This is a genomic window from Rhizobium sp. 05N49 (genome assembly GCF_056396805.1).
On record NZ_JBFTME010000021.1, the window covers coordinates 1 to 99,818 of the forward strand.

103 protein-coding genes, 6 tRNA genes and 1 pseudogene are annotated in these 99,818 nt (G+C 59.2%); 43 read left to right on the forward strand and 67 right to left on the reverse strand.

Going from position 1 to position 99,818, the window contains the following annotated elements; translation table 11 throughout:
* A partial coding sequence (gene gltA, locus AC1DF8_RS29370) for a citrate synthase (RefSeq protein WP_478156067.1) occupies window positions 1-973 on the forward strand: 973 nt, incomplete at its 5' end.
* Between the two features lie 30 nt (window positions 974-1,003).
* On the opposite strand, the gene lpxB is transcribed toward gltA, so the two are convergent.
* The 18 genes from lpxB to AC1DF8_RS29460 all read right to left on the reverse strand — a co-directional run bounded on the left by lpxB (window position 1,004) and on the right by AC1DF8_RS29460 (window position 19,761).
* The gene (lpxB, locus tag AC1DF8_RS29375) at window positions 1,004-2,173 is read right to left on the reverse strand and encodes a lipid-A-disaccharide synthase (RefSeq protein WP_478156069.1); all 1,170 of its coding nucleotides are present in this window, start codon (window positions 2,171-2,173) and stop codon (window positions 1,004-1,006) included.
* A complete protein-coding gene (locus AC1DF8_RS29380) occupies window positions 2,170-3,051 on the reverse strand; it encodes an LpxI family protein (RefSeq protein ID WP_478156071.1) in 882 nt (293 codons plus the stop codon). The genes lpxB and AC1DF8_RS29380 overlap by 4 nt, the downstream gene beginning before the upstream one ends.
* Window positions 3,052-3,054: 3 nt before the next feature.
* Window positions 3,055-3,873 (reverse strand): acyl-ACP--UDP-N-acetylglucosamine O-acyltransferase, encoded by an 819-nt coding sequence (lpxA, locus tag AC1DF8_RS29385; protein WP_478156072.1) that lies wholly within the window; start codon window positions 3,871-3,873, stop codon window positions 3,055-3,057.
* Window positions 3,870-4,337: a 3-hydroxyacyl-ACP dehydratase FabZ gene (fabZ, locus tag AC1DF8_RS29390; RefSeq protein WP_112547831.1), complete on the reverse strand. Its 468-nt coding sequence runs from the start codon at window positions 4,335-4,337 to the stop codon at window positions 3,870-3,872. The genes lpxA and fabZ overlap by 4 nt, the downstream gene beginning before the upstream one ends.
* A complete protein-coding gene (gene lpxD / locus AC1DF8_RS29395) occupies window positions 4,330-5,391 on the reverse strand; it encodes a UDP-3-O-(3-hydroxymyristoyl)glucosamine N-acyltransferase (protein WP_113013614.1) in 1,062 nt (353 codons plus the stop codon). The genes fabZ and lpxD overlap by 8 nt, the downstream gene beginning before the upstream one ends.
* 50 nt (window positions 5,392-5,441) lie before the next feature.
* On the reverse strand, window positions 5,442-7,781 hold the full coding sequence (gene bamA, locus AC1DF8_RS29400) for an outer membrane protein assembly factor BamA (protein WP_112547851.1): 2,340 nt from the start codon (window positions 7,779-7,781) through the stop codon (window positions 5,442-5,444).
* Window positions 7,782-7,979: 198 nt separating this feature from the next.
* Window positions 7,980-9,113: an RIP metalloprotease RseP gene (gene rseP / locus AC1DF8_RS29405; RefSeq protein WP_112968462.1), complete on the reverse strand. Its 1,134-nt coding sequence runs from the start codon at window positions 9,111-9,113 to the stop codon at window positions 7,980-7,982.
* A 29-nt stretch (window positions 9,114-9,142) separates the two neighbouring features.
* Window positions 9,143-9,973 (reverse strand): phosphatidate cytidylyltransferase, encoded by an 831-nt coding sequence (locus AC1DF8_RS29410; protein WP_478156075.1) that lies wholly within the window; start codon window positions 9,971-9,973, stop codon window positions 9,143-9,145.
* Between the two features lie 2 nt (window positions 9,974-9,975).
* A complete protein-coding gene (locus tag AC1DF8_RS29415) occupies window positions 9,976-10,719 on the reverse strand; it encodes an isoprenyl transferase (RefSeq protein ID WP_029869054.1) in 744 nt (247 codons plus the stop codon).
* Window positions 10,720-10,756: 37 nt separating this feature from the next.
* Window positions 10,757-11,317, reverse strand: a complete 561-nt coding sequence (gene frr, locus AC1DF8_RS29420; protein ID WP_029869055.1) for a ribosome recycling factor — start codon at window positions 11,315-11,317, stop codon at window positions 10,757-10,759.
* A 51-nt stretch (window positions 11,318-11,368) separates the two neighbouring features.
* A complete protein-coding gene (gene pyrH, locus AC1DF8_RS29425) occupies window positions 11,369-12,091 on the reverse strand; it encodes a UMP kinase (RefSeq protein ID WP_029869056.1) in 723 nt (240 codons plus the stop codon).
* A 95-nt stretch (window positions 12,092-12,186) separates the two neighbouring features.
* Window positions 12,187-13,113 carry a translation elongation factor Ts gene (gene tsf, locus AC1DF8_RS29430; protein ID WP_029869057.1) on the reverse strand — a complete coding sequence of 309 codons (927 nt, stop codon included), beginning with the start codon at window positions 13,111-13,113 and terminating at the stop codon, window positions 12,187-12,189.
* Window positions 13,114-13,352: 239 nt separating this feature from the next.
* Complete coding sequence (gene rpsB, locus AC1DF8_RS29435; protein WP_029869058.1) at window positions 13,353-14,120, reverse strand: 30S ribosomal protein S2; 768 nt, start codon at window positions 14,118-14,120, stop codon at window positions 13,353-13,355.
* Between the two features lie 208 nt (window positions 14,121-14,328).
* On the reverse strand, window positions 14,329-15,432 hold the full coding sequence (locus AC1DF8_RS29440) for a hypothetical protein (RefSeq protein WP_478156079.1): 1,104 nt from the start codon (window positions 15,430-15,432) through the stop codon (window positions 14,329-14,331).
* Window positions 15,432-16,049 carry a 5-bromo-4-chloroindolyl phosphate hydrolysis family protein gene (locus AC1DF8_RS29445; RefSeq protein WP_478156081.1) on the reverse strand — a complete coding sequence of 206 codons (618 nt, stop codon included), beginning with the start codon at window positions 16,047-16,049 and terminating at the stop codon, window positions 15,432-15,434. Before AC1DF8_RS29445 ends, AC1DF8_RS29440 begins: the two co-directional genes overlap by 1 nt.
* Window positions 16,050-16,056: 7 nt before the next feature.
* Window positions 16,057-17,625: a substrate-binding domain-containing protein gene (locus AC1DF8_RS29450; protein ID WP_478156164.1), complete on the reverse strand. Its 1,569-nt coding sequence runs from the start codon at window positions 17,623-17,625 to the stop codon at window positions 16,057-16,059.
* A 14-nt stretch (window positions 17,626-17,639) separates the two neighbouring features.
* Window positions 17,640-18,716, reverse strand: a complete 1,077-nt coding sequence (locus tag AC1DF8_RS29455; RefSeq protein WP_478156083.1) for a toxic anion resistance protein — start codon at window positions 18,714-18,716, stop codon at window positions 17,640-17,642.
* 205 nt (window positions 18,717-18,921) lie between these two features.
* Window positions 18,922-19,761 carry a cell envelope integrity EipB family protein gene (locus AC1DF8_RS29460; protein ID WP_029868876.1) on the reverse strand — a complete coding sequence of 280 codons (840 nt, stop codon included), beginning with the start codon at window positions 19,759-19,761 and terminating at the stop codon, window positions 18,922-18,924.
* A gap of 150 nt (window positions 19,762-19,911) precedes the next feature.
* On the opposite strand from AC1DF8_RS29460, the gene AC1DF8_RS29465 reads away from it, so the two are divergent.
* The 5 genes from AC1DF8_RS29465 to AC1DF8_RS29485 all read left to right on the forward strand — a co-directional run bounded on the left by AC1DF8_RS29465 (window position 19,912) and on the right by AC1DF8_RS29485 (window position 23,209).
* Window positions 19,912-20,379: a RidA family protein gene (locus AC1DF8_RS29465; RefSeq protein WP_029868877.1), complete on the forward strand. Its 468-nt coding sequence runs from the start codon at window positions 19,912-19,914 to the stop codon at window positions 20,377-20,379.
* Complete coding sequence (locus tag AC1DF8_RS29470) at window positions 20,379-21,098, forward strand: glycerophosphodiester phosphodiesterase (protein WP_478156085.1); 720 nt, start codon at window positions 20,379-20,381, stop codon at window positions 21,096-21,098. The genes AC1DF8_RS29465 and AC1DF8_RS29470 overlap by 1 nt, the downstream gene beginning before the upstream one ends.
* A 78-nt stretch (window positions 21,099-21,176) precedes the next feature.
* Window positions 21,177-22,379, forward strand: coding sequence for a GNAT family N-acetyltransferase (locus AC1DF8_RS29475; RefSeq protein WP_478156087.1), 1,203 nt, complete (start codon window positions 21,177-21,179; stop codon window positions 22,377-22,379).
* Between the two features lie 51 nt (window positions 22,380-22,430).
* Entirely contained in the window at window positions 22,431-22,859 is a 429-nt protein-coding gene (locus tag AC1DF8_RS29480) for an HIT family protein (protein ID WP_037106265.1), read from the forward strand.
* A 59-nt stretch (window positions 22,860-22,918) separates the two neighbouring features.
* Window positions 22,919-23,209 carry a Dabb family protein gene (locus tag AC1DF8_RS29485; protein WP_112547841.1) on the forward strand — a complete coding sequence of 97 codons (291 nt, stop codon included), beginning with the start codon at window positions 22,919-22,921 and terminating at the stop codon, window positions 23,207-23,209.
* A 64-nt stretch (window positions 23,210-23,273) separates the two neighbouring features.
* Here the strand turns inward: AC1DF8_RS29485 and clpA are convergent, their stop codons facing one another.
* The 6 genes from clpA to AC1DF8_RS29515 form a co-directional block, all read right to left on the reverse strand.
* The gene (clpA, locus tag AC1DF8_RS29490; RefSeq protein ID WP_478156088.1) at window positions 23,274-25,766 is read right to left on the reverse strand and encodes an ATP-dependent Clp protease ATP-binding subunit ClpA; all 2,493 of its coding nucleotides are present in this window, start codon (window positions 25,764-25,766) and stop codon (window positions 23,274-23,276) included.
* 10 nt (window positions 25,767-25,776) lie between these two features.
* The gene (gene clpS / locus AC1DF8_RS29495; RefSeq protein ID WP_112547853.1) at window positions 25,777-26,127 is read right to left on the reverse strand and encodes an ATP-dependent Clp protease adapter ClpS; all 351 of its coding nucleotides are present in this window, start codon (window positions 26,125-26,127) and stop codon (window positions 25,777-25,779) included.
* A gap of 263 nt (window positions 26,128-26,390) precedes the next feature.
* Window positions 26,391-26,759 (reverse strand): phasin family protein, encoded by a 369-nt coding sequence (locus AC1DF8_RS29500; RefSeq protein ID WP_113013608.1) that lies wholly within the window; start codon window positions 26,757-26,759, stop codon window positions 26,391-26,393.
* Window positions 26,760-27,045: 286 nt separating this feature from the next.
* Window positions 27,046-27,249: a DUF3126 family protein gene (locus AC1DF8_RS29505; RefSeq protein WP_007827403.1), complete on the reverse strand. Its 204-nt coding sequence runs from the start codon at window positions 27,247-27,249 to the stop codon at window positions 27,046-27,048.
* 137 nt (window positions 27,250-27,386) lie between these two features.
* On the reverse strand, window positions 27,387-28,220 hold the full coding sequence (cysE, locus tag AC1DF8_RS29510; protein WP_113117129.1) for a serine O-acetyltransferase: 834 nt from the start codon (window positions 28,218-28,220) through the stop codon (window positions 27,387-27,389).
* Window positions 28,221-28,351: 131 nt separating this feature from the next.
* Complete coding sequence (locus AC1DF8_RS29515; RefSeq protein WP_113212730.1) at window positions 28,352-29,137, reverse strand: alpha/beta hydrolase; 786 nt, start codon at window positions 29,135-29,137, stop codon at window positions 28,352-28,354.
* Window positions 29,138-29,283: 146 nt separating this feature from the next.
* Here AC1DF8_RS29515 and AC1DF8_RS29520 point away from each other — a divergent pair, with 146 nt between their 5' ends.
* Window positions 29,284-29,529, forward strand: coding sequence for a zinc-finger domain-containing protein (locus AC1DF8_RS29520; protein ID WP_478156089.1), 246 nt, complete (start codon window positions 29,284-29,286; stop codon window positions 29,527-29,529).
* Between the two features lie 28 nt (window positions 29,530-29,557).
* Window positions 29,558-30,706 carry an FAD-dependent monooxygenase gene (locus AC1DF8_RS29525; protein WP_478156091.1) on the forward strand — a complete coding sequence of 383 codons (1,149 nt, stop codon included), beginning with the start codon at window positions 29,558-29,560 and terminating at the stop codon, window positions 30,704-30,706.
* Between the two features lie 15 nt (window positions 30,707-30,721).
* Here AC1DF8_RS29525 and AC1DF8_RS29530 read toward each other — a convergent pair whose 3' ends face one another.
* Window positions 30,722-31,912: a cystathionine beta-lyase gene (locus AC1DF8_RS29530; protein ID WP_478156093.1), complete on the reverse strand. Its 1,191-nt coding sequence runs from the start codon at window positions 31,910-31,912 to the stop codon at window positions 30,722-30,724.
* A gap of 380 nt (window positions 31,913-32,292) precedes the next feature.
* Here AC1DF8_RS29530 and AC1DF8_RS29535 point away from each other — a divergent pair, with 380 nt between their 5' ends.
* From AC1DF8_RS29535 to AC1DF8_RS29550, 4 genes are all read left to right on the forward strand, one after another.
* Window positions 32,293-33,318: an amino acid ABC transporter substrate-binding protein gene (locus AC1DF8_RS29535; RefSeq protein ID WP_478156095.1), complete on the forward strand. Its 1,026-nt coding sequence runs from the start codon at window positions 32,293-32,295 to the stop codon at window positions 33,316-33,318.
* Between the two features lie 104 nt (window positions 33,319-33,422).
* Window positions 33,423-34,625, forward strand: a complete 1,203-nt coding sequence (locus AC1DF8_RS29540; protein ID WP_478156097.1) for an amino acid ABC transporter permease — start codon at window positions 33,423-33,425, stop codon at window positions 34,623-34,625.
* Window position 34,626: 1 nt separating this feature from the next.
* The gene (locus AC1DF8_RS29545) at window positions 34,627-35,772 is read left to right on the forward strand and encodes an amino acid ABC transporter permease (protein ID WP_478156099.1); all 1,146 of its coding nucleotides are present in this window, start codon (window positions 34,627-34,629) and stop codon (window positions 35,770-35,772) included.
* Between the two features lie 15 nt (window positions 35,773-35,787).
* Entirely contained in the window at window positions 35,788-36,561 is a 774-nt protein-coding gene (locus AC1DF8_RS29550) for an amino acid ABC transporter ATP-binding protein (protein ID WP_112968471.1), read from the forward strand.
* 63 nt (window positions 36,562-36,624) lie between these two features.
* Here AC1DF8_RS29550 and AC1DF8_RS29555 read toward each other — a convergent pair whose 3' ends face one another.
* Together AC1DF8_RS29555 and AC1DF8_RS29560 are read right to left on the reverse strand one after the other, a co-directional pair.
* Entirely contained in the window at window positions 36,625-37,344 is a 720-nt protein-coding gene (locus tag AC1DF8_RS29555; RefSeq protein ID WP_478156101.1) for a hypothetical protein, read from the reverse strand.
* Window positions 37,345-37,618: 274 nt separating this feature from the next.
* A complete protein-coding gene (locus tag AC1DF8_RS29560) occupies window positions 37,619-37,792 on the reverse strand; it encodes a hypothetical protein (protein WP_478156103.1) in 174 nt (57 codons plus the stop codon).
* Between the two features lie 188 nt (window positions 37,793-37,980).
* On the opposite strand from AC1DF8_RS29560, the gene AC1DF8_RS29565 reads away from it, so the two are divergent.
* The gene (locus AC1DF8_RS29565; protein ID WP_112545716.1) at window positions 37,981-38,505 is read left to right on the forward strand and encodes a DUF992 domain-containing protein; all 525 of its coding nucleotides are present in this window, start codon (window positions 37,981-37,983) and stop codon (window positions 38,503-38,505) included.
* 353 nt (window positions 38,506-38,858) lie between these two features.
* Here the strand turns inward: AC1DF8_RS29565 and AC1DF8_RS29570 are convergent, their stop codons facing one another.
* A complete protein-coding gene (locus AC1DF8_RS29570; protein WP_478156105.1) occupies window positions 38,859-39,389 on the reverse strand; it encodes a DUF4231 domain-containing protein in 531 nt (176 codons plus the stop codon).
* A 159-nt stretch (window positions 39,390-39,548) separates the two neighbouring features.
* Between AC1DF8_RS29570 and AC1DF8_RS29575 the strand changes: the two genes are divergently transcribed.
* Entirely contained in the window at window positions 39,549-39,674 is a 126-nt protein-coding gene (locus AC1DF8_RS29575; protein WP_478156107.1) for a hypothetical protein, read from the forward strand.
* 879 nt (window positions 39,675-40,553) lie between these two features.
* On the opposite strand, the gene AC1DF8_RS29580 is transcribed toward AC1DF8_RS29575, so the two are convergent.
* The 5 genes from AC1DF8_RS29580 to AC1DF8_RS29600 all read right to left on the reverse strand — a co-directional run bounded on the left by AC1DF8_RS29580 (window position 40,554) and on the right by AC1DF8_RS29600 (window position 42,849).
* Window positions 40,554-40,630, reverse strand: a tRNA-Arg gene (locus AC1DF8_RS29580).
* 54 nt (window positions 40,631-40,684) lie between these two features.
* Window positions 40,685-40,990 (reverse strand): ETC complex I subunit, encoded by a 306-nt coding sequence (locus AC1DF8_RS29585; RefSeq protein WP_112545719.1) that lies wholly within the window; start codon window positions 40,988-40,990, stop codon window positions 40,685-40,687.
* Window positions 40,991-41,622: 632 nt separating this feature from the next.
* A tRNA-Pro gene (locus AC1DF8_RS29590) sits at window positions 41,623-41,699 on the reverse strand.
* Window positions 41,700-41,782: 83 nt separating this feature from the next.
* Window positions 41,783-42,271, reverse strand: coding sequence for a DUF192 domain-containing protein (locus tag AC1DF8_RS29595; RefSeq protein WP_113013603.1), 489 nt, complete (start codon window positions 42,269-42,271; stop codon window positions 41,783-41,785).
* Window positions 42,271-42,849, reverse strand: a complete 579-nt coding sequence (locus AC1DF8_RS29600; protein WP_112545721.1) for a cold-shock protein — start codon at window positions 42,847-42,849, stop codon at window positions 42,271-42,273. The genes AC1DF8_RS29595 and AC1DF8_RS29600 overlap by 1 nt, the downstream gene beginning before the upstream one ends.
* 194 nt (window positions 42,850-43,043) lie before the next feature.
* On the opposite strand from AC1DF8_RS29600, the gene gloA reads away from it, so the two are divergent.
* From gloA to AC1DF8_RS29630, 6 genes are all read left to right on the forward strand, one after another.
* A complete protein-coding gene (gene gloA / locus AC1DF8_RS29605) occupies window positions 43,044-43,484 on the forward strand; it encodes a lactoylglutathione lyase (RefSeq protein WP_112545722.1) in 441 nt (146 codons plus the stop codon).
* 101 nt (window positions 43,485-43,585) lie between these two features.
* The gene (locus AC1DF8_RS29610; RefSeq protein WP_478156110.1) at window positions 43,586-44,683 is read left to right on the forward strand and encodes a YcbK family protein; all 1,098 of its coding nucleotides are present in this window, start codon (window positions 43,586-43,588) and stop codon (window positions 44,681-44,683) included.
* A 194-nt stretch (window positions 44,684-44,877) separates the two neighbouring features.
* Window positions 44,878-44,952, forward strand: a tRNA-Glu gene (locus AC1DF8_RS29615).
* Window positions 44,953-45,026: 74 nt separating this feature from the next.
* Window positions 45,027-45,101: transfer RNA gene (locus AC1DF8_RS29620), tRNA-Glu, on the forward strand.
* Between the two features lie 338 nt (window positions 45,102-45,439).
* Window positions 45,440-45,514 (forward strand) — tRNA-Glu (locus tag AC1DF8_RS29625).
* Between the two features lie 304 nt (window positions 45,515-45,818).
* Window positions 45,819-46,988, forward strand: a complete 1,170-nt coding sequence (locus AC1DF8_RS29630; RefSeq protein ID WP_478156112.1) for a TMEM43 family protein — start codon at window positions 45,819-45,821, stop codon at window positions 46,986-46,988.
* A gap of 15 nt (window positions 46,989-47,003) precedes the next feature.
* Here the strand turns inward: AC1DF8_RS29630 and recJ are convergent, their stop codons facing one another.
* From recJ to AC1DF8_RS29650, 4 genes are all read right to left on the reverse strand, one after another.
* Window positions 47,004-48,806 (reverse strand): single-stranded-DNA-specific exonuclease RecJ, encoded by a 1,803-nt coding sequence (gene recJ / locus AC1DF8_RS29635; protein WP_478156114.1) that lies wholly within the window; start codon window positions 48,804-48,806, stop codon window positions 47,004-47,006.
* 433 nt (window positions 48,807-49,239) lie between these two features.
* A complete protein-coding gene (locus tag AC1DF8_RS29640; RefSeq protein ID WP_112545725.1) occupies window positions 49,240-50,565 on the reverse strand; it encodes a homoserine dehydrogenase in 1,326 nt (441 codons plus the stop codon).
* A gap of 65 nt (window positions 50,566-50,630) precedes the next feature.
* Entirely contained in the window at window positions 50,631-51,848 is a 1,218-nt protein-coding gene (locus tag AC1DF8_RS29645) for an LL-diaminopimelate aminotransferase (protein ID WP_112545726.1), read from the reverse strand.
* A gap of 224 nt (window positions 51,849-52,072) precedes the next feature.
* Window positions 52,073-52,495, reverse strand: coding sequence for a hypothetical protein (locus AC1DF8_RS29650; RefSeq protein ID WP_112545727.1), 423 nt, complete (start codon window positions 52,493-52,495; stop codon window positions 52,073-52,075).
* Window positions 52,496-52,643: 148 nt separating this feature from the next.
* On the opposite strand from AC1DF8_RS29650, the gene phaC reads away from it, so the two are divergent.
* Both phaC and AC1DF8_RS29660 read left to right on the forward strand, forming a co-directional pair.
* Window positions 52,644-54,473: a class I poly(R)-hydroxyalkanoic acid synthase gene (gene phaC / locus AC1DF8_RS29655; protein ID WP_478156117.1), complete on the forward strand. Its 1,830-nt coding sequence runs from the start codon at window positions 52,644-52,646 to the stop codon at window positions 54,471-54,473.
* A gap of 291 nt (window positions 54,474-54,764) precedes the next feature.
* Window positions 54,765-56,108, forward strand: coding sequence for a DUF2778 domain-containing protein (locus AC1DF8_RS29660; protein ID WP_478156119.1), 1,344 nt, complete (start codon window positions 54,765-54,767; stop codon window positions 56,106-56,108).
* On the opposite strand, the gene AC1DF8_RS29665 is transcribed toward AC1DF8_RS29660, so the two are convergent.
* The gene (locus AC1DF8_RS29665) at window positions 56,105-56,956 is read right to left on the reverse strand and encodes a LysR substrate-binding domain-containing protein (RefSeq protein ID WP_113147975.1); all 852 of its coding nucleotides are present in this window, start codon (window positions 56,954-56,956) and stop codon (window positions 56,105-56,107) included. The genes AC1DF8_RS29660 and AC1DF8_RS29665 overlap by 4 nt on opposite strands.
* A gap of 87 nt (window positions 56,957-57,043) precedes the next feature.
* Between AC1DF8_RS29665 and AC1DF8_RS29670 the strand changes: the two genes are divergently transcribed.
* A complete protein-coding gene (locus AC1DF8_RS29670; RefSeq protein ID WP_478156121.1) occupies window positions 57,044-57,745 on the forward strand; it encodes a haloacid dehalogenase type II in 702 nt (233 codons plus the stop codon).
* Between the two features lie 22 nt (window positions 57,746-57,767).
* A complete protein-coding gene (locus AC1DF8_RS29675) occupies window positions 57,768-58,559 on the forward strand; it encodes an aldolase (protein ID WP_478156123.1) in 792 nt (263 codons plus the stop codon).
* A gap of 6 nt (window positions 58,560-58,565) precedes the next feature.
* Here AC1DF8_RS29675 and AC1DF8_RS29680 read toward each other — a convergent pair whose 3' ends face one another.
* Window positions 58,566-59,723: a pyridoxal phosphate-dependent aminotransferase gene (locus tag AC1DF8_RS29680; RefSeq protein ID WP_478156125.1), complete on the reverse strand. Its 1,158-nt coding sequence runs from the start codon at window positions 59,721-59,723 to the stop codon at window positions 58,566-58,568.
* Window positions 59,724-59,929: 206 nt separating this feature from the next.
* Here AC1DF8_RS29680 and AC1DF8_RS29685 point away from each other — a divergent pair, with 206 nt between their 5' ends.
* The 6 genes from AC1DF8_RS29685 (at window position 59,930) to AC1DF8_RS29710 (ending at window position 64,857) form a co-directional block, all read left to right on the forward strand.
* Window positions 59,930-60,688 carry a DsbA family protein gene (locus AC1DF8_RS29685; RefSeq protein WP_112545733.1) on the forward strand — a complete coding sequence of 253 codons (759 nt, stop codon included), beginning with the start codon at window positions 59,930-59,932 and terminating at the stop codon, window positions 60,686-60,688.
* A 242-nt stretch (window positions 60,689-60,930) separates the two neighbouring features.
* Window positions 60,931-61,368 (forward strand): type II 3-dehydroquinate dehydratase, encoded by a 438-nt coding sequence (gene aroQ / locus AC1DF8_RS29690; RefSeq protein ID WP_113013595.1) that lies wholly within the window; start codon window positions 60,931-60,933, stop codon window positions 61,366-61,368.
* Window positions 61,369-61,389: 21 nt separating this feature from the next.
* Window positions 61,390-61,866, forward strand: coding sequence for an acetyl-CoA carboxylase biotin carboxyl carrier protein (gene accB / locus AC1DF8_RS29695; protein WP_112545735.1), 477 nt, complete (start codon window positions 61,390-61,392; stop codon window positions 61,864-61,866).
* 10 nt (window positions 61,867-61,876) lie between these two features.
* Window positions 61,877-63,229, forward strand: coding sequence for an acetyl-CoA carboxylase biotin carboxylase subunit (accC, locus tag AC1DF8_RS29700; protein WP_112545736.1), 1,353 nt, complete (start codon window positions 61,877-61,879; stop codon window positions 63,227-63,229).
* A gap of 6 nt (window positions 63,230-63,235) precedes the next feature.
* Complete coding sequence (gene aat, locus AC1DF8_RS29705; protein ID WP_478156128.1) at window positions 63,236-63,853, forward strand: leucyl/phenylalanyl-tRNA--protein transferase; 618 nt, start codon at window positions 63,236-63,238, stop codon at window positions 63,851-63,853.
* Between the two features lie 74 nt (window positions 63,854-63,927).
* Window positions 63,928-64,857 (forward strand): DUF2167 domain-containing protein, encoded by a 930-nt coding sequence (locus AC1DF8_RS29710; RefSeq protein WP_478156130.1) that lies wholly within the window; start codon window positions 63,928-63,930, stop codon window positions 64,855-64,857.
* A gap of 122 nt (window positions 64,858-64,979) precedes the next feature.
* Here AC1DF8_RS29710 and AC1DF8_RS29715 read toward each other — a convergent pair whose 3' ends face one another.
* The 6 genes from AC1DF8_RS29715 to AC1DF8_RS29740 form a co-directional block, all read right to left on the reverse strand.
* Complete coding sequence (locus AC1DF8_RS29715; protein WP_112545739.1) at window positions 64,980-65,420, reverse strand: DUF2155 domain-containing protein; 441 nt, start codon at window positions 65,418-65,420, stop codon at window positions 64,980-64,982.
* Between the two features lie 115 nt (window positions 65,421-65,535).
* Complete coding sequence (locus tag AC1DF8_RS29720) at window positions 65,536-65,931, reverse strand: NADH:ubiquinone oxidoreductase subunit NDUFA12 (RefSeq protein WP_112545740.1); 396 nt, start codon at window positions 65,929-65,931, stop codon at window positions 65,536-65,538.
* Window positions 65,932-66,033: 102 nt separating this feature from the next.
* On the reverse strand, window positions 66,034-66,501 hold the full coding sequence (locus tag AC1DF8_RS29725; protein ID WP_478156133.1) for an N-acetyltransferase family protein: 468 nt from the start codon (window positions 66,499-66,501) through the stop codon (window positions 66,034-66,036).
* Window positions 66,501-67,007: a GNAT family N-acetyltransferase gene (locus tag AC1DF8_RS29730; RefSeq protein ID WP_113206874.1), complete on the reverse strand. Its 507-nt coding sequence runs from the start codon at window positions 67,005-67,007 to the stop codon at window positions 66,501-66,503. The genes AC1DF8_RS29725 and AC1DF8_RS29730 overlap by 1 nt, the downstream gene beginning before the upstream one ends.
* A 167-nt stretch (window positions 67,008-67,174) precedes the next feature.
* Window positions 67,175-68,680 carry an Asp-tRNA(Asn)/Glu-tRNA(Gln) amidotransferase subunit GatB gene (gene gatB, locus AC1DF8_RS29735; protein WP_113013590.1) on the reverse strand — a complete coding sequence of 502 codons (1,506 nt, stop codon included), beginning with the start codon at window positions 68,678-68,680 and terminating at the stop codon, window positions 67,175-67,177.
* 88 nt (window positions 68,681-68,768) lie between these two features.
* On the reverse strand, window positions 68,769-69,278 hold the full coding sequence (locus tag AC1DF8_RS29740) for a GNAT family N-acetyltransferase (RefSeq protein WP_112968491.1): 510 nt from the start codon (window positions 69,276-69,278) through the stop codon (window positions 68,769-68,771).
* 416 nt (window positions 69,279-69,694) lie between these two features.
* On the opposite strand from AC1DF8_RS29740, the gene AC1DF8_RS29745 reads away from it, so the two are divergent.
* Window positions 69,695-69,952, forward strand: a complete 258-nt coding sequence (locus AC1DF8_RS29745; protein WP_112545745.1) for a YjhX family toxin — start codon at window positions 69,695-69,697, stop codon at window positions 69,950-69,952.
* Between the two features lie 52 nt (window positions 69,953-70,004).
* On the opposite strand, the gene AC1DF8_RS29750 is transcribed toward AC1DF8_RS29745, so the two are convergent.
* From AC1DF8_RS29750 to AC1DF8_RS29770, 5 genes are all read right to left on the reverse strand, one after another.
* Entirely contained in the window at window positions 70,005-70,280 is a 276-nt protein-coding gene (locus AC1DF8_RS29750; protein ID WP_112968492.1) for a hypothetical protein, read from the reverse strand.
* A gap of 72 nt (window positions 70,281-70,352) precedes the next feature.
* Window positions 70,353-70,487: a hypothetical protein gene (locus tag AC1DF8_RS29755; RefSeq protein WP_478156136.1), complete on the reverse strand. Its 135-nt coding sequence runs from the start codon at window positions 70,485-70,487 to the stop codon at window positions 70,353-70,355.
* A gap of 103 nt (window positions 70,488-70,590) precedes the next feature.
* Window positions 70,591-72,072 carry an Asp-tRNA(Asn)/Glu-tRNA(Gln) amidotransferase subunit GatA gene (gene gatA, locus AC1DF8_RS29760; protein ID WP_112545747.1) on the reverse strand — a complete coding sequence of 494 codons (1,482 nt, stop codon included), beginning with the start codon at window positions 72,070-72,072 and terminating at the stop codon, window positions 70,591-70,593.
* Between the two features lie 60 nt (window positions 72,073-72,132).
* Window positions 72,133-72,420 carry an Asp-tRNA(Asn)/Glu-tRNA(Gln) amidotransferase subunit GatC gene (gatC, locus tag AC1DF8_RS29765; RefSeq protein WP_112545748.1) on the reverse strand — a complete coding sequence of 96 codons (288 nt, stop codon included), beginning with the start codon at window positions 72,418-72,420 and terminating at the stop codon, window positions 72,133-72,135.
* A gap of 125 nt (window positions 72,421-72,545) precedes the next feature.
* A complete protein-coding gene (locus tag AC1DF8_RS29770) occupies window positions 72,546-73,250 on the reverse strand; it encodes a metal-dependent hydrolase (RefSeq protein WP_112545749.1) in 705 nt (234 codons plus the stop codon).
* Between the two features lie 178 nt (window positions 73,251-73,428).
* Between AC1DF8_RS29770 and ruvX the strand changes: the two genes are divergently transcribed.
* Window positions 73,429-73,920 carry a Holliday junction resolvase RuvX gene (gene ruvX / locus AC1DF8_RS29775; RefSeq protein ID WP_478156139.1) on the forward strand — a complete coding sequence of 164 codons (492 nt, stop codon included), beginning with the start codon at window positions 73,429-73,431 and terminating at the stop codon, window positions 73,918-73,920.
* Here the strand turns inward: ruvX and AC1DF8_RS29780 are convergent.
* The 3 genes from AC1DF8_RS29780 to AC1DF8_RS29790 form a co-directional block, all read right to left on the reverse strand.
* Window positions 73,860-74,189 carry a DUF6105 family protein gene (locus AC1DF8_RS29780; protein ID WP_113147967.1) on the reverse strand — a complete coding sequence of 110 codons (330 nt, stop codon included), beginning with the start codon at window positions 74,187-74,189 and terminating at the stop codon, window positions 73,860-73,862. The genes ruvX and AC1DF8_RS29780 overlap by 61 nt on opposite strands.
* The gene (locus tag AC1DF8_RS29785) at window positions 74,186-74,359 is read right to left on the reverse strand and encodes a hypothetical protein (protein WP_183879087.1); all 174 of its coding nucleotides are present in this window, start codon (window positions 74,357-74,359) and stop codon (window positions 74,186-74,188) included. The genes AC1DF8_RS29780 and AC1DF8_RS29785 overlap by 4 nt, the downstream gene beginning before the upstream one ends.
* Before the next feature lie 120 nt (window positions 74,360-74,479).
* Window positions 74,480-75,139, reverse strand: coding sequence for a TetR/AcrR family transcriptional regulator (locus tag AC1DF8_RS29790; RefSeq protein WP_112545752.1), 660 nt, complete (start codon window positions 75,137-75,139; stop codon window positions 74,480-74,482).
* Window positions 75,140-75,385: 246 nt separating this feature from the next.
* Here AC1DF8_RS29790 and map point away from each other — a divergent pair, with 246 nt between their 5' ends.
* The 5 genes from map (at window position 75,386) to AC1DF8_RS29815 (ending at window position 81,306) form a co-directional block, all read left to right on the forward strand.
* The gene (map, locus tag AC1DF8_RS29795; RefSeq protein ID WP_113202954.1) at window positions 75,386-76,222 is read left to right on the forward strand and encodes a type I methionyl aminopeptidase; all 837 of its coding nucleotides are present in this window, start codon (window positions 75,386-75,388) and stop codon (window positions 76,220-76,222) included.
* Window positions 76,223-76,230: 8 nt separating this feature from the next.
* Window positions 76,231-77,046: a RadC family protein gene (gene radC, locus AC1DF8_RS29800; protein WP_478156142.1), complete on the forward strand. Its 816-nt coding sequence runs from the start codon at window positions 76,231-76,233 to the stop codon at window positions 77,044-77,046.
* Between the two features lie 71 nt (window positions 77,047-77,117).
* A complete protein-coding gene (locus tag AC1DF8_RS29805) occupies window positions 77,118-77,708 on the forward strand; it encodes a dual specificity protein phosphatase family protein (RefSeq protein ID WP_113117150.1) in 591 nt (196 codons plus the stop codon).
* Between the two features lie 99 nt (window positions 77,709-77,807).
* Entirely contained in the window at window positions 77,808-79,214 is a 1,407-nt protein-coding gene (sthA, locus tag AC1DF8_RS29810) for a Si-specific NAD(P)(+) transhydrogenase (protein WP_113206869.1), read from the forward strand.
* Window positions 79,215-79,524: 310 nt separating this feature from the next.
* Window positions 79,525-81,306: a B12-binding domain-containing radical SAM protein gene (locus AC1DF8_RS29815; RefSeq protein ID WP_478156145.1), complete on the forward strand. Its 1,782-nt coding sequence runs from the start codon at window positions 79,525-79,527 to the stop codon at window positions 81,304-81,306.
* A 562-nt stretch (window positions 81,307-81,868) separates the two neighbouring features.
* Here AC1DF8_RS29815 and tig read toward each other — a convergent pair.
* The 4 genes from tig to AC1DF8_RS29835 all read right to left on the reverse strand — a co-directional run bounded on the left by tig (window position 81,869) and on the right by AC1DF8_RS29835 (window position 85,494).
* A complete protein-coding gene (tig, locus tag AC1DF8_RS29820) occupies window positions 81,869-83,362 on the reverse strand; it encodes a trigger factor (protein ID WP_112545758.1) in 1,494 nt (497 codons plus the stop codon).
* A 187-nt stretch (window positions 83,363-83,549) separates the two neighbouring features.
* Window positions 83,550-83,634 (reverse strand) — tRNA-Leu (locus AC1DF8_RS29825).
* Window positions 83,635-83,788: 154 nt separating this feature from the next.
* The gene (locus AC1DF8_RS29830; RefSeq protein ID WP_478156147.1) at window positions 83,789-84,379 is read right to left on the reverse strand and encodes a GDYXXLXY domain-containing protein; all 591 of its coding nucleotides are present in this window, start codon (window positions 84,377-84,379) and stop codon (window positions 83,789-83,791) included.
* Window positions 84,376-85,494, reverse strand: coding sequence for a DUF2157 domain-containing protein (locus tag AC1DF8_RS29835; RefSeq protein WP_478156149.1), 1,119 nt, complete (start codon window positions 85,492-85,494; stop codon window positions 84,376-84,378). The genes AC1DF8_RS29830 and AC1DF8_RS29835 overlap by 4 nt, the downstream gene beginning before the upstream one ends.
* Window positions 85,495-86,349: 855 nt before the next feature.
* Between AC1DF8_RS29835 and AC1DF8_RS29840 the strand changes: the two genes are divergently transcribed.
* From AC1DF8_RS29840 to trmFO, 5 genes are all read left to right on the forward strand, one after another.
* The gene (locus tag AC1DF8_RS29840; RefSeq protein ID WP_112568189.1) at window positions 86,350-86,496 is read left to right on the forward strand and encodes a DUF1127 domain-containing protein; all 147 of its coding nucleotides are present in this window, start codon (window positions 86,350-86,352) and stop codon (window positions 86,494-86,496) included.
* Between the two features lie 294 nt (window positions 86,497-86,790).
* Entirely contained in the window at window positions 86,791-86,934 is a 144-nt protein-coding gene (locus AC1DF8_RS29845; protein ID WP_112545790.1) for a DUF1127 domain-containing protein, read from the forward strand.
* A 124-nt stretch (window positions 86,935-87,058) separates the two neighbouring features.
* On the forward strand, window positions 87,059-87,298 hold the full coding sequence (locus AC1DF8_RS29850; RefSeq protein WP_112545761.1) for a hypothetical protein: 240 nt from the start codon (window positions 87,059-87,061) through the stop codon (window positions 87,296-87,298).
* Window positions 87,299-87,302: 4 nt separating this feature from the next.
* A complete protein-coding gene (locus AC1DF8_RS29855; protein ID WP_478156152.1) occupies window positions 87,303-87,617 on the forward strand; it encodes a hypothetical protein in 315 nt (104 codons plus the stop codon).
* Window positions 87,618-87,693: 76 nt separating this feature from the next.
* The gene (gene trmFO / locus AC1DF8_RS29860) at window positions 87,694-89,127 is read left to right on the forward strand and encodes a methylenetetrahydrofolate--tRNA-(uracil(54)-C(5))-methyltransferase (FADH(2)-oxidizing) TrmFO (protein WP_478156154.1); all 1,434 of its coding nucleotides are present in this window, start codon (window positions 87,694-87,696) and stop codon (window positions 89,125-89,127) included.
* A gap of 11 nt (window positions 89,128-89,138) precedes the next feature.
* Here the strand turns inward: trmFO and AC1DF8_RS29865 are convergent, their stop codons facing one another.
* The 5 genes from AC1DF8_RS29865 to yajC form a co-directional block, all read right to left on the reverse strand.
* Window positions 89,139-89,606, reverse strand: coding sequence for a hypothetical protein (locus AC1DF8_RS29865; RefSeq protein ID WP_113013583.1), 468 nt, complete (start codon window positions 89,604-89,606; stop codon window positions 89,139-89,141).
* A gap of 70 nt (window positions 89,607-89,676) precedes the next feature.
* Window positions 89,677-90,531 (reverse strand): phytoene/squalene synthase family protein, encoded by an 855-nt coding sequence (locus tag AC1DF8_RS29870; protein WP_409564370.1) that lies wholly within the window; start codon window positions 90,529-90,531, stop codon window positions 89,677-89,679.
* Window positions 90,528-90,914: an Mth938-like domain-containing protein gene (locus AC1DF8_RS29875; protein ID WP_112545766.1), complete on the reverse strand. Its 387-nt coding sequence runs from the start codon at window positions 90,912-90,914 to the stop codon at window positions 90,528-90,530. Before AC1DF8_RS29875 ends, AC1DF8_RS29870 begins: the two co-directional genes overlap by 4 nt.
* A gap of 4 nt (window positions 90,915-90,918) precedes the next feature.
* Complete coding sequence (secDF, locus tag AC1DF8_RS29880; protein ID WP_478156157.1) at window positions 90,919-93,438, reverse strand: protein translocase subunit SecDF; 2,520 nt, start codon at window positions 93,436-93,438, stop codon at window positions 90,919-90,921.
* A 43-nt stretch (window positions 93,439-93,481) separates the two neighbouring features.
* Window positions 93,482-93,829, reverse strand: a complete 348-nt coding sequence (gene yajC, locus AC1DF8_RS29885; RefSeq protein WP_112545768.1) for a preprotein translocase subunit YajC — start codon at window positions 93,827-93,829, stop codon at window positions 93,482-93,484.
* 209 nt (window positions 93,830-94,038) lie between these two features.
* Here yajC and AC1DF8_RS29890 point away from each other — a divergent pair, with 209 nt between their 5' ends.
* On the forward strand, window positions 94,039-94,911 hold the full coding sequence (locus tag AC1DF8_RS29890) for an ATP-binding protein (protein WP_478156159.1): 873 nt from the start codon (window positions 94,039-94,041) through the stop codon (window positions 94,909-94,911).
* Window positions 94,912-95,009: 98 nt separating this feature from the next.
* On the opposite strand, the gene AC1DF8_RS29895 is transcribed toward AC1DF8_RS29890, so the two are convergent.
* The 5 genes and pseudogenes from AC1DF8_RS29895 to AC1DF8_RS29915 form a co-directional block, all read right to left on the reverse strand.
* Window positions 95,010-96,617, reverse strand: a complete 1,608-nt coding sequence (locus AC1DF8_RS29895) for a peptidoglycan DD-metalloendopeptidase family protein (RefSeq protein ID WP_478156161.1) — start codon at window positions 96,615-96,617, stop codon at window positions 95,010-95,012.
* Window positions 96,618-96,878: 261 nt separating this feature from the next.
* Window positions 96,879-97,532, reverse strand: a complete 654-nt coding sequence (locus tag AC1DF8_RS29900; RefSeq protein WP_113147959.1) for a protein-L-isoaspartate(D-aspartate) O-methyltransferase — start codon at window positions 97,530-97,532, stop codon at window positions 96,879-96,881.
* Window positions 97,529-98,302 carry a 5'/3'-nucleotidase SurE gene (surE, locus tag AC1DF8_RS29905; protein WP_113147958.1) on the reverse strand — a complete coding sequence of 258 codons (774 nt, stop codon included), beginning with the start codon at window positions 98,300-98,302 and terminating at the stop codon, window positions 97,529-97,531. Before surE ends, AC1DF8_RS29900 begins: the two co-directional genes overlap by 4 nt.
* 4 nt (window positions 98,303-98,306) lie before the next feature.
* The gene (serS, locus tag AC1DF8_RS29910; protein ID WP_113013576.1) at window positions 98,307-99,590 is read right to left on the reverse strand and encodes a serine--tRNA ligase; all 1,284 of its coding nucleotides are present in this window, start codon (window positions 99,588-99,590) and stop codon (window positions 98,307-98,309) included.
* A 94-nt stretch (window positions 99,591-99,684) separates the two neighbouring features.
* Window positions 99,685-99,818, reverse strand: a pseudogene (locus AC1DF8_RS29915) (twin-arginine translocase subunit TatC); the annotation flags it as partial.

A 99,818-nucleotide genomic window follows, 5' to 3' on the forward strand; every position in this document is an offset into this window, starting at 1 on the left:
CCGCGTCACGCACCACACCATGGTGCATGAGCAGATGAGCCGCTTCTTCACCGGCTTCCGCCGCGACGCCCACCCGATGGCCGTCATGTGCGGCTGCGTCGGCGCGCTTTCGGCCTTCTATCATGACTCTACCGACATCACCGATCCGCACCAGCGCATGGTCGCCAGCCTGCGCATGATCGCGAAGATGCCGACGCTTGCCGCCATGGCCTACAAGTACCATATCGGCCAGCCCTTCGTTTACCCGAAGAACGACCTGGACTACGCGTCCAACTTCCTGCGCATGTGCTTTGCCGTTCCGTGCGAAGAATATGTCGTCAATCCGGTGCTTGCACGCGCCATGGACCGTATCTTCATCCTGCATGCCGATCACGAGCAGAACGCGTCGACCTCGACGGTCCGTCTCGCCGGCTCTTCGGGCGCCAACCCGTTCGCCTGTATCGCTGCCGGCATCGCCTGCCTCTGGGGCCCAGCTCACGGCGGTGCTAACGAAGCAGCTCTCAACATGCTGACGGAAATTGGCACGGTTGACCGCATTCCGGAATATGTCGCTCGCGCCAAGGACAAGAACGATCCGTTCCGCCTGATGGGCTTTGGTCACCGCGTCTACAAGAACTACGATCCGCGCGCCAAGATCATGCAGAAGACCACGCATGAAGTCCTCGGCGAACTCGGCATCAAGGACGATCCGCTTCTCGAAGTTGCTATGGAACTCGAGCGTATCGCTCTGACCGACTCCTATTTCATCGAGAAGAAGCTCTATCCGAACATCGACTTCTATTCGGGTATCACGCTGAAGGCTCTGGGCTTCCCCACGACGATGTTCACCGTGCTCTTCGCTCTCGCTCGCACCGTCGGCTGGATCGCACAGTGGAACGAAATGATCGAAGATCCGGAACAGCGCATTGGTCGTCCGCGCCAGCTCTATATCGGCGAGCCCAAGCGCGATTACGTGCCGGTTTCCAAGCGCTAAGCGCTGACCTTTAGACAAAAAAGAACCCGGTCAGGAATGACCGGTTTTTTTGTTGGCGAGAACATCGAGCAATATCTGCGCCGCGTGCTCTCCGGGTGGACTCTTCGTCCGCATGCGCTGCCAGATGAGCTCGTAACCCTCCTTCATCGCCTTGAGCTGGTAGGTGTCGGCCGCCAGCCTTTCCATCCAGCGTGCGAGGCTGGCACCACGAACAATGTCGTTCAGATATTCCGGCACGACGGCGTAGTCGGCGATCAGATTGGGCAATGCGCCGGTCCAGGTCTTGATGCCCGATGTCAGCATGCGCATGATCCAGTCGACCTTGTAGGCGGAAACGACGGGAACATCGGCAAGCGCCAGTTCAAGGATCACGGTTCCGGATGCCGCCATGGCCGCATCGGCTTCAGCGAAGGCTTTCCACTTCGCCTCGGCACCGACGACGATGTCAAGCTTGGCCGACCATCCCGCCGTCAGTTCGCGTACGAGTGCCTCCTTGTGCGCTACCGTTGGCAGAATGAAGCGCATCGCGCCATTGCGGGCAACGAGCTCATGAGCGGCAGCCTCGAAATAAGGCAGAAGCTTCCTGATCTCTGACGAACGCGAGCCGGGAAGAAGCAGGATCGTGCCATTGCCCGGCCTCCGACCGTCGCGCAGGCGGCGGGTTTCCAGAAGCGCGGGATCCGCGACCAGACGATGCCCGACGTAAGTGGTGGTCGGGCCATTGAGGCGCTGCATCGCTTCGGGCTCAAAAGGCAGAACGGCCAGCACATGATCGACGTAGGCGAGCATGCGCTGCGCGCGGTATTCCTTCCAAGCCCAGACACTCGGGCAGACATAGTTGACGACAGGCAGATCCGGTAGCGCCGTGCGCACGCGTTTTGCGACGCGATGGGTGAAATCCGGGCTATCGATGATGAGCAGAATATCGGGTTTCGCGGCAATGATCGACGCCGTCGTCTGCCGGATGAGGGACCAGAGCTTCGGCAGCTTTGCCAGCACCTGGGTGATGCCCATGATGGAAAGCTCGGAGAAATCGAACAGCGATTTCAGGCCCTGGCCCTGCAGCCCCTCACCGCCGACGCCGACAAGCTCGATAGGTCCGGAATAGATCTTCTTGAGCCCGGCGATGAGATCTGCACCCAAGAGATCGCCGGAGACTTCGCCGGCTATGACGGCAATCTTCAGCGGTCTTTCGCTCATTGAAGCCCCCATCCCGGCAACCCCTTGTCGATACCGCAGACAAAAAGGCCGTTCTCGCCTGCTGCCTTGATAAGCGCGTCACGATCCAGCACCAGAGATCGTCCAGCCTCGATCGCGACTCCCGCAAGGCCAGCGGCCTTGGCATTGAGAATAGTGGAAACGCCAATCGCAGGCAGATCGGCGCGGATATCCTGCTGCGGCTTGCAGAGCTTGACGAGCACACCGCGGCGACGCGGCGAAATACGGCCTGCGGCCCTGAGCGCTGCCACGCGCTCCAGCATGCCGTCTGTGCCCTCCAGCCCCTCCATCGCGACAACACGACCGCCGATCGACACAGCGCCCTGGCCGATGTCCAAACGGCCAAGTGCCTCCGCCGCCTCGCCAGCACGAGCGATATCGCGCCGATCGTCATCGCCAGGCACAATAGCGCCGAGAGGGCCGACAGTTGCCAGAAGATCGGGCGCGATCTCGTGCGCACCGACCACGCGCAATCCCTCGCCTTCGATCAGCTTGATGACCATCTGCAGAACCGTGTCGTCTCCACCGGACAAGAGCGTGCGGATGGCCGAGGGAACCTTGCGCAGTATGCGCAGTGTCGGCCGCACCTCACGCCATTCCGGCCGGCGGCGCACGCTGCCCGACATGACGACGCGGTCAATGCGATATTTCTTGAAGAGCCTATCCAGGGCAGCGAAATCACCGATACCGATCGTGGCATGGTCGAAACCGTCCCAGCGACGGTCGCCCTCATCCTTCAGGACCACGATGACAGGGTTTTCGCCGGCAGAACGTGCAGCCTCGGCGACATAGGACGGCAGAAGGCCGCCGCCGGCAATAATCGCCAGTCGGCCTTCAGCGGTGTCACCAGCAGAAGCCACCGATCAGCCCTTCTGTCCCCGGCTCGGCGAAGACAGCGCGCGATCACTCTCGGCCGCGATGAAATCGAGGATCTCGACCACTTGCTCGCAATTGGCATATTCGTCACGAATTTGGGCGGCATTCTCGCGGATCGAGCCGGGACCCTCGAAGATCGCCTTGTAGGCACGGCGAACGGTATGAATGACAGCGCGATCAACGCCGGCGCGTGTCATGCCGACGACGTTGAGGCCGCTCAGGATGCCCGGATTGCCATTCAGCATACCGTAGGGAATGACATCGTAACTCACGGCGGACAGACCGCCGACAAAGGCGTATTTGCCGACACGGGTGAACTGGTGCACAGCCGCGCCACCGCTGATGATTGCGTGATCGCCGATCGCAACGTGGCCAGCCAGCATGACATTGTTGGACATGATGACATGGTTGCCGACCCGGCAATCATGCGCGACATGCGAATAGGCGAGAAAAAGGCTGTTGTCGCCGATGATAGTCGAACCGCCATGCTCGACGGTGCCGGTGTTCATCGTGACGCCTTCGCGAATGGTGCAGTTGCGGCCGATGATCAAGGTCGTATCAACGTGACTGTGACGGGCACTCTGGGAGTCTCCGCCGATGACGGCCGAAGGAAATATACGCGTACCGGCACCAACGGTCGTCAGACCGAGTACAACCACATGGCTGATCAGTTCAACATTGTCTTGAAGCGTGACCTTGGGGCCAACATGGCAAAAAGGGCCGACCACCACGCCTTCACCGACCGTGGCACCGTCCTCGACAACGGCCATGGGATGAATTCTGGCGCTTTCGGCAATCATGCTCATGCATTGTCCTTACGTACGATCATCGCGCCGATATCGGCCTCGGCGACGAGCGCGCCCTCGACCTTTGCGTCGCAATGGAATTTCCAGATATTGCCGCGCTGCTTGATTTTTTGCACGTGATATTCAACGCGGTCGCCCGGCACGACCGGCTTGCGGAAGCGGGCATTGTCGATCGTCATGAAGTAGACGAGGTTGCCGGTCTGGCCTTCTTTCTTGGCGCAGATCGCGCCGGCCGTCTGCGCCATGCCTTCGACAAGCAGTACGCCTGGCATGATCGGTGCTTCAGGGAAGTGACCGGTGAAATGAGGCTCATTGACCGTGACATTCTTGATGCCTACGGCTGCATTGTCGCCGTCGATATTGATGATCTTGTCGACCATCAAAAACGGATAGCGGTGCGGCAACAGCTTCATGATTTCCATGATGTCTGCCGAAGAAAGCGTGCTGGCTGTTTCCTCAGTCATTCTTGGCTCCCTTTTTTCCGCGCACTCCAGATTTTGCCATGATCTGGGCAACGTCTTTCAGATAATCATTTAGAGGACGCGCCGGTATTCCGCCATAGCGGCCGCCCGCAGCAAGGTCGGTCATCACACCGCTCTTTGCAGCGATCTGTACGCCGTCTCCAATGGTGATATGCCCCTTCAGGCCGACCTGTCCACCGATCTGCACGCCATCGCCGACAATCGTGCTGCCGGCAAGGCCGACCTGCGAAACGATGGCGCAATGACGGCCGATGCGAACATTGTGGCCGATCTGGACCTGGTTATCGACTTTGGTTCCCTCGCCGATGACGGTATCGTCCATGGCGCCCCGGTCGATCGTGGTATTGGCGCCGATCTCGACATTGTCCTGGATGATCACCCGGCCAATCTGCACGATCTTGATCATGCCACGCGGGCCAGGTGCGTAACCAAAGCCGTCCTGACCGATGCGCACGCCGTTATGGATGATGACACCATTGCCGATAAGCGCACAGAGAATGCTCACGCCCGTCGCAATCGAGCCGTTTCGGCCAATCTTGACGTTCGGACCGATGATCGATTGCGCGCCGATGCGCGTTCCTTCACCGATTTCCGCTCCGGGGCCGATGATCGCCATCGGTTCGACGATCACGCCCTTCTCGAGGCGTGCGGTCGGATCGATGATCGCGCTTGGCGCAATCTCCGTCTCGCCGGAGGAAAACGTCACCGGCTTCAGCGCTGCGGGATAAAGATATCCGCCGGCCATAGCAAAGGCTGCATGTGGATTGGATGAGATCACGACCGGGATATTCGACGGCACGAGCCCGACCATCGCCTTGTCGCAAATCACCGCCGATGCCGAACAGGTCGAGAACTCGTCAAGATTACGGCGCGAGAGGATATAACAGATATCGCCCGCTTGCGCTCTCGCGATCGGCGAGACCGAACGGACGATGACATCACCATGAGCGGAATTGGCAAGTTCCGCCCCAAGAAATTGCGCCAACTCAACGAGCTTCACGCCTTCATGGGGCAGAAAAAAAGTATTTTGCTCCATCGGCAAAACTCCAGAACGGAATTGAAATTTACAGTTCCGGACTGCCGATATCAGAATTGGTTGTTAATGCCAAACTTGAAGCGCTGAGTCTTGTCGAAGTCTTCCTTCAAGACCGGGATCGCATAGTCGACACGCAACGCGCCAAAGGGCGACTGCCAGATCACACCAACACCAACCGAAGCGCGCAGGGACGAACCATCACCTTCTTCGGTATCAGCGCCGAGAAGCTCGACATCGTTGCCGAACAGCGTACCGGCATCCGCAAAGACTGCGCCGCGCAGGTTGAAGTCACGCGGGAAGCCCGGCATCGGGAACGTCGCTTCGGCAGAAGCGGTGAAGTAGGTCGTACCACCGAGCGGATCGTCCGGGCTGGTGATGCGCGGGCCGATGCCCTTGTTCTCGAAGCCGCGGATATCGGAATTGGTCAGCGTGAACTGGTCGAAGACGTTCAGGTGATCACCGAAGCCAACGACATAACCAGCTGAAGCCGAGACCGAGCCGATGATGTCGGCATCGTCAGCGAGCAGGTGGTAGTAACGGGCCTTACCGTAGATCTTGTAGTACTGGGAGTCGCCGCCCAGGCCTGCAATTTCCTGCGTCGCAGTGGCATAGATACCTTCACGCGGCAGGACGGTATCGTCCAGCGTATTGTAGGTCAGCGTCTGCGATATGGAAGACCGAGTCCACGGGCTTTCGTTGACCAGGTTTTGATAGGTAGCGGACAAATCGTCCAGACTGCTTCCGCTGGAATCGTACTTCATCTGCTTGTAGTTATAGCGGAACGTCGTTGCCAGATCTTCGGTGATCGGCGCCGTTACGCGCAGGACACCGCTGGTTTCTTCGTAATCGTAGTTGTCGTTGCTCGACGTCTCGCTGTGATTGACATCGAAACCGGCAGCAAGGCGATAACCGAGGAAGTAGGGCTCGGTGAAGTTAATACCGTAGGAGCGCGAGCCTTCCTCACCGCCACCGGCCGAAACGCGGATGTACTGACCGCGGCCGAGGAAGTTCTTTTCTTCGATCGAAGCTTCGAGCAGCAGGCCGTCGCCGCCGGCCGCATAACCGGCGCCGATACCGAACGAACCGGTCGACTGATCCTGGACATCGACAACAATGACAACACGGTCGGGCGAGCTGCCCGGCTGGGTCGAGATGTTGACCGAGGAGAAGTAGCCGAGCGCCTCAAGACGGCGCTTTGCGCGGGTAATCATCTGCTGATTGAAGGCATCGCCTTCGCTGAGATCGAACTCGCGGCGGATAACGTAATCGCGCGTGCGGCTGTTGCCACGGATTTCGATACGCTCGACATAGGCGCGCTCGCCCTGGTCGACGAGGTATTCGACGCCGATCGTGTTGTTGTTCAGGTCGCGATTGCCGCGCGGCGTGACGCGTGCGAAGGGATAACCGGCCGAAGCAACCTGATCCGAAATCGCCTCGATGGATTTCTGGACTTCCTTGGCGCTGTAGACCTGGCCTTCCCGCGTATCGACGAGCGACTGAAGCTGCTGGGCATCGACACCCTCAACGGTCGACTGGACGCTGACCGGACCGAAGTCATAACGCGGGCCCTCTTCGATGTTGAAGGTCAGCGTGTACTTGTTCGTGGATTCGTCGAACGCGGCATCAGAAGAAACGATGCGCATGTCGGCATAACCGCGGTTGTAGTAGAACTGGCGCAGCGCGTCTTCATCAGCGTGGAGCTTGTCTTCGTTGTAAACGTCCTTGCGGGTCAGGAACGAGAGAAAGTTCGAACGCTTGGTCTGAATGACAGCGGCAAGACGACCGGCACTATAGGCCTGGTTGCCGACGAAATTGATGGCGGCGATCTTGGTGCGGTCGCCTTCGTTGATGACGAAAGCGAGGTTGACGCGGCCTTCGCCGAGCGGCACGACCTGCGTCGTCACTTCGACTTCACTGCGGCCGGTCGCCGCATAGGCTTCCTTGATCGCGGCGATGTCGGACTGGATCTGCGCATCGCTGTACGGGCCAGCGGCATGCGTCTTGACGACGGCGGCGAGCTTGTCGTCCTTGACCTTGCGGTTGCCGTTAAAGACGACCTGGTTGACGAGCTGGGCTTCCTGAACGTTGACGACGAGCGTGCTGCCGGAAACCGAAATCTTGACGTCAGAGAAATAGCCGGTGCCGTAAAGCTGCTTTACGGAGTCGTCGATATCCGTGTTGGAGAAGCTCTTGCCGGGGGTAATGGTGAGGTTCGACCGAACGGCTTCGGCACCGACACGGCTCGCACCGCGCACGTCGATCCGCTGAATGACGGCAGCTTGCGCAGCCGTAGCCGAAACGAAAGTCAAAGCACCTGCGCCAGAAGCAACAACACTAGCAGACAGCGCAATCGCCGATACTGCGTTCAAAAACCTTGAACCAGCCTTCATTTCACCCATTACCTTTTTCCCTCGTCTCCGGCCCCGGGAGAGACCCGATTCCGGCCACGTGTGTCGTTTTACCCGCTTTTGACATACAAGCAAGGGAGCTCGTTAATTTCTGTTTACTTCATTTCGAACCGTGACCCATTCGCCACTACAGCTTTGAAACATCGTAAATAAACAGTAATTTTCCTTCACTCATACGCACTACCCAATGAGCGCGCTAATGTCATTCCAGGTCGCAAAAACCATTAATGTAAGCACCATGGCCAGGCCAATGCGAAACGCAATTTCCTGAGCCGAAGAACCGAGCGGCCTTCCCCTGACCGCTTCCACCGCATAGAACATCAGGTGGCCGCCATCAAGTACCGGAACCGGCATCAAATTCAGCAATCCAATCGAAACTGACAAAACCGCAGCGAGCTGCAGCAGCGCGCCTATTCCAAGCGTAGCCATCTGGCCCGAAGCTTGCGCCACGCGGATTGGCCCACCCAATTGATCGGCTTTCATTGCTCCGGTGAGCAGGTTGCCGATATATTTGAAGGTGCCGGTCACGATATGCCAGGTCTGGATCACGCCTTCATGCAGCGCTTGCAGCGGCGTGAAGGTCTGCAGTCGGAAGTGGCCGACCTCTTCGTTGGTGACGATCCCGATCAGACCGACCTCGATCTTGTTGCCGAACTGGTCGGTGATGTCGGTGCGCTGCGGCACCATCGGCAGATCCATCTTCTCGCCGTTACGCTCGACCGTGACGACGATATTCTGGTTCGGACGAATGCTGACATAGCGGCGCACATCGTCAAAAGTCTGGACCTTGGTCCCGTCGATGGAGACGAGCAGGTCGCCCGGCAACACGCCGGCCGCCGCAGCAGCGCTGTCCGGCTTCACTTCGGCGACGACAGGATCGGACACAGTGCGGCCATAGACCGCGAAAAGAACCGTGAAGATGGCAATAGCCAGGATGAAATTGGCGATCGGGCCGGCTGCGACGGTTGCAGCACGCTTCCACAGCTTTGCCCCGGCGAAGGAACGCTCGCGCTCCTCGTCCGTCATCACTGCCAGCTTGTCGGTATCCGGCTTGCTGGACGCATCCTCGTCCCCGAAAAAGCGAACATAGCCGCCGAGCGGGATCGCCGAGATCTTCCAGCGCGTTCCGTGACGATCGGTAAAACCAACAATCTCCGGGCCAAAGCCCACGGAAAAGGCGAGGATACGGATACCGCTCCAGCGCCCGACGAGATAGTGGCCCATTTCATGCACGAAAACGAGCAGCGACAGCACGATGACGAAGGGGACGATATAGCCCGTCAAAAAACCGAATATTCCGGTCACCGCTTCCATGAGTTCCTTCTTCTATCTGGCCGCAACGATCAAAGGCCGAACAATGCCGCACCGAGCGAGGTCGTCCCGGTGCCCTTTATCAGCGAAAAAAGGCCAGCAAGCAAGAACGCTGAAAAACAGGCGAAAATCAGTCCATCGACACGGTCCATCACCCCGCCATGTCCCGGAATGAGACGGCTGGAGTCCTTCACGCCGAATTTTCGCTTGATGAAACTTTCGAAAAGATCGCCTGACTGGCTGAAGACGGACAGAATGAGCGCGATCACTGCGGCGCGATCCACGGCTTCCGGAACAAGAAAATGAACAATGACGGCTCCGGCAATGACAGCCGAAATGGCACCACCTACGGCCCCGGACCAGGTCTTCCCAGGCGAGATGCGCGGAGCAAGCTTTGGACCGCCAATCGCGCGTCCGACGAAATAGGCGAGAATATCGGTTGCCCAGACCACCGCGAAGATGAAAAGCATCGCATAGAGGCCAAGCGTTTCATCGCCGCGGATCGCGGCAAGCGCCAGTCCAGTACCCCCTGCATATAAAAGGCCCGGAGCGAACCAGCGGCTGGCGCGATGCAGAAAGATCATGGCGATGCCGAGAGCGGTCAAGGCGATCAACATTCCCAAGGCATATTCGAATGCGCCTGCCAAAACGAGCAGGGCAACCACCACCTCGCCCACCCAGCCGAGCACGTTTGTGACCCGGTCGCGGGCGATGCCTGTAATCGTCGACCATTCATAATAGATCAGGAGCGCGATCGCCGCCGCCACAATGCGGAAGATAGAGCCGCCATACCAGGTGGCGGCAAGAATGATGATCGCGAGAATCAGGCCTGAAACGATACGGAGCTTCAGTTCCTGCTTCATCGTCAGGTGTTCACTGCTGCGGCCTGAGCGGAAAGACCACCGAAGCGGCGATCGCGCGAGGCAAACTTCTCAAGCGCCGATAGGAAGAGTTCGCGGCTGAAGTCGGGCCAATATTCCGGCAGGAAGACGAATTCCGAGTAGGCAGCCTGCCATAACAGGAAATTGGAGAGCCGCTCTTCGCCACTGGTGCGAATGATGAGATCAGGGTCGGGAATGCCGGCCGTATCCAGCCGGGCATCGATCAGCGCGGGCGTGATGTCCTGCGACCTGAGACGCCCCTCCTCCACATCCTTGGCGAGGCTCATCATAGCGCGGGCGATCTCGTCGCGAGACCCGTAGTTGAAGGCGATGACGAGTGTCAGCGCCGTATTGGCCTTGGTCGTTTCCTCGGCTTCCAGCAGGAGCTTGAGAATGTCGCTGCGCAGGTTGACACGGTCACCGATCACCCTGATGCGCACATTCTGCCGGTGAAGCTCTGCGAGATCGCTGCGGATGAACGCCTTCAGGAGGCCGAGAAGATCAGTGACCTCGGCTTCCGGGCGACGCCAGTTCTCTGAGGAAAAGGCAAAGAGCGTCAGATATTTGATGCCAAGATCGCCGGCAGTGCGCACGGTCTGGCGAACGGTCTCGACCGCTCTGCGGTGTCCCATCGTCCGCGGCAGGCCGCGCTGCTTTGCCCAACGACCGTTGCCATCCATGATGATGGCAACATGTTCTGGCGCAGTCAAAAATGAGGTTTCCGACATTTTCTGTCCGGTCTTTCTTGGCGGGGACGCAAGTATACTAGACTTGCATGATTTCCTTTTCTTTCTCGCCAAGCAAGCGGTCGATTTCCAAAATCGTATCGTCCGTCATTTTCTGAACACGTTCCGACTGTGCCCGGCTTTCGTCCTGGCCGATTACGCCATCCTTTTCGGCTTTCTTAAGGCCGTCCATGCCGTCGCGTCGTACGTGGCGAATCGCAACCTTGCTCTTTTCGGCATAGTCATGGGCGACCTTGACGAGTGACTTGCGGCGCTCTTCGTTGAGCTCCGGCAGCGGGATGCGAAGGTTCTGGCCGTCGACGATCGGGTTCAGGCCGAGATTCGATTCGCGAATCGAACGGTCTACTGCGCCCACCATGCTCTTGTCCCAGACGGATACCGTCAGCATGCGTGGCTCCGGCACCGTGATGTTGGCGACCTGGTTCAGCGGCATACGCGAACCATAGGCTTCTACCGTCACCGGATCGAGAATGTTGGCCGAAGCGCGGCCCGTGCGCAGCGATGCGATGTCGCTCTTGAACGCGGAAACCGCGCCATCCATACGGCGCTTCAGTTCCTTGATGTCGATACCTTCACTCATACCTATTCTCCTGTCTCAGAAGATTTGCGCCGGTAACGGCACAGCTCCCTATCAGTTGTCGGACACGATGGTCTTGAGACCACCACCCGTCAAGATTTCAGCGAAACGTCCCTTCTCGTGAATCGAGAAAACAACGATCGGAATGGAATTCTCGCGCGCGAGTGCAACAGCGGCCACATCCATGACCGCAAGGCCCCGGTCGAGAACCTCCTTGTGCGTCAGATGGTCGAAACGCGTCGCTTCCGGATCCTTCTTCGGATCGGCGGTGTATATGCCGTCGACCTGCGTGCCCTTGAAGATTGCCTCGGCGCCCATTTCGGCGGCGCGCAGCGCTGCAGCAGAATCAGTGGTGAAGAAAGGATTGCCCGTGCCGCCGGCGAAAATAACCACCCTGCCGAGCGACAGGTGATACAACGTGGCGCGCTGCGAGAAGCTTTCGCAGATTTCCGGCATGGAGATTGCCGACAGAACCACCGTATCGATATTCAGCTTGCGCAGCGAGGTCGCCAGCGCAAGCGCGTTGATGACCGTGCCGAGCATGCCCATGTGGTCACCGGTGACGCGGTCGCCACCCTTGGACGCAACCGCGACGCCACGGAAGATGTTACCGCCGCCGATGACGACGCCGACTTCGACACCCATCTGCCGCGCATCGGCAATGTCGGACGCGATGCGGTCTGCCACCGCAACGTCGATACCGAAGCCCTGGGAACCCATCATAGCTTCCCCAGAAGCCTTGAGTAGAACACGTTTGTAGATTGGTTCCGACGTCATGTTGGCTCCTCGTATATTGCCGCAATTGCCCGATACACGAAGGGCACCGCGTTGTCACGCGATGCCCTTCGGTTTTCCCAAATATGGCTGAAAGATCAGCCCTTGGCGACAGCAGCGACTTCGGCTGCGAAGTCGGTCTCTTCCTTCTCGACGCCTTCGCCGAGGAGCAGACGGGCCATGCCGACGACTTCGATCGCAGCGCCGGCTTCCTTTTCGGCTGCCTTGACCGCAGCACCGACCGTCAGTTCCGGGTTGATGACGAAAGACTGCGAGAGAAGGGCTACTTCTTCGAAGAACTTGCGCATGCGGCCTTCGACCATCTTTTCGATGATGGCTTCCGGCTTGCCGGATTCGCGGGACTGCTCGATGAAGACGTTGCGTTCGCGTTCGGCGACTGCGGCATCGACTTCTTCGGCACGGATCGCCAGCGGGTTGGTCGCGGCAATGTGCATAGCAACCTGGCGGCCGATCGAGGACAGGACGGCCTTGTCGCCCACCGACTTCAGCGCGACGAGAACGCCGAGCTTGCCGATACCGTCGCCGGCAGCGTTATGGATGTAAGTCGCGACGACGCCGTGCTCGACTTCCAGCTTGGCTGCACGACGAAGCGTCATGTTCTCGCCGATGGTTGCGATCGCTTCCTTGATGGTGTCGGCGACCGGCTTGCCGGATGCCGGATAGGTCGCAGCCGAAATGGCTTCGACGGTGCCGTCGGTGGAAAGCGCAACTTCAGCGATGCCGCGTGCGAGATCCTGGAAGGCATCGTTACGGGCAACGAAGTCGGTTTCGGAATTGAGCTCGATGACGACAGCCTTGTGACCGGCGCCGGCGATGGCGACCAGGCCTTCAGCTGCGGCGCGGCCGGACTTCTTGTCGGCCTTGGAGATGCCCTTGGCGCGCAGCCAGTCGATCGCGGCTTCGATGTCGCCGTTGGTCTCGGTCAGCGCCTTCTTGCAGTCCATCATGCCTGCGCCGGACTTTTCGCGCAGTTCCTTCACCAGTGCAGCCGTAATCTCGGTCATAAGCTTCCTCTTGTCGGTTTATTCGGTGGCCCGCAGAACGCGGTGCGGCACCGGATTGAGGCACGAAATGTACCTGTATGTATGACAGCGTTATGAAGACGCGCCATACAGAATTCATGGAGGCAAAAGCAATCACAGCTTCCGCCTGAAACGGGCAAGGCCGCCGAACTTCTGAGAGTCGCGAGCGGCCTTTCCCAATCCTTGCAAGCTTGGGCGGAGCTTTGCTCCACCCGCTTTTATCAGGCTTCGCTCGCCTCATCGAGCGCCGGCTCGAACGGAACTTCGGTCGAAGCGCCGAGGTCGCGGCCCGATCCGCTCTGCTGACGGGCGATACCGTCGATCGCAGCGCGGGCGATCAGGTCGCAGTACAGAGCGATGGCGCGCGAGGCGTCGTCGTTGCCCGGGATCGGATAGTCGATCAGGTCCGGATCGCAGTTCGAGTCGATGATGGCGACGACCGGGATGCCGAGGCGCTTGGCTTCGTCGATCGCGATCTTTTCCTTGTTGGTGTCAATGATGAACATCAGGTCCGGCGTGCCGCCCATGTCCTTGATACCGCCGAGGGCCTTGTCGAGCTTTTCGCGCTCGCGCTCGAGGTTCAGGCGCTCCTTCTTGGAGTAGCCGGACTGCTCGGAGCTCAGGATTTCGTCGAGCTTGCGCAGGCGCTGGATCGAGTTGGAGATCGTCTTCCAGTTCGTCATCATGCCGCCGAGCCAACGCGAGTTGACGTAGTACTGGGCAGAACGCTTGGCCGAGTCAGCGATCAGCTCGGAAGCCTGACGCTTGGTGCCAACGAAGAGAACGCGGCCGCCACGAGCAACGGTGTCGGACACGACCTGCAGGGCGCGCGACAGCATCGGAACGGTCTGAGCCAGGTCGATGATGTGGATGTTGTTACGATCGCCGAAAATGTAGGGCTTCATCTTCGGGTTCCAGCGGTGCGTCTGGTGACCGAAGTGGACGCCTGCTTCGAGAAGCTGGCGCATAGAAAAATCAGGCAATGCCATGCCTTTTACTCCTTTGCCGGTTGAACCTCCGCAAGGCGAACAGCATCCTCTTTGAAGATGCCACCGGGCGGAAAAGCCGGATTTCTCCCGGACGATCCCATGCCTTACGTGTGGAATGCGCGTGCCCTTACATTCGATTTTCCGCAAAAGCAAGGCTTGTGCCAAAAAATCTGCCTTGGACAGCGCTCGATATATAGACCCGAACGGTTCAGTTTGCCAGCATGTTGAGCAACGCCAGCATGACACCGGCATCCGGGATCGGCAGCACCGCATCGATCTCGGATGGCAGAAGGCCGGCAATCGTCCCCTGCGTATCGCCGGTCGCCGTGCCGAGCGGTCCGCGGAAACCATGTTTGGTCCAGGCAAGCTCCTGCAGCCTTGCGCTCGTCAGTGCCTCGATCAGTCGTTCGGCCGTTTGGTCGACGACGATCAGCGGGTGGGCCGAGTAGACGGTCGGGCGCGGATAGAGGACGACAGGCTTGGCGCCCTGCCCCGACTGGATGCGGCTCCACCTGTCGGGATCGGCAAGCGCCCATTCGACCAGCTGATTCTCGTAGCCGATGATCATCGGCTCGCCGCCGAGGCCGCCTGCGAGATACTGATCGAACAGCTTGCCTGAAGACGGCGATTTGAAACCCATGTTGCGGAAGATCGACTGCACCTTGCCGCCAAACCGGGTGAGATCATCTGGTGTTGCGACATTGCCGCTGAAGAGGCTGAGCGCAAGGCCCGAGAAGATGAAGCCGGAATTCGAGCGGTTCGGATCGGTGGAGACGATGCGCGCCCGGCCGTAGAGTGTGGCGACGCCGAGTTTCGACCAGTCGGTGCCGGCAAGAATGGCATCGAGCAAGGCCTTAAGGTCAAGCTGATGATGACCGTCGACTACGGTCACGAGACCCGATTTGATCAGTCCATCCACGACAGGCTGCCATGTGTAGACGACGACAGGCGTGTTCAGCATGACCCTGTCATCGCGGATCTTCACGCCGCTCTGGCGGGCGATATCCACCATGATGGACGACGACGGCCAGAGAAATTGCGGGTTCTGCGACAGCAAGGCTTGCTCGCGAACCATCTCGACCGAGCCGGCGACGCGACTGTCGATCGATAGGCCGTAGTCCTTGACGGCGTCGACGACGTCGGGATCGGCAAGGAAAGCCTCCTTCTCGCCACCGACGAAGCCGAACAGCTTTGTACGCGTCCCCAGCAGGCCCTGCAGCTCCGGCCGGTCGCGAACGGCGAAATAACCGCCCGTGCCGGCGATACCGGTGGCAAGCAATCCAACTCCAAAGGCGCGGCGGGAGAGAGCCATCAGCGTCCGAGATCCTCTTTGAGCGATGCCTGGATAAGGCGCAGGTCGGTGTCGAGCGTGCCAAGCGCATCATCGACAAGGCTGTCGGCATAGTGAACGAAGGCATCCTCCAGCTTTACCAGTACAGCGCGGACGTCCTCCAACTGCTTGATGTCGGGCGCGCGTTTCGCCTCGATTGCCGCAAAGCCCTCTGCAACCTCGGCCGCACGCGGCAGATAGTAGCTGAGGAAACGGCGCACGGCATTGGCGCTCTCCGGCTTTGCCTCCACCGTGCGGAAGACATCGGCGGCTATTTCAGCCAGGTGACGCACGCGCGCTGCGGTCTGCCTATCGGTGATATCGTCGGCTGCCGCCTCCAGCCTTTGCGCGGACGGCACCGCCGCTTCCAGCAATTCCCTTGCGAAGGCGAGACGACCGCGGCCGATCACCTTGATATCGAGACCTTCGAAAAGCCTGCGCGGCGCCAGAAGGAAAACGAGGCCGGCAAAAACCAGAAGGCCAATGACGGCGGCAATCCAGAACGGCATGCCGGTGGCAAACGTCAGGACGGGGACGAGAATGGCGGTCACCAATCCCGCCATGATCCAGTTGCCGTCATTGCCGAGCCAGTTGCGCATGCCGGTCCTAGTTGTAGCCGCGGGCGGTGCGGAATGCCGTCGCAAGGTCCGACCGGCCATCGAAGACACGTGCCGCGGTCGCTGCCGCCAGACTGTCGAGCTGGGTCTTGTCCGCATCGCCGAAGGTGATCCCGAAGATCGGCACGCGTGGTTCCATCGCATTCCAGTCGCTCATGAAGGCTGCACTCTGGTCATCCGATCTGCCGTCAGTCATGATGATGATCGCCGGCAGATAATTGCCGAGGTCCCCGGTCTTCGTCATCTGCTGAAGTGCGCGTTCGGCGCAGGCATACATATTGGTGCCGCCGCCTGCATGCTGTCCGGAAACGGCGTTGAGAAGCCCCTGCTGTTCCATCGTGTCGCCCGAGGCCGAGAAGATATCGCGGACATTGGCATCGAACGGAATGATGAAGATGCGGTCGGCCGGCGACCATTGCACCAGAACCTTGCTTGCCTCCTCGGGCGTGAAGAGGAAGCGCATCGCCTGCTGCAGACTGTTCTCGCCATCTCCCTGCATCGAGCCGGAGAAATCGAGGCAGAGTACCGTCAATGACGGTTTGCGCAGTGCCGCCTGATAGAGCGTGAGCGCCTGGCGGATCACGGCCGTTTCCGGCATGCGGATCGCGGTCACCAGTTTGGCAGGATCGAAATTCCAGCTCGGCTCAGCTTCGGCGGTGACGCTGCCGAGCGGCAGGCGGCGGCCGGTTTCGGCAATCCTCTTCTGCACATCGGGCGAACGCAGATAGGTGAGCAGATCCTTGAAAAAGGCCTGGACCTCGGGACCCCGGCCATGATCGACAAAGCCGATCGGCGAATCCGCCATCGCCACGCCATCGGCGGGATAAATGGCATAGAGCGGCTCCTTGCCCATGCCTGACAGCTTGTCGTTGGTTTCCTTTATGACAGCCTCATAATTCCACATCGCATCATAGACCGTGCCCTTGCCGGCCGAGTCCGTATAGAGGTCGGCAAGCCAGCCCGACGAGCCAGAGGAGCGCACGACGCCGGCAAGCAGGCTTCGAACGGTGTCCTGCACAGTCTTGTTGTCGAGATCGCCCGGCTCGATGACAGGCTTGTTGCCGAGCGCGCTTGAAAGCATGGCGAGATAGGCGCTGGCACCGGAATTCGACTGGGTGGCCGATGTCATCAGGAATTTCAGCGATCCGCTGTTCACCGCTGTCAGGATATCCTTCATGAAGACATCCTTGCCGACCCAACCGAGCTGCTCGGCCTTCGACTTGCGCACGCCGAGGATGACGGGTGTCTGCGCCACCGATGTCAGGTCCTTGACCCTGCGTTTGGCATCGAACATGTCGACCCAGACGCTGGAGGCCGGCCACACGGCATCCTGCTCCACGCCTTGATCGCTTTGCAGCGCAAGGCCAATATCGAGCGTGCCCTCATATTTGAAGGAGCAGGTCGCGTGTTTCTCCTTGCAGAATTCCTCGACGATCGGCTGCAGGATGGTGTTTTCCGAGCCGGAAACGATGGAAAAATTCGGGCCGCGGGTGAAAGCATCGCAGCCTGCCAGTGCCACCAGGCCGGACAGGGTGAGCGCGGACACGAGTGATCGGATAATGATTTTGCCGCTCACGCCTGGGTCATCGCCTTCTTGAGGTCGATTGTCAGCTGTTCCATCTGCTGCTCGGCCTGTGTACGCTTCTTGCGCCCCTCTTCCTGCACGCGCAGCACGCCGGTGACGGTATCGATCAGATCCTGATTGGCCTTGGCAAGTGTTTCCATATCGACAATGCCGCGCTGCGACTGCTGCTCGATGGCGATCGCCTGATCCTTCATCATTTCGGAAGCCTGGCGGATCATGTCATTGGTGGCGTCGGTCACAGTCTTCTGCAGGTCCAGGGCCGATTTCTGCCGTGTGAGCCCCAGAAGGATCACCATCTTCTGCTTCCAGGCGGGAACCGTCAGCGCCGAGGTCGCCTGCAGGTTCTCGATCAGCGTCTCGTCGCCGGCCTGGACGATGCGGATCTGCGGAAGCTGCTGAATGCCGAGCTGGCGCGCCTGCTGCAGATAGAAGATGCGCTTTTCAAGCCGGTCGAGCGCCTGGACACTGTCCTGATAGGTCTGGGCTTCCAGCATGCCGCCACCGGGGCTGGAGGATGCGGCATCGGCCGTGCTCTTCAACTTCGGCAGCTCGATCGAACGAAACTGCTCGGCGAAATTCTTGCCTGCCTGGACATAGGCATCGAGCTTCACGATCGACTGCTTCGTCTCTTCATGCAGGTCGTCGAGAAGGGCGATGTCGCGACGCAGCGTATCCTTGTGGCGGTCGAGCTCCAGGCCGATGCGGTCTATCTGGCCGGCGACATCCTCGAACTCCTCCTTGAAGCGCTCGAGACGCGCCTTCGCGGAGAGGAACACGCGGCTCAGGAAACCCCTGTCCTTGATCGAGGCGGGGTCAAGGCTCTTCGATTTCAGGATGATGTCGGTCAAAAGCTTTCCGACCTCGCCAAGATCCTTATTGCGCACCTCGCGCAGGATCCTGTCGGCATAGTCACTGACGGCTTGCTGCGCGCGGTCGCCGTAAACGGAGATGCCGGCACGGTCTGCAATACTGATAGTGTCCGTAATGCGGGCGACTTCCTTGGGATCGGCGGCGATCGCCGGCAGGGGAGCATTCTGGACAGTCGCGAGATCGGTATCGGCCATTCGGGTCGTCTTTCTCGGCTTGTGGCGCAATTGGTGTTACGAATTGCGACCCCATAATCGGAGCAAATGGGTCAAACGCCACGCAGGACCGGAAAGGCAGAATTCCGCAAAGACCGGCCCGCGACGACTCATCTGCGGGACGACAGTTTAGCTGTACTAGAAATACTGTTTTATGACAGGCGCTTACGTCGGTGCAAAAGCCGTCTTACTGGCAGGCAGGCGCAGCCTTCTTGTCGAGCAGCTCGAGCTTGGCGAGCTTGCCGGTCAGGACGAAGTCTCCATAATCCATCGTCAGATCCCGGGTGATGCCGTTCTCGTAGAGCTTGAACGACATACGGTAGACCGGCAGCGTGTCGGATTTGGCATTCTCGTTAAAATAGGAGATGGTCACCGGCCAGAACGAAGACTTGGCAAACTCGCCGGCATTGTCGGCATCGGCCTCGTCCGCAGCCGGAGTTTCCTGCTTGCCCACGATCGTCGTCGTTACCAGGGATTTGTCGCCGTCGTCAGAGCCGTCGAAAACGCGCGCCTCGAAGAAACGCTTGCCGTCCTTGGCGTTCTGGATGACGTCGAGCATGTGCTCGGTCGGAAAACGGCTTTCCGCGAGCTGCAGTTCACGGCTTGCCGGCTGCTTGAGATCGACCTTCACACCCTCCGGCTTGTCTTCGGCCGCACCGTTGACTTCCTTGTCGAGCTGATCGTCGGTGAAGGACTTGGTGTCGAAAGTGAACTTGCCGTCCTTCAGGCTTTCAAAGGTTTTGGTCTGCTGATCGCTGACGCGCACGTTGTCGCCGGTATCAATCTGGGTGACGAAGCGGAAGTTGGTGGTGAAGCCTTCGCAGTAATTGCCGTCGAACTCATAGACCATGCGGCCATACATGGAAGCGATGCCCGAGCGTTCCGAAGCATCCTTCAGTTCCAGATCGTAGACGGCGCGGTGAGCGACAAGCCCGGTCGCGATCGCAGCGCTCGTCGCCGGCGCGGCCGCCGAAACATTGGCGGAGACGCTCGCGAGAAGAAGAGCGGCAAGTGACGATCGGAACATTCATTAACTCCTGTTGGACTCGTCCGCGATGTTATAAGAACCGTTTCGGCCAAATCGAGGCGGCCAAGTCGAGGCTCGAAACTGTCACATTAAAGATTCTAGTCTTGATGCATAATTTTTGAAGAATTGACAACAAAAGCGGAGACGAAAATGTCCGATCAAATCGCAACGCGTCTCTCGGAAATGGGGATAACCCTGCCCGAAGCTGCCGCACCCGCCGCCAATTATGTCCCCTATGTCATCAGCGGCAATCTGCTCACCATCTCCGGCCAGCTGCCGCTTGAAGGCGGCAAGGTCGCCGTGTCGGGCCATCTCGGCAAGAATGTCGATGTCGCCACCGGCCAGCGCGCGGCAGAGCTTTGCGCCATCAATATTCTCGCTCAGGCAAAGGCGGCTCTCGGCGGCGATCTCGGCCGTATCCGCCGCGTCATCAAGCTCAACGGCTTCGTTGCCTCGACGCCTGATTTCATCGAACAGCACCTTGTCATCAACGGCGCTTCGAACCTGATTGCCAACGTACTCGGCGAAGCCGGCAAACATGCCCGCGCTGCCGTCGGCATGGCAGCCCTGCCCCTTGGGGCCGCAGTCGAAATCGATGCTATCATGGAAATCGCATAATGACGAATGCCGCCTGGATCAAAGAGCTGCCGGTTGCGCACCGCGGCTATCACGACCTCAACAATACCGTCTGGGAAAACACGCTCTCGGCTTTTTCACGAGCCGTCGAAGCAGGCTTTGCCATCGAATGCGACCTGCATTACGCATCCGATGGCGTGCCAATCATCTTTCATGACGAGGATCTGGAACGTCTCTGCAACCTGAAGGGCGACGTGCGCGAGCGGACCTCCGGGGAGCTCGGGCTGATCGCCATCGGCGGCACAAAGGACAAGGTGCCGACACTGAAGCAGCTTCTCAACCTCGTGCAGGGCAAGGTGCCGCTGGTGTTGGAACTCAAGGGCCGCGAGGCCGATGACGAAGGCTTTGCCGAAAGCGTTCTCGAAGTCCTCGAGGGCTATGAAGGCAAGGTCGCTCTGATGAGTTTCGACCATTGGCTGCTGAAGGACCTGAAGGACCTCGGCGCCCCCTACCCGGTCGGGCTGACGGCCAACGGCAACACGGCGGAAGAATATGCGACGCATGAGAAGGCAATGGAGCTCGGCCTCGATTTCATCTCCTATTATTATGCTGACCTGCCGAACTCTTTCATCTCGCGCCAGCGCGACAAAGGCATTCCTGTCATAACCTGGACAGTCCGTGACGAAGATGCCCGCAAGCGCACTTTCGACAATGCCGACCAAATGACTTTCGAGGGCTTCGATCCGCGCGCGGCGGTTTGACGCTCGCTTTTTCGACAAGATCATGCGCAGACTGGGAGGGAGCCCGCTCCCTCCTCCCAACGGCTTCGCATTTGCTTCATGACCGACGAATCGTCAGACGAACTTTCCATTCGCATCGAGCGATCATTCACCGCGATTTCCCCCGAGCGCTGGTCCAGGCTTTCGGGAGCATCGAGGACGTGCGACACCGTCGCCTATAATCCCTTCGTCTCGCATGCCTTTCTCTCGTCACTGGAAGAATCCGGCTCGGCCACCGCGCAGACCGGCTGGCTCGGCCACCACATGCTTCTGGAGACGGACAAGGGTGAGCTCGTCGGCGCCCTGACCGGCTATCTCAAGAACCACAGCCAGGGCGAATATGTCTTCGACCATGGCTGGGCCGACGCTTTTGAACGGGCCGGCGGCAGCTATTATCCGAAGCTGCAATGCTCGATCCCCTTCACGCCCGCGACCGGTCCGCGTCTGCTGGTGGCCGACGGATTTGCAAGACTGCCAATACAGAATGCCATGGCGGAAAGCCTCAAGGAGGTGGTGCGCCGCCTCGATATTTCCTCGGCGCATATTACTTTCGTGCCCGAGGACGAGATGTCGGTCTTCGACACCGACGGCTATCTCCATCGCACTGACAAGCAGTTCCATTTCATCAATGAAGGTTATGCCAACCACGATGAATTCCTGGAAACGCTCGCCTCCCGCAAGCGCAAGGCACTCCGCAGGGAGCGTCGAACGGCGGTGGAGAACGGCATTTCCATCGACTGGCTGACGGGACGGGATCTGACCGAAAAGATCTGGGACCAGTTCTTTGCCTTCTACATGGATACTGGCGGCCGCAAATGGGGGCGGCCCTATCTGACGCGCAAATTCTATTCGCTGATCGGCGAGCGGATGGCTGACGACATCCTGCTCGTCATCGCAAAACGCGATGGCCGCTATGTTGCAGGCGCCATAAACTTCATCGGCGGCGATACGCTCTACGGGCGGCACTGGGGCTGCATCGAGGACCATCCCTTCCTGCATTTCGAGGTCTGCTACCATCAGGCCATCGATTTCGCACTGGAAAAGGGCCTCAAGAAAGTGGAGGCAGGCGCGCAGGGCGAACATAAGCTTGCCCGCGGCTACCTGCCGGTGACAACGCATTCCGCCCATTATATCGCCCACGCGGGATTGCGGCGTGCGGTTTCCGACTATCTCGAGCGCGAGCGAGAGGATGTCGAATACATGAATGAGATGCTTGCCGAGCATACGCCCTTCCGCAAGGGCGAACGGCTGCAGGAGGATTGACGCGCTTGGCTCCGCCGCGCTACGCGATGGGAAACACGAGGAGATTTCGCCATGACCAGCGCCGCCTATGACGACAACAATATCTTCGCCAAGATCCTGCGCGGTGAAATCCCGTCACATCGCGTCTACGAGGACGACAAGACCGTTGTCTTCATGGATGTGATGCCGCAAGCGCCGGGCCATGTTCTGGTCCTGCCGAAGGCACCTTCCCGCAATATCTTCGATGCCGACCCCGCTTCCCTTTCCCATACGATCACCGTCGTCCAGAAAGTCGCCAATGCGGTCAAGGAAGCCTTCGACGCTGATGGTGTGTTCATCGCCCAGTTCAACGAGCCGGCGGCAGGTCAGACCGTTTTCCACCTGCATTTTCACGTCATCCCTAGGCACGAGGGCGTGGCACTCAAGCCGCATTCCGGCAAGATGGAGGACGGCGCCGTGCTTGCCGCCAATGCAGAGAAGATCAAGGCGGAACTCGCGTAACGGAAACGCCAGCCCATTTTTCGAAACGCCAAATTGCTTCATTGATTTAGGAGAAAATCATGATCCGCCACACTGTTGCGTTCCGCCTCAAACACCCTGCCGGATCCGCTGAAGAGAAGGCTTTCCTGGGAGAGGCGCTGACGCTCAGGCAGATCCCGAGTGTCAGAAATTTCGAGCAACTGCGCCAGACAAGCCCGAAGAACGATTTCACCTTCGGCTTTTCGATGGAGTTCGACGATCAGGCTGGCTACGACGCCTATAACGTCCACCCGCTGCATGTGGCCTTCGTGCGCGATCGCTGGGTGCCTGAGGTCGCGGATTTCCTCGAGATCGACTACGCGAAGCTCTGAAGATTCCGCTAAAAACAACAAAGGCCGCTTCTCAGCGGCCTTTGTTTGTTATCAGTCCCGAAGCTTACTTCTTGCGCGGAACCTTCGGAACCGTCGAGCCCTTCTTGGGAGCGTCGCGGACTTCAGGCTCAGGCTGCGGCACGGTCTTCGCCTTCGTCTTCTTGACTGGCTTGGTCTTCAGCTCGCCATCATCCTCGTCGGTCGCTTCCGGATGAACCAGTTCGGCTTCCGGCTTCGGCTTGATGGGGGCCGTTTCCGGAATGGCTTCCAGAATGAGGCCGGGCTTGCCGTCTTCCTTCGTGCCGACGGTGACGTTGACGACGCCGCCCTTCTTCAGCTTGCCGAAGAGGATTTCGTTCGCCAGCGGCTTCTTGATGGCATCCTGGATGACGCGGGCAAGCGGGCGGGCGCCCATCTTCTCGTCGTAGCCCTTTTCCGACAGCCAGGCGATCGCATCCTCGTGCAGGTCGAAGGTGACGTTGCGTTCGGAGAGCTGAGCTTCCAGCTGCATGATGAACTTCTGCACGACCTTGTGAATGACGGCCGTCGGCAGCGGCGCGAACGGGATGATCGCGTCGAGACGGTTGCGGAATTCCGGCGTGAACAGGCGGGTCAGCGCCTCTTCGTCTTCACCGCTACGCTTGGACGAACCGAAGCCGATCGCGGCCTTGGCCATTTCCGAAGCGCCCGCGTTGGTCGTCATGATCAGAACGACGTTGCGGAAGTCGATCTTCTTGCCGTTATGGTCGGTCAGCGTGCCGTGGTCCATGACCTGCAAGAGGATATTGTAGATATCCGGATGGGCCTTTTCGATTTCGTCGAGCAGGACCACGCAATGCGGATGCTGGTCGACGCCATCGGTCAGAAGGCCGCCCTGATCAAAACCGACATAGCCGGGAGGTGCACCGAGCAGACGGGAAACCGTATGCCGCTCCATATATTCCGACATGTCGAAGCGCAGCATCTCGACGCCGAGCGAGGCGGCAAGCTGCTTGGCGACTTCCGTCTTGCCGACACCTGTAGGGCCGGAGAAGACGTAAGCACCGATCGGCTTGTTCGGCTCGCGCAGGCCGGCACGCGCCAGTTTGATCGAGGTGGACAGGGCTTCGATCGCCGTATCCTGACCATAGACCACCGAGCGCAATTCCTGCTCGAGATTGGCAAGAACGGCTTCGTCGTCCTTCGAGACGGTCTTCGCCGGAATGCGGGCCATCGTCGCAATCGTCGCTTCGATCTCCTTTTCGGTGATCAGCTTGCGGCGCTTTGACGGCGGCAGCAGCATCTGGGCTGCACCGGTCTCATCGATGACGTCGATCGCCTTATCCGGCAGCTTGCGGTCCGAGATGTAACGGGCCGACAGTTCGACAGCCGTCTTGATCGCCTCGTTCGAGTAGCGCAGGTGGTGGTATTCTTCGAAATAGGGCTTCAGACCCTTCATGATCTCGATCGCATCATCGATCGACGGCTCATTGACGTCGATCTTCTGGAAGCGACGGACCAGAGCCCGATCCTTCTCGAAGAACTGGCGATATTCCTTGTAGGTGGTCGAACCTATGCAGCGGATCGCTCCTGAAGACAGAGCGGGCTTCAAGAGGTTCGAGGCATCCATGGCACCGCCCGACGTTGCACCCGCACCGATGACGGTGTGGATTTCGTCGATGAAGAGCACAGCGCCCGGATATTCTTCCAGTTCCTTGACGACCTGCTTCAGGCGCTCTTCGAAGTCGCCGCGATACCGTGTACCGGCAAGCAGCGTGCCCATGTCGAGCGAGAAGATGGTGGCGTCAGCCAGTGCTTCCGGCACTTTGCCTTCGACGATGCGCTTGGCGAGGCCTTCAGCAATGGCAGTCTTGCCGACGCCGGGATCCCCGACATAGAGCGGGTTGTTCTTGGAGCGGCGGCACAGGATCTGGATGGTCCGGTTCACCTCGGCGTGACGGCCGATCAGCGGGTCGATCTTGCCGCCCTTGGCCTTCTCGTTGAGGTTCACGCAGTAAGCCTTCAGGGCGTCCTGCTGCTTCTTCGGCCCGCCTTCTTCCTCATTGCCGCCGCGTGCGGTCGGCTTGGATTCAGACTCATCCTCAGCGCCGCGCGGCGGCCGGTTCTCGGATGCGCCTGGGCGCTTGCCGATGCCATGGGAGATGTAGTTGACGGCGTCGTAGCGGGTCATTTCCTGCTCCTGCAGGAAATAGGCAGCATGGCTTTCGCGCTCGGCGAAGATCGCAACCAGCACGTTGGCGCCGGTTACTTCCTCGCGACCCGAAGACTGGACATGGATCACCGCACGCTGAATGACGCGCTGGAAGCCGGAGGTCGGCTTGGAGTCCTCGTCATAACCGGTGACCAGGTTGGAGAGTTCGTTATCGACATATTCCAGGAGCGTTTTACGGAGCGCGTCGAGGTCGACATTGCAGGCACCCATGACCGCAGCCGCATCGGCATCGTCGATCAGGGCGAGCAGCAGATGCTCGAGCGTCGCATATTCATGATGCCGCTCGTTGGCAAAGGTCAGTGCCTGATGGAGCGCCTTCTCAAGACTAGGCGAAAATGTTGGCACGTTCAGTTCCTCACTTCTTTTCCATGACGCATTGCAGCGGATGCTGATGCTGCCGGGCAAAGTCCATCACCTGGCTCACCTTGGTCTCCGCTACCTCGTATGTGAATATTCCGCATTCGCCGACGCCATGGTTATGGACATGCAACATGATGCGGGTGGCACTTTCCCGATCCTTTTGAAAAAAACGCTCCAGGATATGGATGACGAATTCCATTGGGGTGTAGTCGTCATTCAAAAGCAGTACGCGATAAACGTTAGGCTTTTTGGTCTTCGGCTTGGTGCGCGTGATGACCGAGGTTCGATTTCCGTTGTCCCCGTTCCTTTCGCTGTCGTTCTGCATCCGGATCGGTTTGGCGATCATTTTCATTCATTCCTCAATCAATCCGGCGAGCAGCATGGGAGGGGTGCTTTCCCGCCGAATATCTGAAACACTAAGGTAGTTCATAATAGAGCGATTTTAAGCCCCTTGTTTCCGACTGCAATCACAATTCCGCAGGACTTGACGCAAAGGCCAAAAAAGTCTGCGTAAAAACCGGAGCATGCTTCGGGAAACAAAAAAGACCGGCCGCAAATGCGGTGCCGGTCTTTGATTTTCAATAGGTGGGGCGCGATGCGCCACCAGATTTATGCGGCGGCAGGGGTTACCGGAGAGGCTTTCGAGACCTTGGCGGCAGCGGCAGCCATCGGCGTCTCGTAGGGCTTATAAGCATTTTTGGCGAGGTCGGCGTACATTTCGCCGAGCCTGGTCGCCTCAGTGATGAAAGCCTCATAGGAAGACTTCGCATAACTGGTCTGCAATTCGAAGGCCGCCTCGAAGCTCTTTACGCCCGACAGCGTCTCGAAATGGGTGACGGCATCCTGAAAGGACTTCTTGGAATATTCGGCCGCCTCAGAGGCGATCGCCTGAAAACCCTTGGCAGTATCGGAATAGCTCTTGAGCACCGAGTCCACGGTTTCCTTGCTCTTCCGGTTCGCATCGTCGAAATTGAACATGACCATCCTCCAATTGGCTGTTGCAGGCAGAGGGTAGCTGCAACGCACAAAGAGTCAAGTAGTCTTGTGCATTGCAAAACATCCAGTGGTTGCAGTCAGTATTCACACCAAAGACCGAATTTTTGGGCACGTCCGTCTTTTATTGATTTTGCTAAAATATATCAGCCGCATGCAACCGCAGGGTTAGCAGAAATTTTGGCGAATACGCCCATTTGGCGGCGGCCGTCCAACAAAAAAGCCGCGCATCGCCCGGCGATGCGCGGCTTTTGATCACCGTGACGTTCGATCAGAGATCTACGTCGAGAATTGCCATCGAGAAATTGTAGGAACGGTCGCCGTCCTCGTCGTCGATGTAGATGACGCCCAGAAATTCTTCGCCAATATAGACTTCCGCGGAGTCGTTCTTGCGCGGGCGCGCCTTCACCACGATCTGCGGGTTCAGCGTGCGTTTGAAATAGGCGTCGAGCTTCTTGATTTCTTCTGGCTTCACTCTCTCATCTCCGTAAGCGATCTCGGTTGGCCGCTTCTTGCACAGGTAAAGCAGCGCTGTAAAGGTCGCGAGATCCTGTTAGCAATGACTGTCCCTGCCAGGATCTAGGCGCTTTTCCGCATTTTTCCAATGAAGGTTCAGATATCTGCGCCGATAACCTGATCCATGACGCGTGCGGGCTCCGAGCAGCCGGCCTCGCCGACGACCTTGGCGGGCACACCGGCCACTGTCGTCTTGGGTGGTACCGGCTTCAGCACGACCGACCCGGCGGCAACACGCGAACAGAAGCCAATCTCGATATTGCCGAGAATCTTGGCACCCGCGCCGATCATCACGCCCGTTCCGATCTTCGGGTGACGGTCGGCGCCCTCCTTGCCGGTGCCGCCGAGTGTGACGCCGTGCAGAATGGAGACGTTGTCGCCGATGACAGCCGTTTCGCCGACCACGAGGCCGGTCGCATGGTCGAGGAAGATACCCTTGCCGATGCGGGCGGCCGGATTGATGTCCGTCTGGAAGACGCTGGAGGAGCGGCTCTGCAGATAAAGCGCGAAATCGCGACGGCCGCGGTTCAGCAGCCAATGCGCCAGCCGGTGCGTCTGCAGGGCGTGGAAGCCCTTGAAGTAGAGGACGGCTTCCATGAAACGCAGGCAGGCGGGGTCGCGATCATAGACTGCCTGAATATCCACGCGCAGGATCGAGCTCCATTCCGGCCAGTCGTCGAGCATTTCCTCAAAAGTCTGGCGCAGCAGGTTTGCCTGCATGTCGGGATGGTCGAGGCGCTCGCAGATGCGATGGATGACACATTCTTCAAGCGAGCGATGGTTGATGGCCGTCGAATAGAGGAAAGCCGCCAGCACCGGATCGCTTTCCGCCGCAAGGCGCGCTTCTTCTCGCAGACTGTCCCAGATAGGATCCATCACTTTCAGCGGATGGGCTGCGTCCAGCGTGCGGATATCCGTCTTAGCGACCATTTCCGGCCTCCTCATTTCCCGTTGGGATGCGATTATATAGAGGAAAACGCCGATAACATAAATGGGTGCCGAGGGCACACCGATTCAACGCTTTTTCCTGGAGATCACGATTATGTCACCCGCTGGCGACATCAGCCAGCGGCAACCTTTGCGTAGAATTCCAGCACGGCTTTTTTGAACACCCGGTCACCCACGGCGAGCATGTGGTCGCGACCGGGGATATCCAGCGCTTCGGCGTCAGGCATCAGCGCCGCGAGCTCCTGGGGGGAACCAGCAATATCGTCTTTGGTTCCGACCCCGATCAGGGTAGGCACGTCGATCTTGCCCATGTCAGCGCGGGCGACGAGATCGCGAGAACCCTTGATGCAGGCGGCAAGTGCCTCGCGGTCACTCTTCGTCTGGTCGGCAAAAGCACGGAACATCTGGCCACGTGGATGGGTGACATCGGCCAGAGAAGGAGCAAGCAGAGCATCGGCGATCGGATCCCAGTCGCCCACTCCGTCCGTCATGCCGATACCGAGGCCGCCAAGCACCAGCGAGCGGACGCGGTTCGGATGGGCAAGTGCGGCAAAGACGGAGATGCGGGCGCCCATGGAGTAGCCCATCAGATTGGCCTCGGGGATACCGAGATGATCAAGCAGAGCGATCGCATCGCCCGCCATGAACCACGGCCTGTAAGCTTCGGCATCGCGCGGCTTGTCGCTGTCGCCATGACCTCGGTTGTCGATGGCGATGACACGGTAGCCAGCATCACCCAGCGTCTTCAGCCAGCCCGGATGAACCCAATTGACGTTGGCTGACGAGGCAAAGCCATGAATCAGCAGCACCGGCGGGCCGGAAGGATCGCCCTCGTCGAAGAAAGCGAGTTTCAATCCATCATGCGTGAAGCTTGAAAATGCAGGCGTATTCAGGTTCATCGGGCCGTCCTTATTTGGCGCGACCATAGTCGAGCGCCCCCCAAGCGTGAAGCCAAAAACTCGCAGGGGAGCCATGCTTTGGCACTACACTTTTGTTTCGAAGGCCTATAAGGTCCGCGCAGAATTCAAAGCATTCGGAGACAGACATGGCCGGCCACAGCATTCCCCACTTCCAGAACGACGGCGGTCACCGCGTTATCGAAGTCGGCGTCAAGGAATTCATGTGCACCGGCGCATCCGTTCCCTTCGATCACCCGCACATCTTCATCGATATGGGCGACGACAATGCGAAGGTCTGCTCCTACTGCTCGACCCTCTATCGTTACAACGCCTCGCTGAAGTCCAACCAGACCAACCCGCCCGGCTGCGTCTTCCACGTCAAGGCGGCGTAATTTCCCTCTTCTATAGATCGGATATCCCATGCCGGTCGAACACGCCGCCATCATCGGCGCCGGAATTGCGGGGTTAACAGCCGCTCTGGCGCTTGCGCGACGCGGCATCAGCTCGGATATTTTCGAACAGGCGACCCAACTTGCAGAGGTGGGTGCCGGCCTGCAAATCTCTCCCAATGCATCGCGCGTGCTTGCCGAGCTCGGTGTTCTCGACGAACTGACCGACGTCTGGCTCGAGCCGCAATCCATCCGGTTGATTTCGGGTAGTTCGCTGCGCGAACTCGCTGCGGTTCCTGCCGGGAGCTTCGCCAGGAATCGCTGGGGAGCACCATACGGCGTCCTGCACCGCAAGACGCTTCAGAAGGCGCTTCTGGATGCTGTTGGCATCAATCCGCTCTGTACGCTCCATTTGGGAATGCGCTTCGAGTCGGATCTGCCGCAGGGCCAGCGTCCGGCAGATGTCGTCATCGGCGCTGATGGCGTCTGGTCGCGGTTGAGGCAGGCAATACCAGGCGCCCCTGCCCCGCAATTCTCGGGAAATGTCGCCTTCCGCTTTACCATCGCAGAAGGAGAGGCACCGGGGTTTCTCGATCCTACCAGTGTCTCGGCCTTGCTCGGCTCGTCGGCGCATATGGTCTGCTATCCGCTGAAGGAAATCGGCGGCTTCAACATGGTGGCGATCACCGCCGGCTATATTTTACCGCAGGCTTGGCAAGGCGAACCGACACAGGCTCAGATGGAGCTTCTCCGGTCACGCTTCCGCCGCTGGCATCCGTCTGTTACCGGCTTGCTCGGACGGCACAGCGACATCACTTTCTGGCCACTGTTCGAAGCAACCCCGGGCAAATGGCAGGACGGGAACAAGACCGTGCTGATCGGCGATGCCGCGCATGCCATGATGCCCTTTGCGGCCCAAGGCGCAGCAATGGCGATAGAGGATGCATTCGAGCTCGCAGCCTTCCTCGCCACCCGCCCGGTTTCCGAAGCCATCCCGCTCTTCGAACGGCATCGAACGCCCCGCATCGCCAAGCTGCGTCAGCGCGGCGCCTTCAACCGTTTTGCCTATCATGCAAGCGGACCGATCCGGCTCGGCCGGGATATCGTCCTGTCGCTGAAACCGCCGCAAAGCCTCGCGGCGGATCTCGACTGGATTTACGGCTACCGCCCTGTCGGCTGATCCGACAGCGGTTGATCAGACGGCGTTTGCCGCCGCAAAACCGCGCTCGATGTCGGCCTTGAGATCGACGATATCCTCGAGACCGATCTGCAGGCGAATGACGGGGCCTTCGACCGGTGCCTTGGCGATCTTGCGGTCGGAGAGATTGACCAGCACGGCGAGACTTTCATAGCCGCCCCAGGAATAGCCGAGCCCAAAATAGGAGAGTGCATCGAGGAAGGCATGCGCCTTCGGCTTTGCCTTCTGCGGATCATTGACATCAAGCACGAAGGAGAAGATGCCACTGGCACCCTTGAAGTCACGTTTCCAGATATGGTGCGACGGGAAGCTCGGCAGAGCCGGGTGCAGGACGCGGGCAACCTCCTCGCGGTTTTCGAGCCACGTGGCGATCGAAAGTGCGCTTTCGTAGTGGCGCTCCAGCCGGATGCCCATCGTGCGCAGGCCGCGCAGGATCTGATAGGAATCGTCGGGCGCGCCGCAAAGGCCGAGCGTGCCATGCGTCTCGATCAGCCTCGGCCAGTGCTCGGCATTGGCTGAAATCGTTCCCATCAGGATGTCGGAATGGCCCGACGGATATTTGGTAGAGGCATGGATGGACACATCGACGCCGAAGTCCAGCGGCCGGAAGTACAGAGGCGTGGCCCAGGTGTTATCCATCAGGACCACGGCGCGGTGCTTGTGCGCCACAGCCGCAATGGCCGGGATATCCTGCATCTCGAAGGTATTGGAACCGGGGGCTTCGGTCAGCACGACCGTGGTGTTCGGCTTGAAGAGCGCTTCGATGCCGGCCTCGATCGCCGGGTCGAAGTAGTCGACTGCGACACCCATGCGCTTCAAGACAGTATCGCAGAAATGGCGAGTGGGACCGTAGACGGAGTCGACAATAAGGACGTGATCGCCTGCCGCTACATAGGCGAGGATAGCGACCGTGACGGCAGCGAGGCCGGAAGGCACAAGCACAGTCCCGGCCGAGCCTTCGAGCGCATTGATTGCCTCGGCAAGGGCGTCGGTCGTCGGCGTGCCGCGGGTGCCGTAAGTGTATTTTTTGTTGCGCGTCTCCATGGACTTGGCATCGGGAAAGAGCACGGTGGATGCACGCACCACAGGCGGGTTGACGAAGCCGTGATAGTCGCTGGGATCATAGCCGATATGGGAAAGACGGGTATTGATGCCGGCGCCCGGCAGGAGACTGTCTAGATCTTTCATTTGGGAAATGGCCTTCTGGCGAGGGTATGCGAAGCCCGAACTTTTGAACCCCGTCGCCATCAGGGTCAACCCCTACAACTTGACGTGATCGTCTCGCCTGGCGAAGCCGCCGACGTCTGACTTCGCGATTTTAGCGCCATTTTTCCTCACCTTGGCGCCCAATTTCTAGCCAAATGCCCATGCGTACAGCGTAATCTGTCAAAATGCTGAAATTTGCCGCAATTATTGGCCGCGACACTTGACCATAGTGACATTTGCGACTGTGATAGACCCACTCGCGCCGGGAGGGTTGCGGGAAACGGGGAGGCACACGGGCAATTTCAATTCGGCCGCTCCCCAATATGATAAAATATAAGACAACGGAAAAAAGGTTGGGAAAAATGAAGTACAAGCTCCTGTCCGCAGCTGTCGGCGCAGCAGTTTTCGCTCTTGGCGCTTCGGCCGCTTCGGCCACAACTCTCGGAGACGTAAAGGCAAAAGGCTTTGTTCAGTGCGGCGTCAACACTGGTCTTGCCGGCTTTGCTGCTCCTGACGCGTCCGGCAACTGGTCGGGCTTCGACGTCGACTTCTGCCGCGCGGTTTCCGCTGCGGTCTTCGGTGATCCCAACAAGGTGAAGTTCACCCCCCTCAGCGCCGCCAACCGCTTCCCTGCCCTGCAGTCCGGCGAAGTCGACGTGCTCGCCCGCAACACGACCTGGACGATCAACCGCGATACCGCGCTCGGCCTGAACTTCCGCTTCGTCAACTATTATGACGGCCAGGGCTTCATGGTTCGCAAGAGCCTGAACGTGAAGTCGGCGCTCGAACTTTCCGGTGCATCGGTTTGCGTTCAGTCGGGCACCACGACCGAGCTCAACCTCGCCGACTATTTCAAGGCCAACAACCTGCAGTACAATCCGGTGGTCTTCGAGAAGCTTGACGAAGTCAACGCTGCCTATGACTCCGGCCGTTGCGACGTCTACACGACTGACCAGTCGGGTCTCTACTCACTGCGTCTGACGCTGAAGAACCCTGACGAGCACATGATCCTGCCGGAAATCATCTCCAAGGAGCCGCTTGCTCCGGCCGCTCGCCAGGGTGACGATCAGTGGTTCGATATCATCAGCTGGGTCGGCTACGCGATGGTCAATGCCGAAGAATTCGGCATCACGCAGGCCAATGTCGACGAGATGAAGAACTCGCCGAACCCGGATATCAAGCGCTTCCTCGGCGTGGAAGCCGATACAAAGATCGGTACCGACCTCGGCCTGACCAATGACTGGGCCTACAACGTCGTCAAGAACGTCGGCAACTATGGCGAAGTTTTCGAAAAGAACATCGGCCAGGGCAGCCCGCTGAAGATCGCACGCGGCCTTAACGCTCTCTGGAACAAGGGCGGCATTCAGTACGCTCCGCCGGTTCGCTAATCGGCCTCAGGCATGAATAGCCGGAAAGGCGGGAAACCGCCTTTCCTTATCCTCCTATAAAAAAGCTCCGAAAAGGGGCGCATAACGTGGGGAATTGGCCAGGCATGACGCATCAGGTTGCGGATTCATCGTCTTTGACTAGGAGCGGCTGGAGCTTCCAGTCTGCCCTCTATGACCCGACAATTCGGGGCATCTTCTTCCAAGCTCTTACCATTATCTTGCTGGTCGCATTGATCTGGTCGATTGCTCACAATACGGCAGTCAATCTGGCGCGCGCCAACATCGCATCGGGTTTCGGATTTCTGAACGGCCGCGCCGGCTTCGAAGTCGGCCAGTCGCTGATCCCATATTCCAGTGACTCGACCTATGGCCGTGCGCTGCTTGTCGGCTTTCTGAATACTATCCTGATCGCCGTTACCGGCATCATCACTGCAACGATCATCGGTTTCATCATCGGTATCGGCCGCCTGTCGCGGAACTGGCTGATTGCAAAGCTCTGCACGGTCTATGTGGAAGTGTTCCGCAACATTCCGCCGTTGCTGGTGATCTTCTTCTGGTATTCGGGCGTTCTGGCGATTCTGCCCAATGCCCGTGACTCGCTGCATCTGCCGCTCGGATCATATCTGAACAACCGCGGCCTCGCCTTCCCCAAGCCGATCTTCGGCGACGGTTTCTGGCTGGTCGGCATTGCATTCCTGGTCGCGATCATCGCCACCATCGTCACCGCCCGGTGGGCGCATCGCCGGCAGGCGACGACAGGCCAGCCGTTCCACACGATCTGGGTCTCGGTCGGCCTCATCGTCGGCCTGCCGCTCCTTGCCTTCCTTATCGCAGGTGCACCGCTTTCCTTCGATTTCCCGGTCGCCGGCAAATTCAATTTGACTGGCGGTTCCGTGGTCGGCCCGGAATTCATGTCGCTTTTCCTGGCGCTTTCCTTCTATACGGCTGCCTTCATCGCCGAGATCGTGCGCGCGGGCATTCGTGGCGTGCCGAAAGGGCAGACGGAAGCGGCAGCGGCACTCGGCCTGCATCCCTCCGCAATCACGCGGCTGGTGGTCATTCCGCAGGCTTTCCGCATCATCATTCCGCCGCTGAGCAGTCAGTATCTGAACCTCACCAAGAACTCGTCGCTGGCGATTGCCATCGGTTTTGCCGATCTCGTCGCCGTCGGCAGCACGACCCTCAACCAGACCGGTCAATCGGTCGAGGTGATCCTGATCTGGATGGTCGTCTACCTTGCCATCAGCATCGTAACGTCGCTGCTCATGAACTGGTTTAACGCCAAGATGGCACTTGTGGAGAGATGAGATGAGCAACAGTTTCATCAGAACCACCATGCTGGCTCAAGAGCCACCGCCGCCTGGGGAAAAGGGTGCCGTCGCCTGGGTCCGCCGCAACCTGATTGCGACGCCCAAGGACATTGTCCTCACGTTACTGGCAGTAACCTTCCTCGCCTGGGCTCTGCCACATGCCTTCAGCTGGCTGTTCGTGCAGGCGGTCTGGACCGGGTCAGACCGCACCTTCTGTGCGACGACCGTTCAGGGCGGTATCCAGCCAGATGGTTGGAGCGGTGCATGCTGGGCCTTCATCGGCGCGAAGTTCGACCAGATCATCTACGGGGGCTACACGCTCGACCAGCGCTGGCGGCCCACGCTGGTTGGCATTCTCTTCATACTCTTGCTAGTGCCCATGCTTATCCCGTCGATACCACGCAAGGGCCTCAATGCTGTCCTGCTCTTCATCGTGCTGCCGATAGTCTCCTTCGTTCTGCTTTACGGTGGATTTGGCCTCGAAATCGTCGAGACACCGCGCTGGGGTGGGTTGATGGTGACGCTGGTGCTCTCCTTCGTCGGCATCGCGGTCTCTTTCCCGCTCGGCATTCTCCTGGCCCTCGGCAGGCGCTCGAACATGCCGGTTATTCGCATGGTCAGCACGATTTTCATTGAGGTCGTGCGTGGTGTGCCGTTGATCACGGTGCTCTTCATGGCGAGTGTCATGCTACCACTCTTCCTGCCTGCGGGCTGGACGGTGGACAAGCTTGTGCGCGCGATTGTCGGCGTATCGCTTTTCGCCTCCGCCTATATGGCCGAAGTCATTCGTGGCGGCCTGCAAGCCATTCCGAAGGGTCAATTCGAGGGCGCCGACTCGCTCGGTCTCGGCTATTGGCAGAAGATGAGGCTGATCATCCTGCCGCAAGCGATCAAGCTGGTAATCCCTGGTATCGTCAACACCTGTATCGGCATGTTCAAGGATACATCGCTGGTGTCGATCATCAGCATGTACGACCTGTTGGGCATCGTTCGTTTTTTCTTCACCGACGCAAACTGGGCAACAGCCGTAACGCCGCTGTCCGGGCTGATTTTCGCCGGCTTCACCTTCTGGCTTTTCTGCTTCGGCATGTCACGCTATTCAGCATTCATGGAACGTCATCTCGACACCGGCCACAAACGATAAAAAGAGGAACAAGCAATGGCAGAAGCCCAATCAAAAAAGATGACCGTGTCGGCGACCGACGTTGCCGTCGAGATCATCAATATGAACAAGTGGTACGGTGACTTCCACGTTCTTCGCGATATCAACCTCAAGGTCATGCGCGGCGAGCGCATCGTCATCGCCGGCCCTTCCGGTTCCGGCAAGTCGACGATGATCCGCTGTATCAACCGTCTGGAAGAACACCAAAAGGGTCAGATCATCGTCGATGGGACCGAGCTGACCAACGACCTCAAGAAGATCGACGAAGTGCGCCGCGAAGTGGGCATGGTGTTCCAGCACTTCAACCTCTTCCCGCATCTGACGATCCTGGAAAATTGCACACTGGCGCCGATCTGGGTGCGCAAGATGCCGAAGAAGCAGGCCGAAGAAATCGCCATGCACTTCCTGAGGCGCGTCAAGATCCCCGAGCAGGCCAACAAATATCCGGGTCAGCTTTCGGGCGGCCAGCAGCAGCGCGTGGCGATTGCCCGCTCGCTCTGCATGAACCCGAAGATCATGCTGTTCGACGAGCCGACCTCGGCCCTCGATCCGGAAATGATCAAGGAAGTGCTGGATACGATGGTGGGCCTTGCCGAAGAAGGCATGACCATGCTCTGCGTCACCCACGAAATGGGTTTTGCGCGTCAGGTTGCGAACCGCGTGATCTTCATGGACCAGGGCCAGATCGTCGAGCAGAATTCACCGGCCGAATTCTTCGACAATCCGCAGCACGAGCGGACCAAACTGTTCCTCAGCCAGATCCTGCATTAACAGGACCGATCTGAAATTACACGAAACCCGCCGGTTGACGTGCCGGCGGGTTTTTCGTGCATTCTAGCGGGAGGCCGTGGAGCGCAGCAGGCCGCAAAGCCCTGCAAGGCCGGAATCATAGCCGCTGGAGACAGATATATCCCGGCAACGGATCAGCAGCTTACGCTGGTCATTGACCGGCATTTCACGAAAGCGCTGAACGATAGCCGACTGGGTGCTGCCGCTCCCTGCGCCTGTGCCACTGCCATTACCGGCGCCTGAGGCTGCACCAGCACCGCCGAGTCCAAGACCGAGATTCAACCCGTTCGGGCCGAAAAGCGTAGATCCTGTTTCACCTCCACCGCCGAGTCGGGCATTGACGTTTGCACCCGTCCCCGAGCGCCCGAGCGCGCGGGCTTTGACGTCAGCGTTCAGTCCATTGCTTCCGCCGGCACCGAGATTGACATTGGCGTCGATGCCATCTCGACCACCGACGTCCGCATCCACGTGGGCGGCAACCCCGCGGCTGCCACCGACTGTCGCGTCTACGTCAGCGTTGGCAACGCTGCTACCGCCGAGGGAGGCGTTGGCATCCGCATTGACGCCGTTGGCGCCGCCGGCGGAGGCGCTCGCGTTGGCATCCAGCCCACGCGAACTCGTTGACGCGCCGACATCAGCACTGATTCCTCCAACATTTGCGGAAACACCGAGATCGAGCGCTCGCGCAGCAGCGGCAGGCAGTGACAGGGCAATGCAGGCCGAGGCGAAAAGCGCAAGCGACCGTCTTTGAGAAATGCACTTCATGACTTCCTCCGTTCTTTGAGCCGGATAGTTCCGGCGATAAACCGAGGAACGCGCGTACCTTCGATCGAGCGAGCCAGCCGTAAGTGACGTAACCCGTTCGAATTAAACGCCGTAAGGTTGTGAATGTTTCAGGCAAGCATCTGGAAAGGCGGAATAGTTAGGGACCTCTAAAATTAATCTCATAGCCTGTTTCACAATGAGACACATACACCTTTCGGATGAGGGGCGACCGGCCTTTCCAGCCGGCCGCAATGCTCGCAGTTGTCCCTTTATGTCAGTTGCTACCGTCATTCGGGCGGGACTTGCGCGCTTCTGTGCTGGTGGAAGAAGCCGTTTTGCCATCAGGCTGCTGGCCGAAATAAGTTCCGCCAAGATGTCCTCCGGCACTGGTATTTTCTACCTGCCGCTCTGTTCGCTTGCGGATATCGTCTGCATTGGTCTTACTCATCCTAATCTCCATCGCTTGAAAAATGGACATCTGGACAACCGATGCGGGCCAATAGGGTTCCCTAAAAGACGACCGCGACAGCTTGGCATAGTCAGCTCCTGGAACCAAAATAACAGCAAAGACTTTCCTGCCTTGGTTATGACAAAGCCGACGCTATATCCTTCCTGCGATATCCATAGGAGATTGAGATGAAAAAGATACTCGCAACCACAATCGCTACAGCCGCACTGCTTCAGACCTTCGCCATGGGCGCCAGCGCCGCGGACATGGTACGGGCAAGCCCGGCTGTCGAACCGGATGTCAGCGGGGGCGTAAAGATCGGCTACCTCAGCTGCGATATCGGCGGCGGCGTCGGCTACCTGCTCGGCTCCTCCAAACAGATCGATTGCGTCTTCCAGCCGACAAGCAATGCCGAAGCGCCGGAGCACTATAGCGGCGCATTGCGCAAATTCGGCGTCGACCTTGGTTTCACGACGCGCGGCCGCCTCCTTTGGGCTGTCTTCGCCCCGACCGCCGGCTACCATCGCGGCTCGTTGGCCGGCCTCTACCAGGGCGCAACCGCTGAAGCGACGCTGGTTGGCGGCATCGGCACCAACGTTCTCTTCGGCGGTACGTCCGGCTCGATCCATCTTCAGGTCATCAGCGTCACCGGCCAGCTCGGCATCAATGTGGCTGCAACCGGCACTTCCATGACGTTGACGCCTGGCAGCTGAGACGGCGAAAAGGCTTAAAAACAAGGCCGGCCGCGCATTCGACTGAGGTCGCGCGGCCGGCCTTGTTGTACCGGGCGATCAGCTTCAGGTATGGCGCGGACTTCTTGAGCGGCTTCTTCGGATCGAATTCGCCGTTCTCGACGCTCTCTTCGACGTCATCGATCATACGTACTTCCTTAGCGCGCTCAAGACGCGGTCCGATAGCGATTTTCGAATAGTGAAGCTCAAGCCGATCGGCGAGCCACTGGCGGTTTTCGAAACCGCGCTTGAAGCAGACACGGCGGATCATCCGTTCCAGATCTCGCGGATATGCACGCGGCAAACATTGCCCGGCCCCAGTGATAAGCAATCCTCTATTTGTCGGGTTGCTGCAAAGTCCTGAAAAAATCCTGCGTCTGCGCGTTTGAAGCGCTCTCGTAAGCCGCCCGAAGCGAATGGTAGTTTTGCTTCCAAGCATCATCACCTGGCACGAGACCAATTCGATTGAACTTGTACTCATCACGCGCTCGCCTGATAGCCAACTTCGCGGTGTAGGCCGACGACCACTGATCCCCAAATTTATAGATCTGCTTCACGCCCTCTATAATTGCAATTACGAGCGTTATCAGCACACCGACTACTCCGAGCGCTGCGCCCGGGATTTTTAGCGCATCCGCCGCCGCGGACCCTGCAACGAAAACCGGCGCTAAAAGAGACAGAACCATCGTGGAAACGGTCAGTCTACGATGCCACTTTCCTGCTTTTTCGATTTGCTTGCGGTAGTAATCGAGAGATTCAGAGATGATCCGCAGAAGCCGGTCTTCTTGCTCATCGTAACCAATCTGATCTGGCGTTAGTTTCGACGCCGGCACGGCAATCGGTGATAAGATTTGCGGTTCGCTCATATTGGCCCCTCTCGTTCAATTGGCGTTCCCCTGGCTCAATAAGGAAGCGCACAATCTGAGATTTGCCAATAGAAATGACACACTTCTTCTATCGCGCGGATTGCTGCTTATCCGCGCCATCGCCCGGAACCTTTTTCGTACCAAGCTTGTTGCTAGTGCATGATCAACACAGAGCAAAAAGCCAGCAAGGGCATGATGAAGTTCGTGCTGACGATTTTCGTCGTCGCGATCATTGTCGCAGTGACGTATCTGGTGCTTTTCACGCCGGGTCAGCCCGTTCCGTAGCACGGGGGTGGCCTATAGTGGTGCAAAACGGCTCGAACAGGATTACGCCCCAGCCAGCCACACGACCGCATGACCTTCACATCTTGTATTGACTCACAACTTAGGCGACCTTCTCATAGCCTGATTTTTTCGCGGCTAACCCGGAGGTTGATTATGAGTATCAAGTCTCTTGTTGGATCTTCGCTTCTCTCATGTACGCTTGCTCTGGCTTCCTTTGTCTCACCGGTCGCGGTTCCCCGAGGAGCGAGCGCTCAGGTTATCGTCGGCTCGGGCACCAGCCTAAACCACGGACGAGGTATATCCTGCCCTCAAGGTGCGCGGCTGCTTCGGACGCGAGGCTTTCGCGGCGTCCGTCAGGTTAATTGCCGCGGCAGGTACTTTACCTATCGCGGAGTCCGCCGCGGGGTGAGCTACGAGATCAGCATACGTCAAAGAGATGGTCGTATCGTCGACCAGCGGCGCACGAGCCAACCGCGGTAACGCTTTCATGCCGGCCACCACCAATCGCGGCTACGACGAAGCCCGCCTCGGTAGGTCTGCCTGTCATGGTCCTGCCTTCTGATCGGCTGAAAATTTTCGCGTGATGTGACCCAGGGCGCACGACATCTGCAGCAAGCAATGCAATTTTTGATTGCATTTCTGGGTGGAGGATTCGGGATGGGTGACAATTCGGCGGTGCCCCTGGCTTCAGGTGCAACGGCGCGGCGCGCTGGAAGAGCCTCTTCATCTCAGCGCGAGATGACGGTCTGCCTTTTGTCTCCTGCCATACCCTGAAGCCTTCGATGGCTCTGGCGTCGAGATTGCAAAAGCATTGCTTGCTGCCGCTGTTACCCCAAAGCGAACAGTCAAGAAAAGTGGTCTGCTAAGCTATTGAAAAGATGGCGACCCCTGCAGGACTCGAACCTGCGACCTGCTGCTTAGAAGGCAGCTGCTCTATCCAGTTGAGCTAAGGGGCCTCTGGATGCCGCCATGAACGACACCAGCATTTCTGTTACTGAACCTCGGACGGATCAGTGCGTCCAGGGCTGCGTGCGGGTATAGCGGAAATTATCCGGGTAAGCGACCACCTGGCGAACAGGATCCTTCGGCGGGATGACGCGGTATTCGACGCCGTTGCGCTTGGCGTAGGCTTCGGCGAGTTCCTGCGTTTCGAAGGTCAGCTTCACCTGCTGGCGCATGTCGCCTGAAGATGTGTAGCCCATAATCGGGTCGATCTTGCGCGGCTGCTCCTGATCGAATTCCAGCACCCAGAGGTGGGTCTTGGCCTTTCCGGACTGCATTGCGGTCTTGGCCGGACGATAGATCTTAGCAGACATGACTGCGGCGCCTCCGATATGCGGGCATTTCCCGCCTTTCATAACTCGGCCAAGGGACAGGCCGCTTCCACACCGAAGATGGCAGGAAGAAGTGAATTTTGACTATCCGCGAATCCCCGTTTTTTCAAGGGAAAAGCGCCTTTGCCACAGCACTGACTGAGCAACGAAACCGAATGTCTCGTGGCGCGTTTATTGGATAGAGCGCTTGAGCGCAGCCCTTGTTCGCAGCCGGGTGTGGATAAGCGGGCAATCTTGTCACACGATCCGATATGTTTCGGATTGTTGCATGTTTTGATCGCTTTCTAATTGTTATGACCGGCGGAGGCGACTAGGGTGCCTACCAACCGTTGTGACACGGGTGCGAGCTATGAGAACCTCTGCAGAATTTCATGCCATCATGATCGGAGCTACTATCACTGCGTTTTTTTATGCAGTGATCAGCTATGCTCAGTATGTCGGCCTGCTTGCTCAGGGCTGAATCACGGCACGCCTGAATAGGCGTGCTTCGCGACATCGATGACATCGTCACCATCTTCCCAACTGCGAACTCGCGAGCAATATCGGGCCTGTCCCCATCAGGCATCGGTCAGATGCGAGACTGCCTCAAATTGCGGAAAATATTGGGAGAATAATGGTCGGAGTGGAGAGATTCGAACTCCCGACCCTCTGGTCCCAAACCAGATGCGCTACCAGACTGCGCTACACTCCGAGCCGTTGATGGCAGCGGGAATACACGCTTCCCCCTGCCCTAGCAACCCCATAAATCCACCGCACCCGGCAGATTTCACAGGCTTACTTCGCCTTTTTCGTTATCGTGGCACTGACGAGGCGATCTCCGGGGCGGATATTGAGCTTGCGGGCGACGCCGGCATTCACCTCGACCACATAGCGGACCTCCCCCATCGAATCGATGATGTCGCGGGAATAGGGCGTAGCGTCTTCCTTGATATGGGTGATCACGCCCCTGTCGTCTGCAAACAGCATGTCGAGGGGCAGGACGGTATTTTCCATCCACATGGTCACACGCCGCGATACGCCGAAATCGAAGATCATGCCGGCGTTTTCGGCCATCGATTTGCGGAACATCAGGCCGTAGGCGCGCTGCTCGCCGGTGGCGGCGATCTCCACGGTGAAGTGCAGCATCTTGCCGGCGGCCGTCTGGATAATCAGCGGTTCTTTATCGAAGCGCATGTCCTGCTGCGCGAATGCCGGCAGGGCGGCGATGAAAAAAAGCGCCATGAAGGCGCTTCTCATCATCTCAACAGAAAACAGGCTGCGCATCAGTGAGACCGGCCAACCGGGCTCGGAACGTCAGGATGGATCTCGGCGGCCATCAGGCCCTTCTCGCCGTCGCCGAAGCGCACGAGCACCACCTGGCCGGGGCGCAGTTCGGTCAGGCCGAAGCGGCGCAGCGTTTCCATATGCACGAAGATGTCTTCCGTACCCTCGCCGCGGGTCAGGAAACCGAAGCCCTTGGTGCGGTTGAACCACTTCACCAGAGCGCGCTCGAGGCCGCTCGTTGCCGTGACCTGCACGTGGGTGCGAACCGGCGGCAGCTGCGACGGATGGACCGCAGTCGACTGATCCATGGAAAGGATCTTGAAAGCCTGGTAGCCACGTTCGCGACGCTGGATGAGCGCGACGATGCGGGTGCCCTCAAGGATGGTCTGGTAGCCATCGCGGCGCAGGCAGGTCACGTGCAGCAGTACATCCTGCATGCCATTGTCTGGTACGATGAAGCCAAAGCCCTTGGCCACGTCGAACCATTTCACCACGCCGGTGATTTCAACGAGGTCAACCGGTTCCGCCGACAATTCTTCAATGTCGGTGAAGCCATTCGATGAAATCCTGTCAGCCATGTCGCCAGCCCCTCAATACGCGTCACACTGTTACGGTTAACTGATTCTTGAAATCAAGATTAACATCTTGGTAACGGATAAGCGCAAGTCCTAGTTTTCGGTTATTCCCAACTGTACATTTTATCGAGATGACTTGCCCGAAGCTGGTGTCTGTTACTCCAGATGGGCTAGCCTAAATAGAGAGAGGAAACACAATGCGTTATCTCCACACCATGGTTCGCGTCAAAGACCTCGACGCTTCCCTCCATTTTTACACTACACTCTTCGGACTCGAGGAAATCCGCCGCCATGAGAACGAGAAGGGCCGCTTCACGCTCGTTTTCCTGGCCGCTCGCGATGATCTCGACCGCGCCCGCAGCGAGAAAGCCCCCTGTCTGGAGCTCACTTATAACTGGGACACGGAAGATTATACCGGAGGACGCAATTTCGGTCACCTCGCCTATGAGGTGGATGACATCTACGCGATCTGCCAGAAGTTGATGGATAATGGTATTACGATTAACCGCCCCCCGCGCGACGGCAACATGGCCTTCGTACGCTCGCCCGACGGCATCTCGATAGAGATCCTGCAGAAGGGCGAAAAACTGGCCCCGGCCGAACCCTGGCTGTCCATGGGCAATACCGGCGCCTGGTAAGCCGAGCCAAGCTGCGGGCAAGCTTCACGAGGCACTCTCCGGCCCAATCGTAACGGAAGCGCGCTTTCGAGCGCCTTCCGCATTCACCGGAGATTTCTCGGTTGACCAGAAACAACAAGATTGCCCCTCCGAGCCGGCAGGCTATCGGAGCTTTGTTGATCGCCGGCTCTATCCTGGCGCTTTCCGGATGCGTCTCCGACAAGAAGGCGCTTGATTCGGCCGCCGTCGCCACACCGGCTGCGGAGGGACAGCCGGCACCACGGCTTGCAGCGGCAATGCCTGCCGCATCGTCCCCCGCGCCGAAACAGCTCTATCGCGATCCGATGCTGACCAATGTTTCCGGCGTCAATCCGCAGGCAGCAGTGCAGGATCCGAATGCGGCAACGGCTGCGGCACCCGTCGATCCGTCAATGCAACAGCAGCAGCAACCGGCCAATATCGGTGGTCTGGTCATGCAGTCGACGCGAATCAACGCGCAGGCAATGAGCATCTTCTCCGATCGCCAGCCGCCGCCGCAGAACAATTCGACCTCGACGATCATCCAGCCGCAGGGTGGGAACGCCTATGCGCCACTGAACGCCGGCCCAAGATCGAGCGTGTTCAGCGCGCCGCCCGAGCCGCAACAGGGCGAGATGCTGCCACAGCAATCATCGCAGAATACCAGCACGAAGATCGCGCCCGTGCAGACCGCCTCGCTTGCCGGCGGAAACATTCCGGGATCGACCATGAATGCGCTCTACAGCGCGCCGAAGCAGAACCTGCTCAGCAGCCTTTCCGGGCTTTTGCAGAAGGCATCGCTGCCTGGGATGACGCGCGTCGCGCCAAACGGCCTGCATGTGCAGAACGACAGCGTCCAGGTCGGCTGTTTCAAGCCTGATCTCATGCGGGTCATCAAGACAGTCGAGACTCATTTCGGCAAGCCAGTCGTCGTCACATCCGGTTACCGCGACCCTCAGCACAATCGTGAAGTCGGGGGCGCCGAAGAATCGATGCACAAGGCCTGCGAAGCAGCCGACATCCAAATCGACGGCATCAGCAAATGGGATATCGCCCAATATATCCGGTCACTCCCGAACCGCGGCGGCGTCGGCACCTATTGCCATACGGATTCGGTCCACCTGGACACGGGCAATGCCCGCGACTGGAACTGGGGTTGCGGCCGCAAGAGCGCGCCGATCGCTTCGGCAAGAGCGATCTGACCTTCAACCTCTGAAAGCCTGACGTTGAGTGAAGCGGCCGGAACCCGATTCCGGCTCCCGCCGCAGCTCTTTGATTCGGCTGCAATAATCTACATTTTCCACATGCGGATACGGCCTGTCATTTTTTTGAAAAATTTCGAATTTGCCGCTTGCGGGATCGAAAGTGCCTGACTATAAGGGCGCCACCACAGCACGCGCCCTTCGTCTATCGGTTAGGACGACAGATTTTCATTCTGTAAAGAGGGGTTCGACTCCCCTAGGGCGTGCCATTTCTTCTTCCAATCCGATGTCCTATCTACCGCTTGTGGAAAGCCTTGCGCCTTCCTATTTGAGCTGAGTGCCTGCGCCCTTCGTCTATCGGTTAGGACGACAGATTCTCATTCTGTAAAGAGGGGTTCGACTCCCCTAGGGCGTACCAGAATTTCTGAGAATCACCTGGCTGTTATCAAGTCGACCAGATGAGTCGAAGCTCTCGAGCGGCTGATGCTTCGTCTTACACGTTCCCATTCCAGCATCGGCCCGAAATTCGGAATCGATTCTCGGAAGGCCTGATGGGCGGATCGAATAGATGGAGTGTCCTGCAGGCGGGCGTAAGGCGATCGGGCATTTCCAGCGCCTCCGCACGGGACTGCGGGGCCGTGTGGTTCCCACTTTTCCACAAGCCCGGAAAAAATCTGCATAATCCGGTAAAAAATTCTCATTTTGCCGCTTGCGGCGCAGAAAGGTGCTGACTATAAGGGCGCCACCACAGAGCACGCGCCCTTCGTCTATCGGTTAGGACGACAGATTTTCATTCTGTAAAGAGGGGTTCGACTCCCCTAGGGCGTGCCACTGTCTCCTTGTTATTTCCCCGTATTTTCATAGTGTTGCCTTTGCGGGCGCAGTTACGCCTATCATGCGAATTGATGAGGCAAATGGGGTGACATTACCTCCATCCGGCATTGCTTTCTGTGACGCAAAGTTCGGTTTCTGGCTCCTCTCGACCATCTTGCCGAAAGGTCATTGTTTTCAATGGCATGACCAGCCACGAATCATTTTCGGCATTTACCGGGGATTAGCCGTCGTCGCTTAATTTACTGAAATATTTTTGCAGACCGCCAATCCAGCGGGCTCTCGGCGACAGGTGATTTCGTACATGAGCTGTACGGACACGACCTATACTTCGTGGTTTGCGCGCATCAAAAACGCGCTGACCGGTGCACTGGTCGGCCTTGTGCTGCTTATAGGATGTATCTGGCTGCTGGTATGGAACGAAGGGCGTGCGATCCAGACCTATCGCGCCCTTTCCGAAGGTGCGTCACAGGTGATTTCGGTCGATGGTGTGGCTGTCGATCCGGCCAATGAAGGCAAGCTGGTCCATATCAGCGGGGTGGTGAAATCCGATCAGCTCCCGCAGGACAGTCAATTCGGCATCACCGCCGATGGCGCTGTGGGTCTCTCCCGCGAAGTCGAGATGTATCAGTGGGTGGAAAAGAGCGAGAGCCAGACCAAAAAGACACTGGGCGGCGGCGAGGAGACGACGACCACCTATTCCTACACGAGGGAATGGAGCCCGGATGTGGTCGATTCGAGCCGCTTCAAGCAACCGGATGATCATCAAAATCCAACCGGCATGCCTGACGGCGCTACCTTCACCACAAAAACGGCCCATGTCGGCGTCTTCTCCGTGCCTGGCAAGGACATGGCAGGCATCGGCTACTCTTCACGCCTCGCGCTCGCTGACAACGACGTGCAGCGCATAGGAGCAGAGATTGGCGCTGGCCGGCCGGCAAAGCGAAATGCAGAGGGTGCCTATATCGGCCTGAACGAAAACCTGCCTGGCATCGGCGACCTGAGGATCAGCTATCATCGGATCGACGTGGAAACGGCAAGCGTTGTCGGCAAGCAGAATCACAGCGCACTCGTTCCCTACGAAACGACGAACCACCGCGATATCTTCCTGACCGCTGCCGGCAATGTGGATGCCAGCCGGATGTTCAAATCGGCCGAGAGTGAAAACAATATCATCACCTGGCTTGTGCGCGTCGCCGGTCTCATCGGCTTGTTCATCAGCTTCAAGCTGATGTTTGGGCTCCTGCCCATTCTTGGCGACCTGATTCCATTTATCGGCACGGTCATTGGCTTCGGTACGAGCATCGCGGCCTTCGTGCTGACACTGCTGATCGGCCCTGTTGTCATCGCCATTGCCTGGTTCGCCTACAGGCCGCTGCTTGCCATCGGCATCATCGCGGGCGGTATATTGCTTGCCCTGGCCGTGAGCCGCCTTCGCAGAAAGGCGCCGTTGTCTCAGCCGCAGCCGACCTGATGGCCCTTGGGGCGGTCACTTGGCCGGCGCGCCATCGCTGATGCGCAGCTGGATCCTGCGCGAGCCCTGATAATGTTCGGCACCGAGAGAGCCTGCGACATGCAGGTTAGCGCCGCGTGAGTTGAGGAGCAGGTTGCCGAGCGGAGTCTCCGCAGCCCTGAAGGCGATGCCGTCAAGGCGCGCGCCATCCATGGCTTCCAATGTCACTTTCACGTGCCGTTCGCCGACCAGACGGGAATCACGCACACGATGCGCCGGCACGGCAAAGACCGGCTGGGAATGTCCCGAGCCATAGGGGCCTGCGGTTTCCAGACGATCAATGAGCTCAATGGTCGCACCGCTTGCAGCGATGGCACCATCGATCTTCAGCGTTTCGTTGGCGACAAGGGCCGAGACCGTCTTCTGTGCCTTCTCGGTGAAGAAGGCGCGCAAGAGACCGAGCTTGCTGCGCTCGACAGTCAGACCTGCCGCCATCGCGTGACCGCCGCCCTTGACGAGCAGTCCCTCATCGACCGCGGCGCGCACCATCCTGCCCATGTCGAAGCCATTAATCGAGCGGCCCGAGCCGGTACCCCTGCCGGATGGATCGAAGGCGATGGCGAAGGCAGGTCGCTTGAACCTTTCCTTCAGGCGCGCGGCAATAAGGCCGACAATACCGGGATGCCATTTCTCATGGGCGGTAACGATGACGGAAGCGCCCTCGCCGTCTCCGTATTCGGCAAGTGATTCGGCTTCGGCCTCCTGCAGCATGATGGCTTCCATGGCCTGACGCTCGCGGTTGAGCTCATCCAGCCGCTGGGCGATAGCTTCGGCCTCTACGGCATCATCCAGCGTCAGCAGACGGCTTCCAAGCGCTGCATCGCCGATTCGCCCGCCGGCATTGATGCGCGGGCCGATCAGGAAGCCGAAATGATAGGGCGTAACCGGGCCAGCAAGGCCCGCCTTGCGGAATAGCGCCGCGAGGCCGGCATTGCTCTGGTGGCGCGCGGCGACCAGTCCCTTAACCACATAGGCACGGTTGAGGCCCTTGAGGGGCACGACATCGCAGACGGTTGCAAGTGCCACGATATCCAGCCACTGCAGGAGATCTATCGCGAGGATGCGCTTGTCGCCTGCCTCGCGCAGCAGGCGCAGCGTTGCGACAAGCACCATGAAGACGACGCCGGCCGCGCAAAGGTGGCCCAGACCGGAAAGATCGTCTTCGCGGTTTGGATTGACGAGGGAATGGCAAGGCGGCAACTCATGTGTCACCTGATGGTGATCGATGACGACGACATCGATGTTGCGATCCGCGGCAGCAGCCAGCGCCTCATGGCTAGTGGAGCCGCAATCGACCGTGACGATCAGGTTCGCGCCATTGTCGATCAGCTGATTGATGGCTGTTGGATTGGGGCCGTAACCTTCGAAGATGCGATCGGGAATGTAGATATGCGCCTTGACGCCGAAATGGGTCAGGAAACGATACATGAGTGCGGAGGATGCCGCGCCATCGACATCATAGTCGCCGAAGATCGCGACCGGCTCGCCATCACGGATCGCAGCCGCAATACGCTTGGCCGCCCTCTCGCAATCCGTCAGCTTGTAGGGATCGGGCATGAGGCTGCGGATCGTCGGATCCAGAAATTCGACGGCCTCGTCGACGGTCACACCGCGTCCGGCAAGCACGCGTGCGATCAGATCCGGTAAACCATGCATCTGCGACATGGCGAGCGCGCGGTTCTGCCCGGCCTGATCAAGGCGCGAAACCCAGCGATTGTCGAGAACCGATTTTTCGACGCCAAGGAAGGCGCGCGGTACCGGATCGACCTGATCTGCCATGCCAAACTCCGCTTTCATCATCTGCCCTTTTTACAGATGCGGGACGGATAGCAAAGCGGTTGATTTCAGGCCCTGTGGATTACCGGAAAATTGTCCAGATAACCAATCCGATAACAAACAGCTGGACGAAAACGATCGACAGCAGAATCAGCAGCGTGGCCCAATTTCGTCCCTGAGGCGGCCCGCATTCAAGGGCGGCTCCAAGCGCTGTCGGATCAAATTTCGGTGAACCCGCCCGAGGGCTCTCGGGCTCGATGCGTATGTCATGCGTCTGCTTGATCTTCCTCACCCGCGACTCCAACGGCTCCCGGGATGATTATATCTATATCCGCATATCTGTTAATATAAATTTTTGTGAAGTACTTTGATTAATAACAGAAAACCCGTCCGAGTGATCCCGGACGGGCTGATCTGCTCCAATCTGGAATAAATGTCAGGATTCTTCCTTAGGACGCTCGATGCGGATCACCTGCGGCTCCCCGACGAGGTAGCCCTCTTCCTTGATCGCAGCAACTGCCTTGCGCACTGAGTCTTCCATCGTCGCGTGGGTGACGAGGATGATCGTCTGGTGGTGCGAGGGCGCCAGATGCTGCTTGGAACGCTGGACGATCGATTCCAAAGAAATCTGGTTTTCCGCCATGCGCGTGGCGACGCTGGCAAAAACGCCGGTGCGGTCGAGAACGGTCAGCCGGATGAAATAGCCGCCCTCATGGCTCTGGATCTGCGCCTTGCGGTAAGTCTCAAGCGACTTGGCGGGATGGCCGAGAACGGGAACGCGCTGTGCGCCCGGCTGGCTCTTGGCGATGTCGGCGATATCGCCAAGCACCGAGGACGCCGTGGCATTGCCGCCGGCACCCGGGCCGACCATCAGCAGCTCACCGAGGATATCGGATTCGATCGCGACGGCGTTTGTGACACCATCGACCTGAGCGATGACGGAATCGACGGGCACCATGGTCGGATGCACGCGCTGTTCGATGCCGGTCTCCGTACGCTGAGCGACGCCGAGCAGCTTGATGCGGTAGCCGAGGTCGGCGGCGGCACGGATATCCTCGATCGAGATATTGGTGATGCCTTCGAGATAAATATCATCGGCCGCGATCCTGTTGCCGAAGGCGAGCGTGGTCAGGATCGAGAGCTTATGGGCGGTGTCGTTGCCTTCGATGTCGAAGGCCGGATCGGCTTCGGCATAACCGAGGCGCTGGGCTTCCTTCAGGCAATCGGCAAAGGACAGGCCTTCCTTCTCCATCTTGGTGAGGATGTAGTTGCAGGTGCCGTTCATGATGCCATAGACGCGCGAGATCGTGTTGCCCGTCAGCGATTCACGCAGCGCCTTGATAACCGGGATGCCACCCGCAACGGCTGCTTCGAAATTGAGGAGCGAGCCCTTTTCCTCGGCAATCGTTGCAAGCTCGACGCCGTGATAGGCAAGCAGCGCCTTGTTGGCAGTCACCACATGGAGACCACGGGAGAGAGCGGCGCGAACAGCGACGTTGGCCGCGCCTTCAGCGCCGCCGATCAGTTCAACGAAAACGTCGATATCGGCCTTCTCGGCAAGATCTTCAGGACGGTCGAACCAGGTGATGCCGGTCAGATCGATCCCACGGTCCTTCGAACGGTCACGAGCCGAAACTGCCGTAATCGTAATCGGGCGGCCGCAGGTAACTGCAAGTTCATTGCTCTTCTGCTTGATGATGCGAACAAGCGAGGCACCAACGGTACCCAAGCCCGCAATGCCGATTTTGAGGGCGTCTGCCATGGATCGATCCTGAAATGTCTGGTGAGAGACAGCCGCAAATATGCGGCTGTCTTTCTAGGTTGGAATTAACGGTGGGCGTTGAGCGAGATGACGTTGTGCATCGTCTCGTCTGCCGTCGACATGAACTTCTTGATGTTGCGTGCAGCCTGGCGGATGCGGTGTTCGTTCTCGACGAGTGCCAGACGAACGTAATCATCACCCTGCTCGCCGAAGCCGATGCCCGGGGCAACGGCAACGTCAGCCTTCTCGACCAGAAGCTTGGAAAACTCCAGCGATCCGAGATGACGGAACTTTTCCGGAATCTTCGCCCAGGCAAACATGGTGGCTGCTGGCGGCGGCACGTCGAAGCCGGCCTTGCCAAAGCTTTCGACCATGACGTCGCGGCGGCGCTTGTAGACATTGCGGACTTCGGCAATGTCGGAGCCATCGCCGTTCAGGGCATGGGTTGCGGCAACCTGGATCGGCGTGAAGGCGCCATAATCGAGGTAGGACTTCACACGCGTCAGCGCTGCAATCAGTCGCTCGTTACCGACCGCAAAGCCCATGCGCCAGCCGGGCATGGAGAAGGTCTTGGACATGGAGGTGAACTCGACGGTCACATCCATTGCTCCCGGAACCTGCAGGACCGACGGTGGAGGCTCGCCATCGAAATAGATTTCCGAATAGGCAAGATCCGACAGCACGATGATGTCGTGCTTCTTTGCGAAGGCAATGACGTCCTTGTAGAAGTCGAGGGTCGCCACGAGAGCCGTCGGGTTCGACGGATAGTTCAGGATCAGCGCCAGCGGCTTCGGGATCGAATGGCGCACGGCGCGCTCGAGCGGCGGAAAGAAGCTTTCGTCCGGCTCGACCGACATGGAACGGATCACGCCGCCGGCCATCAGGAAGCCGAAAGCATGGATTGGATAGGTCGGGTTCGGGCAGAGGATGACGTCACCCGGCGCGGTGATCGCCTGCGCCATGTTGGCAAAGCCTTCCTTGGAGCCGAGGGTCGCGACCACCTGCGTGTCGGGATTCAGCTTCACGCCGAATCGGCGCGCATAGTAGGCAGCCTGGGCGCGGCGCAGACCGGGAATGCCCTTGGAGGACGAATAACGGTGGGTGCGCGGGTCCTGGACGACTTCGCAGAGCTTGTCGACGATCGCCTGGGGTGTCGGAAGGTCGGGGTTTCCCATGCCGAGATCGATGATATCGGCCCCGCCCGCTCGCGCGCTCGCTTTCAAACGGTTGACCTGTTCGAAAACGTAAGGCGGCAAACGCCGGACTTTGTGAAACTCTTCCATCTCTTTCCCCATGGAAATGCGGCCAACGTGACCGCTGTCGAAGCTCGTTCCGTCTCCCGGCAGCTGCGATACGAGCTTCAGACTCGCAGCGCCGTATTCCTCTTCAACTTAACTGCGCGGCAATTCTTTGACGGAGAAGCCGCGCACGAAGCGCATTATCGGGAAAATTGTGTCTTCCGATCCATCCGGAAGGCTTTGCGTCCAAATCGCCTGAAAGGCAAGGCTTATTTGGTGATTTCGGAGAGCGTTTCGGCCCCGTGGTCGGCGGCCAGCTTCCGCATCTCGGCAACGCGGCGCTGATACTCCGCCTCCGAGATTGTGCCTGCCTGGCGCTTGGCACCAAGGGCGCTCAGCTGATGCTGCAACTCGGCCGCCTGTTCGTCGTTCATCTGAACGTTGGCGGCCGTCAGCGGCGCACCGAACGACGGGTAGCCGTCGGGGCTCTTGGTCAGGCCACCTTCAACGGGTTCGCCCTTGGAAGCGGGCATCACGACTGCAGTCGGTGCCGCCATGCGCTGGGCGAAGGCCTTTTTCTCCTCGGCGGTCTTGTTGCATCCGGCAAGCGCAAAGGCCATGGCCGCGGCCGCGGCGCAGATTGCTGCGGTGCGGGTGAAGGTCACGAAATGCCCAATGCCTGTCGTCGTCATGCCTGATGATCCAATCCTGCCTGCTTCGACTGTTAAATTCGTCGCAGCGACAAAGCAATAGCATGAGAGCGGGCGGGCGGAACTTGTTTTCTTCAACGCAGCAGATGTACAACGGACAAACAATGGATGCTGCCGCCGGAGGAAGTGCGTGACCGACAGCAAGCGGGAGAATGGTGCCAAGCTGGATTTCGACGCCAAGGATCTCGATCCCTATATGCTGAAGGATCCCGAGGCCATGGCGCTCAATTTCGCCCGTGCGCTCGAAAACCTCGGCAAGGCAGCTTCGGCATGGCTCGGCCCACGCGAGCGCGGCGAAATCTCTGACACGGCCGTCGAACCCGTCACCGATATGGTGAAAACGCTCTCCAGGGTGACGGAATACTGGATCGCCGATCCACGCCGCACTTTCGAGGCGCAGACACAGCTGATGACCTCCTTCTTCGGCATCTGGATGCGCTCGATGCAGCGCATGCAGGGCGAGACGGTCGAACAGGAGGTCGAGCGCAAAGACAAACGCTTCGCCGACGAGGACTGGCAGAAGAACCCCTTCTTCGAATTCTTGAAACAGGTCTATTTCGTCACTGCCGACTGGGCCGAAAAGCTGGTTGCCGAGACCGAGGGGCTCGACGAGCACACCAAGCACAAGGCCGGCTTCTACGTGAAGCAGATTACGGCGGCGCTCTCGCCCACAAATTTCGTGGTCACCAATCCCCAGGTCTACCGTGAGACGATCGCAACCAGCGGTGAAAACCTCGTCCGCGGCATGAAGATGCTGACCGAGGATATTATCGCCGGTCGCGGCGAACTGCGGCTGCGCCAGACCGACATGACCAAATTTGCCGTCGGCCGCGATATGGCGCTGACGCCGGGCAAGGTGATCGCCCAGAACGAGATTTGCCAGATCATCCAGTACGAGCCATCGACGGAGACCGTGCTGAAGCGGCCGCTGCTGATTTGCCCGCCATGGATCAACAAGTTCTATATTCTCGACCTCAACCCGCAGAAATCCTTCATCAAATGGTGCGTGGACCAGGGACATACGGTTTTCGTGATCTCCTGGGTCAATCCGGATAGTCGCCATGCACTGAAGGATTGGACCGCTTATGCCCGGGAGGGGGTCGATTTCGCGCTGGAAACGATCGAAAAGGCGACCGGCGAAAAGGAGGTCAACGCCATCGGCTATTGCGTCGGGGGCACGCTCCTTGCCGCAACCCTCGCCCTGCACGCCAGGGAGACGAACAAGCGCATCAAGAGCGCAACGCTCTTCACCACCCAGGTCGATTTCACCCATGCCGGCGACCTGAAGGTTTTCGTCGACGAGGAGCAACTTCAGGCGCTGGAAACGCACATGCAGGAGCTCGGCTATCTCGATGGTTCGCGCATGTCGACCGCCTTCAACATGCTCAGGGCAGGCGAGCTCATCTGGCCCTATTTCGTCAACAACTACCTGAAGGGCCAGGAGCCCCTCCCCTTCGACCTCTTGTTCTGGAATGCCGATTCGACTCGCATGGCGGCGGCGAACCATGCCTTCTACCTGCGCAACTGCTATTTGCGGAATGCGCTGACCAAGGACGAGATGATCCTTGACGGCAAGACCTTATCGCTGAAGGACGTCAAGATCCCGATCTATAATCTTGCGACGCGCGAGGATCACATCGCGCCGGCAAAGTCTGTCTTCGTCGGCAGCCAGTACTTCGGCGGCAAGGTGCAGTTCGTCGTCGCAGGCTCCGGTCATATTGCCGGCGTCGTCAACCCGCCAGACAAGCACAAGTATCAGTTCTGGACCGGCGGCCCGGCCAAAGGCGATTATGACGCATGGCTCACCAAGGCGAAGGAGACGGCAGGCTCCTGGTGGCCGCACTGGCACGGATGGATCGAATCGCAAGCCGGCGAGCATGTGGCTGCCCGCAAGGTCGGAGGAGCAGCGCTCAATGCGATCGAGGAAGCTCCCGGAAGCTATGTGATGGCGCGCAGCTGAACGCGAAAAAATTCCCGGCGCCGGCTTGCCTTCATCGGGCTACGGCAGGCGGGCTGCGGCAAGTCTTTGAAAAATAGCTTTTTCTAAAATATTGCGTCTGTTTTCGCGACAATCGAAGCAGAGAGCTTCGCCTGTAAACCAATTGGAAACCATAGTTCGTCATCCTTAAGAAACGGTCGCATGTCGCGAACAGGCCCAAATTCGGCCTTTTTGGGCAGTTAGCGGCTCCGGCAAAAATCAGTAAGCCAGTGCTGCCGGCCTGCGTAGCGCGTTTTGGAAGACGAGTAGAGTATGGCGTTTGCGGTAGGGACGTTCAATAACGTCGCCCCTTTTAGCGGATCCCCTGTTCGTTCAGGCAGATCTCGCGGTTTTCTAACCGGCATCGCAATCGCCGGATTTTTGACCTCCACGTGGCTTATCGGCACTGTCGCGACGATGCAATCGGTGTCGATGCCGTTCTCCACACAAAAGGAGATTTCCCCGGTTGCCGCCGCGTTAAGGGCGACACGGGTTGCCGTCACGCATGAGCGTCTCATCCATGTGAACAAGGCTTCACGGCTTGCGGCATTCGACGCAAAGCCGGTAGTGCCTCTGACGGCGCAGTTGATCCAGTCGCATGCGCAAAGCACATCGGCTGCCTCGAATGCAAAGCTGGCGCTGGCCAAAACCAATGGCGTTGCCGTTGCCGTCGCGGAACTTCAGCCGGTAGCCGCCTCCGGCAATTCGCGCTTCAGCAAGGACGATACAATCAAGACGCCCGATGCGACCGTGGAAACCGCTTCATTGGCGGCTGGCGAAGGTGATGCCGACCGGATCATCATTCCGTCGAAGGAAGCCGTGGCTGCGGCCGAAATGCCCGCCATGGTCGCCCTTGCCGATGCGGGTCCGCGTGTCATGCCTGTTCCGGTTGATCCGCAGCAGCTTAGCCGCGCAGTTGCTCCTGCCGCCGACAAGCCGGCGGAAATCGAAGTTGCCGAAGCGGACGGTGCACCGCCTTTCGATCTGGTTCTTGCCCCCGATGAGGATTCTGTCCCGCTGCCGATGGCGCGGCCCGACGGTCTTGTCGGCAAGCCGGCTCCTGCTTCCAAGGGCTCTCAGCGCTCTGCCGAGCCCGTGCTTGCCTATGCCAAGCCGAACTCACCAATCGAAGATGACGATGACGATGCGGTGCCGCGCTATGACAAGCCGGTCTTTACGCCGCGCGTGCGTGCCGGTGTCGCGATCTACGACATCGAAAACGCGACTGTCTACCTTCCGAACGGCGAGCGGCTGGAGGCCCATTCCGGTCTGGGCAAGATGCGCGACAACCCGCGCTACACTAATCAGAAAATGCGCGGACCGACGCCGCCACATACCTATAATCTGACGATGCGCGAATCCCTGTTCCATGGCGTGGCCGCCATTCGCCTGACGCCGGTGCAGGGTTCGGACGCAATCTTCAACCGCGTCGGCCTTCTGGCCCACACCTACATGCTCGGCAAGAACGGCGATTCCAACGGCTGCGTTTCCTTCAAGGATTACAAGCGCTTCCTGGCCGCCTACAGGCGCGGTGACATCCGGCAGCTCGTCGTCGTGCCACGGATGAACAACAAGCCGGCTTCGACACTCGCGTCGCTCTTCTCTTCGCGGACCTAAAGCTTAGCCGCGAGGAAATCCGCCAGGGAACGGCTCTCCGCAGACAGACGGAGCCGTCCTTTGACCAGGGCGAGTTCGGACGCCGGCTGCGGATCGAAGCCATCCGCGGCTCCAAGCTCACGATGCTCCGGCAGGACTGCATCCGACGGCAGCAGGCTGATGCCGAGGCCGGAAGCCACAGCAGCCTGCACACCCATCAACCCCTGGCTCGTATAGGCGATACGCCAGCGCCGCCCGCTGCGCTCGATGAAACGGATTGCTCTTTCGCGGTAGATGCAGCCGACGGGAAAGACGGCAAGCGGTACCGTCTCGTCCCGCACCGGCCGATGCATGCTTTCAACCCAGACCAATTCCTCCGTCCAGCTTGCCAGGGCGCTACCATCGCCCGGTTCACGCTTGATGAGCGCAAGATCGATTTCACCTGCTTCCAGAAGACGGCGAAGCTCGACGCTCCAGCCGCTCACCGTATCGAGCCTTATATGCGGAGAAGCCGCTGAAAAGCCCGAGAGGAGATCGATGAGCCTGCGGCCGGCAAAATCTTCGGGAACGCCGAGCCTGACGGTCTTGGGTGCGGCGGGCTTGCGCATAAGCTCCATCGCCTCTTCGGCTGTCGCCAGCAGGCGTCGAGCATAACTCAAGAGAAGCTCCCCTTCTTCGGTCGTCTGAATTCCACCCGTCGACTTGTCGCGCAGAAGAAGGGTGTGGCCGATATTGGCCTCCAGCTTCCGGACCTGCTGGCTGACGGTGGACTGAGTGAGATGAATGCGCTCGGCCGCCCGTGTGAAGCCACCGGCGTCGACGACAGCCGCAAAAGTTCGGAGAAGATCGAGATCGAAGGGGAAGCTCATTCGATTTTCCACTGCCGTTTATTAGGACATTTAATTTCTCAATGAGCTGCTTTCTTGTCAATATGAGGAAAAGCACGGAGACCCCCGATGACACTTCCCGGAAACCGGCCGAGCTGGCTAACCTTCGATTGCTACGGCACGCTGATTCAATGGGATGAAGGCCTGCTTGCCGCCATGAATGAAATCCTGTCGGCAAAGGGCGGCAATATCGACCAGCCAGCCTTTATCGCCGTCTATGACCGTTACGAACATGAACTCGAAGAGCAAAGGCCGCACCGATCCTTCAAACAGGTCACCGCGCTCGCGCTCGAACTGGCGATGAAGGAATTCGGCCTGCCCTTCGATGGCGCCGATGCCGACCTGCTGACTTCGTCGATCGGCCGGATGCCGCCTTTCCCCGAAGTCGTTGCGACGCTCGGCAAGCTGAAAGCTGCCGGCTTCAGGCTTGCCATTATCTCCAATACCGACGACGCGATCATCGCCGGCAATGTCGCGCAGCTTGGCGGTTTCATCGACCGGGTGATCACTGCCGAGCAGGCGGAAGCCTACAAGCCGTCGCCGCAAATCTTCCGGCATGCATGGAAAACGCTCGGCATCGATATGAATGATCTCGTGCATATCTGCGCAAGCCCGCATCTTGACCTTGTCGCGGCGCGCGAACTCGGTTTTCGTGCAATCTGGGTGGATCGCGGCACCGGGCGCAAACCCCTCAGCGACTACCGCCCCAGCGAGATCGTGCCGACGCTCGACAAGGTGCCTGCCATCTTTGCAGCGAAGGGCTGGATGTAATTGACGCGACTGGAGACGAGACATGGCTCATGAATTGAACCTCGCGAAAGGGCAGCCGGCAATATTGCGCAACCTGCCGCTCGATACTGACGAGATCTGGCAGGCGCGCGTTGATCTGGCGGCGTGCCTCAGAATGGCGGCTCGGCTTGGGCTCGAGGAAGGCATTTGCAACCATTTCTCGGCCGTCGTACCCGGTCATCCCGATCTTTTCCTCGTCAACAGGCTCGGCTGGGCCTTTCAGGAAGCGACCGCCTCGTCACTGCTGATCTGCGATTTCGAAGGCAACGTCGTTGTCGGCGATGGCGTGCCCGAGGCAACCGCCTTTTTCATCCATGCCCGGCTGCACAGGATGTCGCCGCGCGTCGGAGCCGCCTTCCACACGCATATGCCGAATGCAACCGCACTCAGCATGGTCGAGGGCGATCCTTTCGTCTGGGCCGGTCAGACGGCACTGAAATTTTACGGCCGCGTTGCCGTCGACGAGAATTATAACGGGCTGGCCCTGGACGAACGCGAGGGTGAGAGGATTGCCGCCGTGCTCGGCGACAAGGACATTCTATTCATGAAGAACCATGGCGTGATGGTCTGCGCGCCCAATATCGCCGAAGCCTGGGACGATCTCTATTATCTGGAGCGGGCAGCCGAGGTTCAGCTCAAGGCGATGAGCACCGGTCGGCGGCTCATCCCGGTTTCGACAGACATCGCCGAGCAGGCTGCCCGACAGATGCGCGAAGGCGATCCGGAAAGTGCACGGCTGCATCTCGAAAGCGTCAGGCGCGTTCTCGACCGGCAAGCGCCGGAATACCGGAACTGAGCGCCGTTACTTCAGCCAGGCGCCGATGCGTTCTATCGCCTCGGCGATTTCAGCCTGCGAGCCGGCATAGGACATGCGCAGCGTGCGCGGTCCTTCGACCGGGTCGAAATCGAGGCCGGGCGTGGCAGCGACATTGATCTCGGCCAGCATGCGACGGGCGAAATCCATACTGTCATTGGTGAAGCGCGAGACATCGACATAGGCGTAGAAAGCGCCGTCCATCGGGGAAGCCGGCGCTAAGCCGATCTTCGGCAGCCGGTCGAGCAGCAGTTCGCGGTTTGCCGCGTAGTTTGCCTTGACGCGATCCAATTCTTCGTTGGCGTCGAGGGCAGCCGCAGCAGCGATCTGGGAAAGTTCCGGCGGCGAGATATAGAGGCTCTGGGCGACGCGTTCGATCGGGCGCACCAGCCGCTCGGGCAGCACCATCCAACCAATACGCCAGCCGGTCATGCAATAATATTTGGAGAAGGAATTGATGACGATTGCCTCGTCCGTCAGTTCCAGCGCGCTCGTCTCTTCTCCTGCAAAGGTCAGGCCGTGATAGATTTCGTCGGAGATGAAGGCAATGTCATTGGCATCGCAATAGGCGGCAAGCGCCTTCAGGCCTTCGCGGCCGGTCACAGTGCCGGTTGGATTAGCAGGACTTGCCAACAGCACGCCCTTCAGTTTCACGCCCTTTTCCAGCTGGATCGCTTCGAGGCTTTCGGGCGTCAGCGTGAAATGCGTGTCCGCCGTGACCGGCACTTCGACAACGTCGAGGCCGAGAGCGCCGAGGATGTTGCGGTAGGCCGGGTAGCCTGGCCGGGCGATTGCGACCGCGTCGCCGGCATCAAAGAGCGACAGGAAGGCGAGATTGAAGGCGGCCGATGAGCCGGTCGTGACGGCGATGCGAGCGGGATCGATCTCCAGGCCATGGCGATTGCGATAATGCGAGGCGAGCGCCTGCTTCAACCGCGCCGTGCCAAGCGCATCCGTATAGCCAATGCGCCCTTCGGCCAGTGCCGCGCGGGAAGCATCGAGTGCGGCCTTGGGTGCCGGATGGGAGGGCTGACCGACGGCCATGGAAATGACGGGGTGGCCGCTCGCACGTCGTTTCGTCGCTTCGGCCAGAACATCCATTGCATGGAACGGTTCGACTTCGCTGCGTTTCGAGATGGAAAACACGATCACTTCCTGCCTGGCTTCAGATGACGGCCAGACAATTGCCGCAATAATCGGCTCATCACAATCCCGCGAGGGCTTGGATCGGAGGAAAATTCCTGTTTGATGGCGGCCCGACGCGCCGTAATTTGATGCGGACGCATCCAAGCCCATTAACCCGGCAATGGTATTTTCGCTCCGAAAACCCATCAGCCGACGACGAGGATACCATGGCCTTCTTCTCCAAAACGCTCACCGCACTGGCGCTTGCAGCCTCCATCGCCCTTCCGGCTCAGGCATTTGCATTCGACGACCAGCAGAAGAAGGAACTCGGCGAATTCATCAAGCAGTATCTGATCGAAAATCCTGAGATCATGCTCGACGTGCAGGATGCGCTGCAGAAGAAACAGCAGATGGCTCAGCAGGTGAAGGCCACCATGGCCATCGAGAACAATACCGACGGCATCTTCGATTCCAAGAATGACGTGACACTCGGCAACCCGAAGGGCGATGTCACCGTCGTCGAGTTCTTCGACTACAACTGTACCTATTGCCGCCACGCCCTGCCCGACATGCAGGCGCTTCTGAAGAAGGACAAGAACGTCCGTTTCGTGCTGAAGGAATTCCCGATTCTGGGGCCGGATTCGGTTGCCGCGCACCGCGTTGCAGATGCCTTCCGCCGGATTGCGCCGGAAAAGTACAGCGATTTCCACGTCGCTCTGCTCGGCAGTGACGGCCGCGCCTCCGAGGACACTGCAATCCAGGTCGCCTCTTCCCTTGGTGTCAGCGAAGACAAGATCCGCGCGGAGATGAAAAAAAGCCCGAACGACGATATCGTGCAGGCGACCTATCAGCTCGCCGCCAATCTCGGCATCAGCGGTACGCCGTCCTATGTGATCGGCAATGAAATGGTGCCCGGCGCCGTCGGCATCGACGATCTTGAGGCCAAGGTGAAGAACATGCGGGCCTGCGGCAAGACGAGCTGCTGACGCACCGCCCATCAAATCGCCTAAATCGAAGCGCTTCAGCCATGTGGACAAACATGGCGCGGCGCCCCCTGCCGATTCCGTAAGGGCTTTCAATAAGTCCGCGTGGAGTCTATAGGTGGCGCTCGCGCATTCCCGTGCCTTTGTCACCGAGAGGCTGGCATCGGACGCGAGGAATACACTGAACCGCGTACGGTTGCTTGATCCACCGAGGTCCAGAGCCGGTGCGCCAAACGGAACATTCGATGACGAAAACGATTTTTGTCCTGAACGGGCCCAACCTGAATATGCTGGGCAAGCGAGAACCTGGCATCTATGGTGGCAAGACGCTCAAGGACATCGAGGCGGACTGCAAGGCTGCGGGCCGCGAACTCGGGTTCGACATCGACTTCCGTCAAAGCAATCACGAAGGCACGCTGGTGGACTGGTTCCACGAGGCGGATGAAAAGGCCGCCGGCGTCGCCATCAATGCAGGCGCCTATACGCATACGTCGGTCGCGCTGCACGATGCGATCCGTGCCATTTCCATTCCCGTCATCGAGCTCCACATATCCAACGTGCATGCACGGGAAGAATTCCGCCACAAGTCGATGATCGCGCCTGCATGCAAGGGCGTGATCTGCGGCTTCGGGCCTCACAGCTACATCCTGGCGCTGCACGCGCTGAAGAACATCACGGCATAAGAAGAAGACAGGGCTACACTCATGGCTGAAAAGAAATCCGGTATCGATCAGGCGCTGATCCGCGATCTCGCAAACATCCTCAAGGACACGGATCTGACCGAGATCGAAGTCGAGCAGGAAGATCTGCGTATCCGCGTTTCGCGCGCAGGCACGCCCCAGTATATCCAGGCGCCGATCGGCGCTCCCGCCTATGCGGCGCCAGCTGCAGCAGCCCCGGTCGCGGCTGCCGCAGTTGCGGCTCCGGCGGCAGTCGGACGTAACCCGGCCAATACCGTCAACGCGCCGATGGTCGGCACGGTCTACATGGCTCCGGCCCCGGGCGCGCGCGCGTTCATCGAACTCGGCGCCACCGTCAAGGAAGGCCAGACGCTGCTCATCATCGAAGCGATGAAGACGATGAACCAGATCCCTTCGCCCAAGTCCGGCAAGGTCACGGAGATCCTCGTCGAAGACGGTTCGCCCGTCGAATACGGCCAGCCACTCGTCGTCATCGAATAAGGCTTTGCCAATGATCTCGAAGATCCTCATAGCCAATCGCGGCGAGATCGCCCTTCGCGTGCTGCGCGCCTGCAAGGAACTCGGCATTGCGAGCGTTGCCGTGCATTCGACGGCAGACGCCGACGCGATGCATGTTCGCCTCGCTGACGAGAGTGTGTGCATCGGCCCGCCGCCGTCGCGTGAGAGCTATCTCAATATCCACCAGATCGTCGCGGCCTGCGAGATCACTGGCGCTGACGCCGTGCATCCAGGCTATGGCTTCCTGTCGGAAAACGCCAAATTCGCCGATATCCTCGAAGCCCACGGCATCACCTTCATCGGCCCGACGGCGGAGCATATCCGCATCATGGGCGACAAGATCACCGCCAAGACGACGGCGCAGGAACTCGGCATTCCCGTCGTTCCCGGTTCCGACGGCGAGGTGAAGACCGAAGAGGATGCGCTGAAGACGGCTGCCTATATCGGCTATCCGGTGCTGATCAAGGCAACGGCCGGCGGTGGCGGACGCGGCATGAAGGTTGCCAAGACCGAAGCCGATCTGATCGAGGCCTGGTCGACGGCCCGCACCGAGGCAGCCGCAGCCTTCGGCAACGACGCCGTCTACATGGAAAAATACCTCGAAAAGCCGCGCCATATCGAAATCCAGGTATTCGGCGATGGCGAGGGCAATGCGGTCCATCTCGGCGAACGCGACTGCTCGCTGCAGCGTCGCCACCAGAAGGTCTGGGAAGAAGCCAACTCTCCGGCGCTCAACGTCGAACAGCGCATGAAGATCGGCCAGGTCTGCGCCGACGCGATGAAGAAGCTGAAATACCGTGGCGCCGGCACGATCGAGTTCCTCTACGAAAATGGCGAGTTCTATTTCATTGAAATGAACACCCGCCTGCAGGTGGAGCATCCGGTCACCGAAGCCATCACCGGCATCGACCTCGTGCATGAGCAGATCCGCGTCGCCTCCGGCGGCGGTCTGTCGGTCACGCAGGACGAGGTGCATTTCCAGGGTCATGCCATCGAATGCCGCATCAATGCGGAGGACGCGCGCACCTTCGTGCCCTCACCCGGCACGATCACGCATTTCCATGCACCGGGTGGTCTTGGCGTGCGCATCGATTCCGGCGCCTATCAGGGCTACAAGATCCCCCCCTATTACGACAGCCTGATCGGCAAGCTGATTGTCCATGGCCGTACGCGTGTCGAATGCATGATGCGCCTGCGCCGTGCGCTCGATGAATTTGTCGTTGACGGCATCAAGACAACGCTGCCACTGTTCCAGGATCTCGTTTCCAACCAGGATATCGCCAATGGCGACTATGATATCCATTGGCTGGAAAAGTATCTCGCCAACAGCAAGCCGGCAGCATAGGACAGAATGGCAGGAGCGCGCAGGAAATCGCCAGGTATTACCCCGGAGATCCTCCTGCGCGCCTATTCGATCGGCCTCTTCCCCATGGCCGAATCTGCCGACGATCCGGAAATCTTCTGGGTCGAACCTGATGTCCGCGGCGTCCTGCCGCTGGACGACCGTTTCCACGTTTCCAAAAGTCTTCGAAAGACGATCCGGCAAAAGCCCTTCGAGATCCGCTTCAACAGCGCCTTCGATGCCGTCATGACCGCGTGCGCGCAAGAGACGACCGATCGTCCGAGCACCTGGATCAACGAGACGATCCGAACGCTCTATTCCGCCCTGCACGGCATGGGCCATGCCCATTCCGTAGAAGCCTGGGATGGCGGTGAACTCGTCGGAGGCCTCTATGGCGTATCGCTCGGTTCCGCCTTCTTCGGGGAAAGCATGTTCTCGCGGCGCACCGATGCTTCGAAGATCTGTCTTGTGCATCTGGTGGAGCGTTTGCGGCAGAAACACTTCACGCTGCTCGATACGCAGTTCACCACAGAGCATCTGAAGACGTTCGGCGCGCTCGACGTGCCAAAGGCGGATTATGCGTTGCTGCTCGCCGATGCGATGGAATCACCACATCTGCAGTTTTAAGGTTGAAATTTTCACCTCTGCGTTGATTTTTTGACTGATTCAATTAAGGTCGAAATACAACGGAGGATGGAATTTTGAAGCGACATATTGCGGCTGCAATCCTGCTCGCGCTCGCTGCCGGAGCAGCAGATGCGCGTCCCTATCAGGAAATATTTCCAAACAGGACCGACTTCTCCGATGAAGAGAAGCCGCTTCTGGAGAAGCTCGACTTCCAGCAAGGAGCAATCAAGCTGCCGACTGCGAAGGCGACGCTGAACGTACCTGAAGGGTTTTATTTTCTAAGCCCCGAAGATACGAAAACCGTGCTGGTCGACATCTGGGGAAACCCTCCGGGAGCGGCGGCTGACGCACTGGGCATGCTATTTCCTGCGCAATATTCTCCGACTGATGCCGGGTCATGGGGTTCGGTCGTCGAATACAGCGCGGATGGCTATGTATCGGATGCCGATGCAGCGACGATCGACTACGATGACCTGCTGCAGAACATCAAGGACTCCATCTCGGAGAGCAATACCGAGCGACAGAAGCAGGGCTTTCCGACGGTGACACTCGTCGGCTGGGCTTCTGCCCCGCATTATGATCAATCCGCACACGCCCTGCACTGGGCGCGCGACCTGCTGTTCAACGAGAATGGAAACACGCAGCATACACTGAACTATTCCGTGCGCACGCTAGGCCGTGAGGGGGTCTTTCAATTCGACTTCGTTGCCGGTCTCGAGCAGCTGAAGGAAATCGAGACCGCCGTCCCAACCGTGACCAAGCTGGTACAGTTCGACAAGGGAATGGCCTACGGCGATCACGCCGATGGCGACAAGATCGCTGCTTACGGCATGGCAGGCATGATCGCTGCAGGTGCTGGCGCCAAGGTTGCCGCCAAGATCGGACTGCTGGCAATCGCCGCCGCCTTCCTGAAGAAAGCGTGGATCCTTGTCTTTGTGGTATTTGGCGGGGCGGTCAGCTTTGTGAAGAAGCTCTTCACGGGCAACAAAACGCCCAACGCATAGCGACCGGCATCAGCAGGCGTGTCGCATCGAACCGATTGTATGCGACACGCATCCGGCGCCGCCATCATCTTGCTGTAGATAGTATCTCGCAGCCGAAAGCCTGGCCGGGCAGGTGCACGCTTTTACTTGGCGCCGGCGCTGTCCGGTGGCGGGACGTCGGAGTTCTGCTTGCAGTCCTTCAGCCAGACGTCATAGATCGGATGCTCGACGGCATTGAGGCCCGGGCTGTCGGCAAACATCCAGCCGGTGAAGATGCGGCGGATCTTGCGATCCAGTGTGATCTCGTCGACTTCGACGAAACCATCGATCTTCTGGGCTTCCGACTGGTCGCGCGAATAGCAGGCCTTCGGCGTCACCTGCAGGGCACCGAACTGGACCGTTTCGTTGACATAGACGTCAAACGTGGTGATGCGGCCGGTGATCTTGTCGAGGCCGGAGAAGACGGCGACCGGATTGTCGATGCGGGCGGCCTGTGCCTGATTGGAAAGAAGCCCGGCGGAGAGCGCCAACAGCGATACAGCTCCCGCAGCCGGCAGGACCATGTTTCGCAGGGAAAGCTTCATACTACCCGTCTCCAGCACGTATCAGGTTCATGGCCGCAGCGATTGCGGCCAACCTGCGGGTAAAGGTCAATTGTGGCCAAAGCGCGGGGTGAAACCCGCCATCGATGCCTTGATCTCAGTTACCGGGCGTCCAGGCGTCGTAGTCACCCGTCACACGCGGACGCTCACCAGCAACGGACAGCGAGCCCGGCGGACGATAGGCCTGCGGCGAACCGGTCGGATTGGCGCGATGCGGTTTCTGCCATTCCTTGGCGACGTAGGTTTCCTTGGACGGAGGAACATCAGTGCGGTGATGCATCCAGCCGTGCCAGCCCGGAGGAATGGCGGAGGCTTCGGCGTAACCGCTGTAGATCACCCAGCGCTTCGGCAGACCGTAGGAGGAAAGACCGCCTTCGTAATAGACATTGCCCAACTCGTCTTCACCAACCCGCTTGAAGCCACGAAGGGCAAACAGCGTGCCGAAGGTGTAATTGTTCCACCAGGTGAAGGTGTGCAGCAGGAACTTGATCATGTCTTTTCCTCGTGGCCGCAGGACGCGGACGAAAGCAGATAGGCTTTTTCGCTTATGCCGCCGCCAAGCCCAATTGTCCAGTGATTCCGACCGAAAACGCGGTCATTTCAGAGCCATCTTGAAACCAAGATGCGACGGCTTGAAGCCCAGCCTTTCATAGAAACGATGGGCATCCTTGCGCACCGCATTCGATGTCAGCTGGACGAGCCTGACACCGCGACTTTTCGCCTCGGCAACGGCAAATTCGATCATCTGCGCACCGATCCCCTGCCCGCGCAAATCGGCGCGCGTCTGCACCGCTTCGACAATCATGGCAGATGCGCCGCGTGCGTTAAGCGAGGTGGTGATCATCGTCTGGAAGGTGCCGACGACGTCAGCGTCCCATTCGGCAACATAAAGCGTCTGGGTGGAGGATGCCGCAATCGTCGCAAAGGCCCGGACGTAATCGGGATAGGCCTCAGGATCAATCGTGTCACCATGGCCGCCAAGCGGATCGGCGGCAAACATGGCGATCAATACCGGCAGATCGGCTTCACGTGCTTCGCGGATGATAATCTCGCCGGATGCCATCAGTGGAACTCGAGCGCTTTCTCGAAAACCAGCGTGGGAATGCCGGACTGGCCGGGGCCGGTATTCTCGTTGCGGCCAGCTTCGACAAAGCCGAGCCGGGCATAGAAATGGATGGCTTCGTGGTTCTGAACCTCGACCTCCAGCCGCATGATCTCCGCGTCCGGGAAGCAGGTTTCGAGCTCCGCGAAGATATCGCGGCCGATGCCCTGGCGCTGCAGATCCGGCTTCACGTAGAGAAGGTGCAGCATCACGGTTTTCGTCATCTCGGACGACATCGCTGCGTAACCCATGCCGCCAATATTCCTGCCATCATCGGCCACGAGGAATTCGGCGTTCTTTTTCGTCAGCCGCGCCTTCAGCGCGGTCGGCGAAAAGAGATTGGTGATCAGCTCATCGACCTTTGTGACGCCGTGACTGGCGTCATAGGCACTATGGAAGCTCTCGACCAGAAGGGCGCGAACCTTCTCCAGATCGCGCTCGCCAGCCGTTCGGACAAAATAGACCAAGACCTTCTCCTTGCGGCATCGGTCTTCCGAAAACCGCTTCTGACCGTTCAGCCTGCAGCACCGGCCCGAAAATCGGAAACGATTCTCGAAAAGCCTAATGCGTAGCTTCAAAGAATTAGAGCGTCCTTCGTGCGTCCGAGTGGACGCACAACGCTCCAGCCTTCGGCCTATTCTTCCTCGATACCGAGCTTGGCCTTGACGAGGGCCTGAACGGCCTGCGGATTGGCCTTGCCGCCGGTCGACTTCATGACCTGACCGACGAACCAGCCGGCAAGCGTCGGCTTTGCCTTGACCTTGGCGACCTGGTCCGGGTTGGCGGCGATAATCTCGTCGACAGCCTTCTCGATGGCGCCGGTATCCGTCACCTGCTTCAGGCCGCGGCTTTCGACGATCTCGGCGGGGTCGCCACCTTCGTTGAGGATGATTTCGAAAACATCCTTGGCGATCTTGCCGGAAATGGTCTCCGACTTAATGAGGTCGATGATGCCGCCGAGCTGTGCCGGAGAGACCGGCGTTTCCTCTATATCCTTGCCAGTGCGGTTCAGGGCACCGAGCAGATCGTTTATGACCCAGTTGGCGGCCGCCTTGCCGTCACGGCCTTCGGCAACGGCCTCGAAATAATCGGCAATCGCCTTTTCCGAGACAAGCACGGAGGCATCGTAGATAGAGAGACCCAGCTCGCGGACGAAACGCTCCTTCTTGTCGTCGGGCAGTTCCGGCAGATGCTGGGCAAGCTCGCGGACGAAGGCGTCGTCGAATTCGAGCGGCAGCAGATCCGGATCGGGGAAGTAGCGATAGTCATGCGCATCTTCCTTGGTGCGCATGGACCGCGTCTCGCCCTTGTTCGGGTCGAACAGGCGGGTTTCCTGATCGATCGAACCGCCATCTTCCAGGATGCCGATCTGGCGGCGGGCCTCGTATTCGATCGCCTGGCCGATGAAGCGGATGGAGTTGACGTTCTTGATTTCGCAGCGCGTGCCAAAGGCTTCGCCCGGGCGGCGCACGGAGACGTTGACGTCGGCGCGCATGGAGCCTTCATCCATATTGCCGTCGCAGGTGCCGAGGTAGCGCACGATCGAGCGCAGCTTCGTCATGTAGGCCTTGGCCTCATCCGACGTGCGCATGTCCGGCTTGGAGACGATTTCCATCAATGCCACGCCGGAACGGTTCAGATCGACATAAGACATGGTCGGATGCTGGTCGTGCATCGACTTGCCGGCATCCTGCTCCAGGTGCAGGCGCTCGATGCCGATCTCGATATCCTCGAACTGGCCCTGACGATCGGGGCCGAGCGAGATAACGATCTTGCCCTCGCCGACAATCGGATCCTTGAACTGCGAGATCTGGTAGCCCTGCGGCAGGTCCGGATAAAAGTAGTTCTTGCGGTCGAAGATAGAGCGCTTGTTGATCTGAGCCTTCAGGCCAAGACCGGTGCGCACCGCCTGCTTGACGCATTCCTCGTTGATGACGGGCAGCATGCCGGGCATGGCGGCATCGACGAGCGAGACGTTCGAATTCTGCGGCTTGCCGAATTCCGTCGACGCACCGGAAAAAAGCTTGGAGTTGGAGAGCACCTGGGCATGGACTTCCATGCCGATGATGACTTCCCAATCGCCAGTGGCGCCGGGGATATAACGTTTCGGATCAGGCGTGCGAACGTCGACAAGGGTCATTGGATGCTCTTTAAAGGCTGTTCTTTTCATCTGGTGAGGTAAAGGAAATGGCCTGCCGGTGCAAGGCTTTCAGTGCCTCGGCAAGGGTCTAGAAACCGGGACCGTAACCTTCCGGCTCCTGCGGGCCAAGATGTTTGCTGAGACCGACGGAGGGCACGTCGCGGTCGAGCTTCGGATTATAGGCGACAGAAAGCCAGTGGATGGCGTAGCCATGCTTCTGGAAGAAGGAGATCGCCTCGGTATTCCCCGAATGGGTCTGCATCGCCGCCTCCTCGAAGCCCTGCTCGAAAATGTCGGCTTCGATATGTTCGAGAAGTGCCGTGCCCAACCCCTGGCGGTTGAAGCTCGGATCGATCCAGAAGTCGGAAATGGTCTCGTCCAGCCCCTCGCGCGCCGCCCAGCCGGCAACCTGCCCGTTCTGCTCGACGACCGTAATGGTAAGCCAGTTATTGTCCACGAAGGTCCGGAAGGCGTTGCGGGCGCCATCCGTCATTGCGTCCGATTCGCCGATCAATGCCATCGCTCTTTGCCAGGCTCTCAAGCCGATTTCGCTCAAGAGTTCCGTTTCGCCTTCGCGGGCATTGCGAATGTGGATCAATGGCACCTCCGCGCTAGAGTACGAAGTAGACCATTGAGTCGGGCAATTTTCCAGTGCCTCCAATGAGATAAACAGCCAAACCGGGTTTATCCGCCACTTTCTGCAAGTTGCCTTCGCTTGACCAAATTGTGGTTATTGGTAGAAAGCACGTCAGGGTATTTCCGCTTTTCTGCGAAACACGGAAATGCCCTATCTCTTTCTACACGCAATTCCGGACGCAAACCGCTGAACGCTTTTGCTGGAATTGCCCAAGAGGTGTTTATGTCTAACCTGTCTGAGACCCGGTAAAGGCCCTGCCCGCAAGCACAGCCTCGCGCGCATGGGCCCGAAAAACGAAGCCGCGGCGTATCGGATAAGCCCGAGCGCCAGATCGTTTTCGTGCGCCTTCATGAAGGCGCGTTTCCGGATCAACAGCAATGGACATCTCGCGCACAGAACAGCGCATCCTGCACCTTATGGCCCAAGGCGGCCGCATCGAAATTACCCGCAACGACAACAGAAAGATCGAAACGGTGAGTTGCTTCACCCGCGACGGCTGGGTCTATCCCGGCTTCGGCATGGAGCTTTTCCGCAAACTGAAGCGGCTGAAGGCAATAAAGTCTTCAGCCGGTCAGCCATACCGGATCACCGAACGGGGGCTGAAGCTCGTCAGGGCACAGGTCGATAACAGATAGGACTGACAAGAGCCTGGCCGCGCGACGAGGTCTTCGCGCGGCCAGGACGGTTTCAAAGCTTTTCCGAAAGCTCTGCGCGCGTCGCCGTCCACTCGTCGGCGATCGTGCCGGCGCCGATCACCTTGCCGGCACGGCGATACCAGTAGCCTGCATTCCAGTCGTCACCTTCGACACGGTGACAAAGTGCATGCCCCCAGTCGAAGGGCTGTTCGCCCTCGTGGTTCTGGCAGATCTCATGAACTGCCTCCCACTCCGGCCCCATTTTGAAGCCTTTGGCAGCGAGGCGATCAAAGGCCTCGATCAACCGCGCAAGATCCTGTTTCGGCATGGGGCCCTCCCTGCAGAGTCGTCCCTCTATAGCAGGCGCCGCCTCAAAATCCGAGACGGCGCCTGCTTTTCCTCAATCGCGGAGATTGATGATGTCGTTCATCAATCCGACCGTACCGTTGTGGACGGTCAGGTGACCAACCTTGCCGGCAATGGTTTCCAGGACTTCAAGCTCCTTCAGGCGCAGCATGACCGGGTTTTCAGCCATGACCTTCGCCGGCCCGACTCAACTGATCCTCAAATGCATCGGCAAAAGAGAAACGCCGACCATCTTGTGGCCGGCGTCTGCATTCTTTCGGATCGTTAGGCCATCACCACCATTTGGCGGCAGTGAACTTGCCTGCGGCCTGCTCGATGACATGAGCGGTCTTGAAGAGGGTTTCCTCGTCGAAGGCCTTGCCGATGAGTTGCAGGCCGAGTGGCAGGCCTTTGTGATCGAGGCCGGCGGGAACGGCGATGCCCGGCAGGCCGGCCATGTTGACCGTCACCGTGAAGATGTCGTTGAGGTACATCTTGACCGGATCGGATGCGAGGTCCTCGTCGGCAACGCCGAAGGCCGACGACGGGGTTGCGGGCGTCAGAATGGCATCGACGCCGGCATCGAAGGCAAGTTCGAAATCGCGCTTGATCAGCGTGCGGACCTTCTGGGCGCGCAGGTAATAGGCGTCGTAGTAACCGGCCGACAGAACATAGGTGCCGATCATGATGCGGCGCTTGACTTCCTGGCCGAAGCCGGCAGCGCGCGTCTTCTCGTACATATCGACGATATCCTTGCCGTCGACGCGCAACCCGTAGCGCACGCCGTCATAACGGGCGAGGTTCGAAGAGGCTTCGGCGGGCGCCACGATATAATAGGCCGGAAGAGCGTATTTCGTGTGGGGCAGAGAGATGTTGACGATCTCGGCACCGGCATCCTTCAGCCAGGCGATACCCTGCTGCCAGATGGATTCGATCTCTTCCGGCATGCCGTCAACGCGGTATTCGTTCGGAATACCGATCTTCATGCCCTTCAGCGACTGGCCGATGGCGGCTTCGTAATCCGGAACCGGCAGGTCGACGGAGGTCGTGTCCTTGGCATCGACGCTCGCCATCGACTTCAACAGGATTGCGGCATCGCGCACGTCGCGGGCGATCGGGCCGGCCTGATCGAGCGAGGACGCGAAGGCAACCGTGCCCCAGCGCGAGCAGCGGCCATAGGTCGGCTTGATGCCGACGGTGCCTGTGAAGGCAGCCGGCTGACGGATCGAGCCGCCTGTGTCGGTTGCAGTGGCGCCTGCGCAAAGATGGGCGGCAACGGCTGCAGCCGAACCACCGGAAGAGCCGCCCGGAACGAGCTGCTGATTGGAGCCGGCGGCGCGCCAGGGGTTGATGACCGCGCCATAGTGCGAGGTTTCGTTGGAAGAGCCCATCGCGAACTCGTCCATGTTCAGCTTGCCGAGCATGACCGCACCGTCATCCCAGAGGTTCCGGGTCACGGTCGATTCATAACGGGGCTCGAAACCGTCGAGAATGTGGCTGCAAGCCTGGGTATGCACACCGACGGTGGCGAACAGGTCCTTGATGCCGAGCGGGATACCTTCGAGATCGCCTGCCTTGCCGGCGGCGATCCGCTCGTCGGAATTCTTCGCCATGAGACGGGCGAGATCCGGCGTGACCTTGATGTAAGCGTTGAGATGAGCATTGGCCGCATCGATCGCCGAGATATAGGCCTCGGTCAGTTCGGTCGCGGTGATTTCCTTGGCGCGCAGCTTGCGGCGGGCTTCGGCAATGGTCAGGCTGGTGAGTTCGCTCATCGTGTTTTCGCTTCAGATCTGAAAATGGCAACAGGGTCGGAAAGAGGCGGATAAAGCGCCTTATTCGACGACTTTCGGCACCAGGAAGAAATTGTGGTCGGTGATCGGCGCATTGGCAACGACGTCCTCAGCCTTGTTGCCGTCGTTGACGACATCCGTGCGCTTCTTCATGTCCATCGGCGTTACCGAGGTCATGGCCTCGACGCCGTCGACATTGACTTCGGAGAGCTGCTCAACAAAGCCGAGGATACCATTCAATTCGCCGACCATGCGATTTGCCTCTTCTTCCGAGACGGCAATACGGGCAAGGCGCGCAACGCGCTTAACGGTGGCGAGGTCAACGGACATGGCATTCTCCGGATAGGAATTTTCCTATCGCTATAAAGACCATGTCCGTCCTGTGCAACGGGTTTGCCTTTTGGGCAATGCAGAATTCCTGCCCTCAAACACCGCGGGATTTGAGGGCTAACGCGTCAGAGCGACAGGCTTTCGCCGGGCTTCGGCGCCTTCACTTGCGTCTTGGAGGCTTCCATGCCGGCGATGAATTTTTCCGGCGTCTGGTCGATGATCGGGAAGGTGCCGTAGTGGCAGGGAATAGCCGTCTTGAAGTTGAAGTAGCGCTGGCAGGCAAGTGCGGCCACCGCGCCGCCCATGGTGAAGCGATCTCCGATCGGCACAATACCGATATCGGGCTGATGCAGTTCGTTGATCAGCGCCATATCCGAAAAGATGTCCGTGTCGCCCATGTGGAGGAGGCTCGGCTCATCGTCGAAATGCAGCATGAGGCCGTTCGCGTTGCCGAGCGAATGGGAAACGCCGTCTTCCGTCATCTGGGCCGAAGAATGCAGCGCGTTGGTGAAGGTGGCGGTGAAGCTGCCGAGCGAAACCGTGCCACCGGTATTGCCCATTTCGAGCTTTTCAACGCCCTTGGTCCCGAGCCATGAAGCAAGATCGGCATTGGCGAGAACGACGGCGCCCGTTTCCTTGGCGATCGCTACGGTATCGCCGACATGGTCGCCGTGGCCGTGGGTCAGCAGGATGTGGGTAATGCCGTTGGTCACATTCTTGATATCCTGGCCCTCGAAGGACGAATTATAGCTCAGGAAGGGATCGATCAGGATTTTGGCGGCTTTCGTCTCGATACGGAAAGCGGAATGGCCGAGCCAGATGATCTTCATGAAAAGTCTCCTTAATCACATGATACAAAAGCGATTTCCGGGACCAGAATGGTTTAACGTGGTTCCGGTTCGGAAAACCGTTTCGCACTTTTTCTGGAATTGCTCTAAGGACATAGCCGATATGGCCGCAAAGAAAAGCGGCGTGAACTTCAATTTCTCTTGACAGGATGACATGGCAATGACGGTGCTGACGATCGAGGAACTGGCCGGAATACTCGCCCCTGGGCAGGCGATCGCCGGCCTCGATCTCGGCACCAAGACGATCGGCCTTGCCATGTCCGATCTCGGACGCCGCTTTGCGACGCCGCGTCCCGTCCTCAGGCGCGAGAAGTTCTCCATCGATGCCGAGGCCTTGCTGGGTTTTGCGGCAAAGGAAAAGGTCACAGCCTTTGTCATCGGCCTGCCGATGAACATGGACGGATCAGCGGGGCCGCGCGTGCAGGCGACGCGGGCCTTTGTGCGCAACATGGAGCAAAAGACCGCGACACCCTTCGTTTACTGGGATGAGCGCCTATCGACGGTGGCGGCAGAACGGGCCTTGCTGGAAATGGATGTTTCGCGGGCAAAACGGGCCGAACGGATCGATTCGGCCGCCGCAAGCTTCATCCTTCAGGGCGCGCTCGACAGGCTTTCCTTGCTGGCGAGATCGGCTGACGACACGGAAGCGTGACGCGCCTTCCACCAGGCGGCAATCTGGCCGCGCTTGCGGAAGCCCATGATGGCAAAAACAACGAGGCTGTCGACGGCGATGGCGCGGGCGACGAGCGGCGGGATTTCCTGCGGCGGCAGGCCGAGCGCCTTGCCGTAGATCTGGAAGGTCAGGTCATGGACCTGCCGCGTCAGCATGAAGATGCCGAAATTCAGATCATAGTAGGAAAGCCAGTACCATCCCGCCAGGAAGACGATCGGACCGGCCCAGAAGATCAGAAACCACTTCATGCGGCCTCTCCTTCGTGCTTGCGCAGGACCGGCATATCAAGAGACACGAGCCAGACCGAGGACGCCATGACGCAGAGTACGAGCGTGGGCACAGCGATATCCAGCGCCAGTACGGCGAAAAACATCATCGCCGCGACAAGCAACGCGGTTCTGGCTGCTCTGGTTCCCATCACTGAACTCGGGTCCACATTCGTTACATTTCTAATGTGGGCCACACTGGCGGGTTAACCAGCACCACGCAACGTAAACCAAATGTTAAGGTTAACGCGGGAGCGGAGGCTGTGAATAGCTCAGCCGTAGACGCCGCGCACCAGCCGCTTCAACGCGCCTGCCGCCTTCTCCCAGTCCTTGCCGTTCTTCAACACCAGGCCCGCGCACTGGCCGCCGGCAGCGGCCGAAAGCACGAGGTGCTGGATGGAAGCAAAGATCAGGGCATTGACGGCCGCGGTATCGACGCCCTTGGGCGGCATCAGCGAACCGCGCATGCGGTCGAGCCAGAGCCCCAGCGCTTTCGAACGCGCTTCGGAAAGGCGCTTCACCTGCTCGGTATTTTCCGAAACCTCCCAGGCGACGATACGGCGCATCAAGGGATCGTCACGCAGCGCTTCCAGGAAGAGCAGCGACAGCCGCTCCATCAGGTCGCCATAGGTCAAAAGGAACATGCCGCCGGTATCTTCGGGAATGCGGTCCTTGACCCAATTACCGAGATCGGCGCCGATCGCCTCGACGAGGCCGTCGAGACCGCCATAGTAGCGGTAGATGAGCTGCTTGTCGCAGCCGGCGCGGCGGGCGACGGCATTAATGCCGAAATTCTGGAAGCCCTCTTCGGCCAGCAGATTCTTTGCGGCTTTCAAGATAGCGCGCTCGGTGGCGCTTCTGTCGCGGATGCGCTTTTCAGGTTCAGCGGCACCCGTCTTTTCGAGCACGGCCACGGCAGTTTCATTCAGCATTCGGTCAACCCCGGTCTGTCACCAATCGGTGAGTAACAGTGGAATTTTCCGTCTACAATCCTATCTAATTGAGAAGACTGTGGATATTGATGATCCGCGGCCCTGTTGACGCTGGTGGGCGGCCCGGCGGCATTTTTCACCCGACATAACACGCCGAGAAATCTTGCCCGTGCGGTTGATCGCGATGGACGAACCCGGCATAGCTGCATTATGAAAAGAGACGACAATTTCTGCTAAGGCCTTGCAATGGTGAATTATATCGAAGCCGCAACCGCGCCGCCGAAAAATACCGGCGCCATCAGGCTTTACGGCCCTGAAGCATTCGAGGGAATGCGCAACGCGTGCCAGTTGACCGCACGCTGCCTCGATGCGCTTGCCGATGTCGTCAAGCCGGGTCTTGCCACCAATGAAATCGACCGCTTCGTTTTCGAATTCGGCATGGATAACGGCGCCTATCCGGCGACGTTGAACTATCGCGGCTACACGAAATCGACGTGCACCTCGATCAACCACGTCGTCTGTCACGGCATACCCGACGACAAGCCGCTGCGCGAAGGCGATATCGTCAATATCGACGTGACCTTCGTTGTAGACGGCTGGCACGGGGATTCGAGCCGGATGTATCCGGTCGGCCAGGTCAAGCGTGCGGCGGAACGGCTGCTGGAAGTGACCTATGAGTCGTTGATGCGCGGCATCGCTGCCGTCCATCCCGGCGCGCGCACCGGCGCGATCGGCGAAGCGATCCAGACCTATGCGGAAGCCGAGCGCTGTTCGGTGGTGCGCGACTTCTGCGGCCATGGTGTCGGCCGCCTCTTCCACGATTCGCCAAACATCCTGCATTATGGCCGCGCCAATGAAGGGCCGGAACTGCGCGAGGGCATGATCTTCACCATCGAACCGATGATCAATCTCGGACGCCCGCATGTGAAGGTGCTGGCCGACGGTTGGACGGCCGTGACGCGCGATCGCTCGCTGTCGGCGCAATACGAACATACGGTCGGCGTCACCGCCAATGGCTGCGAGATCTTCACGCTTTCGCCCGCCGGCCTCGACCGGCCGGGCCTGCCGCCATTGAACGGGTGACATTGTCCATGGCGAAGGGGCCTGCGCCGCAGTCTGGCGACGACGAACTGCCTTTCGATACGGACGACGACATCGTCACTGATGAACGCGCGTTTTTCGGACAGCCGGCAAAGGCGGCCGCTTCTACCAAAAAGGCCGCCCTGCCCGCCAAGGAAGAACATTATCACGGCCATCGCGAAAGGCTGCGCAGCCGTTTTCGAGAGCACGGCGATACGGCGCTCGTCGACTACGAAATCCTCGAACTCCTGCTTTTCCGACTGATCCCGCGCCGCGACACGAAACCCATTGCCAAGGCGTTGATCGACCGCTTCGGATCGCTTGCCGGCGTCTTCGGCGCACCGGCCGCACTGCTGCAGGAGGTCAAAGGCGTCGGAGAGGCGGTGGCACTGGATCTGAAGCTGATATCCAGCATCGGCCATCGCGCCCTGAAGAGCGAGCTTAGGGGCAAGCAGGTGCTTTCCTCGTGGTCGTCGGTCATCCAGTATTGTCACGCGGCTATGGCGCATGAAACGCGCGAGCAGTTCCGCATCCTGTTCCTCGACAAGCGCAATGCGCTGATCGCCGACGAGATGCAGGGACGCGGAACCGTGGATCACACACCCGTCTATCCACGCGAGGTCGTGAGGCGGGCGCTGGAGCTTTCCGCAACGGCGCTCATTCTCGTGCACAACCACCCCTCGGGCGACCCCACACCATCACGCGCCGATATCGACATGACGAAGATGATCATCGATGCTGCGAAGCCGCTCGGCATCGCCATCCACGATCACATCATCATCGGCAAAGATGGACAAGCAAGCCTCAAAGGGCTGCGCCTGATATAAGACTGCGACCAAGGCATGAAAAAGCCATCTTGGCGTTCTCCAAGCTGAACGACTGAAACAGGATGGGAATTATGGGCGTTTCTCCTGGTCGCTTGTACGCGCCGCCAAGCCTTCGATCGCTGATACGGCTGACACTTTTACTGCTCGTCGTAACCGGCCTCTATCTCGGTTACCTGCAGCTTTCGACGAATGTGCATGCGGTCGTCGATGGCCAGGTATACCGCTCCGCCCAGCCCTCCCCCGCGAAGCTTGGCGAACTCGTCAAGGAATACGGCATCAAATCCGTACTGAACCTGCGCGGCGACAGCAGCGGCGAGGCCTGGTACGACAACGAGATCGCCGCGGCAAAGGGACTCAATATCCAGCACATCGATTTCCGGATGTCGGCGACAAAGGAGCTCTCCGTCGAGGAAGGGCGGCAGTTGATGGCGATCATGGCTGCTGCACCCAAGCCGATGCTCATCCACTGCAAGGCCGGCGCTGACCGTACGGGGCTGGCTTCGGCGATCTATGTCGCCGGCGTTGCCAAGGAAGGAGAGATGGCGGCGGAGTCGCAGATCTCGCTGACCTACGGCCATCTGTCGCTTTTCTTCATCGGCGCCTATGCAATGGATCGCACATTCGAGCGGCTTGAGCCGATGTTCGGCTTTCTGAACTCCTAAACTGTACCGGAAATAGAAACTGTAACATTGACCGGCTACCGATGAACGCGCGACATTTCGCGTCGCAATATGATTCCAATTCCAGTTCGGGGCTAAAGGATGTTCCAGTACGATCTCGTGGTAGTGGGCAGCGGCCCGGCAGGACGCCGCGGCGCAATCCAGGCTGCAAAACTCGGCAAGAAAGTGCTGGTCATCGAGGCGGGAAAACGCGTCGGTGGCGTCTCGGTCCACACCGGTACGATCCCTTCGAAGACGCTGCGCGAAACCGCACTCAATCTTTCCGGCTGGCGCGAGCGCGGCTTTTACGGCCGCAGCTACCGCGTCAAGCAGGAGATCAGCGCTGAAGACCTGCGCCGACGCCTGCTGATCACGCTCGACCATGAAGTCGAAGTGCTCGAACATCAGTTCGCCCGCAACCGCGTGCAGCACATTCGCGGCAAGGCAAGCTTTGTCGATGCCAATACTCTGCAGATCATCAAGGACGACGGCGACACAATGACGGTGACTGGCGCCAGCATCCTGCTTGCCGTCGGCACCAAGCCGTTTCGGCCTGATTACATGCCCTTCGACAACAAGACCGTGCTCGATAGCGACGAGCTGCTCGATATCGAGGAACTACCACGCAGCATGGTCGTCATCGGCGCCGGCGTCATTGGTATCGAGTATGCAACGATCTTTTCGGCGCTGGATACGGCCGTTACCGTCATCGATCCAAAATCGACCATGCTCGACTTCATCGACAAGGAAATCATCGAGGATTTCACCTATCAGCTGCGCGACCGCAATATGAAGCTTCTGCTCGGCACGAAGGCCGAGAAGGTCGAGCGGCTTGAGACAGGCAAGGTGCAGCTGACACTCGACAGCGGCCGGCATCTCGTGACCGACATGGTACTTTTCGCCGCCGGGCGCATGGGCGCCACCGATACACTCAACCTGGGGGCCATCGGCCTCGAAGCCGACAGCCGCGGACGCCTGAAGGTCAATCCCGAGACGTTCCAGACCTCCGTGCCCAATATCTATGCCGCCGGCGACGTCGTCGGCTTCCCGAGCCTTGCCTCGACGTCGATGGAACAGGGCCGCATCGCAGCACGCGTCGCCATCGGTGCCGTCGCCAAGGAGCCGCAGAAGTATTTCCCCTACGGCATCTATGCCGTACCGGAAATTTCGACCTGCGGCCTGACGGAAGAGGAGATGAAGGAACGCGGCATTCCCTATGAATGCGGCATCGCCCGTTTCCGCGAGACATCACGCGGCCATATCATGGGCCTTGAGACCGGCCTGCTGAAGCTGATCTTCTCGCTGAAGACGCGTCGCCTGCTTGGCGTGCACATCGTGGGCGAAGGTGCGACCGAACTGGTGCATATCGGCCAGGCTGTGCTGAACTTGAAGGGCACAGTCGAATATTTCGTCGAAAATACCTTCAACTATCCGACGCTTGCCGAAGCCTACAAGATCGCCGGTCTCGATGCCTGGAACCGGATGGGCGATATAAAATCCGAACTTTGAGAACGCAAAGCGGAGACCAATCAGGTTAGCATCGAGGTGTGACATCCCCGCATCTGCAGGCTTTTTCTCGATGACGCTAACATGTGCACATCCTGTGGTAGTCTGATATGAGGCCTGCAAACTGCCTATATCCTATGTCAAAAGATATTGGTAAAGTTCGAGCTGTTCGCACCGGGGGTCGTTCTATTGCGTTTTGTCTGTTGCCTTCCCAAGTATGGTGCGCGCCTTTCGACAGCATGAAATCCATGTCTTAGACTAGCCTGCGACGCCACCAAGGACCGGTCCGCAGCCAAAAACGAAAGATAATATTTTGGCCCATATTTCAGAGACTGCTCGCAGGCGGTTTCAACTTATCCTGATAAAGCCGTCGCACTATGATGACGAGGGCTACGTGATCCGTTGGTGGCGGGCGATGATTCCCTCCAATTCGCTGGCGGCCATTTACGGGATCGCCGCTGACTGTGCCGAGCGGCAAATATTGGGCGCCGATACGGCAATCGACATTACCGTCATCGACGAGACCAATACGCGCATCGACTTCGCAGCGATCCTGGCGCAGTTCAAACGCAACGACAATTTCGGAATGATCGCGCTGATCGGCGTCCAATCCAATCAGTACCCCCGCGCACTCGACATCGCCCGCCCCTTCCGCGATGCCGGATTGCCGGTTTCGATGGGTGGCTTTCACATCTCGGGATGCCTGTCGATGCTCGACGGCGACGCGATCGGCCTCGAGGAATGCCGCAAGATGGGTATTTCCATGTTTGCCGGCGAGGCCGAGGGGCGGCTGGAGATGGTGCTGCGCGATGCAGTAGCCGGCGAACTGAAGCCGCTCTACAATTTCATGAACGACCTTCCCGGCATCGGCGGCACGCCGGTGCCCTTCCTGCCGAAGGACAATATCCAGCGCACGCTCGGCCTCAGCACCAGTTTCGATGCCGGCCGCGGCTGCCCCTATCAATGTTCCTTCTGCACGATTATCAACGTGCAGGGCCGCAAGTCGCGTTTTCGATCCGCTGACGATGTCGAACGGCTGGTGCGGATGAACTGGGCGCAGGGCATCCATAAGTTCTTCATCACCGACGACAACTTCGCCCGCAACAAGGATTGGGAAGCGATCTTCGACCGCCTGATCGAACTCAGGGAAAAGGATGGCATTCCGCTCGGCCTGATGATCCAGGTGGACACGCTCTGCCACAAGATCCCGAACTTCATCGAAAAGTCGAAACGCGCCGGCGTCACCCGTGTCTTCATCGGCCTGGAAAACGTCAATCCGGACAATCTGACCGCCGCCAAGAAGAACCAGAACAAGATCACCGAATATCGCAAGATGCTGCTGGCCTGGAAGGCACAGGGCATCATGACGCTTGCCGGCTATATTCTGGGCTTCCCGGCCGACACGCCGGAATCGATCCGTCGCGATATCAAGATCATTCAGGAAGAGCTGCCGCTCGACGTCATCGAATTCTTCGTTCTGACACCACTGCCCGGCTCCGAGGACCATCAGGTTCTCTGGAAGAAGGGCGTCGAGATGGACGCCGATCTCAATATCTACGATGTCGAGCATGTCTGCACGGCTCATCCGAAGATGAGCAAGAAGGAGTGGGAAGATATCTATCAGGAGGCCTGGTCGCTCTACTACTCGCCTGAGCATATGAAGACCCTGCTGCGGCGCGGCGCGGCAACCGGCATCAAGCTCAGCAGCCTCGTCAAGGTGCTGGTCTCGTTTGCGACCACCGTGCCACTTGAGAACGTTCATCCGCTGCAGAGCGGCCTTGTTCGCCTGAAGCATCCTTCAGAACGTCGCCCCGGCCTGAAGCGCGAGCATCCCCTGCTGTTCTGGCCGCGCTTTGCCTTCGACACCGCCCGCAAGCATCTCTCACTTGCCGGCACGATCATCAAGCTTAGCATTTCGGCTTTCTTTATCGCCCGCGATGTCGCTGCCAAAACCTACATGGACAAGGCCCTGACACCGGTTGCCGATGATGACGAAGATGTTCTCGACCTCTTCACAAAGACGGCTGGCGGCACCGCTGCCGTCAGCCATATCAAGAAGGTCGCCGAACTGACCCACTCACGCAAGGCTGTCTAGAGTACCGTGCGTCCATCCGGACGCACCAGGGGTGCTTTAACTCGTTGAACCAACCATTGAGCTTCCCGAGAATCGACTCCGATTTTCGGGCCGGCGTGGTACTAGCTACGATTGAGCGATCGAGAGAGAACGGCCACGTGATCTCGTGGCAGCGACGTGACGTCAATCTGCCGCCCGACCCCATTCTTAAGTTAATGGCGGTCGCGTCCTGCCTCAGCCTCTATATCATCCAATCGGCAAAGCAAAGGCGCGCTGTTGTTCGTCCCAGCATCTCGTCGCCCAATAGGCTCGCGGAGTGCGGCGGCCGGCGATATTCGCAGCGCTGCGTATTCAGTTGCGGTCATGCGCCGCCTGCCGAACCGAAACTGAATTGGCTATCACTCGTTCACAAACAAGCCGAAGCCGCGAGGATCCGACTTTTATTCTGGCTCAAGCAATTTGAATGATCTGGCCAGCCTCGGCCATTTGCAGAGTATCCAGGAATTCGACGATCTTGACACGATCCAAAAGAAAAGGCCCCGCAGTCGGCGGGGCCTTTCGAATTTCAGTCCGGAAAAACCGATTACTCGGCGCTATCTTCGGAAGCCTTCTTCTTCGGAGCAGCCTTCTTCTTCGGAGCAGCTTCTTCGCCTTCAGCAGCGTCTGCAGAAGCTTCCGTCTTGGCGGCAGCCTTCTTCTTCGGCGCAGCCTTCTTGGTGTCAGCCTTTTCAGAAGCTTCGCCTTCTTCGTCGGCGAGCAGTTCTTCCTTGGTCACCTTCTTGTCGGTGACGTCGATTTCGGTCAGCAGGTGGTCGATGACCTTTTCTTCGAAGATCGGAGCGCGGATCGAGGCGGCGGCACCCGGCTGGCTGCGGAAGAACTCAAGGATCTGCTTTTCCTGGCCCGGATACTGGCGCAGCTGTTCGTAGACCGCGCGCTGCATTTCGTCTTCGCTGACTTCGACGCCGGCCTTTTCGCCGATTTCGGAGAGAACAAGACCGAGGCGAACGCGGCGCTCAGCGAGCTTCTGGTACTCTTCGCGAGCCTTCTCTTCGGTCGTGTCTTCGTCTTCGAAGGTCTTGCCGGACTGGGCGAGGTCATTGCTGACCTGGTTCCAGATGCCGTTATATTCGGCTTCGACGAGCTTGGACGGAGTTTCGAACTTGTAGAGTTCGTCAAGCTGGTCGAGGATCTGGCGCTTCAGCTTCTGGCGTGTCAGCGAACCGTACTGGGATTCGATCTGGCCGCGGACGATTTCCTTGAGACGGTCAGCCGATTCGAGACCGAGCTTCTTGGCAAGTTCGTCGTTGATTTCAACGTCGGCCGGAGCAGCAACTTCCTTGACGGTGACGTCGAAGGTGGCTTCCGCGCCAGCGAGGTTCTTGGCAGGATAGTCGGCCGGGAAGGTTACGTTGATGGTCTTCTCATCGCCAGCCTTGGCGCCGACGAGCTGGTCTTCGAAGCCCGGGATGAAACGGCCGGAACCGAGAACCAGTTCAGCGTCCTGATCGGTGCCGCCGTCGAAGGCAACGCCGTCGACCTTGCCGACATAGTCCATCTTGACGCGGTCGCCGTTGGCGGCCTTGCCCTTCTTTTCGGCATAGTCGCGGGCGCTTTCAGCGACCTTGAGAACCTGCTCGTTGACTTCGTCGTCGGAGATGTCAACGACTTCGCGCGTGACCTTGATGCCCTTGTTGGACTTCAGTTCGATCGGCGGGAGAACTTCGTAGGAGAGCGTGAACTCAAAATCCTGCTGGGCAGCGAGGATCTTTTCGACCTCGGCCTGGTCTTCCGTCATATCGATTTCCGGCTGGGTCGCCGACTTTTCACCACGGCTCGACAGGATCTGCGTCGGCTGGTCGCGGACGATCTCGTTGACGAGGTCGACCATGATGGACTTGCCATAAACCTTCTTGAGGTGAGCGGCCGGAACCTTGCCCGGACGGAAGCCGTTGATGCGAACCTTGTCCTTCACGTCGGCAAGGCGCTCGTTCAGCTTGTTTTCCATGTCCTTGGCCGGGATAACGACCTTGATTTCGCGCTTCAGCCCTTCAGCGAGCGTTTCGGTAACCTGCATGTCTTCCTACCTTCATTTCCGTGGCGGCCGTGCCCAGACGCCGTTCGTTTCGGTGAGCACGACGCCGGCCAACTGCCGCGCGTGGCTTTTTCTCAATTCCTGTTCGTTCCGCCTTAAGCGGAACTGCACTCGCTTTCCGGGTATCCGGGACAACCGAGTTCCAGTCCTCCCGCCCTGCAAGGCAGCTTGGTGCGGGTAGAGAGACTTGAACTCCCACGCCTTGCGGCACCAGAACCTAAATCTGGCGTGTCTACCAATTTCACCATACCCGCGTTCGCAAAACCGCATGCATATGCCTGCGCATGAGGCCTTCCGGAGCGCGGCGTCTCTATAACACCCGATTTAGAACAGGCAAAGGAAAAATGAACGGCAAATGACAGGGATTTTCGGCCAAAATCGCATCGTTCCCGCCAGCCATGCCGGCTCTCAATAGAGAGGCTCTTCATAGGCCGGCTTGCCGTCCACGACGAGGCTACGGATCTGCGCTGCACCGGAGGAGGAAACGCTGGCGGCGATCGAAACGACGCCCTCGTTGCGGGCCTCCTCCAGCGGCTTGCCTTCGCCTTCCGGCACGTAATAGCGCTCTATCCCGTATTCGACGCGGATGGTTTCGCCGCTACCGGGACCATAGCTATAGAAAGGCAGGCTGCGCAGGACGACTGTATCCGATGCCGCCGGCAGTTCGGCGAATGACGATTCGACAATGCCCCAGAATCCATCGGGCTGGCGTTTGAGGCGCACCCACAGGGTTTGCTCGCCGGCTTCCGCCGGAATGCCGCCGGTGACTGTCGAGACAGGGACCGACGATATGTCGTAGTTCAGTACGACATAGTCGCCGCGCAGGAAATCGCGGGGATCAACCGGAGCCGTCTTCAGCAAGACTTCGGCTCCGCTTGCGAGGATAGAGGCACGGCTCTGGATAATGTAGCCGAGGATCAGCGTCTGCAGGCCGGCGACGAGGATTGCGGCAACAAGATAGAAGCGGCCGGTTTGCAGTCTTGCGAAGGCGAAGCTCATGCGCGTTCCTCCCCTGCCGCGGCGGATCCTGGCCCAGACGCGAAACGCCTTTCCAGACGGATGACGACCCAGGCCACGGCAGCGACCACCAGGCCCGAGAAAAGGAAGAGGCTCGACGTGCCCAAGATCGTGCCAACCGTTACCGAGGCGAGGTACAGCATCTCGGCGGCGAAAGCGCCATAGGCCAGATAGCGCACCGCTCCATTATCCCGGCCATGGAACACGAGCGCCACAATGGCGGCAGCCAGCGTCAGCAGGCCAATCACCACCATACGTCCGCCTTCATCCATTTCGATATGGAGCAGGAACAATCCCATGAGGGCGACGAGGAAACTATAGAAGGCCGGAGCCGCACCCGCGGTTCTGACGAGCGAGGAAATCGGGCGGACGGGCAAGGCAGTCAGCAAGAAGGCCAGCATGCCGAGAACGGCGAAGGCGATCGCCACGGATATTTCCTCGGTCATCACATAAAGCCATGCGAGCCAGCCGACCACCAGCAGATAGGCGAGATGGCGCGCCCGGGCAGCGCCTGTGAAGCGCACGAGCCCGATGATGACAGCCGCCATGACAAGCGGCGCATAAGGGCCGAAGCCGAACCAGCGCGTGTCGAAATTTTCGAGGTAGACGGCAAAGGAGGCCCAGGAGAGAAAGCCTGCGACTACGGTCACGGCCGCCGAGCGGAAAAGGATGGCTGAAACGGTCGCAACGGCGAACCAGAGATACATGACCACCTGTTCGTCGCCGGAGAGATGATACATCTGGCCGGTGAGCGAAATGGCGCCGCCGAAGCTCAGCGCACCGATAATGAGCAGACCGCTCGCCGTCGCCTGCGCCCCGCGCATAAGAAGGAGTGCAGCGCCGATGTGCACCGCCCAGATGAGCGCCAACATCAGGCCGACACGAACGAGGCGCGGGATGTACTCCCAGTTCGAAGCGACAAGAAGCAAAAGGGCAGCTCCGAGCAATAGGGCCGCCAATCCCATCAGCACGCGGCCGAGGCTGAAACTTGCCGGACGCGCGTCGTATTCGGCCAGTAGCGTCCTGGCCGTACCTTCCTCAAGAAGCCCCTTCTCCACCCAGAGAGCGAAATCCCGCTCCAACCTGCCGCGATACATGCCCTACCCCGCATCGACCCGCCAATTTTGGCTTCTGCATTTATAGCGCAGGATCGCCGCACGGAAATGCCGGTATTTCAAAAGTACAAGTTCCTCACTGGTCTAAATTGGATCAGGCATTAACGAAACACTAACCGCACCATTGCTAATATACGACCATTACAAAGAGGCATGCATGAACCGCATAGCCCTCATGAATATATTGCACTGCAAAATCATCAAAAGTCATACTATTTAACTTGATATCGAAGCACGGGGATGGCGCCCCGGCCCGGATTTCCGGATGCCTGCGGACCATATGTCCGTGACGAGATTCGCAGACGCGCACTCCTCCTCCCAGCGCCCTGCGATAGACTGGCAACACTCCTCCTCCCAGTTGCCAGTCACCATCATGACGCCCACCGGATCCTCCCCCGGTGGGCGTTTTGTTTAACATATGGTTAAACGATTAGCATCCTGACTTCTCGGGCTTTCACGAGAATCATCGTCAAGCATTCGTTAAGCACGGTTGGCAAGCGGGGCGGGCAACATCGACGCCGATACGCAGCGATCTGGTGTCACGGATTTTCAGGACGGCGCTCCCGGGAGAAAAGACTTCCCGCAAGCAGGCACGCGGACCAAATATCAATTCGCAAAAGCCGGGTGATCAGCGAAAAATCATTCTGCCTATTCATTGACCAGAAAATGGCCAAAGCTTGTAAATCAGAGCCAGAGCTCTGCGAATCATGCATAGGTGGATTGAAATGTTGTCTCTGTTAGTTCTTCGCGGCGCAACATATATTCCGGTCATCAAATAGAGGTCAGCGCCGAAGAGATGGCTGCTGGCAGGATCAAGCCCTAGGAAAGGGGATTAACATGAACTTCTCTCGCTCTTTCAATAACTGGCGCAAGTATCGTCAGACCGTTACTGAACTCGGCCGCATGACCAACCGCGAATTGCATGACCTCGGTATCGACCGTTCGGACATCCATCGCGTTGCTCGCGAAGCTGCCGCCCGCTAAGTACAGGTAATCGCTGCTCCTCCCAAGCAGATTGCCTTCCCAAAACGCCTGCTGCTCCCGCAGCGGGCGTTTTCTTTTTGCGCATTACACGCGCTGCCGCAAAGGTTGCGAAAGTGTTAATTTCTGGCGCGCTCAAAAATCGCGCGCTGCATAATTTGCGAGCATCAGACTGCACATTTGCATAGCAGACGCCTTTTATTTGCACTGCACAAAAAACGGGACCTCGACTATATAGATGTCAACCGCAGCAACGGCGATACCCGCCGCCTGCACAGGACATCCGAGGAAAAAACCATGAACCCGATCCGCATTGCAAAGAGCTGGATTAGCTACCGCCGTACGCTCAACGAACTTGGCAACCTGTCCAACCAGACGCTCGCCGATATCGGCGTGAGCCGTTACGACATCCGCGGCATCGCATCCCGCTCGTTCCGCTAAGAAAGCGAACGAACCATTACCCAAGACGGCGCCATCAGGCGCCGTTTTCGTTTTTGGGCCTTGCTCCTTCTTTGTCGGAACCCTAGCGCCTTCCGTCAGTTCTCCTTCACGAAAGGAGACCAACATGGCAAATCAGCTCAATGCAGGCTTTACCGGCCAGCCCGCGAACAAACCCGAAGGCATCCGAAAGGCCGCGTCGAACACCGCCTCCGCGGTCAAGCGGGAAGTACAGGCCGTCGCGACGGGCGCGGCCGATCATCCACACACTGCCAGCTCGGTCGTTGTCGGTATCGGCGTGCTGGCTTTCAGCATCGGCTATCTGCTCGGCCGCCAATCCGTCGAGACCAGCCGTTTCTGGAGGTGATACCTTGACCAGAACCATTCTCGAAAAAGCAACTGATGATGCGCGGGCAGAAGACAGCCCGGCAGCTGACGCTCGCCGGCGTGAAATTGCCGACGAGACTGCCCGGGCGATGGATGCCCGGCGGAGGGATGGCGGAACACCGAAGGCTGAAATAGACACTTTCGGCGAGCACACGAAAGAAATGGCCCCCGATGATCTCCCCAACCTTGCTGCACAACGCGAAGCGGTGCGGGAACATGGCGATGCCTACGTCGTCGCTGCCGATCTCGAAGATGCCGACCAGCGCGAAGCGTCGCCCGGAACGCGAGAGCAGGACTGACCAGCTTGCGGCGGCGCCGGGCACCGTTTTCGATTCTATTGTTGGATCGCATGTCCCGGCGTGATATCAGCCGCCAATGACCAATAATTCCTCTTATTCCCCCATTCATGTCATTGGCGGCGGACTGGCCGGCTCTGAGGCCGCGTGGCAGATCGCCCATGCGGGCGTTCCGGTGATCCTGCACGAAATGCGCGGCGTGCGCGGCACGGATGCGCACAAGACCGATGGACTTGCGGAACTCGTCTGTTCCAACTCCTTCCGCTCGGATGATGCTACCAGCAATGCCGTCGGCGTCATCCATGCGGAAATGCGGATGGCCGGTTCGCTGATCATGGCGTCGGCTGACAAACATCAGGTGCCGGCAGGCGGCGCACTGGCTGTCGATCGTGATGGCTTCTCTGATGCCGTGACCAAGGCAATCCACGAGCATCCACTGATCACGGTCGTGCGTGAAGAGGTTTCGGGCCTGCCGCCGAAGGAATGGGATCAGACGATCATCGCTACCGGTCCACTGACGGCGGCATCGCTTGCAGGCGCCATCCAGGCGGAAACGGGCGAAGATTCCCTTGCGTTCTTCGATGCCATCGCACCGATCGTCTACCGTGACAGCATCGACATGGATATCTGCTGGTATCAGTCGCGTTACGACAAGGTCGGCCCCGGCGGCACCGGCAAGGACTATATCAACTGCCCGATGACCGAGGAGCAATACAATGCATTCGTCGACGCGTTGATTGCCGGCGATGCGGTCGGTTTCAAGGAGTGGGAGGGCACGCCCTATTTCGACGGCTGCCTGCCGATCGAGGTGATGGCCGAGCGCGGACGCGAGACGCTGCGCCATGGACCGATGAAGCCGATGGGCCTTACCAATGAGCACAATCCGACGGTGAAAGCCTATGCCGTGGTGCAGCTGCGCCAGGACAATGCGCTCGGCACGCTCTACAATATGGTCGGGTTCCAAACGAAGCTGAAATATGGTGCCCAGGCAGAGATCTTCCGGCTGATCCCGGGCCTCGAGAATGCCGAATTCGCGCGGCTCGGCGGCCTGCATCGCAACACCTACATCAACTCGCCGACTTTGCTCGATCCATCACTGATGCTGAAATCGCGCCCGGGCCTGCGGTTTGCCGGTCAGATCACCGGCTGCGAAGGCTATGTGGAAAGCGCAAGCGTCGGTCTGCTGGCAGGCCGCTTTGCCGCGGCAGAACGCAAGGGCGAGCCAGTTTCCCTTCCGCCAGCGACAACGGCGCTTGGCTCGCTGCTCGGGCACATCACCGGCGGCCATCTCGTCACCGACGAGGAGCCGGGCAAACGCTCGTTCCAGCCGATGAACATCAATTTCGGTCTTTTTCCGGAATTGCAGCCGGGCTCGATCGTCAAGCCAGAAGGCGTCAAGCGCTTCCGCGGCAAGGACAAGACGATCATGAAGCGACAGTTGATTGCCAAGCGGGCGCTTGCAGATTGCGCCGCCTGGCTGAGTCAGGACATCAAGCTCGCCGAAAGCGCCTGAAATTACTGCGGTTAATGCCCGTTTGCCGCTGAGGTATTCGGCGCGGACAATTCCTTATCCGGCTCGGCAACATAGTTGCCGAGCAGCCATAACGAGACCTCCGACGCCTCCTTGGCCGAGGTGAACTCGTAGGTGCCGTTGTGAGAGGGTGCATTGACAAATTCGATGCTCAGACCCCTGCCCGTTTCGGAAGCAAGGACGCGCACCGTTCCCGGCTCGATCAAATGGCAAGCGAAATGGCGCGACATGTTGCGCATGAAACCAGCCTTGTTGTCATGCAGGCGTACGAAGACGGCCTGACCGTCAACGGTCGCCTGGAGCTGGCGGATTGCTTCGTTGGGGAAAGCCCGGCCGAATTCGATGATGGCAAGGCCCGTATCGTGCAGGCCATCTTCCTTGTTCTGAGCAGCCATGCGAGTCGCCACGAAGGCGAAGAAGATGACGATGGCGAAAAGAACGCACCAGACGATAATGCCCACGCGGATTCTCCGTTTAGAATGGGGGTTATGCCCGAGATAACGCACGAGACTTGCGCGAGTTTGACCGTTGTCAGATTTTCTTGCGCATGCCAGCAAATGCCATGCGCATCTGACGCCGCCATTGGGGCTCCTGAAGCGAGGCCTCCAGAACGGCGGCACCGCGCTTCTGCGCCTTCACCAGTACAGGTTCCGCAAGCACAGCAGGCAGGAAGGCGGGCAGGACCGATGGCGGCAGGACGGACGCCCTCGCCTTCGCAAGGTGATCGCGACCAAGCCCGGCAAAAGCTTCGATGGCCGCAGAGATGCGCGGCTTGTCCTCACCAGCCAAAAAAGTCTCCCGGTCGAGACCTGTCGCGGACAGGATTTCAAGCGGGATATAGACCTGGCCGCGGCGTTGATGGAGCGGCATCAGGAGCAGCATGCCTGAAATAGCCTGCGCCACACCGGCATGACCGGCGGCATCGGCGGATTTCATCGCCTCGTCAGGGGAAAGGATGAGGCCTGCAAGCTGGATGAGCGCCGAGGCCGTTTCACCCGCATAGCCCTCCAGCGAAGTACGGCTTTCCATCGGGTCGTCGTAGAGATCGAAAATCCGGGCCTCTATCATGTTGACGAGCGTCTGGCGTGGCAGCCGGTGCGCCTCGACGGCCGAAAGAAGGGCTGCCGCGAGCGGATTGGCCTCGGTCGAACCGTGTGCATTGCCTTCCAGGAGATCGCGCCAATATTGCATGCGGATTTCGCCGGGCAGCGGTTCGTGCACGAGGTCGCGGATGCGGGCGAGTTCGGCATTGAAGGCATAGAGGGCGGCGAGCGCACCGCGCTTGTCATCAGGCGACAGCAGGCAGGCGAGGTAACGGTCGCGATCGGTGTCGCGCAGCATCGCCAGGCTGATATCCTGGTTCGTCCTTGTATCGCTCATGTTCAGACTGCGATCAGGGCGGCGGCGACGGCACGCTGCTCGGAGAGCATAATATTGAAGGTTCGCACGGCTGCACCGGTGCTCATCGGGTCGGAAGAGATACCGCGCGCCTTGAGGGCGGCACGCAACTCTGCAGGCAGGCGGCGAAGCTCCGTACCGGTGCCGACCAGCAGCACCTCGATATCGGCCGCCTCATCGAGCACCTGGCGGAAATTCTCGACCGACAGAGGCTTCGTCATATCCATGTCCCAGCCGTGAATGCCCGAGGGCAGGCAAAGGATGGAGCCGCGATGCGACATATCCGCAAAACGGAAGCCACCATTGCCATAGGTGTCGATGGGAGCGCGGCCCGGGAAATGGGCGTCGCGGATTTCAATGCCTTTTGCCATATGCCTATACCGCCGGCTTGCCGGATTTCATGCTGATATCGCCCTCGTCCTCGCCATCGCTCTCCCGGCGCAGCCGGAAGATGATGAGAACTGGCGCCGCTATATAGATGGAGGAGAATGTTCCAAGCGCAACGCCGAAGAGCATGGTGAATGTGAAGGAGCGAATGACGGCGCCGCCGAAAACATAGAGCGCAAGCAGCGCAAGCAGGGTTGTGGCGGCCGTCAGGATGGTGCGCGACAGCGTCTGGTTGATTGCCGCATCGATCAGGATCGGCAGCGGCATCTTCCTGTAGCGCTTCAGATTTTCGCGCATGCGGTCGTACACGACAACGGTGTCGTTCAGCGAATAGCCGACGACGGTCAGAAGCGCTGCGACACTCGTCAGATTAAATTCCATCCCACTGAGCACGAAGAGACCGAGCATGATGATGACATCGTGCAGCGTCGCAACGATTGCGCCGACCGCAAACTGCCATTCGAAGCGGATCCAGATATAGATTAGGATTGCGAATAGCGAAGCAAGGATGCCGACCGTTGCCAGCATCGTCAATTCACCAGAGACAGAGGGGCCGACGACCTCGACACGGCGGAAATCGTAGTCCTCGGCCAGTTCGCCGCGAATGAACGTTGCGACTGACTGCTCGGCATTCTCGCCGCCATCCTGCGAGCCGACACGGATGAGGGCGTTGGTGGCATCGCCGATGCGCTCGACGCGCACCGGTCCGAGGTTCAGTTCGTTCAGACGGGCGCTCAGATCGGCAATATCCGCATTGCCCTGCTTTGCCTTGACTTCGATCAGCGAACCGCCGGTGAAGTCGATACCGAGCTGCAGGCCGACCGTTGCGAAGGCGAGCATTGCGGCGATGCAGAGTGCTGCAGATGCCGTGAAGACATAGCGGCGAATGCCCATGAAACGGATATTGGCGTGCTCGAACAGCCCGGTCAGCGCAGTCTTCGGCAGATGGCGCGGATTGAGCCTTGCAAGCCAGGCGGCCACCAAGCCGCGCGTCAGCGTGAAGGCGGTCAGGATGGTTGTGAGAATGCCGACGGCGAGCGTCACAGCAAAGCCGCGGATGGATTCACTGCCGACGAAAAACAGAATGACGGCGGCGATGAAGATCGTGACATTGGCATCGACGATGGTTGAAAAGGCGCGCGAGAAGCCGCGCTCGACCGCCTGTGCGAAAGCCGTATGCGGTACCCTCTCCTCTTCGCGAATGCGCTCATAGATCAGAACATTGGAATCGACTGCCATGCCGACGATCAGGACGAGGCCGGCAATGCCCGGAAGCGTCAGTATCGCGCCGGCAACACTCAGCACCGCGACGATCAGCACCAGATTGAAGGCAAGCGACACGACTGCGATGATGCCGAGCATGCGATAGAGCGCTATCATCAGCGCTGCGACAAGCACGACGGCGACGATACCGGCGATCAGGCCGGAGAAAACAGATTCAGAACCAAAGAGCGGACTGACGGTGCGCTCTTCCACTGACGTCAGCGTCGCCGGCAGCGCACCGGCCCGTAGCATGACGACAAGATCCTGAACGCCCTCCTCCGAGAAATTGGCTGATATCTCGCCGTTTCCATCTGAAATCGGTGCTTCGATGACCGGGTTTGCCATGACCTGATCGTCAAAGACGATGGCAAGATGTTTTCCGACATTGGCCGTCGTTGCCTGAGCCAGACGTTTTGCCGCCTCGGCATTCAGCCTGTAGACAATCGCGCTGTCCTGGGTCTGCGGATCGGTCTTGCTATCGACTTCGGCAAAATCGGCACCTGTCGCGATTACCGTGCGATCGACGAGATAGGGAACCGGCGGGTCATCCAGAGAATACAGCACCTGCGACGTCGCGGGCCAACGGCCGGCAAGCGCCTGCTGGCCGGTCATGCTCTCATCGATGAGGTGAAACGAGAGCGCTGCAGGTTCGTTCAGCAGGTTCTTCAGCCGCTCGGCATCGACGGAGCCCAGCACCTGCACGGCGATGCGATCGTCACCATCAGGACGAACGGTGAAATTCTCTTTGCCGAAACCGGCGATCCGGCGGGCGACGATATCGAGCGAGCGGGTCTGCGCAGCGAGCGTGTCAGCATCGATCGCCTTGTCGGAGATCTGCAGCGTCAACTGACCATCATTGCTCTGCTGCAGCGAGACGTCGACCGATGTCAGCGATTTCAGAAGATCGGCTGCGGGCTGCAGCTGGGCCATATCGGTGATCTTGACCGTCACCGTCTGCGCGGTACCGGCGAGCCCCGTATAGCGGATGTTGGCGCCGCGCAGCTTGTCGCGAACGCTGGCAACCGTGGCCTCCAGCCGATCCCGGACAATGTCGGAGCGTTCGAGGCGCAGTACGATGCGGGAACCGCCCTGCAGATCGACACCAAGGGTGACGCGGTCCTGACGAACCCAGTTGGGCAGGGAGGAGAGCTGCGCCTGGCTTAAAAGATTAGGCGCTGCGACGACAACAGCCGCAATCGCGACCAGCCAGATCAGAAGTGTTTTCAAGCGGGAAAAATGGTGCATTCTCTCGACTATCTTCCGATCCGGCGGGTGTTGCTATCGCATGTTATGCAGCGTCGGCCTTGACCGGCTCGCCCTTGACGCGGATTTCGGAAATACCGGTGCGGACGATGCGCACGCGCACGCCTTCGGCGATTTCAACTTCGACTTCCTTCTCGTCGACGACCTTCGTGACCTTGCCAACGAGGCCGCCGCCGGTGACGATCTGGTCGCCGCGACGGATCGCCTTCAGGGTTTCCTCACGCTTCTTGGCCTGCGCCCGCTGCGGGCGGATGAGCAGGAAATACCAGACTACCATCAGCGGCACGAACAGGATGATCATTTCGAGGCCTGAGCCGCCGAAAGCGCTCGTAGCGTCGGTTGCGCTCTGGGCAAATGCCGGGGTGATAAACATGCTAAGCTCCTCAGGCTGTGGGCGGCGGAACCCCGCCTCTCTTTTCAGGTCGCCGGACTATAGTTGCAGCCTTGATGAATGCAACAAAAACAGCCGGAAAGCGTACCGATTCCGCTGCCTCATAACCTTTCCGCTGTGGAAAGGCCATGCTACCCGGCATCAAAAAAACGAAAGCGGATGATCGCTGCAATCTATGAAGGAGGCACCCGATGGCCGAGGAAATCAATAGCGTTCTGCTTCAGGAGCTGAAGAGGCTTGCAGATGCAGTCGAACGGCTGGCCGGCGCCCCACCTGCCGCCAATGATTGGACCGCCGCCGACTGTTTCGTCTGGTCTCCTGCCCGCCAATATCTGCAGCCTGTCAAGCGTCCCAATCGCGTAGCGTTGAAGCTCATCCGCGGCGTCGATCACGTGCGCGATATCCTGCACGAAAACACGGTGCGCTTTGCCGAGGGCTACGCAGCCAACAACGTGCTGCTCTGGGGCGCCCGCGGCATGGGCAAGTCCTCGCTGGTCAAGGCCGTGCACGAAGATGTACGGCTCGAAAGCGGTGTATCGCTGAAGCTCGTCGAGGTGCATCGCGAAGATATTGCCAGCCTCCCAACGCTTCTTGACCTCCTCAAGGATACGCCGCACCGTGTCATCGTATTCTGTGACGATCTTTCCTTCGATCACGACGATACCGCCTATAAGTCGCTCAAGGCGGCGCTTGACGGCGGCGTGGAAGGGCGTCCGGACAATGTGCTCTTCTATGCGACCTCCAACCGCCGCCATCTCTTGCCGCGCCACATGATGGAGAACGAGCAGTCGACAGCCATCAACCCATCCGAAGCCGTGGAGGAGAAAGTTTCACTCTCCGATCGCTTCGGCCTATGGCTCGGCTTCCACAAATGCAGCCAGGAAGATTATCTGGCGATGATCGATGGCTATGCCGAATACTTCAAGCTTGGCCTCGAGCGCGAGAAGATACATGCCGAGGCGCTGGAATGGGCGACCACCCGAGGCGCCCGCTCCGGCCGCGTCGCATGGCAGTATATCCAGGATCTGGCCGGCCGCCTGCGCATCCACCTCGACCGCGTTTGAGCACGACCTGGCGACACAGCTGAAAGACGACAAAAGCCCGGCTGCTGGCCGGGCTTTTGCACATTCCTGAAACGCTCTACCTGCTCAGGAAGTATTCTCTACTCAAGGAATGTCATCGGGTTGACCGGGGACGCATCCTTGCGAACTTCGAAGTGCACCTGCGGCTGCTTGACGTTGCCGCTCATGCCCGACACGGCAACCGTCTGGCCGCGCTGGATCTTCTGGCCGCGCGTGACGCTCAGCGTATCGGCATTGCCGTAAACCGTGACGGTGCCGTCGTCGTGACGGACGAGAACCGTGTTGCCGAGCTCCTTGAGACCATTGCCGGCATAAATGACCACGCCGTTTTCAGCAGCCTTGATCGCCGTGCCCTGCGGAACCGAGATATCGATACCGTCGTTGCGGCTGCCGTTGACGTTTGCACCGTAGGCCGCGATCACCTGTCCGCGAACCGGCCAGCGATACTTGCCGATGCCGGTTGCTTCGGGAGCGGCAGCGCTGACATCGGACTTCTTCTCGACATCATCGACTGTCTGTGTCGCGGCAGGAGCCTTGTAAGGCGCCGGCTGTGCGGAGGCCGTCTGGACCGGAGCTGCAGCCGGCTGGGCGGGCTTCACTTGCTCCACCTTCTGGGCCGGGATGGAGGCCGTCTTGATCGTGTCGGCCGAGGCAGTGCCATTCGGGATCTTCAGCTCCTGCCCGATGCGGATCGAACTCGCTGACAGATTGTTGGCCGCCTTGATATCGTCGATGTTGGCGCCCGTCGCCTTGGCGATCTTGGCAAGCGAGTCGCCCTGCTTGACCGTGTAGGTACCGGCAGCACCATTCGGGTTCTTGCCGCCGCCTGCCGGGGCCTTGCTTGTCGGATCGGCGCTTGCGACGGCCTTGTCGCGAGCCGAGTTGGCACCCGGAACGACAGCGACCTTCTGCTCCTGGCCCTTCGTCGGCTGCGGCAGGTTGCCGGGCTTGGACAGATCGGCGGACTGGGCTGCGGCCTTGGCGGGATTGTTGCCGCCATTGAAGGTCGGGATGAGGATCGCCTGGCCGGGCTGCGCTGCGGAAGCCGTCTTCAGATTGTTGACGCGCAGAATTTCCTTTTCCGGAACGCCAAACCGGCGTGAAAGCACAGCGATGTTTTCACCAGGACGCAGCGTGACGGAAGGCGCATTGGCCGCCGACCAACCCGAGACTTTCGGCGTCGTGCCCGTCGTCAGTGTATCGGTAGCATCCCTCGGAGTATTCACGCCTGCCGGGGCGATGCGATCAGGCTTCGGAGCCGACGGGAACGGCTGAGCGAGAGCGACATTCCTTTCCTGCTGCCGGGGAGAAACAGACCCTGCGCTCGGAGGCGCGAGTTCGGTGCGCTGAACGGAAACCGGTGCGGATGCCATCCGTGCGGGGGAAGCGGCAACCGGATCATAGTTCGGGCGGCCCGGATAGGGCTGGTTCATCGCACCATTCTGAGCGTAGGCCGGCTGCACGGCCGAACCACCGAGATCGGCGCGCGGCACCGGGTCGCCCTGCGGCCCGTTGAAACCCCTGCGCGGGATCGAATTCGTCGTCATCTGATCCTGCCCCGAGGAGGAAAACAGACTGCCGAAACGTGTTACATCGGAGCTGCAGCCTGTTGCTGCACTCGCCAGCAAGGTGACGACCAGAAGATTGCCGGCCGATTTCCCGAACTTCGGCGAAAGACTGAAACGCATGACTCGACCCACTTAGAACGCAACCATTTGTGAATCTATTAAAGCGCGTTAGTGTTACCATGCGGTTAAGGCGCTGGAATCAGTGCTATATTTTTGAGATCTTGATAACCATAAGTTTGCGGGCAAAAAATCATAGCCCGCAGGGCTTTGCGGTCTGCCGATGCATGTCGCGAGTCTTCAGGTTCGCATGCCATGCTTCTGATCTTTGTTTTACAGATGTCGTTGTTGCAAAACCGGTGCACCCGTCTTGCGTGTCTTGCTTTAAAGCTGGGATGCGAGGCGGGGAACAATCGGCAGATAGGGAGCGTCAAAAAGCTCTTCCCGCTCGAAGCGGCTTCCGGTTTTCGTCAGGCGAACCATACGGCATTCGTTTTCAGAGATCATCAGCGGCGCAATCATCGAACCGCCGGAGACCAGCTGATCGGCATAGAAGCGCGGCATGGAGTTGAAAGCAGCCGTGACAAGAATGCGGTCGAAAGTGCCCTCGCCCTGCATGCCGCCGCTGCCATCAGCCTGGCGGATGATGACGCTGCGCAGGCTGAGGGCTTCCATTCGGCGCTGGGCCGAAAGTGTCAGCGTCTTGTAGCGATCGACCGTCAGGACGCGCTCCGCAACGCGACCGATGACCGCCGCGGTGAAGCCGCTGCCTGTTCCGATTTCGAGCACACGCTGACCGGGGCGGACCTTCAGATGATGCAAAAGACGGACCACAAAATCGACGCCCTCCAGAAAGGAGCCGCATTCGATCGGGATCGTGCGGCTGGAATAGGCGTTCTCGGTAAATTGCGGTGGTACGAAAAGCGAGCGCGGCGTTTGCTCGACTGCCGTCAGCAGATCGATGTCGGAAATGCCTTCCGCGCGCAATCTCAAGACCAGCGCTGCAAAGCCTTCCTTCTCGGCCAGTTTTGCCGTCAACCCTTTACTCCGTGTCCGAGGGCCCGCGCCACGCGGTCCGTCACGGAATAATCGGTCAGATCAAGTTTCAAAGGTGTTACCGAAATCCTATTATGCTTGAGGGCGTGGATATCGCTGCCCTCGGTAAAGGCGCCGGCACGCTCGCCGAATTTCAGCCAGTAATAGGGAAAGCCGCGGCCGTCGGTGCGCGCATCGACCTGCAGGTTGAAGGCAAGCTTGCCCTGGGCCGTCACTTCCACGCCCTCGACCTCTTCAGGGCGACAGTTCGGGAAGTTGAGGTTGAGGAAAGTGCCTTCGGGCAGATCGACGGTCATCAGCTTTTCGAGGAGAGCAGGCGCGTGCGCCTCGCAGACCTCCCAGGGCAGGACCCGCGCGCCATTATCGTAAACATATGCCTGGCTGAGGGCGAAGGAGCGCACGCCCTGCATCGTTCCTTCGATGGCGCCGGCGATGGTACCGGAATAGGTTACGTCGTCTGCAACGTTTGAGCCGGAATTGACACCCGACAGGACGAGGTCCGGCTTGATATCCAGCACCTGCTTGATGCCCATGATGACGCAATCGGTCGGCGTGCCGCGCAACGCATAGTGCTTATCGGAAATCTTCCGGAGCCTTAGCGGCTCCGAAAGGCTGAGCGAATGCGCGAGGCCGCTCTGGTCGGTTTCGGGGGCAACGATCCAGACATCGTCAGAAAGCGCCCTTGCTATCCGTTCCAGCGCACCCAAGCCTTCGGCATGGATACCGTCGTCATTCGTCAGCAGGATGCGCATTGGCTCAGGCCGCCCGTTCGATCTTTGTCAGACCGCCCATATAGGGCAGCAAAACGTCCGGAATCGTGACCGAACCATCCTCGTTCAGATAATTTTCGAGAACCGCGATCAGGCAGCGGCCGACTGCGGTGCCGGAGCCGTTCAGCGTGTGAACGAACTTCGTCGCCTTGTCGTCCTTGCCGCGATAGCGAGCGTTCATGCGCCGTGCCTGGAAATCGCCGCAGACGGAGCAGGACGAGATCTCGCGGAACGTATTCTGGCCCGGCAGCCAGACTTCAAGATCGTAGGTCTTGCGCGAACCGAAGCCCATGTCGCCGGTGCAGAGCGTCATGGTGCGGAAATGCAGGCCGAGGCGCTTCAGCACCTCCTCGGCGCAGGCCGTCATCCGCTCGTGCTCGGCAAGCGAGCTCTCGGCATCGGTGATCGAGACCAGCTCGCACTTCCAGAACTGGTGCTGGCGCAGCATGCCACGCGTGTCGCGACCGGCGGAGCCTGCCTCGGAACGGAAGGACGGCGTCAGCGCCGTGAAGCGCAGCGGCAGTTTCTCCTGATCGAGGATTTCCTCGCGCACCAGGTTGGTCAACGTCACTTCCGCAGTCGGGATCAGATAGCGGCCGTCCGTCGTCTTGAAGAGATCCTCTTCGAACTTCGGCAGGTTGCCGGTGCCGAACAGGGCTTCAGCGCGCACCATCAGCGGCGAAGACACTTCGGTATAGCCGTGTTCGGTCGTGTGCAGATCAATCATGAACTGGCCGAGCGCGCGTTCGAGCCTGGCGAGCTGGTTGGTCAGGACCGTAAAGCGCGAGCCGGAGAGCTTGGTCGCACGTTCAAAATCCATATAGCCGAGGGCTTCGCCGATTTCGAAATGTTCCTTCGGCGTATGGTTCCAGCGCGGTTTTTCGCCGACGATACGGGTGACGACATTGTCGTGCTCGTCCTTGCCGACAGGCACTTCGTCAAGCGGTACGTTCGGAATGCGCGAGAGCTGGTCGTAGAGATCGGCGGAAAACGCGCGCTCTTCTTCCTCGGCTGCCGGCAGGGTCTCCTTGATCTCGGCGACCTCGGCCTTCAGCTTGTCGGCAAGCTCGGTGTTCTTCTGCGCCATGGCCGCGCCGATCTCCTTGGAGGCGGCGTTGCGGCGGGAGAGCAGGTCCTGCGCCTTCTGCACGGCGGAGCGGCGCTTTTCGTCAAGGGCGACGAGAGATTGCGACAGAGGTTCCGCGCCGCGCTTGGCAAGGGCAGCATCGAGAGCCTCGGGATTCTCACGGATCCATTTGATATCGAGCATCGTCGTTCCAGATCGTTTCAACATAAATGAACCGGTCGGAGGAAACCCCGACCGGATGGGAAACGGCAGAACTCAGTGAAATGTCCTGATGCGCTCAGACATTGTCCGTCTTGGCGACGTCGGAGGATTCGCTGGCCTCTTCAACCGCCTGTTTGGAACGCTGACGCTCCACGAGTCGTGCCGCGTAAATGGAAATCTCGTAGAGAAGGATCGTCGGTAGCGCAAGAC

Bases quoted from the DNA above. Each gene is read 5' to 3' on its own strand.
- lpxB (WP_478156069.1), bottom strand. From the start codon at position 2,173: ATGAGCGAAAGACCGCTGAAGATTGCCGTCATAGCCGGCGAAGTCTCC.
- lpxA (WP_478156072.1), bottom strand. From the start codon at position 3,873: ATGAGCATGATTGCCGAAAGCGCCAGAATTCATCCCATGGCCGTTGTC.
- fabZ (WP_112547831.1), bottom strand. From the start codon at position 4,337: ATGACTGAGGAAACAGCCAGCACGCTTTCTTCGGCAGACATCATGGAA.
- lpxD (WP_113013614.1), bottom strand. From the start codon at position 5,391: ATGGAGCAAAATACTTTTTTTCTGCCCCATGAAGGCGTGAAGCTCGTT.
- bamA (WP_112547851.1), bottom strand. From the start codon at position 7,781: ATGAAGGCTGGTTCAAGGTTTTTGAACGCAGTATCGGCGATTGCGCTG.
- rseP (WP_112968462.1), bottom strand. From the start codon at position 9,113: ATGGAAGCGGTGACCGGAATATTCGGTTTTTTGACGGGCTATATCGTC.
- AC1DF8_RS29410 (WP_478156075.1), bottom strand. From the start codon at position 9,973: ATGAAGCAGGAACTGAAGCTCCGTATCGTTTCAGGCCTGATTCTCGCG.
- AC1DF8_RS29415 (WP_029869054.1), bottom strand. From the start codon at position 10,719: ATGTCGGAAACCTCATTTTTGACTGCGCCAGAACATGTTGCCATCATC.
- frr (WP_029869055.1), bottom strand. From the start codon at position 11,317: ATGAGTGAAGGTATCGACATCAAGGAACTGAAGCGCCGTATGGATGGC.
- pyrH (WP_029869056.1), bottom strand. From the start codon at position 12,091: ATGACGTCGGAACCAATCTACAAACGTGTTCTACTCAAGGCTTCTGGG.
- tsf (WP_029869057.1), bottom strand. From the start codon at position 13,113: ATGACCGAGATTACGGCTGCACTGGTGAAGGAACTGCGCGAAAAGTCC.
- rpsB (WP_029869058.1), bottom strand. From the start codon at position 14,120: ATGGCATTGCCTGATTTTTCTATGCGCCAGCTTCTCGAAGCAGGCGTC.
- AC1DF8_RS29440 (WP_478156079.1), bottom strand. From the start codon at position 15,432: ATGGCTCTCTCCCGCCGCGCCTTTGGAGTTGGATTGCTTGCCACCGGT.
- AC1DF8_RS29445 (WP_478156081.1), bottom strand. From the start codon at position 16,049: ATGCGCAACTGGCTCGGCAATGACGGCAACTGGATCATGGCGGGATTG.
- AC1DF8_RS29455 (WP_478156083.1), bottom strand. From the start codon at position 18,716: ATGGCCGATACCGATCTCGCGACTGTCCAGAATGCTCCCCTGCCGGCG.
- AC1DF8_RS29460 (WP_029868876.1), bottom strand. From the start codon at position 19,761: ATGTTCCGATCGTCACTTGCCGCTCTTCTTCTCGCGAGCGTCTCCGCC.
- AC1DF8_RS29465 (WP_029868877.1), top strand. From the start codon at position 19,912: ATGTCCGATCAAATCGCAACGCGTCTCTCGGAAATGGGGATAACCCTG.
- AC1DF8_RS29470 (WP_478156085.1), top strand. From the start codon at position 20,379: ATGACGAATGCCGCCTGGATCAAAGAGCTGCCGGTTGCGCACCGCGGC.
- AC1DF8_RS29475 (WP_478156087.1), top strand. From the start codon at position 21,177: ATGACCGACGAATCGTCAGACGAACTTTCCATTCGCATCGAGCGATCA.
- AC1DF8_RS29480 (WP_037106265.1), top strand. From the start codon at position 22,431: ATGACCAGCGCCGCCTATGACGACAACAATATCTTCGCCAAGATCCTG.
- AC1DF8_RS29485 (WP_112547841.1), top strand. From the start codon at position 22,919: ATGATCCGCCACACTGTTGCGTTCCGCCTCAAACACCCTGCCGGATCC.
- clpS (WP_112547853.1), bottom strand. From the start codon at position 26,127: ATGATCGCCAAACCGATCCGGATGCAGAACGACAGCGAAAGGAACGGG.
- AC1DF8_RS29500 (WP_113013608.1), bottom strand. From the start codon at position 26,759: ATGTTCAATTTCGACGATGCGAACCGGAAGAGCAAGGAAACCGTGGAC.
- cysE (WP_113117129.1), bottom strand. From the start codon at position 28,220: ATGGTCGCTAAGACGGATATCCGCACGCTGGACGCAGCCCATCCGCTG.
- AC1DF8_RS29515 (WP_113212730.1), bottom strand. From the start codon at position 29,137: ATGAACCTGAATACGCCTGCATTTTCAAGCTTCACGCATGATGGATTG.
- AC1DF8_RS29520 (WP_478156089.1), top strand. From the start codon at position 29,284: ATGGCCGGCCACAGCATTCCCCACTTCCAGAACGACGGCGGTCACCGC.
- AC1DF8_RS29525 (WP_478156091.1), top strand. From the start codon at position 29,558: ATGCCGGTCGAACACGCCGCCATCATCGGCGCCGGAATTGCGGGGTTA.
- AC1DF8_RS29530 (WP_478156093.1), bottom strand. From the start codon at position 31,912: ATGAAAGATCTAGACAGTCTCCTGCCGGGCGCCGGCATCAATACCCGT.
- AC1DF8_RS29535 (WP_478156095.1), top strand. From the start codon at position 32,293: ATGAAGTACAAGCTCCTGTCCGCAGCTGTCGGCGCAGCAGTTTTCGCT.
- AC1DF8_RS29540 (WP_478156097.1), top strand. From the start codon at position 33,423: ATGACGCATCAGGTTGCGGATTCATCGTCTTTGACTAGGAGCGGCTGG.
- AC1DF8_RS29545 (WP_478156099.1), top strand. From the start codon at position 34,627: ATGAGCAACAGTTTCATCAGAACCACCATGCTGGCTCAAGAGCCACCG.
- AC1DF8_RS29550 (WP_112968471.1), top strand. From the start codon at position 35,788: ATGGCAGAAGCCCAATCAAAAAAGATGACCGTGTCGGCGACCGACGTT.
- AC1DF8_RS29555 (WP_478156101.1), bottom strand. From the start codon at position 37,344: ATGAAGTGCATTTCTCAAAGACGGTCGCTTGCGCTTTTCGCCTCGGCC.
- AC1DF8_RS29560 (WP_478156103.1), bottom strand. From the start codon at position 37,792: ATGAGTAAGACCAATGCAGACGATATCCGCAAGCGAACAGAGCGGCAG.
- AC1DF8_RS29565 (WP_112545716.1), top strand. From the start codon at position 37,981: ATGAAAAAGATACTCGCAACCACAATCGCTACAGCCGCACTGCTTCAG.
- AC1DF8_RS29570 (WP_478156105.1), bottom strand. From the start codon at position 39,389: ATGAGCGAACCGCAAATCTTATCACCGATTGCCGTGCCGGCGTCGAAA.
- AC1DF8_RS29575 (WP_478156107.1), top strand. From the start codon at position 39,549: ATGATCAACACAGAGCAAAAAGCCAGCAAGGGCATGATGAAGTTCGTG.
- AC1DF8_RS29585 (WP_112545719.1), bottom strand. From the start codon at position 40,990: ATGTCTGCTAAGATCTATCGTCCGGCCAAGACCGCAATGCAGTCCGGA.
- AC1DF8_RS29595 (WP_113013603.1), bottom strand. From the start codon at position 42,271: ATGCGCAGCCTGTTTTCTGTTGAGATGATGAGAAGCGCCTTCATGGCG.
- AC1DF8_RS29600 (WP_112545721.1), bottom strand. From the start codon at position 42,849: ATGGCTGACAGGATTTCATCGAATGGCTTCACCGACATTGAAGAATTG.
- gloA (WP_112545722.1), top strand. From the start codon at position 43,044: ATGCGTTATCTCCACACCATGGTTCGCGTCAAAGACCTCGACGCTTCC.
- AC1DF8_RS29630 (WP_478156112.1), top strand. From the start codon at position 45,819: ATGAGCTGTACGGACACGACCTATACTTCGTGGTTTGCGCGCATCAAA.
- recJ (WP_478156114.1), bottom strand. From the start codon at position 48,806: ATGGCAGATCAGGTCGATCCGGTACCGCGCGCCTTCCTTGGCGTCGAA.
- AC1DF8_RS29640 (WP_112545725.1), bottom strand. From the start codon at position 50,565: ATGGCAGACGCCCTCAAAATCGGCATTGCGGGCTTGGGTACCGTTGGT.
- AC1DF8_RS29645 (WP_112545726.1), bottom strand. From the start codon at position 51,848: ATGGAAGAGTTTCACAAAGTCCGGCGTTTGCCGCCTTACGTTTTCGAA.
- AC1DF8_RS29650 (WP_112545727.1), bottom strand. From the start codon at position 52,495: ATGACGACGACAGGCATTGGGCATTTCGTGACCTTCACCCGCACCGCA.
- AC1DF8_RS29660 (WP_478156119.1), top strand. From the start codon at position 54,765: ATGGCGTTTGCGGTAGGGACGTTCAATAACGTCGCCCCTTTTAGCGGA.
- AC1DF8_RS29665 (WP_113147975.1), bottom strand. From the start codon at position 56,956: ATGAGCTTCCCCTTCGATCTCGATCTTCTCCGAACTTTTGCGGCTGTC.
- AC1DF8_RS29670 (WP_478156121.1), top strand. From the start codon at position 57,044: ATGACACTTCCCGGAAACCGGCCGAGCTGGCTAACCTTCGATTGCTAC.
- AC1DF8_RS29675 (WP_478156123.1), top strand. From the start codon at position 57,768: ATGGCTCATGAATTGAACCTCGCGAAAGGGCAGCCGGCAATATTGCGC.
- AC1DF8_RS29685 (WP_112545733.1), top strand. From the start codon at position 59,930: ATGGCCTTCTTCTCCAAAACGCTCACCGCACTGGCGCTTGCAGCCTCC.
- aroQ (WP_113013595.1), top strand. From the start codon at position 60,931: ATGACGAAAACGATTTTTGTCCTGAACGGGCCCAACCTGAATATGCTG.
- accB (WP_112545735.1), top strand. From the start codon at position 61,390: ATGGCTGAAAAGAAATCCGGTATCGATCAGGCGCTGATCCGCGATCTC.
- accC (WP_112545736.1), top strand. From the start codon at position 61,877: ATGATCTCGAAGATCCTCATAGCCAATCGCGGCGAGATCGCCCTTCGC.
- aat (WP_478156128.1), top strand. From the start codon at position 63,236: ATGGCAGGAGCGCGCAGGAAATCGCCAGGTATTACCCCGGAGATCCTC.
- AC1DF8_RS29715 (WP_112545739.1), bottom strand. From the start codon at position 65,420: ATGAAGCTTTCCCTGCGAAACATGGTCCTGCCGGCTGCGGGAGCTGTA.
- AC1DF8_RS29720 (WP_112545740.1), bottom strand. From the start codon at position 65,931: ATGATCAAGTTCCTGCTGCACACCTTCACCTGGTGGAACAATTACACC.
- AC1DF8_RS29725 (WP_478156133.1), bottom strand. From the start codon at position 66,501: ATGGCATCCGGCGAGATTATCATCCGCGAAGCACGTGAAGCCGATCTG.
- gatB (WP_113013590.1), bottom strand. From the start codon at position 68,680: ATGACCCTTGTCGACGTTCGCACGCCTGATCCGAAACGTTATATCCCC.
- AC1DF8_RS29745 (WP_112545745.1), top strand. From the start codon at position 69,695: ATGGACATCTCGCGCACAGAACAGCGCATCCTGCACCTTATGGCCCAA.
- AC1DF8_RS29750 (WP_112968492.1), bottom strand. From the start codon at position 70,280: ATGCCGAAACAGGATCTTGCGCGGTTGATCGAGGCCTTTGATCGCCTC.
- AC1DF8_RS29755 (WP_478156136.1), bottom strand. From the start codon at position 70,487: ATGGCTGAAAACCCGGTCATGCTGCGCCTGAAGGAGCTTGAAGTCCTG.
- gatA (WP_112545747.1), bottom strand. From the start codon at position 72,072: ATGAGCGAACTCACCAGCCTGACCATTGCCGAAGCCCGCCGCAAGCTG.
- gatC (WP_112545748.1), bottom strand. From the start codon at position 72,420: ATGTCCGTTGACCTCGCCACCGTTAAGCGCGTTGCGCGCCTTGCCCGT.
- AC1DF8_RS29770 (WP_112545749.1), bottom strand. From the start codon at position 73,250: ATGAAGATCATCTGGCTCGGCCATTCCGCTTTCCGTATCGAGACGAAA.
- ruvX (WP_478156139.1), top strand. From the start codon at position 73,429: ATGACGGTGCTGACGATCGAGGAACTGGCCGGAATACTCGCCCCTGGG.
- AC1DF8_RS29780 (WP_113147967.1), bottom strand. From the start codon at position 74,189: ATGAAGTGGTTTCTGATCTTCTGGGCCGGTCCGATCGTCTTCCTGGCG.
- AC1DF8_RS29785 (WP_183879087.1), bottom strand. From the start codon at position 74,359: ATGGGAACCAGAGCAGCCAGAACCGCGTTGCTTGTCGCGGCGATGATG.
- AC1DF8_RS29790 (WP_112545752.1), bottom strand. From the start codon at position 75,139: ATGCTGAATGAAACTGCCGTGGCCGTGCTCGAAAAGACGGGTGCCGCT.
- map (WP_113202954.1), top strand. From the start codon at position 75,386: ATGGTGAATTATATCGAAGCCGCAACCGCGCCGCCGAAAAATACCGGC.
- radC (WP_478156142.1), top strand. From the start codon at position 76,231: ATGGCGAAGGGGCCTGCGCCGCAGTCTGGCGACGACGAACTGCCTTTC.
- AC1DF8_RS29805 (WP_113117150.1), top strand. From the start codon at position 77,118: ATGGGCGTTTCTCCTGGTCGCTTGTACGCGCCGCCAAGCCTTCGATCG.
- sthA (WP_113206869.1), top strand. From the start codon at position 77,808: ATGTTCCAGTACGATCTCGTGGTAGTGGGCAGCGGCCCGGCAGGACGC.
- tig (WP_112545758.1), bottom strand. From the start codon at position 83,362: ATGCAGGTTACCGAAACGCTCGCTGAAGGGCTGAAGCGCGAAATCAAG.
- AC1DF8_RS29830 (WP_478156147.1), bottom strand. From the start codon at position 84,379: ATGAGCTTCGCCTTCGCAAGACTGCAAACCGGCCGCTTCTATCTTGTT.
- AC1DF8_RS29835 (WP_478156149.1), bottom strand. From the start codon at position 85,494: ATGTATCGCGGCAGGTTGGAGCGGGATTTCGCTCTCTGGGTGGAGAAG.
- AC1DF8_RS29840 (WP_112568189.1), top strand. From the start codon at position 86,350: ATGAACTTCTCTCGCTCTTTCAATAACTGGCGCAAGTATCGTCAGACC.
- AC1DF8_RS29845 (WP_112545790.1), top strand. From the start codon at position 86,791: ATGAACCCGATCCGCATTGCAAAGAGCTGGATTAGCTACCGCCGTACG.
- AC1DF8_RS29850 (WP_112545761.1), top strand. From the start codon at position 87,059: ATGGCAAATCAGCTCAATGCAGGCTTTACCGGCCAGCCCGCGAACAAA.
- trmFO (WP_478156154.1), top strand. From the start codon at position 87,694: ATGACCAATAATTCCTCTTATTCCCCCATTCATGTCATTGGCGGCGGA.
- AC1DF8_RS29875 (WP_112545766.1), bottom strand. From the start codon at position 90,914: ATGGCAAAAGGCATTGAAATCCGCGACGCCCATTTCCCGGGCCGCGCT.
- secDF (WP_478156157.1), bottom strand. From the start codon at position 93,438: ATGCACCATTTTTCCCGCTTGAAAACACTTCTGATCTGGCTGGTCGCG.
- yajC (WP_112545768.1), bottom strand. From the start codon at position 93,829: ATGTTTATCACCCCGGCATTTGCCCAGAGCGCAACCGACGCTACGAGC.
- AC1DF8_RS29890 (WP_478156159.1), top strand. From the start codon at position 94,039: ATGGCCGAGGAAATCAATAGCGTTCTGCTTCAGGAGCTGAAGAGGCTT.
- AC1DF8_RS29895 (WP_478156161.1), bottom strand. From the start codon at position 96,617: ATGCGTTTCAGTCTTTCGCCGAAGTTCGGGAAATCGGCCGGCAATCTT.
- surE (WP_113147958.1), bottom strand. From the start codon at position 98,302: ATGCGCATCCTGCTGACGAATGACGACGGTATCCATGCCGAAGGCTTG.
- serS (WP_113013576.1), bottom strand. From the start codon at position 99,590: ATGCTCGATATCAAATGGATCCGTGAGAATCCCGAGGCTCTCGATGCT.